108 protein-coding genes, 2 tRNA genes and 1 pseudogene (2 of these 111 running past the window's edge) are annotated in these 112146 nt (G+C 66.7%); 50 read left to right on the top strand and 61 right to left on the bottom strand.

Annotated elements, in window-relative coordinates; translation table 11 throughout:
- The 3 genes in view from HMPREF9710_RS20980 to tsaB are tightly spaced (each overlapping or abutting the next) and all read right to left on the bottom strand, a layout consistent with a single transcriptional unit that may run on beyond the window.
- On the bottom strand, positions 1-709 hold the 5' portion of the coding sequence (locus tag HMPREF9710_RS20980; protein WP_005669708.1) for a uracil-DNA glycosylase. Its footprint begins 185 nt before the window's first position; only the first 709 of its 894 coding nucleotides appear in the window; it begins with the start codon at positions 707-709; its stop codon lies off the left edge, out of view.
- Entirely contained in the window at positions 706-1173 is a 468-nt protein-coding gene (rimI, locus tag HMPREF9710_RS20975) for a ribosomal protein S18-alanine N-acetyltransferase (RefSeq protein WP_005669706.1), read from the bottom strand. The genes HMPREF9710_RS20980 and rimI overlap by 4 nt, the downstream gene beginning before the upstream one ends.
- Positions 1170-1880 carry a tRNA (adenosine(37)-N6)-threonylcarbamoyltransferase complex dimerization subunit type 1 TsaB gene (tsaB, locus tag HMPREF9710_RS20970; protein WP_005669704.1) on the bottom strand — a complete coding sequence of 237 codons (711 nt, stop codon included), beginning with the start codon at positions 1878-1880 and terminating at the stop codon, positions 1170-1172. The genes rimI and tsaB overlap by 4 nt, the downstream gene beginning before the upstream one ends.
- Before the next feature lie 112 nt (positions 1881-1992).
- Between tsaB and HMPREF9710_RS20965 the strand changes: the two genes are divergently transcribed.
- Positions 1993-2418 (top strand): thioredoxin family protein, encoded by a 426-nt coding sequence (locus HMPREF9710_RS20965; RefSeq protein WP_040777825.1) that lies wholly within the window; start codon positions 1993-1995, stop codon positions 2416-2418.
- Between the two features lie 16 nt (positions 2419-2434).
- Here the strand turns inward: HMPREF9710_RS20965 and HMPREF9710_RS27360 are convergent, their stop codons facing one another.
- Positions 2435-2599, bottom strand: a complete 165-nt coding sequence (locus HMPREF9710_RS27360; protein ID WP_218918218.1) for a hypothetical protein — start codon at positions 2597-2599, stop codon at positions 2435-2437.
- Between the two features lie 14 nt (positions 2600-2613).
- Here HMPREF9710_RS27360 and HMPREF9710_RS26695 point away from each other — a divergent pair.
- Positions 2614-2906, top strand: a pseudogene (locus tag HMPREF9710_RS26695) (LysR substrate-binding domain-containing protein); the annotation flags it as partial.
- 34 nt (positions 2907-2940) lie between these two features.
- Here the strand turns inward: HMPREF9710_RS26695 and HMPREF9710_RS20950 are convergent.
- Positions 2941-5205 (bottom strand): xanthine dehydrogenase family protein molybdopterin-binding subunit, encoded by a 2265-nt coding sequence (locus HMPREF9710_RS20950; protein WP_040777675.1) that lies wholly within the window; start codon positions 5203-5205, stop codon positions 2941-2943.
- Positions 5206-5209: 4 nt separating this feature from the next.
- Complete coding sequence (locus HMPREF9710_RS20945; protein ID WP_005669696.1) at positions 5210-8071, bottom strand: bifunctional diguanylate cyclase/phosphodiesterase; 2862 nt, start codon at positions 8069-8071, stop codon at positions 5210-5212.
- Positions 8072-8234: 163 nt separating this feature from the next.
- Here HMPREF9710_RS20945 and HMPREF9710_RS20940 point away from each other — a divergent pair, with 163 nt between their 5' ends.
- Positions 8235-8744, top strand: coding sequence for a DUF1993 domain-containing protein (locus HMPREF9710_RS20940; protein WP_005669694.1), 510 nt, complete (start codon positions 8235-8237; stop codon positions 8742-8744).
- Positions 8745-8753: 9 nt separating this feature from the next.
- On the opposite strand, the gene HMPREF9710_RS20935 is transcribed toward HMPREF9710_RS20940, so the two are convergent.
- Together HMPREF9710_RS20935 and HMPREF9710_RS20930 are read right to left on the bottom strand one after the other, a co-directional pair.
- Positions 8754-8972, bottom strand: coding sequence for a DUF1289 domain-containing protein (locus HMPREF9710_RS20935; protein ID WP_005669692.1), 219 nt, complete (start codon positions 8970-8972; stop codon positions 8754-8756).
- Entirely contained in the window at positions 8956-9522 is a 567-nt protein-coding gene (locus tag HMPREF9710_RS20930) for a DUF1415 domain-containing protein (protein WP_005669690.1), read from the bottom strand. The genes HMPREF9710_RS20935 and HMPREF9710_RS20930 overlap by 17 nt, the downstream gene beginning before the upstream one ends.
- Before the next feature lie 323 nt (positions 9523-9845).
- On the opposite strand from HMPREF9710_RS20930, the gene HMPREF9710_RS20925 reads away from it, so the two are divergent.
- From HMPREF9710_RS20925 to selD, 3 genes are all read left to right on the top strand, one after another.
- A complete protein-coding gene (locus HMPREF9710_RS20925) occupies positions 9846-11171 on the top strand; it encodes a transglycosylase SLT domain-containing protein (RefSeq protein WP_005669688.1) in 1326 nt (441 codons plus the stop codon).
- A 358-nt stretch (positions 11172-11529) separates the two neighbouring features.
- Positions 11530-13122 (top strand): DEAD/DEAH box helicase, encoded by a 1593-nt coding sequence (locus HMPREF9710_RS20920; protein WP_040777672.1) that lies wholly within the window; start codon positions 11530-11532, stop codon positions 13120-13122.
- 147 nt (positions 13123-13269) lie between these two features.
- The gene (selD, locus tag HMPREF9710_RS20915) at positions 13270-14325 is read left to right on the top strand and encodes a selenide, water dikinase SelD (protein ID WP_005669684.1); all 1056 of its coding nucleotides are present in this window, start codon (positions 13270-13272) and stop codon (positions 14323-14325) included.
- Here selD and HMPREF9710_RS26690 read toward each other — a convergent pair.
- Complete coding sequence (locus HMPREF9710_RS26690; protein ID WP_005669683.1) at positions 14309-14959, bottom strand: glycoside hydrolase domain-containing protein; 651 nt, start codon at positions 14957-14959, stop codon at positions 14309-14311. The two genes, selD and HMPREF9710_RS26690, sit on opposite strands and share 17 nt — an antisense overlap.
- Positions 14960-15060: 101 nt before the next feature.
- The gene (nhaR, locus tag HMPREF9710_RS20905; protein WP_005669681.1) at positions 15061-15999 is read right to left on the bottom strand and encodes a transcriptional activator NhaR; all 939 of its coding nucleotides are present in this window, start codon (positions 15997-15999) and stop codon (positions 15061-15063) included.
- Between the two features lie 150 nt (positions 16000-16149).
- Here nhaR and HMPREF9710_RS20900 point away from each other — a divergent pair, with 150 nt between their 5' ends.
- On the top strand, positions 16150-17115 hold the full coding sequence (locus HMPREF9710_RS20900; RefSeq protein WP_005669679.1) for a TerC family protein: 966 nt from the start codon (positions 16150-16152) through the stop codon (positions 17113-17115).
- Between the two features lie 48 nt (positions 17116-17163).
- On the opposite strand, the gene HMPREF9710_RS20895 is transcribed toward HMPREF9710_RS20900, so the two are convergent.
- From HMPREF9710_RS20895 to egtD, 3 genes are read right to left on the bottom strand one after another with little or no spacing between them, the layout of a single operon-like run.
- Complete coding sequence (locus HMPREF9710_RS20895) at positions 17164-18111, bottom strand: YihY/virulence factor BrkB family protein (RefSeq protein WP_005669677.1); 948 nt, start codon at positions 18109-18111, stop codon at positions 17164-17166.
- Positions 18108-19334: an ergothioneine biosynthesis protein EgtB gene (gene egtB / locus HMPREF9710_RS20890; protein WP_005669675.1), complete on the bottom strand. Its 1227-nt coding sequence runs from the start codon at positions 19332-19334 to the stop codon at positions 18108-18110. The genes HMPREF9710_RS20895 and egtB overlap by 4 nt, the downstream gene beginning before the upstream one ends.
- Entirely contained in the window at positions 19331-20299 is a 969-nt protein-coding gene (egtD, locus tag HMPREF9710_RS20885) for an L-histidine N(alpha)-methyltransferase (RefSeq protein WP_157225686.1), read from the bottom strand. Before egtD ends, egtB begins: the two co-directional genes overlap by 4 nt.
- A 163-nt stretch (positions 20300-20462) precedes the next feature.
- On the opposite strand from egtD, the gene HMPREF9710_RS20880 reads away from it, so the two are divergent.
- The 7 genes from HMPREF9710_RS20880 to HMPREF9710_RS20850 all read left to right on the top strand — a co-directional run bounded on the left by HMPREF9710_RS20880 (position 20463) and on the right by HMPREF9710_RS20850 (position 25614).
- Complete coding sequence (locus tag HMPREF9710_RS20880) at positions 20463-21077, top strand: class I SAM-dependent methyltransferase (protein WP_005669671.1); 615 nt, start codon at positions 20463-20465, stop codon at positions 21075-21077.
- A gap of 52 nt (positions 21078-21129) precedes the next feature.
- Positions 21130-22008, top strand: a complete 879-nt coding sequence (locus HMPREF9710_RS20875; protein WP_040777666.1) for a putative selenate ABC transporter substrate-binding protein — start codon at positions 21130-21132, stop codon at positions 22006-22008.
- 19 nt (positions 22009-22027) lie between these two features.
- The gene (locus HMPREF9710_RS20870) at positions 22028-22843 is read left to right on the top strand and encodes a phosphonate ABC transporter ATP-binding protein (protein WP_005669667.1); all 816 of its coding nucleotides are present in this window, start codon (positions 22028-22030) and stop codon (positions 22841-22843) included.
- Complete coding sequence (locus HMPREF9710_RS20865) at positions 22843-23673, top strand: PhnE/PtxC family ABC transporter permease (protein WP_005669666.1); 831 nt, start codon at positions 22843-22845, stop codon at positions 23671-23673. The genes HMPREF9710_RS20870 and HMPREF9710_RS20865 overlap by 1 nt, the downstream gene beginning before the upstream one ends.
- On the top strand, positions 23670-24464 hold the full coding sequence (gene phnE / locus HMPREF9710_RS20860) for a phosphonate ABC transporter, permease protein PhnE (RefSeq protein ID WP_005669664.1): 795 nt from the start codon (positions 23670-23672) through the stop codon (positions 24462-24464). The genes HMPREF9710_RS20865 and phnE overlap by 4 nt, the downstream gene beginning before the upstream one ends.
- A gap of 26 nt (positions 24465-24490) precedes the next feature.
- Entirely contained in the window at positions 24491-25147 is a 657-nt protein-coding gene (locus HMPREF9710_RS20855) for an ABC transporter ATP-binding protein (protein WP_005669663.1), read from the top strand.
- A gap of 176 nt (positions 25148-25323) precedes the next feature.
- On the top strand, positions 25324-25614 hold the full coding sequence (locus HMPREF9710_RS20850) for a hypothetical protein (RefSeq protein WP_005669661.1): 291 nt from the start codon (positions 25324-25326) through the stop codon (positions 25612-25614).
- Between the two features lie 3 nt (positions 25615-25617).
- Here HMPREF9710_RS20850 and HMPREF9710_RS20845 read toward each other — a convergent pair whose 3' ends face one another.
- Complete coding sequence (locus HMPREF9710_RS20845) at positions 25618-26133, bottom strand: hypothetical protein (RefSeq protein WP_005669660.1); 516 nt, start codon at positions 26131-26133, stop codon at positions 25618-25620.
- Between the two features lie 277 nt (positions 26134-26410).
- Between HMPREF9710_RS20845 and HMPREF9710_RS20840 the strand changes: the two genes are divergently transcribed.
- A complete protein-coding gene (locus HMPREF9710_RS20840) occupies positions 26411-27505 on the top strand; it encodes an AI-2E family transporter (RefSeq protein ID WP_005669658.1) in 1095 nt (364 codons plus the stop codon).
- On the opposite strand, the gene HMPREF9710_RS20835 is transcribed toward HMPREF9710_RS20840, so the two are convergent.
- The 6 genes from HMPREF9710_RS20835 to HMPREF9710_RS20810 form a co-directional block, all read right to left on the bottom strand.
- Entirely contained in the window at positions 27479-28438 is a 960-nt protein-coding gene (locus tag HMPREF9710_RS20835; RefSeq protein ID WP_005669656.1) for a Ppx/GppA phosphatase family protein, read from the bottom strand. The genes HMPREF9710_RS20840 and HMPREF9710_RS20835 overlap by 27 nt on opposite strands.
- 97 nt (positions 28439-28535) lie before the next feature.
- Positions 28536-29720, bottom strand: coding sequence for a GGDEF domain-containing protein (locus HMPREF9710_RS20830; RefSeq protein ID WP_229409897.1), 1185 nt, complete (start codon positions 29718-29720; stop codon positions 28536-28538).
- The gene (locus HMPREF9710_RS20825; protein ID WP_005669652.1) at positions 29710-29985 is read right to left on the bottom strand and encodes a hypothetical protein; all 276 of its coding nucleotides are present in this window, start codon (positions 29983-29985) and stop codon (positions 29710-29712) included. Before HMPREF9710_RS20825 ends, HMPREF9710_RS20830 begins: the two co-directional genes overlap by 11 nt.
- Before the next feature lie 103 nt (positions 29986-30088).
- Entirely contained in the window at positions 30089-30721 is a 633-nt protein-coding gene (locus HMPREF9710_RS20820; RefSeq protein WP_005669651.1) for an exopolysaccharide biosynthesis protein, read from the bottom strand.
- A gap of 89 nt (positions 30722-30810) precedes the next feature.
- Positions 30811-31791 carry a tripartite tricarboxylate transporter substrate binding protein gene (locus HMPREF9710_RS20815; protein WP_005669648.1) on the bottom strand — a complete coding sequence of 327 codons (981 nt, stop codon included), beginning with the start codon at positions 31789-31791 and terminating at the stop codon, positions 30811-30813.
- A 34-nt stretch (positions 31792-31825) separates the two neighbouring features.
- On the bottom strand, positions 31826-32887 hold the full coding sequence (locus HMPREF9710_RS20810; protein WP_005669647.1) for a porin: 1062 nt from the start codon (positions 32885-32887) through the stop codon (positions 31826-31828).
- A 133-nt stretch (positions 32888-33020) separates the two neighbouring features.
- Between HMPREF9710_RS20810 and HMPREF9710_RS20805 the strand changes: the two genes are divergently transcribed.
- The 9 genes from HMPREF9710_RS20805 (at position 33021) to HMPREF9710_RS20765 (ending at position 44455) form a co-directional block, all read left to right on the top strand.
- Positions 33021-33707, top strand: a complete 687-nt coding sequence (locus HMPREF9710_RS20805) for a response regulator (RefSeq protein ID WP_040777660.1) — start codon at positions 33021-33023, stop codon at positions 33705-33707.
- Positions 33708-33711: 4 nt separating this feature from the next.
- Complete coding sequence (locus HMPREF9710_RS20800; protein ID WP_005669643.1) at positions 33712-35163, top strand: sensor histidine kinase; 1452 nt, start codon at positions 33712-33714, stop codon at positions 35161-35163.
- Between the two features lie 139 nt (positions 35164-35302).
- Positions 35303-36820, top strand: coding sequence for a CitMHS family transporter (locus HMPREF9710_RS20795; protein ID WP_005669640.1), 1518 nt, complete (start codon positions 35303-35305; stop codon positions 36818-36820).
- Positions 36821-37004: 184 nt separating this feature from the next.
- Positions 37005-38546 carry a glycosyltransferase family 39 protein gene (locus HMPREF9710_RS20790; protein ID WP_005669638.1) on the top strand — a complete coding sequence of 514 codons (1542 nt, stop codon included), beginning with the start codon at positions 37005-37007 and terminating at the stop codon, positions 38544-38546.
- Positions 38503-39432, top strand: coding sequence for a glycosyltransferase family 2 protein (locus HMPREF9710_RS20785; protein WP_005669637.1), 930 nt, complete (start codon positions 38503-38505; stop codon positions 39430-39432). The genes HMPREF9710_RS20790 and HMPREF9710_RS20785 overlap by 44 nt, the downstream gene beginning before the upstream one ends.
- A 28-nt stretch (positions 39433-39460) precedes the next feature.
- Positions 39461-40294 (top strand): lysylphosphatidylglycerol synthase transmembrane domain-containing protein, encoded by an 834-nt coding sequence (locus HMPREF9710_RS20780; RefSeq protein ID WP_005669635.1) that lies wholly within the window; start codon positions 39461-39463, stop codon positions 40292-40294.
- 48 nt (positions 40295-40342) lie between these two features.
- A complete protein-coding gene (locus tag HMPREF9710_RS20775; RefSeq protein WP_005669634.1) occupies positions 40343-41119 on the top strand; it encodes a fused MFS/spermidine synthase in 777 nt (258 codons plus the stop codon).
- A 146-nt stretch (positions 41120-41265) separates the two neighbouring features.
- On the top strand, positions 41266-44097 hold the full coding sequence (locus HMPREF9710_RS20770) for a bifunctional diguanylate cyclase/phosphodiesterase (protein WP_005669632.1): 2832 nt from the start codon (positions 41266-41268) through the stop codon (positions 44095-44097).
- 136 nt (positions 44098-44233) lie between these two features.
- Positions 44234-44455: a hypothetical protein gene (locus HMPREF9710_RS20765; RefSeq protein ID WP_005669630.1), complete on the top strand. Its 222-nt coding sequence runs from the start codon at positions 44234-44236 to the stop codon at positions 44453-44455.
- 22 nt (positions 44456-44477) lie between these two features.
- Here HMPREF9710_RS20765 and HMPREF9710_RS20760 read toward each other — a convergent pair whose 3' ends face one another.
- Positions 44478-44849 carry a hypothetical protein gene (locus HMPREF9710_RS20760; RefSeq protein WP_005669628.1) on the bottom strand — a complete coding sequence of 124 codons (372 nt, stop codon included), beginning with the start codon at positions 44847-44849 and terminating at the stop codon, positions 44478-44480.
- A gap of 59 nt (positions 44850-44908) precedes the next feature.
- Positions 44909-45049 (bottom strand): hypothetical protein, encoded by a 141-nt coding sequence (locus HMPREF9710_RS28290; RefSeq protein ID WP_169331342.1) that lies wholly within the window; start codon positions 45047-45049, stop codon positions 44909-44911.
- A gap of 185 nt (positions 45050-45234) precedes the next feature.
- On the opposite strand from HMPREF9710_RS28290, the gene HMPREF9710_RS20755 reads away from it, so the two are divergent.
- Positions 45235-45474, top strand: a complete 240-nt coding sequence (locus HMPREF9710_RS20755; protein ID WP_005669625.1) for a hypothetical protein — start codon at positions 45235-45237, stop codon at positions 45472-45474.
- A gap of 12 nt (positions 45475-45486) precedes the next feature.
- Here HMPREF9710_RS20755 and HMPREF9710_RS20750 read toward each other — a convergent pair whose 3' ends face one another.
- Together HMPREF9710_RS20750 and HMPREF9710_RS20745 are read right to left on the bottom strand one after the other, a co-directional pair.
- Positions 45487-45681, bottom strand: coding sequence for a hypothetical protein (locus HMPREF9710_RS20750; protein ID WP_005669623.1), 195 nt, complete (start codon positions 45679-45681; stop codon positions 45487-45489).
- A gap of 157 nt (positions 45682-45838) precedes the next feature.
- Positions 45839-46027, bottom strand: a complete 189-nt coding sequence (locus HMPREF9710_RS20745) for a hypothetical protein (RefSeq protein ID WP_005669622.1) — start codon at positions 46025-46027, stop codon at positions 45839-45841.
- A gap of 88 nt (positions 46028-46115) precedes the next feature.
- On the opposite strand from HMPREF9710_RS20745, the gene HMPREF9710_RS20740 reads away from it, so the two are divergent.
- Positions 46116-47081, top strand: a complete 966-nt coding sequence (locus HMPREF9710_RS20740; protein WP_005669620.1) for an alpha/beta hydrolase family protein — start codon at positions 46116-46118, stop codon at positions 47079-47081.
- 20 nt (positions 47082-47101) lie between these two features.
- Positions 47102-48109: a Kelch repeat-containing protein gene (locus HMPREF9710_RS20735; protein WP_005669619.1), complete on the top strand. Its 1008-nt coding sequence runs from the start codon at positions 47102-47104 to the stop codon at positions 48107-48109.
- A gap of 23 nt (positions 48110-48132) precedes the next feature.
- On the opposite strand, the gene HMPREF9710_RS20730 is transcribed toward HMPREF9710_RS20735, so the two are convergent.
- A complete protein-coding gene (locus tag HMPREF9710_RS20730; RefSeq protein ID WP_005669617.1) occupies positions 48133-49239 on the bottom strand; it encodes an S-(hydroxymethyl)glutathione dehydrogenase/class III alcohol dehydrogenase in 1107 nt (368 codons plus the stop codon).
- Positions 49240-49373: 134 nt separating this feature from the next.
- Between HMPREF9710_RS20730 and HMPREF9710_RS20725 the strand changes: the two genes are divergently transcribed.
- Positions 49374-50405 carry a GlxA family transcriptional regulator gene (locus tag HMPREF9710_RS20725; protein ID WP_051205152.1) on the top strand — a complete coding sequence of 344 codons (1032 nt, stop codon included), beginning with the start codon at positions 49374-49376 and terminating at the stop codon, positions 50403-50405.
- A 15-nt stretch (positions 50406-50420) separates the two neighbouring features.
- Here the strand turns inward: HMPREF9710_RS20725 and HMPREF9710_RS20720 are convergent, their stop codons facing one another.
- Entirely contained in the window at positions 50421-50720 is a 300-nt protein-coding gene (locus tag HMPREF9710_RS20720) for a 2Fe-2S iron-sulfur cluster-binding protein (RefSeq protein ID WP_005669614.1), read from the bottom strand.
- Between the two features lie 123 nt (positions 50721-50843).
- Here HMPREF9710_RS20720 and HMPREF9710_RS20715 point away from each other — a divergent pair, with 123 nt between their 5' ends.
- Together HMPREF9710_RS20715 and HMPREF9710_RS20710 are read left to right on the top strand one after the other, a co-directional pair.
- Entirely contained in the window at positions 50844-51881 is a 1038-nt protein-coding gene (locus HMPREF9710_RS20715; protein WP_005669613.1) for a L,D-transpeptidase family protein, read from the top strand.
- 50 nt (positions 51882-51931) lie between these two features.
- A complete protein-coding gene (locus tag HMPREF9710_RS20710) occupies positions 51932-52627 on the top strand; it encodes a M23 family metallopeptidase (protein WP_005669612.1) in 696 nt (231 codons plus the stop codon).
- On the opposite strand, the gene HMPREF9710_RS20705 is transcribed toward HMPREF9710_RS20710, so the two are convergent.
- The 5 genes from HMPREF9710_RS20705 to HMPREF9710_RS20685 form a co-directional block, all read right to left on the bottom strand.
- On the bottom strand, positions 52596-54434 hold the full coding sequence (locus HMPREF9710_RS20705; RefSeq protein ID WP_005669610.1) for a M4 family metallopeptidase: 1839 nt from the start codon (positions 54432-54434) through the stop codon (positions 52596-52598). The two genes, HMPREF9710_RS20710 and HMPREF9710_RS20705, sit on opposite strands and share 32 nt — an antisense overlap.
- Positions 54435-54578: 144 nt before the next feature.
- Positions 54579-55184 (bottom strand): hypothetical protein, encoded by a 606-nt coding sequence (locus HMPREF9710_RS20700; protein ID WP_005669609.1) that lies wholly within the window; start codon positions 55182-55184, stop codon positions 54579-54581.
- 27 nt (positions 55185-55211) lie between these two features.
- Positions 55212-56396 (bottom strand): zinc-dependent alcohol dehydrogenase, encoded by a 1185-nt coding sequence (locus HMPREF9710_RS20695; protein WP_005669607.1) that lies wholly within the window; start codon positions 56394-56396, stop codon positions 55212-55214.
- Between the two features lie 177 nt (positions 56397-56573).
- Entirely contained in the window at positions 56574-57455 is an 882-nt protein-coding gene (gene ypfJ, locus HMPREF9710_RS20690; RefSeq protein WP_005669605.1) for a KPN_02809 family neutral zinc metallopeptidase, read from the bottom strand.
- Between the two features lie 28 nt (positions 57456-57483).
- Entirely contained in the window at positions 57484-57666 is a 183-nt protein-coding gene (locus HMPREF9710_RS20685; RefSeq protein WP_005669603.1) for a hypothetical protein, read from the bottom strand.
- Positions 57667-57812: 146 nt separating this feature from the next.
- On the opposite strand from HMPREF9710_RS20685, the gene HMPREF9710_RS20680 reads away from it, so the two are divergent.
- Positions 57813-58748, top strand: coding sequence for a methyltransferase (locus HMPREF9710_RS20680; protein ID WP_005669601.1), 936 nt, complete (start codon positions 57813-57815; stop codon positions 58746-58748).
- A 49-nt stretch (positions 58749-58797) separates the two neighbouring features.
- On the opposite strand, the gene HMPREF9710_RS20675 is transcribed toward HMPREF9710_RS20680, so the two are convergent.
- From HMPREF9710_RS20675 to HMPREF9710_RS20650, 6 genes are all read right to left on the bottom strand, one after another.
- Positions 58798-60930, bottom strand: a complete 2133-nt coding sequence (locus HMPREF9710_RS20675; protein ID WP_005669600.1) for a TonB-dependent receptor plug domain-containing protein — start codon at positions 60928-60930, stop codon at positions 58798-58800.
- A gap of 320 nt (positions 60931-61250) precedes the next feature.
- Positions 61251-61340, bottom strand: a tRNA-Ser gene (locus HMPREF9710_RS20670).
- A gap of 285 nt (positions 61341-61625) precedes the next feature.
- Complete coding sequence (locus HMPREF9710_RS20665; RefSeq protein WP_005669597.1) at positions 61626-61913, bottom strand: RNA-binding protein; 288 nt, start codon at positions 61911-61913, stop codon at positions 61626-61628.
- Positions 61914-61927: 14 nt separating this feature from the next.
- Positions 61928-62695: an enoyl-ACP reductase FabI gene (fabI, locus tag HMPREF9710_RS20660; RefSeq protein WP_005669596.1), complete on the bottom strand. Its 768-nt coding sequence runs from the start codon at positions 62693-62695 to the stop codon at positions 61928-61930.
- A complete protein-coding gene (locus HMPREF9710_RS20655) occupies positions 62692-63888 on the bottom strand; it encodes an acetate/propionate family kinase (protein WP_005669594.1) in 1197 nt (398 codons plus the stop codon). Before HMPREF9710_RS20655 ends, fabI begins: the two co-directional genes overlap by 4 nt.
- A gap of 1 nt (position 63889) precedes the next feature.
- Entirely contained in the window at positions 63890-64840 is a 951-nt protein-coding gene (locus HMPREF9710_RS20650) for a phosphate acetyltransferase (RefSeq protein WP_005669593.1), read from the bottom strand.
- Positions 64841-64956: 116 nt separating this feature from the next.
- Between HMPREF9710_RS20650 and HMPREF9710_RS20645 the strand changes: the two genes are divergently transcribed.
- Positions 64957-65520 carry an isochorismatase family protein gene (locus HMPREF9710_RS20645; RefSeq protein ID WP_005669592.1) on the top strand — a complete coding sequence of 188 codons (564 nt, stop codon included), beginning with the start codon at positions 64957-64959 and terminating at the stop codon, positions 65518-65520.
- Positions 65521-65538: 18 nt separating this feature from the next.
- Here the strand turns inward: HMPREF9710_RS20645 and HMPREF9710_RS20640 are convergent, their stop codons facing one another.
- The 3 genes from HMPREF9710_RS20640 to HMPREF9710_RS20630 form a co-directional block, all read right to left on the bottom strand.
- Complete coding sequence (locus tag HMPREF9710_RS20640; protein WP_005669590.1) at positions 65539-67482, bottom strand: hypothetical protein; 1944 nt, start codon at positions 67480-67482, stop codon at positions 65539-65541.
- A 197-nt stretch (positions 67483-67679) separates the two neighbouring features.
- The gene (locus HMPREF9710_RS20635) at positions 67680-69185 is read right to left on the bottom strand and encodes a DASS family sodium-coupled anion symporter (protein ID WP_005669589.1); all 1506 of its coding nucleotides are present in this window, start codon (positions 69183-69185) and stop codon (positions 67680-67682) included.
- A gap of 112 nt (positions 69186-69297) precedes the next feature.
- Complete coding sequence (locus tag HMPREF9710_RS20630; RefSeq protein WP_005669588.1) at positions 69298-69639, bottom strand: ArsR/SmtB family transcription factor; 342 nt, start codon at positions 69637-69639, stop codon at positions 69298-69300.
- A gap of 101 nt (positions 69640-69740) precedes the next feature.
- On the opposite strand from HMPREF9710_RS20630, the gene HMPREF9710_RS20625 reads away from it, so the two are divergent.
- From HMPREF9710_RS20625 to HMPREF9710_RS20610, 4 genes are read left to right on the top strand one after another with little or no spacing between them, the layout of a single operon-like run.
- Positions 69741-70214: an arsenate reductase ArsC gene (locus HMPREF9710_RS20625; RefSeq protein ID WP_005669586.1), complete on the top strand. Its 474-nt coding sequence runs from the start codon at positions 69741-69743 to the stop codon at positions 70212-70214.
- A complete protein-coding gene (locus HMPREF9710_RS20620; protein ID WP_005669585.1) occupies positions 70208-71488 on the top strand; it encodes an arsenic transporter in 1281 nt (426 codons plus the stop codon). The genes HMPREF9710_RS20625 and HMPREF9710_RS20620 overlap by 7 nt, the downstream gene beginning before the upstream one ends.
- A 15-nt stretch (positions 71489-71503) precedes the next feature.
- Positions 71504-72220, top strand: coding sequence for an arsenical resistance protein ArsH (arsH, locus tag HMPREF9710_RS20615; protein WP_005669584.1), 717 nt, complete (start codon positions 71504-71506; stop codon positions 72218-72220).
- Between the two features lie 30 nt (positions 72221-72250).
- Entirely contained in the window at positions 72251-72757 is a 507-nt protein-coding gene (locus HMPREF9710_RS20610) for an arsinothricin resistance N-acetyltransferase ArsN1 family B (RefSeq protein WP_005669583.1), read from the top strand.
- A gap of 194 nt (positions 72758-72951) precedes the next feature.
- On the opposite strand, the gene HMPREF9710_RS20605 is transcribed toward HMPREF9710_RS20610, so the two are convergent.
- From HMPREF9710_RS20605 to HMPREF9710_RS28860, 6 genes are all read right to left on the bottom strand, one after another.
- Positions 72952-73041: transfer RNA gene (locus tag HMPREF9710_RS20605), tRNA-Ser, on the bottom strand.
- A gap of 110 nt (positions 73042-73151) precedes the next feature.
- Positions 73152-74447, bottom strand: a complete 1296-nt coding sequence (gene serS, locus HMPREF9710_RS20600; protein ID WP_005669582.1) for a serine--tRNA ligase — start codon at positions 74445-74447, stop codon at positions 73152-73154.
- 127 nt (positions 74448-74574) lie between these two features.
- Entirely contained in the window at positions 74575-74754 is a 180-nt protein-coding gene (locus tag HMPREF9710_RS20595) for a hypothetical protein (RefSeq protein ID WP_005669580.1), read from the bottom strand.
- A 224-nt stretch (positions 74755-74978) separates the two neighbouring features.
- Positions 74979-76301 (bottom strand): replication-associated recombination protein A, encoded by a 1323-nt coding sequence (locus HMPREF9710_RS20590; RefSeq protein WP_005669579.1) that lies wholly within the window; start codon positions 76299-76301, stop codon positions 74979-74981.
- Positions 76302-76388: 87 nt separating this feature from the next.
- The gene (lolA, locus tag HMPREF9710_RS20585; protein ID WP_005669578.1) at positions 76389-77027 is read right to left on the bottom strand and encodes an outer membrane lipoprotein chaperone LolA; all 639 of its coding nucleotides are present in this window, start codon (positions 77025-77027) and stop codon (positions 76389-76391) included.
- Positions 77028-77044: 17 nt separating this feature from the next.
- Positions 77045-79501: a DNA translocase FtsK gene (locus HMPREF9710_RS28860; protein WP_005669576.1), complete on the bottom strand. Its 2457-nt coding sequence runs from the start codon at positions 79499-79501 to the stop codon at positions 77045-77047.
- Between the two features lie 216 nt (positions 79502-79717).
- Between HMPREF9710_RS28860 and trxB the strand changes: the two genes are divergently transcribed.
- The 3 genes from trxB to HMPREF9710_RS20565 all read left to right on the top strand — a co-directional run bounded on the left by trxB (position 79718) and on the right by HMPREF9710_RS20565 (position 83749).
- Positions 79718-80686: a thioredoxin-disulfide reductase gene (gene trxB, locus HMPREF9710_RS20575; protein WP_005669574.1), complete on the top strand. Its 969-nt coding sequence runs from the start codon at positions 79718-79720 to the stop codon at positions 80684-80686.
- Positions 80687-80727: 41 nt separating this feature from the next.
- Positions 80728-81405 (top strand): Smr/MutS family protein, encoded by a 678-nt coding sequence (locus HMPREF9710_RS20570; protein ID WP_005669573.1) that lies wholly within the window; start codon positions 80728-80730, stop codon positions 81403-81405.
- Between the two features lie 163 nt (positions 81406-81568).
- Positions 81569-83749, top strand: a complete 2181-nt coding sequence (locus HMPREF9710_RS20565; protein ID WP_005669572.1) for an ATP-binding protein — start codon at positions 81569-81571, stop codon at positions 83747-83749.
- On the opposite strand, the gene HMPREF9710_RS20560 is transcribed toward HMPREF9710_RS20565, so the two are convergent.
- The gene (locus HMPREF9710_RS20560; protein WP_005669570.1) at positions 83750-84790 is read right to left on the bottom strand and encodes a DUF1176 domain-containing protein; all 1041 of its coding nucleotides are present in this window, start codon (positions 84788-84790) and stop codon (positions 83750-83752) included. It lies immediately after the preceding gene.
- A 104-nt stretch (positions 84791-84894) separates the two neighbouring features.
- On the opposite strand from HMPREF9710_RS20560, the gene HMPREF9710_RS20555 reads away from it, so the two are divergent.
- Complete coding sequence (locus tag HMPREF9710_RS20555) at positions 84895-85500, top strand: trimeric intracellular cation channel family protein (protein ID WP_005669569.1); 606 nt, start codon at positions 84895-84897, stop codon at positions 85498-85500.
- A 195-nt stretch (positions 85501-85695) separates the two neighbouring features.
- A complete protein-coding gene (locus HMPREF9710_RS20550; RefSeq protein ID WP_143054610.1) occupies positions 85696-86157 on the top strand; it encodes a hypothetical protein in 462 nt (153 codons plus the stop codon).
- Between the two features lie 48 nt (positions 86158-86205).
- On the opposite strand, the gene HMPREF9710_RS20545 is transcribed toward HMPREF9710_RS20550, so the two are convergent.
- Positions 86206-86544, bottom strand: a complete 339-nt coding sequence (locus HMPREF9710_RS20545) for a P-II family nitrogen regulator (protein ID WP_005669566.1) — start codon at positions 86542-86544, stop codon at positions 86206-86208.
- Positions 86545-86570: 26 nt separating this feature from the next.
- On the bottom strand, positions 86571-88619 hold the full coding sequence (locus tag HMPREF9710_RS20540) for an NAD(+) synthase (RefSeq protein WP_005669565.1): 2049 nt from the start codon (positions 88617-88619) through the stop codon (positions 86571-86573).
- Positions 88620-88683: 64 nt separating this feature from the next.
- On the opposite strand from HMPREF9710_RS20540, the gene HMPREF9710_RS20535 reads away from it, so the two are divergent.
- Both HMPREF9710_RS20535 and HMPREF9710_RS20530 read left to right on the top strand, forming a co-directional pair.
- A complete protein-coding gene (locus tag HMPREF9710_RS20535) occupies positions 88684-89835 on the top strand; it encodes a GNAT family N-acetyltransferase (RefSeq protein WP_005669563.1) in 1152 nt (383 codons plus the stop codon).
- A 109-nt stretch (positions 89836-89944) separates the two neighbouring features.
- Positions 89945-92263 carry an arylsulfatase gene (locus HMPREF9710_RS20530; RefSeq protein ID WP_005669562.1) on the top strand — a complete coding sequence of 773 codons (2319 nt, stop codon included), beginning with the start codon at positions 89945-89947 and terminating at the stop codon, positions 92261-92263.
- 28 nt (positions 92264-92291) lie between these two features.
- On the opposite strand, the gene HMPREF9710_RS20525 is transcribed toward HMPREF9710_RS20530, so the two are convergent.
- From HMPREF9710_RS20525 to HMPREF9710_RS20475, 12 genes are all read right to left on the bottom strand, one after another.
- Positions 92292-93545: an acetamidase/formamidase family protein gene (locus HMPREF9710_RS20525; protein WP_005669561.1), complete on the bottom strand. Its 1254-nt coding sequence runs from the start codon at positions 93543-93545 to the stop codon at positions 92292-92294.
- 265 nt (positions 93546-93810) lie between these two features.
- On the bottom strand, positions 93811-93939 hold the full coding sequence (locus HMPREF9710_RS28780; protein WP_267871922.1) for a hypothetical protein: 129 nt from the start codon (positions 93937-93939) through the stop codon (positions 93811-93813).
- Positions 93940-94069: 130 nt separating this feature from the next.
- Positions 94070-94999: an ACP S-malonyltransferase gene (locus HMPREF9710_RS20520; RefSeq protein ID WP_005669559.1), complete on the bottom strand. Its 930-nt coding sequence runs from the start codon at positions 94997-94999 to the stop codon at positions 94070-94072.
- A 1-nt stretch (position 95000) separates the two neighbouring features.
- On the bottom strand, positions 95001-95894 hold the full coding sequence (mdcB, locus tag HMPREF9710_RS20515; protein ID WP_005669558.1) for a triphosphoribosyl-dephospho-CoA synthase MdcB: 894 nt from the start codon (positions 95892-95894) through the stop codon (positions 95001-95003).
- Positions 95882-96562: a malonate decarboxylase holo-[acyl-carrier-protein] synthase gene (gene mdcG, locus HMPREF9710_RS20510; RefSeq protein ID WP_005669556.1), complete on the bottom strand. Its 681-nt coding sequence runs from the start codon at positions 96560-96562 to the stop codon at positions 95882-95884. The genes mdcB and mdcG overlap by 13 nt, the downstream gene beginning before the upstream one ends.
- Complete coding sequence (gene mdcE / locus HMPREF9710_RS20505; protein WP_005669555.1) at positions 96546-97262, bottom strand: biotin-independent malonate decarboxylase subunit gamma; 717 nt, start codon at positions 97260-97262, stop codon at positions 96546-96548. The genes mdcG and mdcE overlap by 17 nt, the downstream gene beginning before the upstream one ends.
- 2 nt (positions 97263-97264) lie before the next feature.
- Entirely contained in the window at positions 97265-98164 is a 900-nt protein-coding gene (locus HMPREF9710_RS20500) for a biotin-independent malonate decarboxylase subunit beta (protein WP_005669553.1), read from the bottom strand.
- Positions 98161-98475, bottom strand: coding sequence for a malonate decarboxylase acyl carrier protein (gene mdcC / locus HMPREF9710_RS20495; protein ID WP_005669552.1), 315 nt, complete (start codon positions 98473-98475; stop codon positions 98161-98163). Before mdcC ends, HMPREF9710_RS20500 begins: the two co-directional genes overlap by 4 nt.
- 10 nt (positions 98476-98485) lie before the next feature.
- Positions 98486-100153, bottom strand: coding sequence for a malonate decarboxylase subunit alpha (gene mdcA / locus HMPREF9710_RS20490; protein WP_005669550.1), 1668 nt, complete (start codon positions 100151-100153; stop codon positions 98486-98488).
- A gap of 33 nt (positions 100154-100186) precedes the next feature.
- Complete coding sequence (locus tag HMPREF9710_RS20485; RefSeq protein WP_005669549.1) at positions 100187-101611, bottom strand: SLC13 family permease; 1425 nt, start codon at positions 101609-101611, stop codon at positions 100187-100189.
- Between the two features lie 242 nt (positions 101612-101853).
- Positions 101854-102768: a LysR family transcriptional regulator gene (locus HMPREF9710_RS20480; RefSeq protein ID WP_005669548.1), complete on the bottom strand. Its 915-nt coding sequence runs from the start codon at positions 102766-102768 to the stop codon at positions 101854-101856.
- A gap of 54 nt (positions 102769-102822) precedes the next feature.
- Positions 102823-103749 (bottom strand): LysR family transcriptional regulator, encoded by a 927-nt coding sequence (locus HMPREF9710_RS20475; protein WP_005669546.1) that lies wholly within the window; start codon positions 103747-103749, stop codon positions 102823-102825.
- A 304-nt stretch (positions 103750-104053) separates the two neighbouring features.
- Between HMPREF9710_RS20475 and HMPREF9710_RS20470 the strand changes: the two genes are divergently transcribed.
- The 7 genes from HMPREF9710_RS20470 to HMPREF9710_RS20440 form a co-directional block, all read left to right on the top strand.
- Positions 104054-106318, top strand: coding sequence for a TonB-dependent receptor (locus HMPREF9710_RS20470; protein WP_229409894.1), 2265 nt, complete (start codon positions 104054-104056; stop codon positions 106316-106318).
- A 177-nt stretch (positions 106319-106495) separates the two neighbouring features.
- Complete coding sequence (locus HMPREF9710_RS20465) at positions 106496-107368, top strand: alpha/beta fold hydrolase (protein ID WP_005669544.1); 873 nt, start codon at positions 106496-106498, stop codon at positions 107366-107368.
- A 20-nt stretch (positions 107369-107388) separates the two neighbouring features.
- Entirely contained in the window at positions 107389-108588 is a 1200-nt protein-coding gene (locus tag HMPREF9710_RS20460; RefSeq protein ID WP_005669543.1) for a substrate-binding domain-containing protein, read from the top strand.
- A gap of 1 nt (position 108589) precedes the next feature.
- Positions 108590-109387, top strand: a complete 798-nt coding sequence (locus HMPREF9710_RS20455) for an ABC transporter ATP-binding protein (protein ID WP_005669542.1) — start codon at positions 108590-108592, stop codon at positions 109385-109387.
- On the top strand, positions 109374-110120 hold the full coding sequence (locus tag HMPREF9710_RS20450) for an ABC transporter ATP-binding protein (protein ID WP_040777656.1): 747 nt from the start codon (positions 109374-109376) through the stop codon (positions 110118-110120). The genes HMPREF9710_RS20455 and HMPREF9710_RS20450 overlap by 14 nt, the downstream gene beginning before the upstream one ends.
- An 8-nt stretch (positions 110121-110128) precedes the next feature.
- Entirely contained in the window at positions 110129-111163 is a 1035-nt protein-coding gene (locus tag HMPREF9710_RS20445) for a branched-chain amino acid ABC transporter permease (protein ID WP_005669539.1), read from the top strand.
- A 4-nt stretch (positions 111164-111167) separates the two neighbouring features.
- Positions 111168-112146, top strand: partial view of a branched-chain amino acid ABC transporter permease gene (locus HMPREF9710_RS20440; protein ID WP_005669538.1) — the 5' portion only. The gene runs 119 nt beyond the window's last position; the window shows 979 of its 1098 coding nt (coding positions 1-979); it begins with the start codon at positions 111168-111170; its stop codon lies off the right edge, out of view.

The following is a 112146-nucleotide window of genomic DNA, read 5'->3' as shown; positions in this document are numbered from 1 at the left end:
TCGCGACCTGGCCCAGGGTCAGCACGGTCGTGGCCCCGGTGAGCGCCAGTTCGCGTTCGACGAAGGGACGGCAGGCGGCAATCTCGCCGGGAGTCGGCGCGCGGTCGCCGCCCTTCGCGTTCAGCGGCCGGCACTTGACCAGCGGCGTGACGTAGGCATCGCGCTCGCGCGACAGCCCGACCGCGTGCAGCATATTGTCGAGCAGCTTGCCGGGCTCGCCCGTGAGCGGCTGGCCGGCCTCTTCGTCGAGCGCGCTCGGGGTGCCGGCGGCGATCAGCCAGCGCGCCTGGCGCGGACCGGCGCCGTGCACCGGCTTGCGGCCTGCGCCGCAGGCGCAATCCTTGCAGGCGGCGATCGCCTGGCGCAGCCCGGCCCAGTCCATATTGGCGACGTCGGGCGCCGCCGGCTCGGGCGCGGCGCTGTCGTCCCAGGCCGATTCATCTTGCACCGGCGGCGGATTGCGGTAAGGCGGCGCGGATAGCGGCGTATGCTCGCGCGCGGCCGGCGCTGGTGCCGGCGCTGGTGCAGGCGCAGAAATTGACGCAGATACGGGCGCCGGCGCGGGCTCCGCGGCTTCCGGCGCCGCCTCGACGACGGCCGCCTCGGCCACCGGATCCGCCCCGCCCGCCGGCGCATTGCGCGGCTGCCACAGCGGGCCGATGCCCATCTCGGCCAGGAACAGCGCGTCGCGCTGGCTCACGTTCTTCATAATTCCAGCCTCATCACGATCGCGTCCTCGCGGCCCGCCGCGCCGGCCGGATAATAGCCCTTGCGGCGGCCGATCTCGACATAGCCATGCCGCCGATACACTTCCAGCGCCCGTTCGTTCGACGGCCGCACCTCGAGCAGGATCGATGCCATGCCGTGACCGAGCGCGCGCGCCGCGATCTGGTAGAGCAGGCGCCGGCCCAGGCCCTGGCGCTGGCGCTTGCCGGCCACCGCGACGTCGAGCAGGTGCGCCTCGTCGAGCGCGTACATCAACAGATAATACCCGGCCAGCTCGCCGTCAGCGTCGCGCACGGTCCAGCAATCGTAACCGCTGGCCACGGCGTCGACGAAGTTACCGCGGCTCCAGGGATAGGGAAAGACACTGCATTCCAGCGCCCACACCTCGTCCACGTCGGCCGCCGTCATCGGGGCCAGGCTCAAGCCGGTATCCTGCAACTGCGTCATGCGCCGGCCTTGGCCTGGTTGATCGCCTGGCGCTCGGCGCTGGTGTAGGCGACCTTGTTGCGCAGGTAAAGCGGCTGGGCCTGGGCCGCGGGCACGCCCTGCCCGGCCGCCAGCGCGCCGCGCGCCAGCAGCGCCAGCTCGCGCGCGTGCGGCATGATGTCGGCCAGCGCGTCTTGCGCGAACGGCTGGCCGGCGAAGGCGTCGGCATACTCGGCGAAGCCGTTGCCGCAGGCCCTCAGGCCTTCCGCCGCGAGCGGCGTCACATCCTGCGGCGCCGACAGCGCCGGCGCCACGACCTCGAGCCACTTGCCGCCGTCGAAGCGGTACTGGGCCCAGTACACCTCGCCCATGCGCGCGTCGAGCACGGCCAGCACCTCATCGGCGCCGGTGGCGGCGCGGCAGGCCTCGGCCATCGCTTCCAGGGTCACCAGCGGCAGCACCGGCAATCTGGCGCCATAGGCCAGGCCCTGGGCCACGCCGCAGGCGGTGCGCACGCCGGTGAAGGAACCGGGGCCGGCGCCGAAGGCGATGGCGTCGCAGTCGGCCAGGGCGATGCCGGCCTCTTTCAAGAGTTCCTGCACCATGGGCAGGACCGATTGCGAGTGGCTGCGCACGCCGGGCGTCGAACGTTCAATGACTTTTTCCCCGACCAGAAGCGCGCAGGACGCCAGCTCGGCCGAGGTTTCGATAGCAAGGATGTTAGGCATTCCGCTATTTTACCTTCTCGGCCCGAGGGCTTCCATGGCGCGACGGCAGATCGCCGCCGCAATGCGCCACCGCGCTGCAACATCGTCCGCAACTCGCTGTACAATGCCGCACATGCAGAGCCTGACCCTCGACTCCACCACCCGCGACGCCGTCGCCGCCGCCGTCCATGGCGACGGCTGGACCGTCGCCTGCCTGTGCGCCGCCTGGTGCGGCACCTGCGCGACCTACCGCGCCACCTTCGACGAGCTGGCGCTGCGCCATCCCGACAAGCAGTTCGTCTGGATCGACATCGAAGACCAGGCCGACCTGGTGGGCGACCTCGACGTCGACAATTTTCCGACCCTGCTGCTGCAGCGCGGCGACACCGTCGCCTTCTTCGGCACCATGGTGCCGGACGGCGGCGTGGCCGACCGGCTGATCCAGGCCCAGGCCGAGCAGGGCGACGACGAACTGGCGCGCCTGGCGCAGTCGAGCGCAGAGCGCCGCGACTGGCAAGAGGAATGCAATCTGCGCGTGCTGCTCGGCGCGCCGGACTGATCCAGCTCCAAGCCTTTCAACCGTCAAGCTGTCCCTGCGCCAGCAGATCACGCGTGCGCCCCAGCGTCGACAGCAAGGCGCTGCGGTAGCCGTTCTCGCCATCCATCCAGGCCTGCTCGGCCTGTTCTTCCGCACCGCCCGGCGCCTTGTCGCGCGGGCCCGAGGCCTGGGAGAAGGTCACCTTGTGTTCCGGGTCGCACGCTGAAACTGACCCAGGAAGGGCTGGCGCTGCACGAGCGCACCCGCGTCTTGCTGGCCGAGATCGACGAGACGGCCGAGGCGATCGCCTCGGGCGCCGACCGCCCGCGCGGCCGCCTGCGCATCAGCGCGCCGCTGCTGTTCTCGCAGCTGCGATGGGCAGGCTGGCCGCCGGCTTCGTCCTGTGCCATCCCACCGTCAAGCTCGAGATCACGGCCGAAGACCGCAGCGTCGACATGGTCGAGGAAGGCTATGACCTGGCGATCCGGGTCGATCCGGATCCGGACGAACTGGCGGCCTGCATCGCCGGCGACTGCCAGGCGCTCAATTCAGTGTCAATGGCAGGCTGCGCAGGCGCTGCCCGGTCAGCTTGAACACCGCCGCCGCCACCGCCGGCGCCACCGGCGGCACGGCCGGCTCGCCCACGCCTTCGGGGTGCGCGCGGCTTGCCATGACGATGATCTCCACCTGCGGCGCCTGGCCGATGCGCAGCAGCGGATAGTCGCCGAAGTTCGACTGCCGCACCTTGCCTTGTTCGATCGTGATCTCGCCGGCCAGCGCCGCCGACAGGCCGAACACCACGCTGGATTCGACCTGCTGGGCCACGATAGTGGGATTGACCACCAGGCCGCAATCGATCGCGCACACCACGCGGTGCACGCGGATCTCTCTACCGTCGACCGAGACCTCGGCCACCTGGGCCACCATGCTGCCGAACGAGCGGTGCAGCGCCACGCCATGGGCCCGCCGTGGCGGCGGCTGGCCGGCGGCGGCCACTGCCGCGTCCAGCACCGCCAGCGCGCGCGGATGGCGCGCCAGCAGCTTGCGCCGCAAGGCCACCGGATCCTGGCCGCCGGCGTGCGCCACCTCGTCCAGGAACGACTCCTTGAAGAAGGCATTGTGCGAGTGCCCGACCGAACGCCAGTAGCCGATCGGCACGGCGCTGTCGACCGTCACGTGCGCCACGCGCTGGTTCGGGATCGCATATTGATGGTCGTATTCGCCCTCGGCGGTGGTCTTGTCCGGCCCCACGCCCGGCAGGCCCAGGCTGCGTTCGAAGTACTGGTGGCCGATGGCGCCGCTCGCCGACTTGTTGTCCCAGGCCAGGATGTTCCCGCCTTCGTCCAGCTGCGCCGTGAAGCGCGCCAGCGCCGCCGGCCGGTAGACGTCATGCATCGTGTCCTGCTCGCGGCTCCAGATCAGCTGCACCGGCTGGCCATCGAGCGCCTTGGCGATGGCCACCGCCTGCGCCACCATGTCGACCTCGAGCCGGCGTCCGAAGCCGCCGCCCAGCAACATGACCTCGATCGCCACGTCCTCGCGCGCCACCCCGGCCACGCGCGCGGCGCAGTCGACCGCGATGCTCGGCACCTGGGTCGAGGCCCACAGCCGCACCTTGCCGCGCGCGACCTGGGCGGTGCAGTTGACCGGTTCCAGCGCCGCATGCGCCAGGAACGGCGCGCGGTATTCGGCGCGCAGCGTGCGCACGGCGCCCTCGACCTCTTGCGCCCCGGTCTCGTGGTACACATAGCCACGCTCCTCATCGAGCGCGCGCGCCAGGCCGGCCAGGATCGCTGCGCTCGACAGCGCCGCACCCTCGCCCGGCTGCCAGGTGACGGGCAAGGCCTGGGCCGCCTGGCGCGCCTGCCACCAGGTGGACGCCACCACCGCCACGCCGGCCCCGGCGCCGGTGCGCCCCGCGAGCGCGGACGAGACGTCGACCACGGCCAGCACGCCCGGCATCCGGCGCACGGCGTCGGCGTCGAAGGCGGCGACCGTGGCGCCGATCGTCGGCGCCATCGCCAGGGCCGCATACACCATCCTGGCCGGCCGCGCATCGATGCCGAAGCGCGCGCTGCCGTCGGCCTTGGCGCGGCTGTCCAGGCGCGGCTGCGGCCGGCCGATCAGGCGAAACGCCGACGGCGGCTTGAGGCGCACGTCCCGCGCGGTGAGGCCCGCGCCGGCCTGCGCCGCCAGGGCGGCCAGCGCGCCATAGCCGGCGCTGCGGCCATCAAGGTGGATCACGAAGCCGTCTTCGGTGCGGCAATCCTCCACACGCGCGCCCCACTCCTGCGCAGCCGCCTTCACCAGCATCGCGCGCGCCAACGCGCCCGCTTCGCGCATCGGCAGCCAGGCGTCGCGCACGCTGCTCGAGCCGCCGGTGAACATGATGCCCAGCTCGCGGCCGACCTTGGCCATCAGCCACTGGGCGCCCTGGGCCGTGCGGCCGGCGTCGTCCGGGTGGAACGGCAGGTTCTCGCGCAGCACCGTGACGTTGGCGTAGATCTTGTCGATCGGCGGCTGGATGACGCGCACCGCGTCCAGGCCGACGTCGAGTTCCTCGGCCACCAGCATCGGCAGCGCCGTGTGCACGCCCTGCCCCATCTCGCTGCGCGGCACCACCACCGACACCGTGCCGTCGGGCGCGAGCGCGACCCAGCCATTGAGCGCGACCTCGTCGCCGGCGAGCGCCAGCGGCCGCGCAGGATGCAGGCGCTGGCGCGGCGGCTGCGCGCCCCAGCCGATCAGCAGCGCGCCGCCGGCGGCCAGGCCGGCCAGCAGGAAGCTGCGGCGAGTGGGCTTACGCATCCTCTCATGCATCCTGCGTCACTCCCCAGCGCGCCAGGATCTCGTCGTGCCCGAGCGGCTTGCCATACAAATAGCCCTGGGCGAGCCTGCAGCCGTGGCGCAGCAGGAAAGCCGCCTGGTCCTCGCGCTCGACGCCTTCCGCGATCACCGACAGGTTCATGCTCTTGCCGAGCTGGATGATGGCGATCGCGATCGCCTCGTCGTCCGGATCCTGCGGGATGTCCTTGATGAAGCTGCGGTCGATCTTGAGGGTCTGCACCGGCAACTGCTTCAGGTAGGCCAGCGACGAGTAGCCGGTGCCGAAGTCGTCGATCGCGAGGCAGACGCCGATCGCATGCAGGTCGTTCACGTACTGCAGCGCGTCGCCCGTGTTCATGATCGCCGATTCCGTCACCTCGAGCTGCAGGCGCTGCGGCGCCAGGCCGGTGTCGCCCAGCACCGCGGCCACGGCGGCGGCCATGCCGCCGCGCTCGAACTGGCGCACCGACAGGTTGACGGCGATCTTCGGCACCGCCAGGCCCTGCGCTTCCCACGCCACCATCTGGCGGCACGCTTCCTGCAGCACCCACTGGCCCAGCTGGCCGATGAAGCCGGTGTCCTCGGCCAGCGGGATGAAGCGGCTTGGCGCCACCTGCCCCAGTTCGGGACTGTTCCAGCGCAGCAGGGCCTCGACGCCGACCAGGCGGCCGCTGTCGATCTCGACCTGCGGCTGGTAGGCCAGATGGATCTCGCGCTTCTCGATCGCGCGCCGCAGCAGCGCCTCCATGCGCAGGCGCAGCGCGCCGTCGCCGCTCATCGTCGGGGCGTAGAAGCGGTAGCCGTTGCGGCCGCGCGCCTTGGCCTGGTACATCGCGACGTCGGCATTGCGGATCAGGATGTGCATATCGTGCCCGTCCCGCGGATACAGGCTGATGCCGACGCTGCCGGTGACGAACAGCTCGTGGCCCGAGACCTCGAAAGGCTGCTCGAACATCGCCATCAGCTTGTCGGCCACCCGCGTGGCGCCACGCACGCCGTCGACGTCTTCCAGCAGCACGATGAATTCGTCGCCGCCCAGGCGCGCCAGGGTGTCGCCTTCGCGCAGGCAGCGCGACAGCGCCTGCGCCGCCTGCTTGAGCAACTCGTCGCCCACGTGGTGGCCGAGCGTGTCGTTGACGTTCTTGAAGCGGTCGAGGTCGATGAACAGCACCGCCAGCTGCTCGCCGTCGCGTTCGGCGCGCGCCATCGCGTGACGCAAGCGGTCGTGGTACAGCAGGCGGTTGGGCAGCGCGGTCAGCGCATCGTGGTGGGCCAGGTGGTCGAGCTGGATCTGCGATTCGCGCGCGCGCGTGATGTCGCTGAACACGCACACATAGTGGGTGGTGGCGCCGTCGTCGTCGCGCACCGCCGACACCGTGAGCGCTTCCAGGTAGGCGTCGCCGCCCTTGCGCGTGTCCCAGATCTCGCCGCGCCAGAAGCCTGACGCGCCGAGCTCGCGCCACAGTTCCTGGTACAGGGCGGGATCGTTGCGGCTGCCCGCCGCGTCGTGGGACGACAGGCTCGACGCACGCCCCAATGCCTCGTGCTCGGCGTAACCGGTGATGCGGGTGAAGGCGGGATTGGTGGCCACGATCCGGCCATGCACGTCGAGCACCATCACGCCGTCGGCGATGTGTTCCAGGACGTTGGCCGACAGGCGCAGCTTTTCCTCGGCCAGCTTGCGTTCGGTGATGTCGGCGAACACCCAGATGCTGCCCTCGTCGGCGCGGTTCGGCTCCAGCGCGCAGCCGCTCATCAGGCACCAGAACAGGCTGCCGTCGCGGTGGCGCAGCTGGCGCTCCTCGCCCAGGTCCATGCCTTTCTCGAGCAGCGGATACTGTTCGACGCCGATGCGTGCGTAGTCGTCGTGGTTCGGATACAGGATCGCGGTCGACTGCCCCACCATGACGCCTTCGCCGTAGCCGAACAGCTCCTCGCAGCGGCGGTTGCTGGAGACGATGCGGCGCTGGCGCACGAACAGCACGCCGAACATGACGTTGTCCAGGATCGCGCCCTGCTCGGCCAGCAAGGCCTCGATGCGCATCTCGTCGTGGCGGCGCTCGCTGATGTCCGAGATGATGCCGTCCATCCGCACGCCGTCCGGCCCATGCAGCGCCGGATCCCAGGCGGCCTGCGGCTGGCCGCGCTCCTGCACCCAGCGCTCGATGCCGTAGGCGTCGATGATCCGGTACTCCATCTCGTAGGCGTTTCCCGACAGGGCCGCGTCGCGGACGGCGCGGTGGTAGACGCGCCGGTCTTCCGGATGGACGATGTCCGCCCAGTCTTCGGTCGTGGCGCACATGAAGCGCGCTGACGGGTAGCCGGTGATCTTCTCGATCTCGTCGCTGACGAATTCGATCGCCCCGCCCGCGCGCACGCGGTAGACGGCGCCCGGGACCTGGGTCACGATGGTGCGGAACTGTTCCTCGCGGCGCGCGACGTCGGCGAACAGGTCGCGGATCGCCAGGCGCATGCGCTCCATCTGCTCGCCCAGCTGCCCCAGCTCGTCGTGGGCCGACAGCGCCAGCGGCGTCTCGAAGTCGCCGCGCGCCAGGCGGTCCGAAAAGCCCATCAGCTTGCGCAGCGGCGACAGCAGGCGCCGCCGCAGCAGCAACGCGATCAGGAGCAGCGACACCGCCAGCTGCAGCGCCAGCACCAGCGCGTAATTGCCCTGCAGCGTGTCGTTCGGGCTGGCGCCCGCGCGCTGCTGCAGGCCGACCAGCAGGTAGCTGCCGACCACGGCGGGGGCCAGCAGGCCGGCGAACACCACCAGCAGCAGCGCACCGTACAACGAACGGCCATACAGCGAACGCAGGCGGGACGGGGTGCGGGCAGCGGGACTCGACATGGATGCGGGACTGGGCCTGCTAAGCCCGATGCATAAAGGATGGCCAGATTATGCACAGTTGCTTGCCGGGAGTCACTAATTATGCGGTCGGGTGCGTCAACGGCGCGCGACAAGACTTGCTATGATCGCGATGCTATTGGACTAACCAGAATAGGAGAACCAGATGAGCCATTCCCTGTACGCCGCCTCGGTGCCGGTATTCCGCCAGCTGCTGGGCAGCCTCGCCGCAGTGCTTGAAAAAGCCGAGGCCCACGCCCAGGAGCGCCGCATCGAGCCGGACGCCCTGCTGCAGGCGCGCCTCTACCCCGACATGTTCCCGCTGGCCAGGCAGGTCCAGATCGCCACCGACTTCGCCAAGGGCGCGAGCGCGCGCCTGGCCGGGGTCGAGCCGCCGCGCTACGAGGATGGCGAGCACACCTTCGCCGAGCTGCAGCAGCGCATCAGCAAGACGCTGGGCTTCATCGACAGCCTGAAAGCGGCGGATGTGGAAGCCGGCGCCACCCGTCCTATCACCCATGGCAGCGGCGAGCGGGCGCGCCAGTTCGACGACGGCGCGCGCTACCTGACGCACTTCGCGCTGCCGCAGTTCTTCTTCCACGTGACGACGGCGTACGCGATCCTGCGCCACAACGGCGTCCCGATCGGCAAGAAGGATTTCATCGGGGCCTATTGAGCCCCGCGCTTAACTGTTCCGGCGCGGATAACCCTGCGCCAGGATGCGCTGCCACACGACTTCCTTCGTGGCGGCATCCATCGACACCCAGTTGGCGACTTCGGCGACCGTGCGGCCGCAGCCGCGGCACACCTCGTCGAAGGTGGTCGAGCACACCGCCACGCACGGGGTGTCGGGACGTTCGGGCAAGGGCGCCGCGGGGGCGCCGTCTTCAGGCCGGGCCGACATCGAGCTTGTCCCAGCCTTCATGGCCGAGCTTTTCCATGGTGGCGATGTTCTTCTCGAAGATCGCTTCCGCTTCCGGGAAGGCGTCGACCGCGCGCGCGATGCTGTCCTCGCGCAGCAGGTGCAGGATCGGATACGGGGCGCGGTTGGTGTAGTTGGCGATATCGTTGGCGTCGGTGTCCGCGAACTGGTAGTCCGGGTGGAAGGACGCCACCTGCAGCTCGCCGTCGAGCTGCATGTCCTCGACCGCGACATCGGCCACGTCCAGGAACTCGTTGTAGTCCTCGAAATCGTTCAGCACGAAAGGATGGATCAGCAAGGTCGTATCGACCTGCTCCGGGCTGGTGTCGGACAGGCGCTGCAGCTCGTCCATCAGGGTTTCGAGCAATTGCTCGGGCGTGGTGGCGTTCGAGACGACGTAGCGCACCTGCTCCTTGACATAGACCGACTTGGCGAAGGGACAGAGATTGAGGCCGATGACGGCGCGCTCCAGCCACTTGCGGGTGGCGGCGACGATGGCGTCATCGTCGGCGTTCAGATTGGGGGTGCTCATGGTGAAACTTTCGAAAGCGAGGCGAACAGCAAAGCCTGGATTGTACGCACTCTTTGCGCCCACTCATAGTTCGACCCCGCCACGGCGCTAAGGTTTGCCAGACGCGACCGTTATTCGAGGTGGGTCGGGCAAAAAGCGTCCTGCTCGTCAATATCCGTGATATGTACGGCATCTTCCGTTTTCATGATGCCAACGGATGACATTTTTCCTTCGGCCTGAATTGTAACGACAGCGACTTAATTCTTGACTGACTCGACAATTGATACGTACACTGCCCTCTTGTCCTGTCCGTTCGTTCCTGGACGCAACACTGGAAACGCCTCATGAAGCCCATGCACGACACGAAACGCTCCATCTTCACCCTGGCCGCGCTGGCCCTCCTGGCAGCAGCGCCGCTGAGTCAGGCGATGGACGCGGCTCCGGCTTCAGGCGCCTACGCCGCGCCCAGCATCGAACGCCCGGCGCTGTCGCCGATGAAGCTGGACGCCGACGACTACCGTGAGACCGATGTCTGGGGCCGCATCCGCAGCGGCTATGCGATTCCCGACCTGAACAATGCCCTGGTGACGCGCCACACCCAGGCCTATGCGGCCCACCCGGGCAACCTGTCCCGCATTTCCGGGCGCGCCTCGCCCTATCTGTATCACGTGGTGTCGGAACTCGAAAAGCGCGGCATGCCGACCGAGCTGGCGCTGCTGCCGGTGATCGAGTCGGCCTTCAATCCGCAAGCCATGTCGAGCGCCAACGCCGCCGGCCTGTGGCAGTTCGTGCCGGGCACCGGCAAGGACTTCGACCTGCGCCAGAACATGTTCAAGGACGAGCGGCGCGGCGTGATCGCCTCGACCGACGCCGCCCTGTCCTACTTGCAACGCCTGTACACGATGTTCGGCGACTGGCCGCTGGCCCTGGCGGCATATAACTGGGGCGAAGGCAATGTTCAGCGCGCCATCAAGAAAAACCAGGAACTGGGCAAGCCGACCGACTTCGACAGCCTGGCCGAGCTGATGCCGGCCGAAACCCGCAACTACGTGCCGAAGCTGCAGGCGGTCAAGAACGTGGTGGCCAATCCTTCCCAGTATGGCGTCACCCTGCCGGCAATCGACAACCAGCCTTATTTCACCACGGTCGACAAGACCAGCGACATCGACCTGGCCATCGCGGCCCAGCTGGCCGAAATGTCGCTCGACGAATTCAAGGCGCTCAATCCGCAGTTCAAGAAGCCGGTCATCATCGGCGGCGAGCGCACCAAGATCCTGCTGCCGAAAGAAAACGCCGAGAAATTCCACATCAACCTGGCGCAATGGGGCCATGCCCTGTCCACCTGGACCACGCACAAGATCACCAGCGCCCGCGTGACGATTTCCCAACTGGCCTCGAAATTCGGCACCACGCCCGAAGTCATCCGCCAGGCCAACAACATCCCGCCGCAGATGCGCCTGAAGGCCGGCTCGACGATCCTGGTGCCGAAGACCTCGGCCTCGAACCAGGGCGACATCGCCGAGAACATCATCGAGAACGCCGTGCTGGCCTTCGAGAGCGACCGCAGCAAGGCCAAGCGCAATGCCTCGCGCTTCAAGGCCAAGGCGGGCGCCAGCAAGAGCGGCAAGCGCATCGCCCGCAATACCTCGTCCGCGCGCAAGCAGCGCTGATATATTGCCGTGCAGCATTAACTGCACGGTTTGACGCGCTGTCGTGCAAAGAACCGGAAAAACCTGTATAGTTCCGTTTGTGCGCTGCGACATCGCGCCCGCATCATGAACCTCATGAGCCGGTGATAGCAGCGTCAGCAGTACAACAAGCAGCTACGCAAACCCCAGGCAGCTCGATCAGAGCGCCTTTCCAAAGCCTCCCGCCTTGCGTGTCGTTTCCAGACACCGTCCCGGCGCAAAGCTTTTGTGCCGAAATTTCTTTCATTACTGAGTCATTTCGTTTGTCGGTTCGCGTTGCATTTTTACGTTCGCGCCACATGTGCGAACGTGCATGATTTATTCCGAAAGTAAAGAACACATGAGTTTTGAAGCACTAGGCCTGCACGCGTCCATCGTCCAGGCAGTGGCCGACACCGGCTATACCAATCCGACCCCGGTCCAGGCGCAAGCCATCCCCGCGGCCATCGCGCGCCGCGACCTGCTGGTCTCGTCGCAAACCGGTTCGGGCAAGACCGCGGCCTTCATGCTGCCGGCCCTGCACCACCTGGCGAACGCCGAGCCTGCTCCTGCCGGCAAGACTCCTGCGCAAGAAGCGCAGGCTGCCCGCGCACGCGGCGAACGCGTCCGTTTCAAGCCGGCCCAGCCGAAGATGCTGGTCCTGACCCCGACCCGCGAGCTGGCCCTGCAAGTGACCAGCAACACCGACAAGTACACGGCCCATATGCGCCGCGTGCGTTGCGTCTCGATCCTGGGCGGCATGCCCTACCCGAAGCAGATGCAACTGCTGGCCAAGAATCCCGAGATCCTGGTGGCGACGCCGGGCCGCCTGATCGACCACATGGAATCGGGCAAGATCGACTTCTCGCAGCTCGAGATCCTGGTGCTGGACGAAGCCGACCGCATGCTCGACATGGGCTTCATCGACGACATCGAGAAGATCGTCGCCGCCACGCCGTCGACCCGCCAGACCATGCTGTTCTCGGCAACCCTGGACGGCGTCGTGGGCAATATGGCGCGCCGCATCACCAGCGACCCGCTGACGATCCAGATCGCCAGCGCCACCAACCGCCACGAGAACATCGTGCAGCGCGTGCACTTTGTCGACGACCTGTCGCACAAGAACCGCCTGCTCGACCACCTGCTGCGCGACGAGACGCTGGACCAGGCCGTGGTGTTCACCGCCACCAAGCGCGACGCCGACATGATCGCCGACCGCCTGAACATCGCCGGCTTCGCCGCCGCCGCGCTGCATGGCGACATGCACCAGGGCGCCCGCAACCGCACGCTGGACAGCCTGCGCCGCGGCAGCGTCAAGGTGCTGGTCGCAACCGACGTCGCCGCGCGCGGCATCGACGTGCCGAACATCACCCACGTGGTGAACTACGACCTGCCGAAGTTCCCCGAGGACTACGTGCACCGCATCGGCCGCACCGGCCGTGCCGGCCGCAACGGCACCGCGATCTCGCTGGTCAACCACGCCGAGAACATGAACATCCGCCGCATCGAGCGCTTCACCCGCCAGCCGATCCCGGTCAACGTGATCGAAGGCTTCGAACCGAAGCGCGCGGCGGCGCCGCGTTCGGCCGCGCGTCCGGGCTGGAAGCCGGGCGACGGCCGCAACGGCAAGCCGGCCCAGCGCGGTTTCGGCAAGCCGTCGGGTCCGCGTGAGGGTGGCTACGAGCGCGGCTACGCCGATCGCGCGCCACGCGAAGGCTATGCGGCGCGTCCGCACGGCGACCGCCCAGCCGGCGAGAGCCGTTACGCCGATCGTGGCCCGCGCGAGGGTTACGCCCCGCGCCCACAAGGCGACCGTCCGGCCGCCGACCGTGCGCCACGCGACGGCAACCGCTTCGGCGGCCCGCGCGAAGGCCAGGGCCAGCGCCGCGAAGGCGGCTACAAGGGCGCCCACCCGCGCTCGATGGACGGCGCACGCCGTTCGTTCGGCGAATAAGCATGTCCCCGCGCAGGCGGGGATCCTGACTTGGCGTCAGTGAAAAACGGCTGCTTCGGCAGCCGTTTTTTTTATGGCGGATGCCCGGCCAAGCGCCGGCGTCCGACTTGCGCGATAATTCCACGATCAACGACAACCGGACATCCCATGAGCACCACCGACCAACCCATCAAACTCACCTCGTTCTCGCACGGCGGCGGCTGCGGCTGCAAGATCGCGCCCGGCGTGCTGGCCGAGATCCTCAAGTCCTCGGGCGGCTTCCCGCTGCCGAAGGAGCTGATGGTCGGGATCGAGACCTCGGACGACGCCGCGGTCTACCAGCTCAACGACGAGCAGGCGCTGGTCGCCACCACCGATTTCTTCATGCCGATCGTCGACGACCCGTTCGACTTCGGCCGCATCGCCGCCACCAATGCGATCTCTGACGTGTACGCGATGGGCGGCACCCCGATCATGGCGCTGGCCCTGGTCGGCATGCCGATAAACAAACTGCCGCTCGAGACCATCGGCCAGATCCTGGAAGGCGGCGCCTCGATCTGCCGCGAAGCCGGCATCCCGATCGCCGGCGGCCACACGATCGATTCCGTCGAGCCGATCTATGGCCTGGTAGTGATGGGCCTGGTGCATCCGGCCAAGGTCAAGAAGAACAGCGCCGCCCGCGCCGGCGACGTGCTGGTGCTGGGCAAGCCCCTGGGCGTGGGCGTGCTGTCGGCCGCGCTCAAGAAGGGCGTGCTGGGCGAGGAAGGCTATGCGGCCATGATCGCCAACACCACCAAGTTGAACAAGCCGGGCCGCCTGCTGGCCGACATGCCGGGCGTGCACGCCATGACCGACGTCACCGGCTTTGGCCTCCTGGGCCACCTGCTCGAGATCGCGCGCGGCGCCCAGCTGCACGCGCAATTGGATATGCCGGCGATCCCGCTGCTGCCAGGCGTGCTGCAACTGGCGCACGACGGCTTCTTCACCGGCGCTTCAGGCCGCAACTGGGATGCCTATGGCAAGGACGTCCAGCTGGATGCATCCCTCACCCCGGCCCAGCGCGCGCTGCTGACCGATCCGCAAACCTCGGGCGGGCTGCTGGTGGCCTGCGATCCGGCCGCGGTCGACGACGTGCTGGCCCTGTTCGCGCGCGAAGGGTTCGCGGACGCGGCGGTGGTCGGGCGCATCGACGCCGGCGCCGCCGGCGTCAGCGTTCGCGCCTGAACGCGGCGCTGAGCGCCGCGCCAGGCCCGGCCAGCTGGAACAGGCCGGGGTCCCTCCCCGGCTGCCCCAGCACGGGCGACAGGCGCAGCTCGGCGCCGTCGAGCACCAGGCGCGCGGACGGCCATTGCAGCAGGTTGTGGCGCGGCGCCACCCCACCGGCCGGCATCGAGACCAGCCAGCTCAATGCGCCGAGCCCGCGGTCGACCAGTCCGGCGCACCAGGCATGGCTGCCGTGCACCCCGACGCGGTAGCCCGCGGCGCCGCCCAGCGCGCTGCGCACCCCGGCCAGATAGTGCTTCAGCACGCCATCGATGTCGGCCGGCGTCGTGTCCTCGCCCAGGGCGAAATAGATCGCGCTGCCGGGCGGCTGTCCGGCCGCGCGGGCCAGGTGCAGGGCCTCGGCGCCGTCGCGCAAGCCCTGCTGGCGCGTGAGCCGGTCGCGCGCCCCGCATCCCTCCCATAGCGCGCCGATGCGCAGACCGGCGCCGCACAGGCGCTGCGCCTCCCCGGCGTCGAGGTTGGTCGATGGATCGCGGCTGTAGCGCCGCATGACGAAGTCGATGCCGCGCCGGCGCAGCGAGGCGGCGTGGGCCGCGATGGTAAACGGCGAATCGCAGCCGCGCAGCAGTCCCATGGTGCATCTCCCGAACAGTTTTTGCGTCCGATTGGTTTTGGGCAAGAACTTACTGTGCCATTCGCGGCGTCACCTCGGATTGACTGAGCGCAACGGCATGGTCAGCTTCCGCCGACGCCTGCGCCGTCGCTGCGGCCGTCGCCACGCGCAAACAGCTTGTCGCGCGCCAGCCTGCTGATCGCCACCGTGGCCGGATGGCTCATGCGGCGCTCGGTCGTGATCGCATACACCTGCTCGACCACCGACTCGACCTGGCCCAGCGCGACCAGTCCGTACTGGCTGGCGACCTGGGCCGCGATCACGCTCGGCGCGAAGAACACGCCGGCGCCCGAGCGGCCGAAGGCCTGGATCATCGCGCTGTCGTCGAACTCCCCCACCACGCGCGGATGCACGTCGCAGCGCTCGAGCCAGCGCAACAGCCGCTGGTGGATCGCGAAATCCTCGCCCGGCAACAGCAGCGGCGCATTGTGCAGGCAGGCCGGGAACGGCTGGTCGAAGCTGGCCGCCAGCGCCTCGGTGCAAAAGGCCGTCATCGGGCTCTCGCCCAGCAAGTGGTTATAGGCGCGCACGCTGAAGTGGCCCGGGATCGGGCGGTCGGCGATGACCAGGTCGAGCCGGTGCACCGCCAGGTCGGCGATCAGGCTGTCGAGGCGCCCTTCGCGGCAGATCAGCTTGACGGGCTCTTTCAGCTTGAGCGCCGGCTCCACCAGGTCGAAGGCGATCAGCTTGGAGACCGAGTCGGCGCAGCCGACGCGGTAGGTGGTGGTGGCGAAGGCGTGGTCGCGCACCAGCTCGAGCAGCTCGTCGCCGGTATTGAAAATCTCTTCGGCATAGCTCACGATGCGGCGCCCGGTGTCGGTCAGTTCGAGCTTGCGCCCGACCCGGCGAAACAGTTCCACGCCCAGGCTGTCGGCGAATTCGGACAGCTGGCCCGAGATCGAGTGCGGGGTCAGGTGCAGTTGCTCGGCCGCCCTGGCGATGCTGCCGGTCTTCGCCACCATCCAGAAGTAGCGCAGGTGCTTGTAATTGAGTGTCGACATGGCGCGCTCTCGTAAACATCGAAAAAACCGATGTTACATCAAATAAGATTCGATTTGTGCGATGTATCGGTGCGCTCTATAGTGGGGTTTTATTATCAACCGGAGGACTGTCATGCCCCCTCGTCTCACTGCAAGTACAAGGAGTTACCGATGAACGGATTGGAAACCATCGCAAGCCCCATGATGTGGGCCGGCTTCGTCGGCTTCGTGCTCGTCATGCTGGCGCTCGACCTGTTCGTCTTCGGCGGCAACAAGGCGCACAAGGTCAGCGTCAAGGAAGCCGGCATCTGGTCGCTGGTGTGGGTCAGCCTGGCGCTGATCTTCAATGCCGCCCTGTACTTCTACCTGAAGGACACCGCCGGCCCTGAAATCGCGAGCCAGAAATCACTCGAATTCTTCTCGGGCTACCTGATCGAGAAAGCGCTGTCGGTCGACAACGTGTTCGTGTTCCTGCTGATCTTCACCGCCTTCCAGGTGCCGCAGCAATACCAGCGCCGCGTCCTGATCTATGGCGTGCTCGGTGCGATCATCATGCGCGCCATCATGATCAGCGCCGGCGCCTGGGTCGTGAGCGAATTCAGCTGGGTCCTGTACCTGTTCGGCGCCTTCCTGCTGTTCACCGGTATCCGCATGCTGGTGGCGGTCGACGAAGAACCGGACGTGGCCAACAACCCGATCCTGAAGCTGGCGCGCAAGCACCTGCGGGTGGCCGAGGGCGACCATGGCGAGAAGTTCTTCGTGCGCAAGGACGGCCTGCGTTACGTGACGCCGCTGTTCCTGGTGCTGATCCTGATCGAGGTGACCGACCTGATCTTCGCGGTGGACTCGATCCCGGCAATCTTCGCGATCACGACCGACCCGTTCATCGTGTTTACGTCGAACATGTTCGCGATCCTGGGCCTGCGTGCGCTGTACTTCCTGCTGGTCGACGTGGCTGACCGCTTCCACCTGCTCAAGTATGGCCTGGCGATGGTCCTGACCTTCATCGGCGTCAAGATGCTGATCATGCCGTGGTATCACGTGCCGGTGCAGGCTTCGCTGACCGTCGTCGCCGTGCTGATCGCTGGCAGCTGCATCGCCAGCCTGATGATCAAGCCGAAGGGCGAAGCGAAGTAAGAAGCAAAGTAAGAAGCAAAGAACGCCGCTGGCGCGAGGTCGACGATGTCAGCCACGCGCCAGCGGCGGAATATCGCAGGCCGGCTGCGCCGGCGGCTCCCCGCCGCCGGCCTGCCCCACCCGCTCGTATTCGGCGATCACCTGGGCTCCCAGCAGCAGCAAGGTGGCGGCGATCTCCAGCGAGAACATCACCACGATCGCGGTCGTCATCGAGCCATACACCAGGTTCACCTGCGACAGCGTCGAGAAATACCAGACCAGCACGTGGCGCGCGATTTCCCACAGCAACGCCGCCGTCGCGCCGCCGATGAAGGCATGCCAGATCGACAGCCTACCCACCGGCATCACCAGGTAGATCGAGGTCAGCACCAGGATCTCGCCCGCCAGTCCCAGCAGGTACAGCAATATTCCCGACACCCCGCCCAGCGACCACTTGTAGTTAAACAGCCAGACGCTCTCGGACCCCATCACCTGCAGCGCGCCGGCGACCAGCGTTACCACCATGATGCCGATGCCCAACGCCAGGATATAGCAATAAGGCAGCACGGCCGAGACCAGAAAATGGCGCCGCCGCACCGCGACCCGGTGCACGAAGATCACGCTCATCGCATTTTCCAGCACGGTAAACGCGAGCGAGCTGAAAAACAGCATGGTCAGCGCCAGCACCCAGGTCAGCAGCTGGCGGTCCTGCAGGAAGTTGGCGACCTCGGTCACGATCGGGCGCGACTGGCCCGGCACCAGCAGCTCGAGATAGCGGCGCAAGGTGTCGAGCAGCTCCACCGGATCGATGAAATGCGACAGCGCCACCACCACCAGCATCAGGAACGGCACGATCGACAGCAGCGCGTAATAGGCGACGGCGCCGGCCAGCAGCAGGCCCTGGTTGGCGCGAAAGCCGCGCAGCACCTGCAGGGTGAACCTGAGGGGATGCGACAGGATGTAGATATTGGCGCGCTGGTCCTTCAGGCGCGCGCGCCAGTCACGCCGGCGGCTCATCTCGCCAGCCGGATGCCGGTGAACTGCCAGCGTGCGCCGGACGGGAAGAAGTTGCGGTAGCTGGCGCGCGCATGGCCCTCGGGCGTGGCGCACGACGAGCCGCGCAGCACGTACTGGTTGACCATGAACTTGCCGTTGTATTCGCCGATGGCGCCCGGCGCCGGAGAATAGCCGGGATATGGCGCGTAGCTGCTGCCCGTCCACTGCCAGCAGGCGCCGAACATCTGCTGCAGGCCGGCGCCGCTGGCCGCCGCCGGATGATGCACAGGCACTCCGCCCAGGCTCGACTGGCGCGCGGCAAATTCCCATTCCGCCTCGGTAGGCAGGCGTGCGCCACGCCAGCGCGCATAGGCGTCGGCCTCGTACAGCGAGACGTGGGTGACGGGACGCTCGGGGTCGAGCGGCTGCACGCCGTGCAGGGTGAACTCGCGCCAGCCATCCTCGTGCTCGATCCAGTACAAGGGCCGCGTGATCTCGCCCGAGCAGACGCGGTCCCAGCCTTCCGCCAGCCACAGGCTCGGGTCGCGGTAGCCGCCGGCCTCGATGAAGGCGCGGTATTCGCCGTTGGTGACGAGGCGCGAGGCCAGCGCGAACGGCGCCACATAGGTGCGATGGCGCGGCAGCTCGTTGTCGAAGCAAAAGCCCGTGCCCTTGTGGCCGATCTCGGCCAGGCCGCCTTCGAACGCCAGCCAGTCGAGCCGCGGCGCCGGCTCGGATGCCGCCATCGGCTCGGCCGCATAGGCCGGATACAGGGGATTTTGCGCCAGCAGGTGCTTGACGTCGGTGAGCATCAGCTCCTGGTGCTGCTGCTCGTGCTGCAGGCCCAGTTCGACCAGCGCCGCCAGCGCGTCGTCGATGCCGCGCGCCAGCAAGGCGTCCATGCGGCGGTCGACGTCGTGGCGGTAGGCTTTCACTTCGCCCAGCGACGGCCGCGTGAGCAGGCCGCGCTGCGGGCGCGGATGCTTGTCGCCGACGCCGTTGTAATAGGAGTTGAAGATGACCCGGAACGCCGGGTGGAACGGCGCGAAGCCCGGCTCGCGCGGCTCGAGGATGAAAGTCTCGAAGAACCAGGTGGTGTGCGCCAGGTGCCACTTGATCGGGCTCGCGTCGGGCATCGACTGCGCGCAGCAATCCTCGTCGGACAACGCCTCGGCAAGGTGCAGCGAACGGCCGCGCACCCGGGCGAAGGTGCGCGGCAGGCCCTCGTCGCGCAGCATGTTCATGGGGAGATGGCCTGTGCGTGGATCACCGCGAACCAGCGCTGGGGATCGGTCCAGACGCGGGTCGCCTCGAAGCCAGAACGCTCCAGCAGCCCGATGGCGTCGGCCTGCTGGTATTTATAGCTGTTCTCGGTGTGGATGCAGTCGCCCGCCTCGAAGCGGCGCGCGCCGCCGCGCCAGTGCACCTCTTGCGGCGTGCGCGCCTCGAGGTGCATCTCGATGCGTCCGCGCGCGGGGTTGTAGAAGCCGTGGTGGCGCCACTGGCGGATGTCGAAATCGGCGTCGACCAGCCGGTTCACGTGGCGCAGGATGTTCAGGTTGAAGGCGGCGGTCACGCCCAGCGCGTCGTCATAGGCGGCGTCGAGCGTGGCTTTATCCTTGGCCAGGTCGATGCCGATCAGGATGCCGCCATCCGGCCCGCACTGCGCGCGCAGGCGCTTCAGGAAGGCCTGCGCATCCTCGGGCGTGAAATTGCCGATCGAGGAGCCGGGATAGAAGAACAGGCGGCGCTCGGCGCGCACCTGGTCGGGCAATTCGAAACGGTTCGAGAAATCCATGCCCAGCGCTTCCATCGCGATCTGCGGGAAGCGCTGGCGCAGGCGCGCCAGGGCGTCATGGGTGAATTCGCTGGAGATGTCGACCGCCACGTATTGCGCCGGCTGCAGGAGCGGAAACAGCTTGGCCGCCTTGGCGCAGTTGCCGGCGCCGAGGTCGATCAGGGTGGTCCCAAGGCCGGCCACGCGCGCGATCTCGGCGCCATGGCGTTCGAAGATCGCGGCCTCGGTGCGGGTCGGGTAATATTCGGGCAGTTCGCAGATGGCCTCGAACAGCTTGGAGCCGAGCGCGTCGTACAGGAATTTGGGCGAGATGCAGGCATCATCGGCGCCCAGGCCGGCGTGCAGCTCTTGCGCGTCGTGGGCGTTGGCAACGGCGGCCTGGCGCTCGTCGGATGTGCAGGTTGTCAGCATAAGGTTTATCATTCGTGCCGCCACGCCGCACCATGCGAGATGGCATATGAGGATGTCTTCTATCGTTGCTGTTTTTACCATCATAGCGGATTCCCCCGATTCGCTGTGCGCGCGACAATTCAAGCGTGCAGGGTTTTGCCCTGCGACATTTCTAAGTTGAAATATGGATCAGCGACTTCATTGGGAGACCGTGTACCGCACCAAGGCGCCGGATGCGGTGAGCTGGTACGCCCCGCACCTGGACACCTCGCTCGCCCTGATCGGGCGCAGCGCCGGCGCGCCCTCGGCCGCCATCATCGACGTCGGCGGCGGCGAAGCCACGCTGGTCGACGACCTGCTGGCGCGCGGCTACACCGACGTGTCCGTGCTGGACATCTCGGCCGAGGCGATCCGCGTCGCCCGCGCGCGCCTGGGCGCCCAGGCCGGGCGGGCCCAGTGGCTGGTGGGAGACATCACGAAGGCCGAGCTGCCGGAACGGCGCTACGACGTCTGGCACGACCGCGCCGTGTTCCACTTCCTGCTCGAACCCGCGCACAGGGCGGCCTACGTGCGCCAGGTGGCGCGCGCCATGCGCCCGGGCGGCAGCGTGATCGTCGCCACCTTCGGCCCCGAAGGACCCACCAAATGCAGCGGCCTGGACATCGTGCGCTATGACGCCGAAGGCTTGCACGACGAGTTCGGCCCGGCCTTCCGCCTGGTCGAAAGCCGCACCGAACTGCACCGGACGCCGTTCGGCACGACACAGCAATTCGTCTATTGTTTTTGCCGGGTGGAATGATCGGCCTTTATAATTCGTATTCCGTCCCGATTAACCATCAATGAAGAACACCATGACCGTGTCCCTTCGCCGTCACGTCCTGAAAACCCTGTGCGCAGCTGTTGCCGGCACAATGCTGATCGCAGGCGCCGCGAGCGCCCAGAGCAATGGCGTGCTGCGCGTCTCGGCCATCCCCGACGAATCGCCGACCGAACTGCAGCGCAAGTTCAAGCCGCTGGGCGAATACCTGGCCAAGGCCACCGGCCTGAAGGTCGAGTTCACCCCGGTGACCGACTACGCCGCCTCGGTCGAAGGCCTGATCAACCGCAAGATCGACATGGTCTGGTTCGGCGGCTTCACCTTCGTGCAAGCCAACGTGCGCAGCAAGGGCCAGGTGACCCCGCTGGTGCAGCGCGAGGAAGACGAGAAATTCCGCTCGGTCTTCATCACCACCGTGCCTGGCATCACCAAGCTGGAAGACCTGAAGGGCAAGACCCTGGCCTTCGGTTCGGAATCGTCGACCTCGGGCCACCTGATGCCGCGCTCCTTCCTGTTGCAAGCCAAGATCAACCCGGACACCGACCTGAAGCGCATCGCCTTCTCGGGCGCGCATGACGCGACCGTGGCGGCCGTGGCCGGCGGCAAGGTCGATGCCGGCGCGCTGAACATCTCGGTCTGGGAAAAGCTGGTCGAGAGCAAGAAGGTCGATCCGAAGCAGGTGCGCGTGTTCTACACCACCCCGGGCTATTTCGACTACAACTGGACCGTGCGCACCGACATGGATCCGGCGCTCAAGAAGAAGATCACCGACGCCTTCCTGGCGCTGGACGGCTCGACCGCCGAAGGCAAGCAGATCCTCGACCTGCAGCGCGCGACGAAATTCGTGCCGACCAGAACCGCCAACTATGGCGCGATCGAAGCCGCCGCACGCAATGCGGGCCTGCTGAAGTAATCCGGGAAAGCGATTCACCATGGCGACCTACCGCCTGCGCGGCCTGACCGTGCGCCACCTGGCCGGCAGCCGCGCGCCGGCCCTGCACGCGCTCGACCTCACGATCCGCGCCGGCGAGCAGGTCGCCCTGATCGGCCCTTCCGGGGCCGGCAAGACCACCCTGCTGTCCACCCTCGCCTGCGCCCACCGGCCGGCCGAGGGCGCCCTGGAGATCTTCGGCCAGGACCCGTGGCGGCTGAACGGGGCCGAGCGCCACCACCTGCGCTCGCGCCTGTTCCTGGCGCCGCAGGCGCCGCCCCTGCCGCCGCGCCAGCGCGTGGTGACGGCGGTGCTGGCCGCGCGCCTGCCGCACTGGTCGCTGTGGCAGGCCCTGGCCTCGCTGGTGCGCCCGCAGGATCCCGACGCCGCGCATGCCGCGCTGGCGCGTTTTTCGCTGGGCGACAAGCTGTATGCGCGGGTCGACCGCCTGTCCGGCGGCGAACGCCAGCGCTGCGGCCTGGCGCGCCTGCTGCTCTCGAACGCCGAAGCGCTGCTGGTCGACGAGCCGATCTCGGCGCTCGACCCGGCGCTCGCGCGCCACACCCTGGCCACGCTGCGCCAGGAAGCGCAGGGGCGCAACGCGACCCTGGTGTGCAGCCTGCACCAGGTCGAACTGGCGCGCGAACAGTTCCCGCGCCTGGTCGGACTGCGCGACGGCCGCATCGTGTTCGATGCGCCGCGCGAAGACGTCAGCGACGCCATGATCGCCGAGCTGTACGCCAACGAGCAGGTCGAGCCGGCGCCCGCCACCCTGCACGAGACACCCGGCCAGATCGCCGTCGGCGCCTGCTTCTGATGAGCGCCGCTGCAGTCCTTCACCGCGATCCCGCGTGGCGCACGCGCGTCACCTGGGCCGCGATGTTCGTCGTCCTGCTGTACCCGCTGCTGGCCGGCGCCGAATTCAAGCCCTGGCTGCTGTTCGATGCGCAAAGCCTGCGCGCGGCCGGGATGTTCCTGTCCGATTTCCTCGTCCCCGCGGTCGAACCCGACTTCCTGGCGATGGTGCTGCGCGAGACCTGGCAGACGGTGGCGATCGCCACCGCCGGGCTCACGCTGGCCTTGCTGGTGGCGATTCCCGCCACCTTCGTCATCACCGAACGCCTGTCGATCTCGCGTCTGGGCACCGGCCGCGTGCATCCGTTCGCGGCGCTGGTGCGCCAGGGCCTGCGCTGGATCCTGATGGTCTTGCGCTCGGTGCCCGAACTCGTGTGGGCGCTGCTGTTCGTGCGCATCGTCGGCCTGGGGCCGACCGCCGGCGTGCTGGCGATCGCCCTGTCGTACAGCGGCATGCTGGCCAAGGTGTATGCCGAGATCCTCGAGTCGAGCGACGCCCATGCCACCGACGTCCTGCTCGCAAATGGCAGTGCGCGCCTGCCGGCGCTCTTGTATGGCGCCCTGCCCGATTCGAGCGCCGAACTGGTGTCGTATACCGTGTACCGCTGGGAGTGCGCGATCCGCGGCTCGGCGGTGATGGGCTTCGTCGGCGCCGGCGGCCTGGGCCAGCGCCTGGACGAATCGACCAAGATGATGGCCGGCGGCGAAGTCGCGACCATGCTGATCGTGTTCGTGCTGCTGGTGGCGGCGGCCGACCTGGTGTCGAAGATGCTGCGCCGGAGGCTGGGATGAAGCCATCGACCTTGCCTCCAGCGCCGCCACGCGACCTCAGGACCTGGCTGATCCTGCTTGGCCTGCTGGCCCTGGTCGTGGCCAGCTTCGCCTCGCTGCCGCTGCAATGGAGCGCCTTCTTCACCGCCGAGGCGATCGATTCAAGCCGCGAATTCCTGGCCGGCTTCGCGCCGCCCGAGACCGGCATGCCGTTCCTGCTGAAGACCCTGGGCGCGTTGTGGGAGACGCTGGCCATGTCGGCCATCGGCACCCTGCTCGCCGCCGCCGTCGGCCTGCCGCTGGCGCTGGCCGGCGCCGGACGCCTGGGCCGCGCGGCGCGGCTCGTGACGCGCCTGGTGCTCAATGTGCTGCGCTCGATTCCCGAACTGGTGTGGGCCGCGGTGCTGCTGGTGCTGGCCGGCCTGGGGCCGATGGCCGGCACCCTGGCGCTGGCCGCGCACACGGCCGGGGTGCTGGGACGGCTGTTCGCCGACGCCCTGGAAAACGTCGAGCCGCATGCCGAGCAGAGCCTGCGCACCAACGGCGCGCGGCCGCTGGCGGCCTTCCTGTACGCTACGCTGCCCCAGGCGCTGCCGCAGATGCTGTCGTATACGCTGTACCGCTGGGAGAACAATATTCGCGCGGCGGCGGTGCTGGGCGTGGTCGGGGCAGGCGGCCTGGGCCAGATGCTGAAGTACCACCTGTCGCTGTTCCAGATGCCCAGCGCGGCCACCGTGGTGATCGCGATGCTGGTGCTGGTGGCCCTGGTCGATGCGGCCAGCTACCTGCTGCGGCGTGCCCTCACCCGCTAGACCCTCGCTAGATCCATATCGCCTGCATGCTCGAACTCGACCAGCTCACCAAATCCTACGGCGGCCGCACGGTGCTCGCCCAGCTGTCGCATGTGTTCCAGGCCGGCGAGTTCGTGGCGATCATGGGCGAATCGGGCGTCGGCAAGTCCACCCTGCTCAACCTCATCGCCGGCCTCGACGCGCCGGACGCCGGCCAGGTGATCGTGGACGGCGCGCCGATGTCCAGCCTCGACGACGACGCCGCCACCCGCCTGCGGCGCACCCGCATGGGCTTCATCTTCCAGGCCTTCCATGTGCTGCCGCACCTGACCCTGCGCCAGAACGTGGCGCTGCCGCTGCTGCTCAACAAGGAGTCCGGCGCGCGCGCGGAGGAACGCGTCACCGCGATGCTGGAAGCCGTCGGGCTAGGAGGACGGGGCGACGATTTCCCGCGCCAGCTGTCGGGCGGCGAACTGCAGCGGGTGGCGATCGCGCGCGCCCTGGTGCACCGCCCGGCCCTGCTGCTGGCGGACGAGCCAACCGGCAATCTTGACCCGGAAACGGCCGACGTGATCCTCCAGCTCTTGCGCCATGAGACCCGCGCCCACGGCGCCGGCGCCATCATGGTCACCCACTCCCACGCCGCGGCCGCCATGGCCGACAAGGTGCTGCTGCTCACCCATTCCGGCCTGAAATTAGCATAAGTTCCTGGAAGAAACGCACAATTACGCCATTTTTAGTTAAATTTCGCGAATCGTGCGCAACATAATCGTAGTAATATCACAACGACCCGCCGCGATAAAGCGAATACAACAGGCGGGGCTACTTTTCCAGAACGGTCGATCTGTCTTGAATCATGTTTTCATATTGGAGAATCGACATGAGCGTACGACAGAAAAAACAGGAAATGCTCGAGGCCATGCACCGAGCGCGGGCGCTCGAGCCCTCGAGTTTCGTGCCCAACAAATTGCTCGACACGCTAATCGAGCGCCTGCAGCTGAAGAACGACGCGGAGCTGTGCCGCGTGCTCGAAGTGCAACCGCCGATCATCAGCAAGATCCGCCACCGCAAACTCAACGTCGGCGCAACCATCCTGCTGCGCATGCACGAGAAGTCGAATATCCCGATCCGCGAACTCAAGGAATTGACGAGCGCGTCGGCGATCCACTAGCGCTCAGTCCTGGGCCGGCGGACGCCCGGTCTTGAGCTGTGGCAGCGCGCCCAGCACGCTCTGCAGGGTGGCCACGTCGAGCTGGCCCAGCAGGGCCACACCAATGCGCAGCAGTTCGCTCTTCTTGACGTCGATGCCTGCGCGCAAGCAGGCCTGCTTGACTTCGAGCAGCACCGCGTATTCGCGCTCGGGCATGGTGAAGCTGTCGCGCACCAGCACCGGACGCGCATCCTGGACCGGCGCGCGCAGCGCCAACTTGGGCGCCGGCACGGGCGCCTTGGCGGCCGGCCTCCTGGCCGGCGGGTTCGCGAGCGCCCTGGCGGCCGACTTGACCGCCGTCCTGAGCCCGCCCTTTGCCGTTGCGGCCTTGGCGGCAGGCTTGGCGGCAGGCTTGACCACGGGCTTGGCCGCGGTCTTGGCGCTGGTCTTGGCCGCCGTTGTTGGACTGCCGCTCTTCGCCCTGGGGCGCTGCGCGCGCGCTGCCGCTGGTTCGGGCGCGGCGGCCGGCTTGCGTGGCATGGGTGCTGCTCCATCGTTGAAAGGGCAAATAGTATAAACGATTTAGCCGCTTCCCGCAGGATGCCGTACATACCGCGCGCTTGCTGCCGCCGGCGCCGATCGGTGTCACAATACGGTCTCCACAGGAGCGGCCTTCTGTTTTTCAGAAGTATTCATTCTGTAAACTCCGCTTTTATGGGAATGCATCCTGTATTATTCTTTCGAGCGGACAACTCTGCTGTAAACTCCGCGCGACGTAGAAATTTTTTGAGGAAAACGTGATTCAACCCGGGCCAGTATGCGCAACAAAGCTCATTTGATCCTGCCGGTGCTGTTCGCCATCGCCCTGGCCTTCTTGTTGCAACATTTTCTCGGCTCGATCGCCTGGGCCGGCCTGCTGGCGGTGATCACCTGGCCGTTGCACCAGCGCCTGCTTCGACGCGGCTGGGCGCCGCTGGCCAGCGCCAGCTTCATGCTGCTGCTCCTGGTGGTCAGCTTCGTCGGGCCGTCGGTGCTGCTGTTCCACACCCTCACCTACGAGCTGGCCAGCCTGCAGCGCATGCTCATCAGCTTCAACCAGACCGGGGTGCCGGTGCCGAGCTGGCTGGCCAACCTGCCGCTGGTGGCCGAACCCGCCGTCAAGTGGTGGCTCGAGCACCTCGCCGTGCCGGGCGGGCTGAACGCCCTGGTGCGCACCACGGTGGGCGACTTCATGCCGCACCTGACCGATACCGCGCGCGTCTGGGGTTCCACGATCCTGGCCAACGCCCTGTATCTGTTCCTCACCCTGCTCACGCTGTTCGTGCTGTACGTGCACGGCTCCAGCGTCATGCACTACATCGACCGCGCCGGCGCGCGCCTGTTGCCCGACCAGTACACCAAGCTGCGGCGCGTGCTGCCGCTGTCGGTGCGCGGCACCGCGCTGGGACTGGGTTCGATCGCGATCCTGGAAGGCATCGTGCTGGGCGTGGCCTACTGGGTGGCGGGCGCCCCGGCCCCGGTGCTGCTGGGCGTGATTACCGGCTACCTGGCCCTGATCCCGGGCGGCGCGCCGCTGTCGTTCACGATGGTCTCGCTGCTGCTGTTCGGCCAGGGCCACTCGGCCGAGGCGCTGGGCCTGTTCACCTGGGGCGCGGTCGAGCTGTTCCTGGTCGATAAATTCATCCGCCCGAAACTGATCGGGCAGCGCGTCAACCTGCCCTTCCTGGCGGTGCTGTTCGGCCTCCTGGGCGGCGTCTCGACCTTGGGCGTGATCGGCCTGTTCGTCGGCCCGCTGATGATGGCGATCCTGTTCGGCTGGCTGCGCGACGAGCCGCCGGGCACGGCGCACCTGGTGGCGCCACCCGCGCCCCCGGCTGCAGCCGGGTCAGGCGACGCCGAGCGGGTGGGTTAGCGAATTCATCGCCGCGGCGCGCAGGTGCAGGTCCCACAGCGCGCCCACGCGCAGGCCGGCCTGCACCGCGACCAGCTCGGCGATGTCGAGTTCTTCCATCAATCCGATCAGGATCGCCAGCCCGCCCGGCAAGTGCGAGACGCGTTCGGCCGGCGCATGGGCCAGGCGCACCCGCGCCACGTGGCCAAGTTCGATGAAATCGGCGCGCAGGCGCTCGAGGCCGGACCGGGACAGTACGCCTTGCGGCTCGCCCCTCGATTGGGCGATCTCGGCCAGCGCGCGCACGGCGCCGCAGGCGCCATAGGCCCGCTCCCAGCGCTGGGCGCCCAGCCTGGCCTCGGCGAAGCGGCTGCGGCTCGAACGCACCGCGGCGTCGAAGGCGGCGCTGTCGAGCCGGCCGTCGGCAAAGAAGGTCAGGCTCTGGCGCACGGCGCCGATGGCGAAGGTTTCGATGCGCCGGATGGCGGCGCCCTGGCCCAGCACCAGCTCGGTCGCGCCACTGCCGACATCGACCACCAGGCGCGCAGCGTCCTGCTCCCCGAGCGTGGTCGCCACGCCCAGGTACACCAGGCGGCCCACCTCGTCGCCGGCGATCAGCTCGACCGGCCGGCCCAGCGCCTTGCCGGCCGCAGGCAGGAACAAAGCCGCATTGCGCGCCATGCGCAGGGCCGAGGTCGCCACCACGCGCACCGCCTGCGGATGCCAGGCGTCGAGCACGCCGCGAAAACCCTCCAGGCATGCCAGTGCGCGGCGCATGGCGGACGTGCAGAGCATGCCGTCCTCGTCGAGCGTCGCGGCCAGCCGGACCGGCTCGGCCATGGTGGCGACCAGGCGCAGCGCGCCGTCCTCCACATGCCCGACATGCAGGCGGAAGCTGTCCGAGCCCAGCTCGACGGCGGCGTAGATGGGTGATTCAATCGTTGAGGCTTGCATGGCGCGTCCTTTGAACAGGCCGCAGCATAAGCCTCGCGCGTGACATGCGCGTGACGGCGCGCCGCATCGCGGCGCGCGCGCACTCACGTGAGGCCACTCACACCTCGGCCAGCGTCTCGCTGGCCAGCTCCACCCGGTTGCGTCCCGCCTGCCTGGCCCGCTGCAGGGCCTCGTCGGCGCGCTGGAACAGGGTCGTGGTGCTGTCCTCGGGGCGGATGATGGTGACGCCGAAGCTGGCGGTCAGCTTGATCATCGCGCGCTCGCCCTTGAACGGGGTCGACTCGATCGCGGCGCGGATGCGCTCGGCCACCAGCGCCGCCTCCGTGAGGTTGGTGCGCGGCAGCAGGAGCGCGAACTCGACGCCGACCACCCTGCCCAGCTGGTCGCTGTCGCGCAGCTGGCGCCGGCACAGCTCGACCATCTGGCGCAGCACGACGTCGCCGGCCGGGTGGCCATAGCTGTCGTTGACGCGCTTGAAACCGTCCGGATCGAACACCACCAGCGCGGTCGGCAGGCCCGGACGGCGCGCCAGCGCCATCCACGGCCCCAACAGCTGGAAGAAGCCGCGCCGGTTCGGCGCATCGGTCAGCGGATCGATCACCTCGGCGCGCTCGAGCGCGTCCTGCAGGCGCTCACGCGTCAGCAGCAGCACGCCGAAGGCATTGCCGAGCATGAGCAGGTACAGGGCGCCGCTGGACAGCTGACCCAGCAGCTCGCTCGTCAGCCAGCCCCAGCCGCCCGGCAGCAGCAGCACCGACAGGCCGCGCGCGGCCACCACCAGGGCCAGCGCCATGCTGGCCAGCGCCAGGAAGCGCTGCAGCAGGCTGACGTCGCGCCAGCGCCAGCTCAATGCCAGCGCGCCCGAGAAATAGAAGCCGCCCAGCAGCAGCGAGGCCGCCACGGCGCGCAAGGCTTCCTCGTCGATCAGGTAGCACAGGAAGAAAGCCAGGATCGCGAGGCCGCCGGCGATCATGGTCGGGGTGCGCCAGGCACGCCGCCGCGCCGCCTCCCACGAGGCCCCGCCCTCGACCGCCACGCCGGCGAACAGCAAGGCGTAGCCGCCCGGCACCGCGATCGCAGCCGGCACCACGCCGGCGTCGCCCAGGGCCAGCAGCAGCCAGGCGCCGCCCTGGATCTGTTTCGACAGGCTCCACAGCACCAGCGCCGGCGAGCGGTTCGGTCCGTGATTGAAGAAGGTCAGCAGCGCGCACAGGGTCAGGTTGCCCAATGCCAGTACCAGGACCATGGTCGACGCGTCCAGCATCATTGTGTCAGTACTCATGTTCGACGTTCAGGGTGCCGTCGCCGACCTTGCTGGCCCAGGCGCGGGTGAAATAGTCCCGCTCCGCTTCCAGGGGCGGTTCGTGCCAGAACACGATCAGGGTGCCCTTGTGATCGTGCAGCTGCGTGACTTTATCGACGAAGCCGCCATTGCCCGATCCCTCGGCCAGCGCCGTCGCGTAGCCATACACGCGCTGCAGCCGTTCGAGCCGGTCCGGCTCGGCCACGGCATTGGTCGCGGTCATGGTGGGATGGTCCAGGAACATGGGCTCTCCATCGAAGCGGCCAGCTTATCAGAAGAAGATGCTTTGCAACAAGCCAACTCTTCCGCCTCGACGTTGCTCCTGGACATCAACGCGTTTGCCGCGTTCAGCCGGCGAAGCGGCTGAACACCTCGCGGATGGCCAGGCCGCCGCCGCCGATCAGGACGGCGAAATACAGGATCGTCAGGACATTGCTGACGTGGCCCAGCAGGATGCACAGGCCGTCGCGCTGCAGCAGCCCGATGGCGAGGAACAGGATGGCCACCGCCGGGAAGGTATTGCTGAAAGGAATCAGACCAAAGGGCATCATCAGCAGCACGGCCCCCAGGATCAGGGCCGCATTATTGAAGAAGGCGACCGGGCCGGCTGCCACCAGCCACTGGATGCGGTTTGGACGGCTGACGCGCTCGAGCTTCTTGAGCCAGGACAACGCCTTGCGCAGCAGCGGGCGCAGCTTGCGGGTGCCGATCACGCGGTGCGACAGTGTCGACGGGATCCACAGGTCGCGCCCGAACAGGCGGCTGACGCTGATGAGCAGGATGGCGGCGCCGAACACGGTGCTCACGCCGGGAATCGAGATCGGGATCAGGAACACCAGGGTCAGCAGGGTTACCAGGATCAGCAAGCCGTCGTTGCCGACGCGGTGGATCAATTCGCTGAGCGTGATGCCGGTGCGCGGCATGTCGCGCACCAGGGAGCGCAGGCGCTGGGAAACCGGTTCACTGTACATTGTGTTCATGTCGTCCTGAAATCTTGGGTTGTGCGGAACGACGCCTGGGCCGGGCCAGCGCGTCGGTGCGACAGTATAGCCGGGCCCGACCCGGGCGGCTAACGCTCGCGCAAGAGCTTGAACTGCCGCGCCTGCCGATGGTGGCCGGCGACCGACTGCTTGATGTACCGCGTCAGCGCGTCGCCGGTGAGCGAGAACGGATACAGGCCGGCGCGCGCCCGTTTTTCGGCGAACTCCGGGCTGGCCTCCATATTGTCGAACGCCTTCACCCAGCGCCGGTAGTCGGCCTCGCGCACGTCCGGCCCCATCCACACGCCGCGGATCACGGGCCAGACCACGTCATAGCCCTGCTCGCGCGCGGTTTTCACGCCGGACAGCGCGCCCGGCAGGCGCCGCTCGGACAGCACCGCCAGCACCCTCACACGGCCGTCGCCGGTATAGAGCAAGGCCTCGGAGGTGTCGCCCGACACCGCCTGCACGTGGTTTTCCTGCATCGCGATGAACTGCTCGCCGCCGCCCTCGAGCGCGACGAAGCGCATCTTGCGCGGATCGATGCCGGCCATCTGCGCCAGCAGCGCCATCTTGATCCAGTCCTGGCTCCCGACCGTGCCGGACATGCCGATCAAGACTTTTTTAGGATCGCGCTTCAGCGCGTGCAACAGGTCGTCGAGCGACTGCCAGGGCGAATCGGCGCGCACCGCGATCATGCCGTAGTCGGCGCCGAAGGCCGCCACCCAGCGCACGTCGTCGACGTCGGCGTCGCCGAATTTGCCCAGCGCGAGGTTGAGCACCGAACCGCCGGAAAAGGTGACCAGGGTGTTCGCTTCGGCGCGGCGCTGCGACACCATCGTGTGCCAGGCCACGGCGCCGACGCCGCCCGGCAGGTAGCTCAGCTGCAGCTCGGGCGCGCCGCTCTGGCCGTGCAAAGCCTTCTGGGCCAGCTTGCAGGTCAGGTCCATCCCGCCCCCGGGCTTGGACGGGATCAGGCATTCGGCCTCGCGCGGCTGGGCGCCGCCGGGCGCGGCGAGCGCCAGGCCCAGGATGGCGAGGAAGGTGTGCACGAATCTCATGGGACGCATGATAGCGCCATGCCGGCGGCAGTGGCGGACCGGCTCAGAAACGGTGCTGCATGCCGGCCGTGATGCCGGTCTGGGTCGAGCCAAAACCGGGGTCGTCGCGCGACAGGCCGACCAGTTGGCCGTGGTCGGCTTTCGCATGCGCCGCCGACAGGTAGAGCGTGGTGCGCTTGGACAGCGCCAGCATGCCGCGCACGACGAACATCGTCGGGTCGGCGTCCTCGATGGCCGGCACGTCCTTCGTGTTGACGTGGTAGACGGCGCCGGTCAGGGTCACGTTATCGATCGTGCGCGAGATCCCGCCCCAATAGGTGTCGGCGCGCAGGTCGGCGCCCGCCCGTCCCGCGTCGAGCTCGAAACCGCGCATGCCGGCCGTGTAGCGCCATTTGCCTGTCTGGTAATCCGCCGCCAGGTGGTAGGCGGTGGTCTCGTCGCGCGCGGGCACGCCGGCAACGGCGTTGCCATTGATCTGCTCATAGGCGGCCATCAAGCCGAGGCCGCCTTCGCCGAACCACGAGCCGCCCAGCGCCAGCTTGCGGCCTTCGGCCAGGCTGCCCGAGCGCTCGCCCAGGCCGACCGTGGCGCCATAGGTGAAGCCGCCACTCTTGCCGGTGTACTTGACCAGGTTGTCGAACTGGGTCGTCATGCCGTATTTCGACGGCCCGGTGGCGCTGGCGCCGGTGGCCCAGGAATAATTGGGGGCGAAGCCCAGCGGATCGAACTTGATCACCAGTTCATAGGTGGTGGTGAACGAACGGCCGATGACGAGGCGGCCGAGCGAGCCGTCCAGGCCGACCCAGGCCTGGCGCTTGAACACGGCGCCATCGCTTTCGCCGGTATCCATCAGGAGGCCGCCTTCGAGCTGCCAGATCGCTTTCAGGCCGCCGCCGAGGTCTTCGCTGCCGCGAAAGCCCCAGCGCGAGGTGTTCTTGCCGCCCGAGATCACGCGCACCATGTTTCCGCCATCCTCGGCGGCATGGTTGACGTATTCGACGCCGGCGTCGATCAGGCCATAGACCTGGACGTTGCTCTGGGCGTGGACGGAATGGTTCAGGGAAAGCGCTGCCAGGACGGCGAGCGCGAGGGCCGACTGCTTCATGGTGTCTCCGAATCTTATATGTTTGTATTGCTTTATTCGACCGACTATATGCGCGGCTACCTTTCAGTTCGCTTTCAGTCGGCTATCGATGCCGCCCTTTCCGCCGCCCGGCCTTTGCGCTTACACTGGCGCGATGAGAATCCTGCTAGTTGAAGACCACGTCGAGCTGTCGCACTGGGTGTCGAAGGCGCTGCGCGACGCCCATCTCACCGTCGAATGCGCGAGCACCGGCGCCGATGCCGACGCCCTGCTGCACACCCAGGACTATGCGCTGGTGATCCTGGACCTGACCCTGCCGCGCATGGATGGCCTGGACGTGCTGCGCCGCCTGCGCGCCCGCGGCGGGGCGCGTGGCGGCACGCCGGTGCTGATCCTGACCGCGCGCGGCGGCCTGGAAGACAAGGTGCAGGGGCTGAACCTGGGCGCCGACGATTACCTGGCCAAACCGTTCGAGCTGGCCGAACTCGAGGCGCGCGTGAAGGCGCTGCTGCGCCGGCGCAGCGGCAACGAGGCGCTGGTGCACCGCTGCGGCCAGCTCGCCTTCGACACCGTTTCGCGCATGTTTTCCTACTGCGGCGAGCCGCTGGCGCTGACGCCGCGCGAGCACGCGGTGCTCGAAGCGCTGATCGCCAGGCCGGGCCGCGCGCTATCGAAGGAAAAACTGTTCCAGGAAGTGTTCGCCCTGAGCGACGACGCCAATCTCGACGCCATCGAGCTGTACATCCACCGCATCCGCAAGAAGCTCGAGCGGCCCGGGGGCGACGCCGCCATCGTGACCCTGCGCGGCATCGGCTACCTGATGCAAGAAAAACCCGCCTGAGGCCATGGCCCAGCGCATCTCCCTGCTGCAACGGGCCGCGGCCCGGCCGCTCGGCAGCCTGCGCCAGCAGCTGCTGCGCTGGCTGATCCTGCCGCTGGTGGCGCTGGTCGCGCTCAATGCGGTGTCGCTGTACCGCGACGCGCTGGAAGCGGCCGACGTGGCCTACGACCGCTCGCTGCTGTCGTCCACGCGCGCGCTGGCCGAGCGCGTGACGGTCAAGGATGGCAAGGTGGTGGCCAACGTTCCCTATGTGGCGCTGGACAGCTTCGAGACCGACACCCTGGGCCGCATCTACTACAAGGTCACCGGCCTGGATGGCGAGACGGTCAGCGGCTACGACGACCTGCCGCCGGTGCCGGCGGGCGTGCCGCGCAGCGACCTGTATCCGGCCCTGGTGCGCTTCTACCACGCCAGCTACAACGGCGAACCGGTGCGCATCGCGGCCCTGCTGCAGCCGGTCTACGACGACTCGATGCGCGGCATCGCCCTGATCCAGGTCGGCGAGACCCTCGACGCGCGCAACGCCCTGTCGCGCGACATCCTCCTCAATACCCTGCTGCGCCAGGCCGTGCTGGTGCTGGCGGTGGCGGCGCTGGTGTGGTTCGCGGTGCGGCTGGTGCTGCGCCCCCTGATGCGGCTCAAGAACGAGGTCGAGACGCGCCCGCTGTCCGACCTGTCTACCATCGACCAGGCCCTGGTGCACAAGGAGGTGCGGCCGCTGGTGGCGGCCATGAACGGCACCATGGCGCGCATGCAGGACCTGATCGCCAGCCAGCGCCGCTTCATCGCCGACGCCTCGCACCAGCTGCGCACCCCGCTCGCGGTGCTCAAGACCCAGGCCGCGCTGGCCCTGCGCGAAAACGATCCGGCCGCGATGCGCGCCATCGTCGCTTCGATCGCCGGCACCACCGACTCGGCGATCCACCTGGCCAACCGCCTCCTGGTGCTGGCGCGCATCGAGCATGGCGGCGGCGGAGAACAGGCGCAGCCGGTGACGCTGGCGCTCGTGGCGCGCCAGGTGGGACTGGAGCTGGCCCTGCCGGCGGTGCAGAAGGACATCGACCTGGCGCTCGACGTCGAGGCCAACGCCGACACCACGGTCGTCGGACGGGAATTGCTGCTGCACGAACTGGTGGCGAACCTGGTCGACAACGCGATCCGCTACACGCCCGCCGGCGGCAGCGTGCTGCTGTGGGTGGGACGGCGCGACGAACGTGTCGTGCTGGCGGTGAGCGACAGCGGTCCCGGCATACTTGACGCCGAATACGACAAAGTCCTGATGCCGTTCTACCGCGCCCAGTCCACGCTGGAAGCTAATCCCGGCGGCACCGGGCTGGGCCTGGCGATCGTGCGCGACGTCGCCAGCCTGCACGGCGCCGCCCTGAAGCTCGGGCGCGCGGATGCCGGCGGCTTGAAAGTCGAGGTGATCTTCGACGCGCCGCGCGCTGAAAGCTGATTGAAAGCTTGCGCGGCCTATAGTTGGCGAAAACGGGGCACTACCCCATTCACGACAACGATCGGAGACATCATGAAGCAACCGGCTTTCGCGCGCGCCGTCCTGGCCACGCCATTCCCTACCCTCCGCGGAGCATGACATGCTGACCATCCTCGCCTATTCGATGGTCGTCGTCTTCATGTTCCTGATCATGACCAAGCGCCTGCCGGCGCTGGTCGCGCTGATCGTCGTGCCGATCGCCTTCGGCCTGATCGGCGGCTTCGGCGCCGGCCTCGGCCCGATGATGCTGGAAGGGATCCGCTCCCTGGCCCCCACCGGCGTCATGCTGATGTTCGCCATCCTATACTTCGGCGTGATGATCGACGCCGGCCTGTTCGACCCGATCGTGCGCATCATCCTCAAGCTCGTGCAGGGCGACCCGATGAAGATCGTGGTCGGCACCGCGGCGCTGGCGATGTTCATCTCGCTCGACGGCGACGGCGCCACCACCTACATGATCACGGTGTCGGCCATGCTGCCGCTGTACATGCGCCTGGGGATGAGCCGCCTGACGATGGCCTGCGTGATCATGCTGGCCGGCGGCGTGATGAACATCCTGCCCTGGGGCGGCCCGACGGCGCGCGCCGCCACCGCGCTGGGCGTGGACGTGAGCGACATCTTCGTGCCGATGATCCTACCGATGGCGGTCACCGCCGTGTGGGTGATGTTCGTGGCCTGGGTGCTGGGCATGCGCGAACGCAAGCGCCTGGGCACCGTGAGCCTGCCGGGCCAGGCAAATATCAAGAAGCCGGCGCCGGTGGCCAAGCTGCAACCGGCCTTCCCGGAACTCGCGGTGGCCGGCGCCATGAACGGCACCACCGGCGAGTGGAGCGCCGCGCCAGGCGCCGCATCGCTCGGGGGCAATGTGCACGCCTTTGCCGCCGGCCGCATCGAAGCCGATGGCGGCGGGCTGCAAAGCCCGGCCGGATCGGGCGGCACGGGCGGTGGCGACGAGCCGCCGGTCGGCGTGTCCTCGCCCGACACCGCGCGCCCCAGACTGATCTGGGTGAACTTCCTGCTGACCGTGGCGCTGCTGGTGTTGCTGGTGCTGGGCGCCCTGCCGCTGCCGGTGCTGTTCATGATTTTCTTCGCGATCGCCATCACCGTGAACTATCCGAGCCTGGAAGCGCAAAAGGCGCGTATCGAGGCGCATGCGGCGAACGTGCTGCCGGTGGTGTCGCTGATCTTCGCGGCCGGCATCTTCGTCGGCATCCTGCAGGGCACCAAGATGGTCGACGCCATCGCCCTGAGCGTGATCGCGGCGGTGCCGGAGTGGATGGGGCCTTACCTGGCGATCGTCACCGGCATCCTGAGCATTCCGTTCACCTTCTTCATCTCGAACGACGCCTTCTATTTCGGCGTGGTGCCGGTGCTGGCCAAGGCCGCCGAGGTGTATGGCATCACGGCGGCGGAAATCGGCCGTGCCTCGGTCATCGGCCAACCGGTGCACCTGCTCAGCCCCCTGGTCGCCTCCACCTACCTGCTGGTCGGGATGTGCAAGGTCGAATTCGGCGACCATCAACGCTATACCCTGATCTGGTCGATCTCGGCCTCGCTGGTGATGCTGGTCGCCGCCGTCATCTTCGGCGTGGTGCCACTGATGGGATCAGGAGCCTGAGGTCATTTTCCGAGAAGGATGCGATGGCTAATGTGCACGGGCAGGCGACGGCTTGTGCATCCTCGATCTTCTCAAACGCCTTCAATCCGGTCGATGTTTGATCGTTCGCGTCCCTCGCCTCGGCGTTCGCTGCTGCAATCGCTTGGAACACGCAATTCTGAGCATATCAGCGTCGAGGACGACCATGACAGAAGGAATCCGGATTGATGCCCGTGACGCGGCGCCAACGATTCGCGGCGAACAAGGCCATCTTCTCGCTGCACTGTTAGCCTACTTTGCTGCGCACCTATTGATCCAGATGACGGTCACTGACTCGCTGGAGCGGGACGAGGCCGAGATCGTGTACCTTACGCAGCGACTGCAGCTCGGTTACGGAACCCAGCCGCCGCTGTACGCATGGTTGCAGTGGCTGGCATTCTCGATGTTCGGTCTGAACCTCTTTGCGCTGGCACTGCTCAAGGTGCTGATCCTCCTTGCCCTGTACCTCGGCATGTACCGGGCGGCGCGGCCGCTGATCGGCGTCCATGGCGCGCTGGCCGCCGCCGCCTCGCTCGTGCTTTTCCCGCAGATAGGCTGGGAATCGCTGCGCGACCTGACCCACTCCGTGCTCCTGACCAGCATCGCCTGCGCCACGCTGTGGTGTTATTTCGCCGTGCTGCGTAAACCTGATGCAGGACGCTACGCCTTGTTCGGCCTGCTGGTCGGACTCGGCCTGCAGACGAAATACAACTTCGGCATTTTCTTGGCCGGACTTGTCTGTGCCAGCCTCCTCGTGCGCGAGCATCGGGACGTCCTCTGGAACCGCAAAGTCGTGATCGCGGCGGGGGCGGCGTTCCTGGTGTTCCTGCCACATGGCGCGTGGTTGATGCAGAACCTGGACGCCGCGGCCGCCGGTACGGTGCGCAAGCTGGCGGAAGGCACTGGAAAAGCCGGCTACCTGAACAACGTTGGCGCCGGGCTGGCAAGCCTGTTGTCGGCAGTCCTGGCATTCGCGGTGCTGCCGGTGCTCGTCTACCTGCTTGCCTTGCGCCGCCTGCGCAAGCAGATCGCATTCGATGTCCGCGCGCCGGAAAGTCGCTTTTTCCTCTGCCTGTACGCCAGCTTTTTCGCGCTGCTGGTCGCGATTGTCTTCACAGGCGAGGTCGGGAAGATCAAGGATCGATGGATGATGCCGCTGCTGTTCTCGCTGCCGCTGGCATTGTTTGCCGTCGCGCCCAGGTTGTCGCGACAGGCCGCGTTCGAACGCCTTCGCCCGGTCGTCGTCGCGGTCGGCTTGCTCGTTCTGATACTGCTGCCGATGCGCACCTGGTTCGGACCGGCGCTTGGCAAGGTCGCCCCACCGCATCACCCCTATCCGGAGCTGGCCTCGGAACTCGTGCGCCGTTTTCCGGCGACGACCACGGTGGTGACCGAAGGAACGCTCATCGCCGGGAATCTTCATTTTGAACAGCCCCGCCTGCGGACGCTGCTGCTGGAGCACGCCATCCGTAGCGAAGAGCGACTTGCCGGGCAGGTTCTGCTGGTCATGGACGAGGACGCAACAATTGGCTGGCTTGACCGCTTCCGCTCGGCCTACCCGCAAGCCAAAGTCACGGAGCAAGGCCGGATCCGTCTCGGCTACCGTTTCGGGGGCAAGGGAAGCATGACCTTCGACTATGTCCATCTCAACGTGGAGGACAAAAATGCTGCTGTCAGTCGTGGTTCCGGTAATGAACGAACAGGGTAACATCGCGCCGCTGGTAGAGTGCATTGCCGCCGCCCTGTCCGGCATCGAGCATGAGGTGATTTTCGTCGACGATGGCTCGCACGACGACACAATCGGTGAAATCGAGCGGTACGCGCGGCCCAACACCCGGATTTTGGTGTTCAACCGCAATTACGGGCAGACGACAGCGATGGCTGCCGGCATCGATGCAGCGCGCGGCGAATTGATCGTCATGCTCGACGGCGATCTGCAGAATGATCCCTGCGACATACCGCTCATGATGGAAAAATTGGCGCTGGAGAACTGGGACGTGGTTGCCGGTATCCGCGCCAGGCGCAAGGATGGTCTTTTGCTGCGCAAGGTCCCGAGCAAGATTGCGAATTGGCTCATCCGCCACTCGACAGGTGTGTTCATCCGCGACTATGGCTGCACGCTGAAGCTGTTGAAGGCGGACGTCGCCAAGGGCCTGAGCCTGTACGGTGAGCTGCATCGCTACATGCCGGTACTGGCGAGCATGTACGGCGCCCGCATGACCGAGATGGAGGTGCGCCACCACGCGCGACACGCGGGTGTGTCGAAATATGGACTTGGTCGTACCCTCAAAGTCGCCAGCGATCTGCTGCTGATGCTGTTCCTCAAGAAGTATGGCCAGCGCCCGATGCATTTTTTCGGCGGCGCCGGCCTGTTCCTGTTGTTGGCGGGCTGCCTGGTCAACCTCTGGCTGCTGCTGCAGAAGCTGATGGGGGAATCCATCGGCGGCCGGCCACTGCTGATATTGGGCGTGCTGCTCACGGTGGCCGGCATCCAGCTGATCACGACCGGCTTCGTTGCCGACCTGGTGATGCGGACTTATTACGAATCGCAGAAGAAAAAGCCCTATACGATCAAGAAAGAAATTTGTGTTTAGCGGCCGCAAAAAGCTCGCACTGCAGTTCATGATCACTGCGATCCTGGGAGGATTAGTATTGCGGCAGCTTGACATGACCCAGTACCGGCATCTGTCGCTGACAGGGCCTGTCCTGGCCGGACTGCTGCTTGGCGTCCTGTTGTTCAACCTGTCGAAGATTGCCGGCGCTTTGCGGCTCAACATCTACCAGCGCCACGTTGGACTGCGCATCGGCGAAATCGATAACCTGAAGCTGTATTACGCCGGCATGTACCTTAATCTTGCGCTGCCTGGCGGCATCGGCGGCGACGGATACAAGATATTGGTATTGCGCCGTCAGGGCGCGGCATCCGGAAAAGTGCTGGTCGGGATCACGTTGTTCGACCGTTTCAGCGGCCTGCTGGCCCTTCTGCTCCTTGGCTGTGCTTTCGTGCCATTCCTTGGTCTCGGCTGGCTGAGTCACGCGGTGCACGCCTGGGTGGCTGGCTGCCTGACGATCTTCGTGGCCCTGGTCCTGGCCCACCGTTGCTGGTTGAAGATGCGGTGGCCCGGGATTTTCTGCGCCTGTTGCGGCGCTCTCGTCGTCCAGATCCTCCAACTTGCCTGCATGGCGGCCATCATTGCCGGATTAGGCGTGCCGCTCGGCCAGTATCCGCAGTATCTGGCTGTGTTCCTTGCATCTTCGATCGCCGCAGTCCTGCCCGTCACCATTGGCGGCCTCGGTATGCGCGAGCTGACGTTTGTTTATGGGCTGCGCCTGCTCGGCCTGGGATCCGAGGTCGGGGTGCTGGCCGCAATCGCGTTCTTTCTGATTACCGCAGGATCGTCGCTGATTGGGGCTGCGTTGCTTCCAGGGAGTTGGGAAACCTACGCGCGCAGCTGACACCTCACACTGCGCCGGCGAGTCGCACCGCTCGCATATACTGCTTCCATGCCCGCTCCCCTCGACCGCCCCGCCGCTGACGACACCCGCCCGCCCCTGGTGCGCACCGAGGGCGACCGCCGCACCCTCGAGTTCACCCCCGGCGACGTCCAGAGCGAGATGCTGGTCTCGCGGCCCGACGCGCTGGTGCTGGAATACACGCGCGCCATGATGTGCTTCGCGCTGTTCGTGCCCGACCCGCGCCATATCGTGATGGTCGGCCTGGGCGGCGGCTCGCTGGCCAAGTTTTGCCACCGCCATTTTCCGCGCGCCCGCATCACTGTGCTCGAGATCCGGGATGACGTGATCGCCCTGCGCGACCAGTTCTGCCTGCCGCCCGACGACGCCCGCCTGCGCATCCTGCACTGCGACGCGGCCGATTACCTGGCGCGCATGCCGGGCTGCTGCGACGTGCTGCTGGTCGACGGCTTCGACACCCAGGGCCTGCCGTCCGACCTGGCAAGCAGCGCCTTCTATGGCGCCTGCCGGCGCGCCCTGCATCCGGGCGGCGTGCTGGTGGCGAACATCTTTACCTACGATCCTCAGTATGCGAGCGCGCTGCAGCGGCTGCGCGCCGCCTTCGACGGCCGCCTGGCCTGGTTCGCGCGCATCGCCGGCAATAACCGGATCCTGTTCGCGGCCCGCCCCGGCCATCCGGGCGCGCGGCCGGGCCGCGGCGAGCGCCTGCTGGCCTGGATGGCGCGCAAGGAAGGCCGCGGCCTGGGCTGGAGCAACCGCCTGCTGGCGCGCCTGCTGGTGGCCTGGCTGGCGCGGCGCCGGGCGTGAACGTGTGGACGAATTGTCTCGCACGATAGGATTCGTTTGCGAGCCCATCGCGTTTATGACACACTTGCGCGGATTAATGCCTACCAGCAAGCAGTTTTCCTTCAATCCACCTACATCGTCAGACCATAGTCCAGGAACACGACCCGATGCCGCGCCGACCGATCCGTTCACTGACACTCGCGGCGGCCCTCACCCTGGGGGGCGGCCTGGCGGCTTCCCTCGGCCTGTTCGTGGGCGTCAGCCACCTCGAATACGACAATATGGCGCTCGCCTTCGCCCAGCGCGCCGACGAGCGGGTGGCGGCGGTGCGCCAGGGGATGAATGGGGCGATCGAAGTGCTGGCGGTGACCAACCAGCTGTTCTCGAACGGCGAGCCGGTCAGCCGCGAACGCTTCGCCGACTTCACCGCGCGCCTGCTGGAGCGGCACCAGTTCATCCAGGCCTTCCATTACCACCGGGTGGTGCGGGCCGACGAGCGCGCGGCGGTCGAGGCCGAACTGCAGCGCGTGCGGCCGGGCGCCGTCCTGACCGAAAAAACACCGGGCGGCCTGGCGCCGGCGCTCCCGCGCGGCCGCTACCACGTGATCGAGTACGTCGAGCCGATGCAGGGCAACGAAGGCGCCTTCGGCCTGGACCTGAGCCGCGATGCGTCCCTCATGACCGCGCTCGACGGGGCGAAGAACAGCGGCCAGCCCACCGCGACCAGCCTGTTCACGCTGGTGCGGACCGGGACCGTCGCCTTCGACCTGGTCATGCCGGTGTTCGGCAAGCGCGGCGAGCTGCTCGGCAATACCGCGGCCGTCGTCCGGGGCAAGCAGCTGGTGCACGAGTCGCTGCTCGGGGCCGGCCTGCTGGAGCGGGACGACATCTTCGTATCGGTGTATGCCGGCGAACAGGCCGATCCGGCGGCGCTGCTGCTGTCGACCGGTCCCACCACGCCCCGGGCGCGCCCGGCGCTCGCCAGCTGGCTGCGGCCGGACCACGGCGCCAGCGCCACCGTGCTGCGCGCCGGCGGGCGTCCATGGCGGGTCGAGGTGGCCGCCGCGCCGCGCCCCTTCCTGGCCGACCACATGGCTTCTGTGGCGCTGCTGGTGGGCGGCATCCTGGTGACGCTGCTCGGCACCGCCTTCGTCCAGTCGGCGGGGATGCGCGCGCGCAAGGTCCAGCAACTGGTGCGCCAGCGCACCTCGGACCTGCGCCGCAGCAACCGCCGCCTGATCGAGGACATGGCCGCGCGCGAGCGCGCCGAGAAGGCGCTGCTGCAAAGCGAACAGCGCTTCCGCCAGCTGGTCGCGATGTCGTCCGACTGGTACTGGGAACAGGACAAGGATTTCCGCTTCACGATGATCACCGGCGGCTTCACCGAGAAATCGGGCGTCGCGGTCGAGGGCCTGCTCGGCAAGACGCGCTGGGAATACGTGCCGGGCCTGCTCGACAGCGAGGGCGGGCGCGAGCACCTGGTCAGGATGCAGGCCCACGAGGCATTCACGAATCTCGAATACCAGATCGTCGACGATCGCGGCGACACGCGCTGGTTCTTGGTCAACGGCCAGCCGATCTTCGACGACCAGGGCGCGCTGCAGGGCTACCGCGGCACCGGCAGCGACATCACCGAACGCAAGCTCACCGAGCAGCGCGTGCACCACGTGGCCCAGCACGACGTGCTGACCGGCCTGCCCAACCGCTCGCTGCTGCAGGACCGCCTGGGCCAGGCGCTCGCCTACGCCAACCGCAGCGGCCGTCCGGTATGGGTGATGCTGATCGACCTCGACCGCTTCAAGTTCGTCAACGACAGCATGGGCCACAAGGCCGGCGACGTGCTGCTGGTGACGGTGGCGGCGCGCCTGCGCTCGTCGCTGCGCGATGCCGACACCGTGGCGCGCCTGTCGGGCGACGAATTCGTGGCCATCCTGGGCGAACATGCCGACGAGCCGCTCAATCCGGCCATCGTGCAGCGGGTGATGGATGCGGTGGCGCAGCCGGTCATGCTCGGCAACAAGGAATTCTTCGTCACCTGCTCGATCGGCGTGGCGGTGTATCCAAGCGAAGGCACGTCGAGCGAGAACCTGATCGAACATGCCGACATCGCCATGTACCGCGCCAAGAAGCTGGGCCGCAACAACTTCCAGTTCTATACCCCGGCCATGAACGAGGAATCGCTGGAGCGGGTGCGCATCGAAAGCGCGCTGAGGAATGCACTGGAACGCGATGAGTTCGTGCTGCACTACCAGCCGCAGGTCGACCTCAAGAGCGGCCAGATCGTGGGCATGGAAGCGCTGATCCGCTGGAACCATCCGGAGCTGGGCATGGTGCCGCCGGGCCGCTTCGTCGGCGTGGCCGAGGAGACCGGCCTGATCGTCCAGATCGGGGCCTGGGTGATGCGCACCGCCTGCGCCCAGAACAAGGCCTGGCAGGATGCCGGCTTGCCGCGCCTGCGGGTGGCGGTGAACCTGTCGGCGCGCCAGTTCGGCGCCCCCGACCTGCTGGAAAGCCTGGAGTCGGCCCTGCGCGACACCGGGCTGGACCCGGCCTGCCTCGAGATCGAGCTGACCGAAAGCCTGTTCATGAGCGACGTCACGCCGGCGGTGGAGCTGCTGCACCGGATGAAGGCGCTCGGGGTGAACCTGTCGATCGACGACTTCGGCACCGGCTACTCGAGCTTCTCCTACCTGTCGCGCTTCCCGATCGACGTGCTCAAGATCGACCGTTCCTTCGTGGCCGACATCACGCATGACGCCAACGACGCCGCGATCGTGACCTCGATCATCGCCCTGGCCCACAACCTGAAGCTGGCGGTGATCGCCGAGGGCGTGGAAACGGCGGAACAGCTCGACTACCTGCGCAGCCACGGCTGCGACGAGATGCAGGGCTATTACTTCAGCAAGCCGCTGCCAGCCGATGACTTCGAGCAGTTGCTGCATCAGCGCCGCGCGCTGCCGGCGCCGCAGCTCGAGCAGGAAGCATCATTGCCCGTTTAAATCGACGCTGAGGCGGCGCCGCAACGCCCCTATTCGGCAAGCATGAGAATTGCCTTCTCGAAAACATTTCCATAGCCATTTGATGATCGGTAGACGTACAATCACCGTGCTTATATTGCATTGACGGAGTACGACCATGATGATCAACGAAACGCCTGACGCGGCAAGCGCGTCCGGCGTGCAGGCGGGCCGCAGACAGCGCGTGGACGACCGAACGCGCGACCTGGTGAACCAGGCGGTGGCGTCGATCCCGACGCTCGGCCTGGCGCGCGCAGCGGAATTCCTGGCCACGATGAACGTGCCGGCCGAGGTGGCGGTGCGGGCGCTGGTCTATCCGAAGCTGCGCCGCGCCAGCTAGCCGCCGGCGCCACCGCTGGGTATCAGCGGCGTTCTTCCTGCTGGTCGATGTCGGCCAGCGATTCGCGGCCGCGCTCGCTGAGCGCATGGCCGCCCGCCTCGAGCGGCAGGATGTGCGATTTGCGGCCCAGGAAGCGCAGCACGTCTTCGTCGACCGCCGCCATCGGGTCGGCGGCGAGCGCGCGCAGGCCCAGCACGCAGCGGCGCAGGAACAGCACTTCTTCGCCTTTGTCGGTGAGCGCCAGCCGCTTGTCGCGGCCGAAGGACATCAGCTTGATGCCGCACAGGCGCTTGGTGTTGCGCCCGACGCAGGCCGTCGCCAGGTTCTGCTTGCCACCACGGCGCACCAGTTCCAGCGCATCGTATTCGTCCGTCGTCAGCTTTTCGTTTTTCATTACCGCATTCAATTAAGCAAAGGGCGCATGGTACGCGCCTCGGCCCATGGCGGCAACCTTCAGCGCAGCGAACGCAGCGCGTACCAGCCGATCCCGGCGCCGGCAATCACCCCGAGCACCAGCGCCAGCCGGGCGTGGGTGGAATCCAGCAGCGGGCGGCGGCCCAGGTAAATCTTGTTGTACAAGGTCGAACCCATCATCTCCTCCTGCTTTTTATTGTTACAAGCTCATTATAGAAACCGCATTGTTGCCGCTATGTGACAGCGAGCACACCCGCGTCACGGACGACGAAAAAGCAACACCGCATGCGCCGTCCTGCCGCGCGCCGGGACTGCGGGCGGCCTGTTAGGATCGTACGACATTGACAACTTTAGCGGAGCACAGCATGAACGACCCGACGCCCAGTATCGATCCCAAGAACAAGGGCCGCGCGATGTACGACGAAGCGGACATCGGTAGCGGCGAACGTTCTCCGGGGCAGCACGAAACCGATGAAATGATTCGCGGAATTCCTCCATTGCCATCGAACCGGCAGGCCGACGAAGGCGCGCAGCACGGCGACAAGGAAGACAAAGAAGGCGGCGGTGCGCCGGAAGGCAACCGCCAGGGAACGCCCGGAGTCTGAGCTCCAGGCCGACTAGTGTGCCCGGATCGGCGGTTCGGGCAGGCGCGGTTCCTCGACCGGGGCATTGACCGGGTCGGGAACGTCGTCCGGCACCGGCGGCGGCGCGGGCGGCGCCGGCGGTTCGCCGGGAAATTCCGGGTCGGGCGTGGAATGGAAGTGCTGGCTGACGCGCTCGCGCCAGGATTCAAACGATTGCAGTTCGCTCATATGGGCCTCTCAGGTTGGACGCGCGCCGGACTTGCCTGGATGCTGGCGCGCGAGGACATGGAAGGCAACGTTGTTGCCTGCTGTTGCCTGTTACCGCGGCGGGCAGGCACCCGCCGCGCCGGTGGCGCACCACCGGCAAAACCACTCATCACTTCTCTCAGCGCCTGGCCTTCTGCTTGGCGCCGCCGCCGGCGCCTTCGCTGGTGCCGGCCTTGATGCGCGACTTGGCATTGTGGCTGCTCTTGTCCGACTTGCCGGCGCGCTGTTTGGCCTGGTCTTCCTCGGACAGGTTGCCCGGTGCGCCCGACTGCTTGTTCTGGGCGCCGCTCGACTTGGAGTTGCTCATGTTTCCCCTCCCGATCAGTGGATGAAGTCGACACCAGCCTAGCACGTATCCCGGCGCCGGGATTTTCGATTGGGCGGCCCATGCCGCCATGTTCCACGCGCTGCAACTCGGCTATAGTGGCGGCTGTCCTGTCATTGTCATCCTGCCCATGCGACTGTCCAGCCTGCTTCCTGCCCTCCTGTTCGGCGCGCTTCTGAACGCCCACGCCGCCCCGACGCATCCCAGTCCCATGAAACTCGATGAATACCTGGCCCTGACCGGCCCCGCCCCCACCGCCAGGCTCGCCTATGGCCCCGCCCCCTCGCAATATGCCGAACTGTTCGTGCCGCAGGGCGCGGGGCCGTTCCCGGTGGCGGTGCTGGTGCATGGCGGCTGCTGGACCAGCAAGTTCGGCGGCATCCGCCAGTTCCGCAATATGGCCGGCGCCCTGGCCGCGCGCGGCATCGCCGTCTGGAACGTCGAATACCGGCGCGTGGACGAGGAAGGCGGCGGCTATCCCGGCATGTACCTCGACATGCATGCGGCGCTCGACCTGCTCGCGGCCAATGCGGCGGCGCACAAGCTCGACCTGGAACGCATCGTCGCCGTGGGCCATTCGGCCGGCGGCCAGCTGGTGCAGTGGATCGCGGGCCGGGCGCGCATCCCGGCCGGCAGCCCCCTCTACCACCCCGATGGCCTGAAGGTCGACCGCATCGTCAGCCTGGGCGGCCTGGCCGACCTGCGCCATGAAGCGGCGCTGATCAAGTCCAGCTGCGATCGCGACATCGCGCAACTGGCCGGCACGCCGAGTCCCGAACGGCCGGACGTGCTGGTCGACACCAACGCCGCCGACCTGATGCCCAACGGCAGCCGCACCTGGCTCGTGACCGGGGCGCTCGACACGATCTCGCCGCCACGGGTGGCCCACGACTACGCGGCGCGCGCAAAGGCCGCCGGCGACGCGGCCGAGGTCGTGATCCTGCCGGACGCCAGCCACTACGACGAAGTGGCCGCGACCTCGCCCGCCTGGCCGCACGTGCTGCGGGTGATCGAACAGGCGCTGGGCATTCAATGAAACACGAAGGAGTCTCCATCTTGAAACCGATCGTGCCGGCGCTGCTGGCGATGAGCTTGCTCGCCACTTCTGCTGCTGCGCTGGCGCAGTCCTGGTCGCGCGTGGCCGACGCCTCGCTGGCGCGCCAGGAAATCTATCCGACCGTGCTGGACGACAAGGTCTACGTGGCCGGCGGCATCCTGAGCGCGGCGCCGGGCTTCACCGACCTCTTCGAAGCCTATGACGCGGGAGCGGATCGCTGGACCAGGCTGGCGCCGCTGCCCGAAGGCCGCCACCACATCGCCCTGGCCGCGGCCGGCGGCAAGATCTACGGCATCGGCGGCTTCTCCGGCGCGATTCCCGACTGGCGCGCCCACGCCTCGGTCTTCATCTACGACCCGAAGTCCGACCGCTGGTCGAACGGCCCCGCCCTACCGCAGCCCCGGGCCGAAGGCGTGGTGGCAACGAGCGGCGGCAAGATCTACTTCATCGGCGGACGCATGCCGACCAGCCCCGATGCGAAGCACATCAGCGAACACGCCGACACCAACCGCGCCGAGGTCCTGGACCCACGCTCGGGCCGCTGGTCGCGCATCGCGGACGCCCCCAGCGCGCGCAACAGCGCGGCCGGCGCCGCGATCGGCGACAAGATCTACGTCGTGGGCGGACGGCAGATGGTCGAGCAGGCCGACGGCAGGTCGCGTCCGGTCAACGTGGCGACGCTGGAAGTGTATGACCCGGCCCGCGATCGCTGGGAGACCCGCGCGCCCATGCCGCTGGCCCAGGGCGGCCTGGCGGCGGCCGCCCATGACGGAAAGCTGTATGTGTTCGGCGGCGAGCAGTTCGTCCCGCAAGCCAAGGTGTTCGCCGAATCCTGGGTATACGACCCGGCACTGGACCGCTGGTCGGCGCTGCCGGCCATGCCGACGCCGCGCCATGGACACGGCGCGGCAGTGGTCGGCAACCGCGTCTACCTGATGGGCGGCGGCGAGAAGGTCGGGGTCGCGGCCAGCGCCGCGCACGAAGCGCTCGCGCTGCCGGCCCGGTAAGCCGGGCGCTATTCGGCCATTCGTCAGTAGAGCACCACCGAGCGGATCGATTCGCCGCTCTTCATCAGGTCGAAGCCTTCGTTGATGCGTTCGAGCGGCAGGCGGTGCGTGATCAGGTCGTCGATATTGAGCTTGCCCTCCATGTACCAGTCGACGATCTTCGGCACGTCGGTGCGTCCGCGCGCGCCGCCGAAGGCCGAGCCCTTCCACTCGCGCCCGGTCACCAGCTGGAACGGCCGGGTCGCGATTTCCTGGCCGGCGGCGGCCACGCCGATGATGAAGGACTGGCCCCAGCCTTTATGGGTGCATTCGAGCGCCTGGCGCATCAGCGTGGTGTTGCCGACGCACTCGAAGCTGTAGTCGGCGCCGCCGTCGGTCAGTTGCACGATGTGGTCGACCACGTTCGCGACCTCGTTCGGATTGATGAAATCGGTCATGCCGAACTTGCGGGCCATGGCTTCGCGCGCCGGGTTGATGTCGACGCCGATGATCTTGTCGGCGCCAACCATCTTCGCGGCCTGGATCACGTTCAGGCCGATGCCGCCGAGCCCGAACACGACCACGTTGGCCCCGGCCTCCACCTTGGCCGAGAACAGCACCGCGCCGACGCCGGTGGTGACGCCGCAGCCGATGTAGCAGACCTTGTCGAACGGCGCGTCGCTGCGGATCTTCGCCAGCGCAATCTCGGGCACCACGATGTAGTTCGAGAAGGTCGACGTGCCCATGTAGTGGAACAGCGGCTTGCCGTCCAGCGAAAAGCGCGAGGTGGCATCGGGCATCAGGCCGCGCCCCTGGGTCGAGCGGATCGCCTGGCACAGATTGGTCTTGCGCGACAGGCAGAATTTGCACTGGCGGCACTCCGGCGTGTACAGCGGGATGACGTGGTCGTCCTTCCTGAGGGTGGTCACGCCCGGGCCGACGTCGACCACGACGCCGGCGCCCTCGTGGCCCAGGATCGCCGGGAACAGGCCTTCCGGATCGGCGCCCGACAGCGTGTAGTAATCGGTGTGGCAGATGCCGGTGGCCTTCAGCTCGACCAGCACCTCGCCTGCGCGCGGGCCTTGCAGGTCCACTTCCTCGATCGTCAGCGGCTGGCCCGCCTGCCAGGCGACGGCTGCTTTGGTTTTCATGGTGATCCTCGTTTGATTTGATTGGCCGACAGTATGCGCGCCCGGACCCGCGCCCTGGACCGCAGGACGCGAGAATGGCAGGATTTTGCCGCATGAAGACTGGATTTTGCCGCTGGCTGCGGCGACAATGGCGCATGACCAGCACGCCCCCACCCGCCACCGACGCCATCGCGGAGCGCACCCGGACCGTCGACATCGTGGTCTACCCCGGCTTCAAGGCCGTCGAGGCGATCGGGCCGATGTCGGTGTTCGAGTACGCCAACCTGCATCTCGCACGCCGTCAGCGGCCGCCCGGCTACGACGTGCGCATTGCCTCATACCGTCTCGGCCCGGTGCCGTCGGACACCCTGATGTCGCTCGAGGCGACCAAGGTATTGAACACGCTGTCCCTGCCCCACAGCGCGATCGTGGTCGGCGCCCGCCACATCGAGGCGGCCCTGGCGGACGGCGCCGCGATCGTCGACTGGGTGGCGGCGGCCTGCCCCCGCATCGAACGTCTGGCCTCGCTCTGTTCGGGCGCCTTCTTTCTCGCCGCCGCCGGAGTACTCGACGGCAAGCGCGCCACCACCCACTGGAGCGTGGCCGAGCGCCTGCAGGCGTTTCACCCCGCCATCGCGGTCGAGGCCGACGCGATCTTCATCCGCGACGGCAAGCTGTGGACCTCGGCCGGCGTCACCGCCGGCATGGACCTGGCGCTGGCCCTGGTCGAGGAAGATTTCGGGCGCGACCTGGCGCTCGAGGTGGCCACCGAAATGGTGGTCTACCTGAAGCGTCCCGGCGGCCAGTCGCAATTCAGCTCCTACCTCAAGAGCGAACGCACCGCGCGCCCGAACATCCGCGAATTGCAGAACTGGATCCTGGACAATCTGCACGAACGCTTCACGACGGCGCAGCTGGCCGCCAGGGCGATGATGAGCGAGCGCCACTTCGCCCGCGTGTTCCAGCAAGAGGTGGGCCTGAGCGCCCAGGAATTCATCGAGGCCAGCCGCTTCGAACGGGCCACCCACCTGCTGGCCGACATTGCGCTGCCCTTGAAGACGGTGGCGGCGCGCGCCTGCTTCAGCGACGAGGCGCATATGCGGCGGGTGTTCATGAAGAAGCTGGGCATTACCCCGAAGCTGTACCGCGAACGCTTTGCAACGACCGGACTCGACAGCGCCGCATGAGCGCCGCCTGGCGCGTCAGTCGAACCGAACCCGCCGCGCCAGCGGCAGATCGACCACCAAATCGCTGCGCGCCAGCGCCACACAAGGCAAAATATAGCCTTCCCGCTTCTCGTCGAACGACAGGCCGGGCCACTCGATGGTGTAGGCCACCGTGCCTTGCCGCAGGCGGCAGATGCAGGTGCGGCAGGTGCCGTTGCGGCAAGAACTGGGGGCGTCGAAGCCGGCCGCCTCGAGCGCCTGCAGCAGGGTCGTGTCTTCCTGCGCGGAAAAGCCGGCGCCGAGGGGTTCGAGGATGACGGTATGACGGGTCGGCATGGTGCATGGATTGTAGCGCCTGGTGGAACAAACTGGACAAGATTGAAGAGTTCGTTCACGCACAGACCCGCTTGATTCATGTCATTACGCTAAGGTTTCCAGAAGCATATTGCAGGAGACCGTATGAAGAAAGCCACCGCACTGACCCTGATCGCCGCCCTTGGAGGCGTCTTCCCTCATGCCTTCGCGCAGCAGCCGGTTGGCCAGCCAGCTCCTGTCCAGCAGCCGCTGCAGCAGCAAGCCGCACCGGGCACGCCCATGCAGGCCGCGCCTGCGCCGGCCGGCGCGGTCCAGGATCCCGCCATCGCCGAACAGGCCGAGTTCGAACGCCTGCTGCGGGCCCAGGTGCTGCTCGAGCGCCAGTACCTGTCGCCGGGCGAAATCGACGGCGCCTATGGCTCGAACATGCGCCAGGCCCTGAACACCTTCCAGGCCCAGCGCAATCTCCCGGTCACGGGCAAGCTCGACGAAGCCACCTGGAACGCGCTGAACGCCGACGCCAGCCCGACCCTGGCCGAATACACGATCGCCGCGGAAGACGTGGCCGGCCCCTTCCAGCCGATCCCGGACACCATGATGGGCAAGGCCAAACTGCCCGCGCTCGGCTACGCCACGGCGCTCGAAGGCCTGGGCGAAAAATTCCATGCCAGCCCGGCCCTGCTGCAGCGCCTGAACCCGGGCAAGTCGCTGTCGCAGGCCGGCGAACGGATCGTGGTGCCGCATGTGAGCGGCAAGCAGCCGCTGCCGCCGGCAGCGAAGGTCGTGGTGCGCGATTCGACCAAGACCCTGCAGTTGTATGACGCCGGCGGCCAGTTGCTGGCCCAGTATCCGGTGTCGACCGGCAGCAAGCGCGATCCACTGCCGATCGGCAACTGGAAGATCAATGGCGTGCATGCCAACCCGGTCTACAACTACAACCCGAAACTGTTCTGGGACGCCAAGCCTGGCGACAGCAAGACCCAGATCAAGCCTGGCCCGAACAACCCGGTCGGCGTGATGTGGATCGACCTGTCCAAGCCGCACTACGGCATCCACGGCACCCCGGTGCCGGGCCACGTGGGCAAGACCGAGTCGCATGGCTGCATCCGCCTGACCAACTGGAGCGCCGCGGAAGTGGGCGCCGTGGTCGGCGAAGACACCGACGTCGAACTCGTCAAATAATCTTCATATCAACAAACCAGCGGCGCGGGAGGCGCCGGACGGAGGACGCGATGAAATGGTTGATGACCCTGATCGTTGGCGCGCTGTTGGGCGCCGGGGTGTTGTTCGTGCTGCTGAGCGACGATTCAGGCTCGCCGGCGCCGGAGGTCGTCGCCACCGCGCCCCCGAGCTCGAACCCGGGCGGCGTGCCTGCGGCGCAGATCGAGGGCCAGCTGCCGCCCGCGCCGGTGGTCGAACCGAACCTGCTCGAGGCCGACCTGCCGCTGCGTCCGGAACACGCCGACGGCGCCGCGCCCATGGCCCCGGCCACCGTTCCCGGCAAGCTGCTGGTGCCGGTCCAGGGCATCGCGTCGAACCAGCTGACCGACACGTATGACCAGCCGCGTGGCGAGCAGCGCCAGCACGAAGCGCTCGACATCATGGCGCCGACCGGCACGCCGGTGCGCGCGGCGGCCGACGGCAAGGTGGTCAAGCTGTTCCAGAGCAAACCGGGCGGCCTGACGGTCTACCAGTTCGATCCGAGCGAGCAGTATGCCTATTACTACGCCCACCTCGACCGCTACGCCGACAATATCAAGGAAGGCATGGACGTCAAGCGCGGCGACATCGTCGGCTACGTCGGCGCGACCGGCAATGCCGATCCAGCCGCGCCGCACCTGCACTTCGCCGTCGTCGCGCTGACGCCCGAAAAGCAGTGGTGGAAAGGCACGCCGCTCAATCCGTTTCCACTAATGTCCGACCAGTAGCCGGGGCTCTCGACGGCTCGGGCACCGGCTCGTCGACGTCCGCCCCCACATTGATCGCGGCGTAGGCGCGCTGCACCGCGATCGCCTCGCGTCCGCCTGCGCCATACAGCTCGCCGGCCGCCTCGATCATCTTGGCGCGCGCGTCGGCGTAGTTGGTGCTGGACGTGAACTTGGTCGTATTGGCGCGGAACCAGATACGGAAGGCCTTGTCGATGCCGATGCCCGTCATCGCCAGCGGCTGCTTGACCAGGAAGCGGCTCCAGGCATCGTTGGCGTTGTCCGCGCTCGAGCCCTTCGCCAGGAAATAGAACATGCGGTTGTTCGGGCCGCTGCTGTAATGGACGTCCAGCCGGCGCAGGCCCGTGCTCCAGGCGTCGTGACTATTGCCGTCCTTGCTCGGCTTGATCATCCAGCGCAGCGGCGTGCCGGTGCGGCTGATCTCGCTGCCCAGCATCCAGTCGTTGCCGGTGTCGGGGATCACGTCGCCGGCGCCGCCGCCGCGCGCATAGGCTTCGACCACCTCGCCCGCGATGTCCGAACTCGATTCGTTCAGGCCACCCGGCTCGCCCGAGTACACCAGGTTCGAGGTGGCGGCCGTGATGCCGTGGCCCATCTCATGGCCGACCACGTCGATCGACCCCAGGTTCGTGAAGAACGTGCCGTCGCCGATGAACATGCAGCGGCAGGTATCGCTGTAATAGGCGTTGTCGTAGCCGCGGTTGACGTGCACCGCGATGTGGGTGGCCGTGTCCTGGCCGTCCAGCGCCAGCCAGCCCAGCACGTTCTTGTGCATGTCATAGGTGTTCTTCAGGCCCCACATGGCGTTGACGGCGGCGGTCTGGCCGTTCGGTCCCGTGGTGCTGCCGCCCTCGACGAACTGCTTGCCGTCGCCCCAGGTGTTGACGGTGTTGGTATACACCCGGCCGCTCGAGGTGCCGTGGTTGGCGTTGGTGATCGCCATCGCGCCGAACGACCCGCCCTTGCCGCGTTCGGGGTCGAGCATCTGGTAGACGTTGTTGGCGAAGGTGGTGCTGAGCGGGACCTGGCCGTTGTACTGGCTGTTGCCGATGCCCTCGACGGTCTGCAGCATGTTCCAGCGGTCGATGATCTCGCCGTCGCGGGCGTTCACGACCACGTCGTAGTACAAGGGTTGTTCACCGCTGCGCATACGCAGCCGCACCAGCCAGGCCAGCTCGTAGCGGTCCACCGCCTCCACCAGGTCGACCGCGTTCAGCTCGGACTCGAGCTTGCCCTCGGCGCCGGGCGCGCGTTCGTCGCGCATCATCGGATAGATCAGCAGTTCGGCGGTCGGCGCCACCACGTTGACGACGCCGTCCGGCATGTCGCGCAGCGCGACGGCGATCGCGGCCTTGCGGTTGATGGTGGGCTTGATATTGAAGCCGCCGGTGGCGCCCTGCATGCGGTTGGCGGCGCCGCGGCCCAGGTGCAGGCGCCGCGGCGAGGCGCTCTCGGACACGATCTGGCGGCGCGCGTCGAGCACCACCACGGATTCCGAGCCGAAAATCCTGAGACCCTTGTACAGGTGGGCGGCGCGCACCACATGGGTGCCCTGCACGCCCGGGTGCTGGGCCATCACCTTGTAGCCGTGGTCGGCGTCGAGGCCGACCGCAGGCCGGCGCGCCACCAGCTGGTTGACGACCTGGGCCTGGGCCTTGCTGTCCAGCTTGAGCGGCGGCCCCATCATCGGCGCGGCCAGCGCAGCGGGCACAAGCGCGGGCACGAACGCGGGCGCGAACAGGACGGCAGCCGCCAGCAGGGCTGCCTTGAGAAGCGGTTGCGGGATCATCTCGTCTCCATCCGGTAAGCCGGGCCGGGGGGCGCCGGTCATCGACCATGATGGACGAGCTCGTAAAGGTTGGTTTGCTCAAAAACAATGACCGCGTTGTCAATGTTGACAACGCGGTCATGGCGTGCGGCCAGACAGGCCGGGTCAGCGATAGCGACCGTCGCGCCGTTTCATCAGGTAGCAGGCGGCGCCGATCACGGCCGCGCCGATCGCCACTTTCTTCACCAGCCCGGCCGGATTGTGCTTGAGCTCGGACTTGATGCCCATCTCGGCCAGGATGTTCGGCACCTTGCCCTTGGCCAGGTCGTCGCCGATGCCCTCGACCACATTGACGCGGTCGGCCAGCAGCAGCAATAGCCAGTGGCGCAGGTCGTTCTCGGTGCTCTTGAAGGCCAGGCGCCGGATCGCGCCCGACAGGCCGGATGGCGGCTGCGCCGAGCCGAACAGCGGCGTACGGCCGGGACGCTCGGTCGAGACCAGCACCTCCACATGCTGCTCCTGCGGCACCGGGTCTCCGTCGGGAATATTGATGAAGCGCGGCGGGGTGCGCTCCATCGGCACGGCGGGCCGGTTCTTGCGGTCGAGGTCGGCGCCCCAGCCCTGGATGTGCTGCAGTTGCTCGCGGGTGGGACGGCGCGGCGCGATGGCGCCGTGCACGTGGCCCACATGGCCTTCGCCGTCATGTTCGCCCGGGGCGTGGTGGCCGTCGTGCTGGTCGTTGGCGGCAACGATATCGTGTCGTGTTTCCATGGTTTCTCCTATGATCGGTGGCCGCGCTCAATGGCCGGCGCTGGCCTTGACGGCGCGCACTTCGTTGGCGCGCGGCGGGATCAGGACAGTCTTGATGCACTCGTCCAGCTTGCTCGAGAAGATGTGATAGGCATCCGATACTTCTTCCAGCGGAATCCGGTGGGTGATGATCTGTTTCGGATCGATGCGGCCGGCGCGGATGTGCTCGATCAGGCGCGGCAGGTGGCGCCGCACGCTGGCCTGGTTCATGCGCAGGGTCAAGCCCTTGTTCAGCGCATTGCCGATCGGGACCGCGTTGAAGGTCGGGCCATACACGCCGACGATCGAGACGTTGCCGCCCTTGCGCACCGAGTTGATGCACCAGTGCAGCACGGTGGCGGCGCCGGCCTGCATCATCGTGTAGACGCCGGTGATGGTCTGCATGGTGTTGCCGGCCGCTTCGCAGCCGACCGCGTCGATGCAAACGTCGGCGCCCATCCAGTCGGTCATCTTCTTGATGTGCAGCGCCATGTCCTTCACTTCCCTGAAGTTCACGACCTCGCACTGGGCGTAGCGCTTGACGAATTCGAGACGGTACTCCACGTGGTCGACCACGATCACCCGTCCCGCCCCCATCAGCCAGGCCGACTTGGCGGCGAAGATGCCGACCGGTCCGGCGCCGAACACGACCACGGTGTCGCCCTCCTTGATGTCGCCCATCTCGGCCGCCTGGTAGCCGGTGGGCAGCGCGTCGGTCATGAGGACGGCGTCGTCGTCATGGATATCGTCGGGAATCACCATCGGGCCGACGTCGGCCATCGGCACCCGCACGTATTCGGCCTGGCCGCCGTCGTAGCCGCCCGCCGTGTGCGAGTAGCCATAGATGCCGCCCACCGCCGTGGCTTGCGCATTCGTGTTGTGGCAATTGCCGAACAACTCGTGCTGGCAAAAGAAGCAGGAGCCACAAAACAGGTTGAACGGCACCAGGACCTTGTCGCCGACCTTCAGGTGCTGCACGCTCGACCCGACCTCTTCGACCACGCCGATGAACTCATGGCCGAAGGTGTGGCCGACGCGGGTGTCGGGCACCAGGCCGTGGTACAGGTGCAGGTCCGAGCCGCAGATGCAGGCCCGGGTGACGCGCACGATGGCGTCGCCGGGATGCTCGATGACGGGATCGGGCTTGTGATCGGCGCGGACCCGGTATGGCCCGCGGTAGTTCATTGCCAGCATGAGTACTCCTTCACAATTCGGTTGGTCGCGGCTCGTATGGATACGAGTTGATGTGACACAAACTTATGTCAAAACGTCACGAATTGCGATAGGCGCACGGAAACGAACGCAAATTTTACGTAATTTTATCGAATAAAATCAGTGAATTATTTAAAATTGGCAACAAATCGATGCCAATTATAGACTTTTGGCATCAAATGTATTGCAGGACGCCACCTGCCCGCTTTCCAGGCCACGCTGGAACCAGCGCACCCGCTGGGCCGAGCTGCCGTGGGTAAACGAATCGGGCACCACGACGCCACGCGCCTGCTTCTGCAAGGCGTCGTCGCCGATGGCGCTGGCCGCGTTCAGGGCCGTCTCGACGTCGCCCTGCTCCAGGATTTTCTCGCGCTGGTTGGTGCGGTTGGCCCACACGCCGGCGAAGCAGTCGGCCTGCAATTCCAGGCGCACCGACAGGGCATTGCCCTGGGTTTCGCTGGCCCGCTGCTGGGCCGCATGCACTTTATTGGAAATGCCCAGCAGGTTCTGCACGTGGTGGCCGACTTCGTGCGCGATCACATAAGCCTGGGCGAATTCGCCCTCGACGTTGAAGCGTTGCTGCATGGTGCGGAAGAAGCCCAGGTCGATATACACCCTGCCATCGGCCGGGCAATAGAATGGGCCGGTCGCGCTTTCGCCGGTGCCGCAGGCGGTGCTGGTGCGGCCTTCGAACAGCACCAGTCGGGCCGGCGTGTACTGCGCGCCCTGTTCGCTGAACAGCTGGGCCCAGGCATCCTCGGTATAGGCCAGCGTGGTGCGCACGAAGCGTGTCTCGCGATCGTCGGCACGCTCGGCGCGCGGCTGCTCCACCTGCGCCTGCTGCTGCGGCGGCGCACCGCCCGACAGCAGTCCAAGGATGGTGGCCGGCGAGACACCCAGGAAATAGGAGGCGACCACGGCGACGACGATGGTGCCGATGCCGATCGAGCGGCCTCCGAAGCCGAAACCGCCACCCCCGCCGCCGCCATCGCCACGCCGGTCTTCTACATTGTCGCTTTCACGGTCGCCTTCCCAACGCATCTGTTCTCCTTGTGTTCAGGTTTCGTTTTCAGTTACCGCCGCGCCTGAGATTGCAGGTGTCGGCGCGTTCGCGCGCGTCCTTGCCGCGCAGGTCGTCCAGCGCGCCCAGGCCGGCGCGCAATTCGTCGTGCAGCGCGCGCTCGCGGCGCTCGCGTGCGATCTCGCGCGCCATGCGGCTGCGCGGCACTTCGTCCAGTTCCATGCGCGTCATGATTTCTCTCTCGCTCTCGATTTTCCGGTCGATTTTTTTGGCTGCCCCGGTTGATCACATAATGCACCAAATCCGGCCCGCGCACGAACACATGCTACGTGCGTGCGCGCACGGAGCGGCCGCCCCGCCTGTGCCACGCTGGCGCAATGAACCCATCCAACGCCAACGCCCTCCTCGCCCTCGGCACGGCCCTGCGCCAGGCCGGTTACCGCTTCATGACGGTCACGCCCTCGACCCATCGCCGCATCAACAACCGGCCCGGCAACGAACGCGCGCACGACCTGCGCGGCGTGTTCGGCTGGAGCCGGCCGTTCGACCGGGAGCTGCTGCCGGCCAGCGTGCTCGCGCTGATGGTGGAGGCCGGCGTGCTGGAAGAAACGGAAGATGGACTGCGTTCGCAGGTCCGGCTGTCGACCCTGGACGACATGCTGCTGTTCCACTCGGCCTGGCCCACGCGCGACGACGACGCCGTGTTCTTCGGCCCCGACACCTACCGCTTCGTGAACGCCATGCGGCGCGGCTTCGCCTTCGTCGGCGCCGGGCCGGAGCGCGCAGTGGACATCGGCTGCGGCGGCGGCGCCGGCGCGCTCACCATCGCCCGCACATTCCCGCACGCCGAAGTGATCGGCGCCGACATCAACCCGAAGGCGCTCGAGCTGGCGATGGTCAACGCCCGCCTGAACGGAGCTTCCAACCTGGCGCTGGCCCAGTGCGACCTGTTCGACGGCCTGCAGGGCGACTTCGACCTGGTGGTGTCGAACCCGCCCTTCGTGGTCGATCCGGATGCGCGCCGCTACCGCCATGGCGGCGGCGAACTCGGCGCCGAACTGTCGCGCCGCATCGCCGAACAGGGCCTGGGACGCCTGCGCCGCGGCGGCAGCCTGATGCTCTACACCGGCGTGGCCCTGTGCGGCCAGCGCGACCACTTCCTGGAAAGCCTGCGCCCGACCCTGGAAGCGCAATGCGACACCTGGACCTACGAGGAACTCGATCCAGACATCTTCGGCGGCCAGCTGGGCGAACCGGGCTACGAGGACGTGGAACGGATCGCGGCGGTGTGGCTGCACGCGGTCAAGCGCTGAGCGGCGCGGGATGCTGGACCGATGATTCAGGTATCGGGAGGAATCTGGTTCAGAATTTCTGCTCATACTGCACACGCCAGCCGAGATAGCCTTCGACGAAGATCCGGCTTTCGAGCGCGCGTCCAGGGTCGGCATAGGCGTCGGCGCGCTCGCTATCGTTCCTGAGAACATTGAAGAGCGAGAATCGCACCTGGCGTCCGGCGTCGAGCTGGTACAAGGCATACGCTTGCAGATCGCGTCGTTGCGAGACGAAGCTGGATTCTTCGTGCGACAGCCGGGTCCAGCCGCCCGCCACCATCGATAAGGTTGCGCCGACGGTGATGGCGTCGCGTTTGTAGTCGGCGCCGAGATTGGCGGACCATCTCGGTTGGCGGTCGAGGCGGTTGTCCGGCCCTGGCACGGCATCGACCCGTGACCAGTTGCGTGCGATATTGGCGCGCAGGTCGATTGGCGGCGCCGCGGCGAACAGCGCGGTGAGCGGCACTTTGGCTTCGAGCTCCAGCGTGCGCACCGTGGCCTCGCCGGAATTCTCCGGATATGCGAGCCAGCGCTCGCCGTCATACCTGATCGCATTCCTGATCAAGCCTGTTACCTTGCGCAGGCCGGCGCTCACCGATGCCATCGCCTTGTTCGTCCAGTAATGCTCGAAGGCCGCATCGACGCCGGTGGCGAGTTCCGGTTCCAGCTGCGGATTGCCGGTCTGGTCCGGCGACACGGCGGAATTGTACGAGGTATAAAAATGGCGTGGGATCAGCTGCCGCAGTTCCGGGGCCTTATAGGTCCGCGTCAGCGCAAGCCGGATCTGATCGTTGTGACTGCCCGGGATCTTCCATACGGTCTGGACCAATGGACTGAACACGCTGGAACGGCGCTCGACGCCTTCGGCGTCGCCACCGGTCCGGGTTTCCAGCGCTTCCCAGCGCATGCCCAGGTAAATCGACCAACCGGGAGCGACATCCCACTCGTCCTGCACGTACAAGGCCAGCCGGGAAATCCTGGCGTGATAGGTATTGTCAAAATTGACCGGGGAAGACGCGGTCGACGCGAGGGCTTCGCGCTGGACTTCGTGTTCCTGGTACCGGCTGTACCCCGCGTCCCAGCCGAAGGCGATCGCGTGCTTGTCGGCCCAGTCCGCCGACACCTTTCCCGTCCATGTGCCGCCCTGGTCCGCGACGTCGGTATCGTAACGCCGGTCCAGCGCGCTCAGCGCGCTGTCGGCGAGCCCCAGGCGGAACATCCCGCGCTCCGTACGGGAGCGATACAGCCCCAGCTTGCTGTCGAGCTTGCCCCGCTCGCCCAGATCCCCGGCCCAGTTCAGGTCGGACCGGATACTGGCATTCTTTCCATCATAGTCCAGCAGCAATAAAGGATAGGGATAAAGCGGACCCGATTCGACGACCGTCGTCTGGTGGCTCGTGCCGGCGGAGCGCGAAGCGTTGACGAACGTTTGCCATGCCAACTTGTCGCCGCGCTCGGAATCCCACTGGATGCGTGCATTCGCGTTCAGGCCGGTAAAGCGGTTATCGTTGCGGCTAGCGGTGGCGCGCACCTGGTCGGCGCCCGCGCCGTGGTGACGCTCGCGGACCCGTTCATGCATGCCCTGGCCCACATCGCTGTGGTTGATGCCGGCCCCGACACTGTACGCATACTCTTCCAGCTTGTCGGACGCATTCAGGGTCAAGCCGGGATACCGGGCACTGGCCGCGCCGCCGAAACCGGCGATGAGCTCGCGGCTGGCTTTCGAGGCATCCCTCCTGAGGATCACGTTGATCGTCCCCGCGATGGCCTGCGTGCTGAATTCCGCCGTTGCCGCGCGCATGATCTCGATCCTGGCAATCGACCCCGGCGCCAGGCTGTCCAATGAAAATCCGGCGGGAGGCCGATCGCCGTTGATCAGCACCTGGGTATAGCCGCTGCCCAGGCCACGCATCCGTATCTCGTTGTTCACGACCGTTACGCCAGGCTGGCGCCTCAACACATCGAGCACGGTGCGATCCCCATATTTGAGCAGGTCGTCGCGGTCCACGACGATGCGCGTCGTCGTTTCATTGCGACGCTCCGAATCGGCACTGCCACGAACCGCAACCGTTGCCACCTGACTGGTCGGCGAATCGCCTTGTCCCGCATGTGCTTCAAACGCCGACAGAATACCCAGGGAAAAAACGGCGCTCCGACATCTCATTACAGATACCTCGCTTATCTTTCCGACGTAGACTAAATGATCTAGATTAGATTGTCTATAACTTCCCGTGGTTCGACACCATCGATGCGCGACGCATGCGCGGGCCAGAAAAGGAAAAGCCACCTTGCGGTGGCTGTTTTCATGCTACTTGGCGGAGAGGGTGGGATTCGCCTACATCCTGCAGGCCGCGGCATCGCGAGTACGCGATGCCCTTCGAATCTCCCCCCTTGGGGACACCCGTAGGGCGCGCAGGCGCCCTACTCCTCTGTGACGTTCCGGAATGAAAAAAGCCACCTTGCGGTGGCTTTTTTCATGCTACTTGGCGGAGAGGGTGGGATTCGAACCCACGGTACGGTCACCCGTACGCCTGATTTCGAGTCAGGTACATTCGACCACTCTGCCACCTCTCCTGAATCGGTGCTGCGTGGTCGCGTAAGCGAGGCCGCATTATAGCGGACGCCTGGCGAAAGTTGCAAGGCATGCGCGCCAGGTAAATTTTCATGCCGGCGCGCAGCACGGTCGCGATGCGGCCGATCGCGGTGACGATGCGGGCGGAAACGTCGGGCGTGCTGTCCCAGGGGGTTTCGGGTTGGATGTCCATGTGCTTCAGGATAGCAAAGCACGCGGGCTGTTCAAGGAGTCCTCACCAAATCCATCCTCCACGCGGCGTGGCGGCAGGGCGCGCAGCTGAAAAGCTAGCGGATGTCGACCCGCTGGTGCGGCTCGAACTCGTGGTAGATGTCGCTCTGGTGCAGCGGAATGTACATGTGCAGGCGTTTGCCGCGGTGGAAGACGCCGCGCAGCGTATTGCACGCCTCCCAGGCGCGCTCGTAGGAATCGGCGATGTGCAGCACGGCCCACGGACTGTCGGGCGAGCCTTCGCGGATCATCTCGACGCGACGGATGTGGAAGAACGGCGCGAAGCTCTCGACGATGGCGCTCTCGCAGGCGTCGCCGTGCAGGCCGGACAGGATGACTTTCATGGTTGCTCCAGGGTTCAGGCGATGATGTTCAGGCCACCGTCGACGTAGACGGTGCTGCCCGTCAGGCGGCGCGCGAAGTCCGAGGCGAGATAGGCGCACACCTGGCCGACGTCGTCGATGTCGACCAGCTCTCCCAGCGGCGAGCGCGCCACCGCATCGCTCAGCAGCAGGTCGAAATCCTTCAGCCCCGAGGCGGCGCGCGTCTTGAGCGGCCCGGGCGAGATGGCGTGCACGCGGATGTCGCGCGGACCGAGTTCGTAGGCCAGGTAGCGGCAGCACGATTCCAGCGCCGCCTTCACCGGCCCCATCACGTTATAGTTCGGCACCACCTTGTCGGCGCCGTGGTAGCTCATCGCGAACATGCTGCCGCCCTGCGTCATGAGCGGCGCGACCAGCTTCGCCATGCGCACGAAGGAGTGGCACGACACGTCCATCGCCTGCAGGAAGCCGTCCAGCGAGCAGTCGAGCAGGCCGCCCTGCAGGTCGGCCTTCGGCGCGAAGGCGATCGAATGCACCAGGATGTCGAGGCGGCCAGATTGCTGCAGTTCGGCGAACAGCGCCTCCAGCTGCCCCGGTTCGCGCACGTCGAGCGGCAGCAATCGCGCCCCGAGTTGCGCGGCCAGCGGTTCGACGTGCGGGCGCGCCTTGTCGTTCAGGTAGGTCAGCACCAGCTCGGCGCCGAGCGCATGAAAGGCCTTGGCGCAGCCCCAGGCGATCGAGTGCTCGTTGGCGACGCCGACCACCAGCGCGCGCTTGCCTTCCAGGATGGGATGATGGTTCATGCTTCCTCCAGCAGATCGCGGGTATGGCGCGCGATCATGAGTTCTTCGTTGGCCGGCACCAGCCATATCGACATCCGGCTGGCGGGCGCGCTGATGCGGGCGACGCCGGGCGGCGGCGCGGCGTTCAGCCCTGGATCGAGTTCGGCGCCGAGCCAGGCGGCATCGCGGCAGACGGCGGCGCGCAGGCGCGCGCTGTTCTCGCCGATCCCGCCCGAGAACACCAGCGCATCCAGGCCGCCCAGCGAGGCCGCCAGCGAACCGAGCTCGCGGCCGATCCGGTAGACCAGCAAGTCGATCGCCAGCTGCGCGCGCGGATCGCTGCTGGCCTCCAGCGTGCGCATGTCGGACGACAGGCCTGAGACGCCCAGCAGCCCCGACTCCTGGTACATCAGGCGCTGCACGCTCGACACTTCCATGCCCAGTTCCTCGATCAGGTAGATCACCACGCCCGGATCGAGCGCGCCGCAGCGCGTGCCCATCGGCAGGCCGTCGACGGCGGTGAAGCCCATGGTGCTGGCCACGCTGCGCCCGCCGCGCATGGCGCACATGCTGGCGCCGTTGCCCAGGTGGGCCGCGACCACCCGCGCGCCGGCCAGCGCCGGCTCATGCTGCGGCAAGGTGGCCGCGATGTATTCGTAGGACAGGCCATGGAAACCGTAGCGGCGGATGCCGAGGTCGGTGATCGCCGGCGGCAGCGCGAAGGCCTGGGCCAGCGCCGGCTGCGCCGTATGGAAGGCGGTGTCGAAGCAGCCGACCTGCGGCAGCCCGGGCGCCAGCGCCATCAAGGCGCGCACCGGCGCCAGGTTGTGCGGCAGGTGCAGCGGCGCGAGCGGCACCAGCCGCTCCAGGCGTTCGAGCACGGGCTCGATCAGGCGTTGCGGACCGCTGTAGTCGACGCCGCCGTGCACGATGCGGTGGCCCACCGCGCGCACCCGGTAGCCAGCGAGTTCACGCTCGGCGAAGTCGATCAGGAAGGCCATGCCGGCGTGGTGGTCGAGCGCGTCGGGCCAGCTCCGTTCGCCGACCGTGGCCCCGTCGGCGTCCTGCGCGATAAAGCGCGTCGCGCCGCGGTACAGGTTCTCGATCCGGCCCTTGAAGGCCAGCGCCAGGTCGGGCAGGCGGTGCACCGAGAACTTGATGCTGGACGAGCCGGCGTTGATGACGGCGACGCAGTCCGTGGCGTGCGGCTGCATCTCAGCGCCCCGCCAGCTGGGCGCTGGCCAACTGGTGGCGCGCCAGCAGCACCGCCACCGCGCACGAGGCCAGGCGCGCCGCGACCGTGTCGGCGCGGCTGGTCAGGATCAGCGGCACGCGCGCGCCGAGCACGATGCCGGCCGCCGCCGCGCCGGCCATGAAGCTCAGGCTCTTGGCCAGCATATTGCCGGCTTCCAGGTCCGGCGCCACCAGCACGTTGGCGCGGCCCGCGACCGGCGACACCAGGCCCTTGACGGCGGCGGCCTGCAGGTCGATCGCATTGTCCATCGCCAGCGGGCCGTCCAGGATGCCGCCCGTGATCTGGCCGCGGTCGGCCATCTTGCACAGGGCCGCGGCGTCGATCGTCGACGGCATCTTGTCGCTCACGGTTTCCACCGCCGCCAGGATCGCCACCCGCACGCCCTCGAAGCCGAGCACCCGGGCCAGGTCGATGGCGTTCTGCACGATGTCGCGCTTGGCCGCCAGGTCGGGAATGATGTTGATGGCGGCGTCGGTGATGATCAGGGGTTCGCTGCGGCCCGGCACGTCCATCACGAAGCAGTGGGAGAGGCGCCGCGCCGTGCGCAGGCCGGTGGCGCCGGACACCACGGCGCCCATCAACTCGTCGGTGTGCAGGCTTCCTTTCATCAGGGCCGCTGCCCTGCCCTCGCGCACCAGCTCCACCGCGCGCGCGGCCGACGCGTGGCTGTGCTCCGTGTCGACCAGGGTCAGCGCGCCGATATCGAGGCCGGCCGCGTCGGCCGCGCCGTGGATGCGCGCCACGGGTCCGACCAGCAGCGGCGCGATCAGGCCGATGCGGGCAGCGTCGAGCGCCGCCTCGATCGCGTAGCGGTCGCAGGCATGGGCCACCGCCACCGTGACCGGCCCCTGCTCGCGCGCGGCGGCGATCAGGTGATCATAATAGGGATGCGTGGTGTTCATCGGCTCCATGGCCTCCTCCTCATAGCACGACCGGTAGATGGTAGCATCACTTGACTGCAAAGCAATCATTTTATGCTGCAACGCAACATAACTTAATCTGGTTTAAGAGAATCGACGAGGACGAGATGAATGCAATCGATGCGCGGGCGAGCAGTGTGGTGCTGGTCGACTACCAGGCGCGGATGATGCCGGCGATCCACGGCGCGGACGATGTCGTCGCCATGGCGCTGCTGTTGGCGCGCGCCGCCGCGCTGCTGGAGGTGCCGGTGCTGGGGACCGAGCAGAACCCCGAACGTCTCGGCCCGAACGCCGAGGCGCTGGCGCGCTGGTGCGTGCAGACGGTGCCGAAGACGCATTTCGATGCCTGCGAGGATGGCCTGCTGGCGGCGCTCGACGCGCACGGCCCTGGGCGCCGGCAAGTGGTGCTCGCCGGTTGCGAAGCCCACGTCTGCCTGCTGCAGACGGCGCTCGGCCTGCTGCGCGCCGGCCGCGAAGTAGTTGTGGTGGAGAACGCGAGCGGCTCGCGCCGGCCGTCCGACCACGCCGCCGCCATGCGCCGCCTGCGGCAGGCCGGCGCGACGATCGTGACGCACGAGATGGTGCTGTTCGAGTGGCTGCGCGATTGCCGCCATCCGCGCTTTCGCGAGGTGCTGGCGCTGGTCAAGCAAGACGCCCCAAAGCCTGTTTAGGACAAGGGCTCCTGAACGTCACTGACGCGGCGAAAAATGGATCTCGACCTGCACCACATGCTTCGGTCGTAGTCCTGAATTGCCGTCAATAAACGTCATGATCGCATCGGATGCATTGCCGGTCCACTGCCCTATCAACAGATCGACCAGGTATTGATCAAGCGGGATGGCTGCCGACCGAATTTCGTTGTACCCCACCGTGCGCGATTTGGCTCCTTTCTTCGAACTTCCGGCTACGTAACCCAGTAGATGGCGTGCCGGCACGACAAGTACTTCACCGTGTCCGCAGATGAGAAAATACACCGCGCTAGCGCACTTTCCAATCAATGTCTTCAACTGGGCGATTTCGATTTTCCAGCTATCTGCGATCGCGGCGTTCTCATTGCCTGCCAATGTCTTTTTCACCTGTACGAGCCCGGCCCAGTCAAGCGCGTAGATTCCCTGCGCTCTAGCCCTTACCACGAAGGCGAGATCACAACCATACGTCGGCTCTTCCGCGGATTTGGATATCTCACGCTGCGACAATCTCAAGGTAGGAATGCCAAAAGCCTCAGAACGAGCATAGGTTGACAGCTTCCGGCTCTCGCCGAATTGTTCGACAAGCAAAGTCATCAGAGTAGCGGTGAGCGCCTCTTCCTGGCTCTTCCACTGATTGGGAACATCGACAGCAAACTTGTGACAGGCCCGCGCTACCCCGTCGCGCAAATATTTTTCCAGCCGATCAGAGCCTACCCAGGTCGAAGACCGTAGTGCCAAAGGCGAAGGAAACTTCGGCGTCCCGTCGAAGTAATGCGCCAGTGAATCGGCCAATGCCAATGAATGCTTGTCCGCCGGATCCACGATGCCTTCGGCCAGTGCACGGATTCCCATGGCAAGCGTTGACACGGCAGGATCTGCCTGCAACACCCGTAACCCATTCCTGACTTCTTCGTTGGTCTGGGCGAGTTCGCAGCTAATGAGGGTCACGTCCTGTTTGATCGCTTCTGCGTGCAGCAATATCCACCGTAATGCTTTTACCCACAACTCCGGGTCACGCTTTACCAGCGCTAAAAGCCCTGCACGCACACCGCTGCGCTCAGTATCGTTGTCGCTCCCGCGCAGTACACTCAGTTGTTTCAGGAAATACCACAGTGTCCCCATTGGTGCGAATTCGGGATGCCGGCTTCCACCATGCAAACGGTCCAATACATCCTGAACATCTCCAATCGTGGAAGCGCGGATACCTGCTGAATAGCCTGCCCCGAGCATGGTCATGCCTGGACAATGCGAACCGACCAGCTTGATGGCTGGCGGGAGCACACGCAGATAGCCCCAATCGATATTATCAGTCCACAGACCAGAGGTTTTCGTTCCTGTCCTGTTAAAGCTGTCCTCCCAGAAATATGCAATCGCATGCGCGAGCCGGGGATCACCATCGCGTGCAAAAGCGACGATCGGGTTGGTACGGCCATCGGCCAGCGTTATTCCTGCGATCAGGTTCAGAAACTTGAACTTGGTGTCGATACATTTGAGGTCCAGCACCGCGTTCACCAACTTGCACGCTTCATCGTGAACTGCGGTGGCGACCAGCAATGGAAGCACCTCGTCCAGCAACTCTATCACTGCGTCATTTCCGGTCTGGCTAATATCGATGGATTCGATACGGGCCAGGCACCATTCGATGTAGCGTGCAGAAGACAGCTGAATTAACGCCGAATGAAATTTTTTCCAGGCGCCCGGGTGCCGTGACGCTGTCAGTTGGGCCAACCGATGGATCAGGCAGTCTGGCCCGGAATAAAACTGAATACCAAAATCGTTTGCGGCTGCCCAAATCGAATCAGCTTCGGACTGATCCAGCTTGGCGGCGAAGTCGATAAGCATGTCGTCGGTGAGTTGCAGCAAGAGTTCATCTGCATCATCCTGCCCAACGATTTCGGAGAATTTCGCTAACTGAATAGCCGGTGAATCACCTGTCTCGCTCATGATGTTTACCCTGAAATCCGATTAGTGTATAGAACGCAAGAAAGACCGCACCTAGCAGGGTTATCAGGATTTTTCACATGACAATATGTGGCGCTTTCGCTGCCACACTCGCGCTCCGACATCGTTCCATAACTGGCTGATGCCGGCGCTCCCGAATTCCCAAGGTGCCAGTGCCATCTAGGCCAGATATGTTCTCTTCACCAGTAACCGAGGACCTTCCACCACGCGCCACCCACCACGGCGAACACCGCCAGCTCGAACACGCACATGATGAAGCCGATGCGCCACCACACCCCCATCGTCACGTAACCGCTGCCGAAGATGATCGGCGAGGTGCCGGTGGCGTAGTGGGTCAGGGTCATCATGATGGCCGAGGCGGCGGTCATCATGAGCAGGAACAGGATCAGGTATTCCCCCGGCACCAGCGCGGCCCCGACCGAAAGAAAAGCGAACATCATGGCGCTGATGTGGGCCGTGGTGCTGGCGAACAGGTAGTGCGAGAACACGAAGGCCAGCACCAGCACGGTCGCCGCCGCCTCCCACCCCATGCCGCTGGCGACGATCGCGTCGCGCATGCCGTCCGAGGCCCAGGCGATAACGCCCAGTTGATTGAGCTGCTCGGCCAGCATCACCAGCGCGCCGAACCAGATCAGGGTATCCCAGGCGCTTTTCTCGGACAGCACATCATCCCAGTCGAGGGTGCCGGTGATGATCAGGGCGAACAGGCCGAGAAAGGCGACCACGGTCGGGTCGAGCGTAAACGCCGGCCCGAACAGCATGGCCGGCACGTTCGCCCACAGCACCAGCAGCAGCCCAAAGGTGCCGAGCATGACTTTTTCGCTGGCCGACAACGGCCCCATGCGCGCCAGCTCGCTGCGCGCGAACTGCACCGCATCCGGCGTCTGCTTGAGCTCGGGCGGCGCCAGCAGGTAGACGGCGAGCGGCATCAGGAACAGGCAGACCAGGCCCGGCAGCACCATGCACAGGGCCCAGGTGGTCCAGCTCAAGTGAAAGCCCTGGCCGCTGGCGCGGGCGACGAAGTCGACCACCAGCGGATTGGGCGCGGTGGCCGTCAGGAACATCGCCGAGGTAATCGGATTGGCGTGGTAGTTGACCAGCGCCAGGTAGGTGCCGACCTTGCCGTGCGTGCCCTTGGCCGGATCGGAATCGAAGGCGCTGGCGATCGACTTCATGATCGGATGCACGATGCCGCCGCCGCGCGCGGTATTACTGGGCGTAAACGGCGCCAGCACCAGTTCGCACACGGCCAGCCCGTAGCCGATGCCGACCGTGCGCTTGCCCAGCAGTGCGATGAACTGCAGGCCGATGCGGGCGCCCAGCCCCGTCTTCTTGAGGCCGCGCGAGATCAGCACGGCGACCACGATCAGCCAGATGAGCGGGCTCGAAAAGCTGCCCAGGGCGTCGGCCATGGCGCCCTTGGACGAACCGGAAGTCACTTGCGACAGCGAGACGATGACGATGGCCATCAGGGCCATGACGCCGATCGGCATCACCTTCAGGATGATGGCGACGATGGTGGTGAGGAAGATGGCGACCAGGCCCCAGGAATCGGGGTTCAGCCCCTCGGGATGGGGCAGCGCCAGTAGCGTGAAGAGGACGGCGGTGGTGACGAGGGCGGGAACCAGGCGGAACGGCACGGCCTGGCTAAAGTAACGAAACATGGCCTGCAATTGCGACAGCATGACGATTCCTTCTGACGATGTAACCAGATAACAACTACTGGTTAACATGTTAGCAGAGGAATGTTGCAATGCATCAATTGTTGACCATGGCGGTCGGGAACCGCGAAGGTATTCAGCGATTGCCTGCCGCGGGCAGGCACGCCCCGCCCGGCGCATCGATCCCGCAGGGAACGCCGGCGCAGCAATTCTCGGTGAGGAAGCCGACCAGCTCGCTCATGGTGTCGAACTGCGCTGTGTAGATGACGAATCTCCCTTCCTGGCGCGCCGTCACCAGGCCGGCATGGCTTAGCTCCTTCAGGTGGAAGGACAGCGCCGACGAGGCAATGCCCAGTTCCTCGCCGATCTTCCCGGCCGGCAGTCCCGATGGGCCAGCCTGGATCAGCAGGCGGAAGATCGCCAGCCGCGACTCCTGGGCCAGGGCGGCGAGCGCCGCCAGTACCTGTTTCGTTTCCATCCTCGATGTTCCAGTTGAAGAATTTCAGTGCCTCGATTATAGTCGGCCCATCGTCTCAATATCTATTGAAATGTTGAGATTAACCCGATACCTTCTTACCCATGAACTTCCTGTTCCTCTGTACTGGCAACTCCTGCCGTTCGATCCTGAGCGAAGCCGTGTTCAACCATCTCGCGCCGCCGGGCTTCAAGGCCATCAGCGCAGGCAGCCATCCGAGCGGCCGGATCAATCCGGACGCGATCGCGCTGCTGCGCCGCCACGGCATTGCAGTGGACGGCCATGCCAGCAAGTCGTGGCACGACCTGCCGCTCACGCCGGACGTGGTGGTGACCGTATGCGGCAATGCCGCCGGCGAGACCTGCCCGGCCTACCTGGGCGACGTCGTGCGCACGCACTGGGGACTGGCCGACCCGAGCGAGGTGCAGGGAACGCCCGCGGACATCGCGGCCGCCTTCGAAGCGACCTACGCGATCGTGCTGGCCCGCGTCCAGGCGCTGTTCGCCTTGCCGCTGGCCGAGCTGGCCGGCGAGCGCGCAGCGCTCGAGGAAGCGCTGGACCGCGTCGGCGCATGCTGACCGCCTCGCTCATCTTCGTCGCCACGCTGGCGCTGGTGATCTGGCAGCCGCGCGGCCTGGGCATCGGCTGGAGCGCGGCCGCCGGCGGCCTCGCCGCCCTGCTCACCGGCGTCATCGGGCTGTCCGACGTCCCCGTGGTGTGGAACATCGTCTGGAACGCCACCGGCGCCTTCGTCGCCGTGATTGTCATCAGCCTGCTGCTCGACCGCGCCGGTTCGTTCGAGTGGGCCGCGCTGCACGTGGCGCGCTGGGGCAAGGGCGACGGCCGGCGCCTGTTCGTGCTGCTGGTGCTGCTCGGCGCCGCGGTGGCGGCGCTGTTCGCCAACGACGGCGCGGCGCTGATCCTGACGCCGATCGTGATCGCCATGCTGGCCGCGCTGCGCTTCCCGCCGCGCGCGACGCTGGCCTTCGTGATGGCGGCCGGCTTCGTCGCCGACACCGCCAGCCTGCCGCTGGTGGTGTCGAACCTGGTCAACATCGTCTCGGCCGACTACTTCGGCATCGGCTTCGCGCGCTTCGCCGCGGTCATGGTCCCGGTCAACCTGGTCTCGGTGGCGTCGACACTGGCGGTCCTGTACCTGTTCTTCCGCAAGGACATCCCGCGCGACTACGACCTCGCCCAGCTGCGCGCGCCGGGCGACGCGATCGTCGATCGCGCCACCTTCCATGCCGGCTGGTGGGTGCTGGCGCTGCTGCTGGCCGGCTTCTTCTGGCTGGACGACGCCGGCGTGCCGATCAGCGCCGTCGCGGCCGGCGGCGCCGCCATCCTGCTCGCCGTCGCCGCGCGCGGCCACCGCATCCCGACGCGCGAAGTGCTGCGCGGCGCGCCGTGGCAGGTCGTGGTGTTTTCGCTCGGGATGTACCTGGTGGTGTACGGCCTGCGCAACGCCGGCCTGACCGACGGCCTGGCCGTCCTGTTCGAACGCTGCGCCGCCTACGGCGTCTGGGGCGCGGCGCTGGGCACCGGCTTCATCGCCGCGGCCCTCTCGTCCATCATGAACAATATGCCGACGGTGCTGGTCGGCGCGCTGGCGATCGACGCCAGCGCCACGGGAGGCGCCGTGCGCGAGGCGATGATCTATGCGAACGCGATCGGCAGCGACCTCGGTCCCAAGATCACCCCGATCGGCAGCCTTGCCACCCTGCTCTGGCTGCACGTCCTGTCGAGCAAGGGCATCCGCATCTCGTGGGGCTATTACCTGCGCGTCGGCGTGGTGCTGACCTTGCCGATCCTCCTGCTCACGCTGTGCGCGCTCGCGCTGCGCCTGGGCTGAACACTGAAAGCGAACATGGACAAGATACCCGACCTTCCCAATATCGATCCGGCGCGCCTCGACCTGCCGGCCGCCAAGCGGCTCGCTCCCGCGGACGGCGTCGACCATCCGCCGCGCATCCTGATGCTGTACGGCTCGCTGCGCGAGCGCTCGTTCAGCCGCCTGCTGACGGAAGAAGCGGCGCGCATCCTGCGCCACTTCGGCGCCGAAGTGAAGATCTTCGATCCGGCCGGGTTGCCGATGGTGGGCGGCGCGCCCGATACCCACCCGAAGGTGGCCGAGCTGCGTGAACTATGCATCTGGTCCGAGGGCCAGGTGTGGTGCAGCCCCGAACGCCACGGTGCGGTGACGGCGGTATTCAAGAACCAGATCGACTGGATCCCGCTCGAACAGGGCTCGGTGCGTCCCAGCCAGGGCAAGACGCTGGCCGTGATGCAGGTCTGCGGCGGCTCGCAGTCGTTCAACGTGGTCAATACCCTGCGCCTGCTGGGCCGCTGGATGCGCATGTTCACGATCCCGAACCAGTCGTCGGTGCCGATGGCCTACAAGGAATTCGGCGACGACGACCGCATGCGCCCGTCCGCCTACTACGAGCGCGTGGTCGACGTCATGGAGGAGCTCTACAAGATCACGCTACTGATGCGCGGCAGCAGCGATTACCTGACGGACCGCTACAGCGAACGCAGCGAGCGCGCCAACCAGGCGATCGACCGCCAGATCGCGCGCTTGTGAGCCGGCGCGCCACGCTGCTACCATGAAGCCATGACCGACATCCGCACTGCTTCCAGCCTGGACGCCGCGCGCATCTGCGCCATCTACAACCACTACGTCGCCACCACCACGATCTCGTTCGAGGAGGCGCCGGTGCTTGATTCCGACATGGCCGAACGCGTCGCGGACGTCACCAAGGGCGGCCTGCCGTGGCTGGTGCTGGAGGTCGACGGCGTGGTGGCCGGCTATGCATACGCCACCAAATGGCGCGCCAGGCCGGCCTATCGCCATGCGGTGGAAAGCAGCGTCTATCTGGATCCCGCGCTGGCGGGCCGCGGGCACGGCCGGCGCCTCTACGAACGGCTGCTCGCCGAGCTGCGCACCCGCGGACTGCATACGGTCATCGCGGGCATCGCCCAGCCCAACGAGCGCAGCGTGGCGCTGCACGAGCGCCTGGGCTTTTGCAAGGTCGCCCACTTCGCCGAGGTAGGCCTGAAGTTCGGGCGCCGGCTGGACGTCGGTTACTGGCAGCTACTCCTCTGTGACGCCCCGGAATGAAAAAAGCCACCTTGCGGTGGCTTTTCACATGATACTTGGCGGAGAGGGTGGGATTCGCCTACATCCTGCAGGCCGCGGCATCGCGAGTACGCGATGCCCTTCAAATCCCACACGCAGGGCGCGCAGGCGCCCTGCTCCTCTGCGAGGCCGCGGAATGAAAAAAGCCACCTCGCGGTGGCTGTTTTCATGATACTTGGCGGAGAGGGTGGGATTCGAACCCACGGTACGGTCACCCGTACGCCTGATTTCGAGTCAGGTACATTCGACCACTCTGCCACCTCTCCGGCTTTGGTCGATCCTTGCAGTGGGCTGCAAGAGACCGCCATTATAGACGCATTCAAGAAAAATGGAAGGGGAAAATGTGCATGCAAGCACGATTCCCCTCCGCCAGCATTCAGGCAGCCGGCGCCAGGCGCTCCAGCCCGCCCATATACGGACGCAGCACTTCAGGAATGACGACGCTGCCGTCGGCCTGCTGGTAGTTCTCCAGCACCGCCACCAGGGTGCGCCCCACGGCCAGGCCCGAGCCGTTCAGGGTATGCACCAGTTCCGGCTTGCCGGCCGCGTTGCGGAACCGAGCCTGCATGCGGCGCGCCTGGAAGGCTTCGCAGTTCGACAGCGACGAGATCTCGCGGTAGGTGTTCTGCGCCGGCAGCCACACCTCGAGGTCGTAGGTCTTGGCGGCGCTAAAGCCCATGTCGCCGGTGCACAGTTGCATCACGCGGTATGGCAGGCCGAGCGAGGTCAGGATGAATTCGGCCTGGCCGACCATCTCTTCCAGCGCCGCGTAGGACTGCTCCGGATGCACCACCTGGACCAGCTCGACCTTGTCGAACTGGTGCTGGCGGATCATGCCGCGGGTGTCGCGGCCATAGCTGCCGGCTTCGGAACGGAAGCACGGAGTATGCGCGGTCATCCTGATCGGCAATTCGTCCAGCGCCACGATCTCGTCGCGCACCACGTTGGTCAGCGAGACTTCGGAGGTCGGGATCAGGTAGAAGTTCTCGCCCTCGCCTTCGGCGCCGCCCTTCTTCACCGAGAACAGGTCGGCCTCGAACTTCGGCAGCTGGCCGGTGCCGCGCAGCGAATCGGCGTTGACCATGTACGGGGTGTAGCACTCGGTATAGCCGTGCTGGCCGGTGTGGGTGTCGAGCATGAACTGCGCCAGCGCGCGGTGCAGGCGCGCCATGCCGCCCTTCATCATCGAGAAGCGCGAGCCTGTGACCTTGGTCGCGGTCTCGAAGTCCAGGCCCAGGCGCTCGCCGATGTCGACGTGGTCGCGCACCTCGAAATCGAAGGCGGTTGGCGTACCGACCTTGCGCACTTCCAGGTTGGCGCTTTCGTCCTTGCCTTCCGGCGTGCTCTCGTGCGGCAGGTTGGGCAGTGCAGCGATGAAGCTCGCCAGCTTGGCCTGGACCTCGCCCAGCGCCACTTCGTTGGCCTTGAGCTCGTCGCCCAGTCCGGCAACCTCGGCCATCACGGCCGTCGTGTCTTCGCCTTTGCCCTTCAGCATGCCGATCTGCTTCGACAGCGAATTGCGTTTGCCCTGCAGTTCTTCGGTGCGCGTCTGGATCGCCTTGCGTTCGGCCTCCAGCGCATTGAAACTGGCCACATCGAGCTGGTACTTGCGGGTCGCCAGGCGGGCGGCGACGTTGTCGATGTCTTTGCGGAGAAGTTGGATGTCAATCATGTCTGGTTGGACTGGGCTGTGTATCGAAAACACAATTGTACCAAGCCGACCGACATTATTTGCGAGATTCGGCAACCATGCTGCCGGGGCCTCGTCAAGCTGCCCCTAAAACCGGCTTGCCCCGGTTTTAGCGGGCCGCCAGGCGCGGCGCGCTGACGATCACGGTCTGGATGCTGGCCATGTCGATCGCCGGGGCGGTCGATGCGGCGATCTCGACCGGGCGCTCGTTGGCGGTAGCGAAACTGGCGACCAGGCCCAGGGCGGCGACGGCGAGGAACAGGGCTTCGAAGTTTTTACGGATGTTCATGATGGCTCCTTCAGGGGTTGGGTGATTCGCGAATTGCTTTGCGATGGTGGTACTTTAGCCACCAGCCCCGTGAATCGCCATCGACTTGCGACGAAGCGCATGAAACGCGGCGCAGAATGCATCAATGCGCGACCAGGCGCCCAATGCCGGCACATTGCGCGCCGTTGAAGGAAGAAAGGAAGGAGGAAGGACTGGCGCCGGGCTCACCGGCGCCACGCGCATGCCTACGAACCGTCGCCGTTGGCGCGCGCCTCGTCATCCAGGCTGCGCAGCCAGGCCAGCTTCTCGGCGATCTTGGATTCGATCCCGCGCGGCACCGGCTGGTACCAGCCCGGCTCGGGCATTCCATCCGGCAGATAGGTTTCGCCGGCCGCATACGCGTTCGGCTCGTCATGCGCATAGCGGTACTCGTGACCGTAGCCCAGCTCTTTCATGAGCTTGGTCGGCGCATTGCGCAAGTGGACCGGCACCTCGCGCGACTTGTCCTTGCGCACGAAGGCCATCGCCGCATTGAAGGCGTTGTAGCCGGCATTGCTCTTGGATGCGACCGCCAGGTAGACCACGGCCTGGCCCAGCGCCAGCTCGCCTTCGGGCGAACCGAGCCGCTCGTAGGTCGCGGCGGCGTCGTTGGCCAACTGGATCGCGCGCGGATCGGCGATGCCGATGTCTTCCCAGGCCATGCGCACGATGCGGCGCGACAGGTACTTGGCGTCGGCGCCGCCGTCGAGCATCCGGCACAGCCAGTACAGGGCGGCATCGGGGTGCGAGCCGCGCACCGATTTGTGCAGGGCCGAGATCTGGTCGTAGAAATTGTCACCGCCCTTGTCGAAGCGGCGCGCATTGAGCGTCAGCGCGTTCTCGACGAACTCGGCGGTGATGCGGTTGGTGCCGGCGGTATTGGCCGAGGTGCTGGTCTGCTCGAGCAGGTTCAGGAAGCGGCGCGCATCGCCGTCGGCATAGCCGACCAGGGTGTCGATCGCCAGTTCGTCGAATTCCAGGTGCTGCAGGGCCTGTTCGCGGGCGCGCGCCAGCAGCTGGCGCATCTCGGCGTCGGTCAATGCCTTGAGCACGTAGACCTGCGAGCGCGACAGCAGCGCCGAATTGACTTCGAACGACGGGTTCTCGGTGGTGGCACCGATCAGTGTCACCAGGCCGCTTTCCACGAACGGCAGCAAGGCGTCCTGCTGCGATTTATTGAAGCGGTGGATCTCGTCGATGAACAGGATCGTGTGCTTGCCGCGGGCCAGGTACTGCTCGGCCTGCTCGATCGCCGCGCGGATGTCCTTGACGCCCGACAGGACCGCCGACAGCGCGATGAATTCGCAGTCGAAGGCGTAGGCGGTCAGGCGCGCCAGCGTGGTCTTGCCCACGCCCGGCGGGCCCCACAGGATCATCGAATGCGGCTTGCCGGACTTGAAGACCAGGTTCAGCGGCTTGCCCGGGCCCAGCAGGTGGCTCTGGCCAACCACCTCGTCGATGGTGCGCGGACGCAGGGCTTCGGCCAGCGGCGCGGCCGGCTCGGTCTTGAACAGGTCATCCGTGGCCATGGATGCGGATAGGCGAATGGTTGTGCATGGGGCGTAGTGTATCCGATGCACGACGGGGCCGCGCGGCGCGCACGCCCCGTTGATGGCTTACTGGTTCACGACGTCGGCGCCCTGCGGCGCCGTGAACTTGAACTGCTGCGCACCCAGTTGCGGGTTGCGCTGGAAATTGGTGAAGGTCAGGCGCGAAGTCTGGCCGAAGGTATCCTTCAATTCCATCGCCATCGGCACGCCGCCCTTGAGGCCGATGCTGATCTGCTCGAACGAAGTGTCCTTGGCCTTCGGCACCGCGTTCAGCCACTCCATGCCGTCGCGCGCGCCGGCTTCGCTCAGCGTGAAGTTCTCTTCCAGCTTGTTGCTGCCGAACAGGATCGCGGCCGGCGAGCTGCCCAGCGCATTGCCGAGCTTGCGGGTGGTGACCTGGTTCAGGTCCTTGTCGTAGATGTACAGGGTTTCGCCGTCGGCCTGCAGCACCTGCTCGTAGGGCTTCTGGTAGGTCCAGATGAACTTGCCGGGGCGGGCGAACACGAAGCTGCCGCTCGAGGCCGGCGTGGCCTTGCCGCTCTTCGATTTGCCCAGCTGCTGCTGGGTGAATTCGCCCTTGGCCGACTGGGTCGAGGCGACGAAGGATTTGAACTGGTCGAGGGCGGCGGCGCTCGCCAGGCCCGGCAAAGCGAAGGCGCTCGCAGCCACCAGCGCGGCAAAAGTGAATTTGGTCATTGATTGCATTCAGCGTTCCTTTATTGTTATTCGGCGCTTGCAGTCGGCACCAGGATGTCGCGGTTGCCGTTCGACTGCATCGGCGACACCATGCCGTTCTGCTCCATTTGCTCGATCAGACGGGCGGCCCGGTTGTAGCCGATGCGCAGGTGACGCTGCACCAGCGAGATCGAGGCCTTGCGGTTCTTGAGCACGACCTGCACCGCCTGGTCGTACATGGCGTCGGATTCGCCGCCGCCCTCGCCCGCCACCGCGCCGTCGGCGCCCCCTTCTTCCAGGGTGCCGCCTTCGAGGATGCCTTCAATATAATTGGGTTCGCCCTGCTCCTGCAGATGTTTTACAACTCGATGCACTTCGTCGTCCGACACGAAGGCGCCGTGCACGCGGATCGGCAGGCCGGTGCCGGGCGGCATATAGAGCATGTCGCCCATGCCCAGCAAGGTCTCGGCGCCCATCTGGTCGAGAATCGTGCGCGAGTCGATCTTGGACGAGACCTGGAACGCGATGCGGGTCGGAATGTTGGCCTTGATCAGGCCGGTGATCACGTCGACCGACGGGCGCTGGGTCGCGAGAATCAGGTGGATGCCGGCAGCGCGCGCCTTCTGGGCAATACGCGCGATCAGCTCTTCCACCTTCTTGCCGACGACCATCATCAGGTCGGCCAGTTCGTCGATGATGATGACGATGGTCGGCAGTTTTTCCAGCGGCTCGGGCGCGTCCGGCGTGATCGAGAACGGGTTCGGGATGTGTTCCTCGCGCTTGGCGGCGTCGAGGATCTTGCCGTTGTAGCCGGCCAGGTTACGCACGCCCAGCTTGCTCATGAGCTTGTAGCGGCGTTCCATTTCGTTGACCGCCCAGTTCAGCGCGTGGCCGGCCTGGCGCATATCGGTCACCACCGGCGCCAGCAGGTGCGGAATACCTTCGTAGACCGACATCTCCAGCATCTTCGGGTCGATCAGGATCAGGCGCACATCGGCCGGATCGGCTTTATACAGCAGCGACAGGATGGTGGCGTTGATGCCAACCGATTTACCCGAACCGGTCGTGCCCGCCACCAGCAGGTGCGGCATCTTGGCCAGGTCGGCCACCACCGGCTTGCCGGCGATGTCCTTGCCCAGGGCCACGGTCAGGCTCGAGGCGCTATCGCCATACACCTTGGAACCGAGGATCTCGGTCAGGCGCACGATCTGCCGCTTCGGATTCGGCAATTCGAGGGCCATATAGTTCTTGCCGGGGATGGTCTCGACCACGCGGATCGAGGTCAGCGACAGCGAACGCGCCAGGTCGCGCGCCAGGTTGACGATCTGGCTGCCCTTGACGCCGGTGGCCGGCTCGATCTCGTAGCGAGTGACGACCGGACCCGGATAGGCGGCCACGACCTTGGCTTCGACGCCGAAGTCGGACAGCTTCTTCTCGATCAGGCGGCTGGTGAATTCCAGCGTCTCGACCGCCACCGTCTCTTGCGCCGCCGGCGCATCGTCCAGCAGGGCCAGCGGCGGCAGGCCGGTGTCGCCGTTGATGTCCTGGAACAGCGGCGACTGGCGCTCCTTCTCGGCGCGCTCGGATTTCGGCACGCTGACCATCTGCGGCTCGATCTTGATGGTGGGCGCCACCGCCTGGGCCGATGCCAGCGGCGCTGGAGCAGCAGCCGGCTTTGGCGCCGGCGGCGCGATCTCCAGCGACGGCTCGGTCTTCACGACCGGGATCGGCTTGTCCGCATGCTTTTCGGTGAACTTGGCGCGCTCGTTGACCACCACTTCGTCGCGCTTGACGGCGGCGGCTTCGCCATGGCGGCGGTCCTCGATGTCTTCCATGCGCAGGCGGAACCAGTCGATGGTGCCATCGAACACGGCGCCGATGCGCTCGGCCACGTTCAGCCACGACACCTGGAAGAACAGCGAAAAACCCAGGAAGAACAGCAGCAGCAGGAGCAGGGTCGCGCCGGTCGAGCCGAAGGCGACGTGGCTGGCGTGGCCGATCAGCTGGCCCAGCACTCCGCCCGGGGCGCGCGGCAGCTCGACGTCCCACGACCACATGCGCAGGTATTCCAGGCCGACGCTGCCGGCGAACATCAGGGCGAAGCCGATCCAGCGCACGTACATCTCGCCGTGGTGCGGTTCCTCCACCTTGGTGCCGAGCTTGTCGGTGAGCCGGCGCCAGCCGCGCCAGACCTGGCGCAGGAAGATCACGCCCCACCACCAGGCCGAGAAACCGAATATGAACAGCAACAGGTCGGACAGCCAGGCGCCCGCGCGCCCGCCCAGGTTGGCGATGCGCGGCACGACGTTGGCGTGCGACCAGCCGGGATCGAGCTTGCTGTAGCTGAGCAGGATCAGGACGAAATACAGGAAGGCGACGGCGCCGGCGATCCAGCGCGCCTCGGACAGCAGGCGCGCGAGGCGGCCCGGCAGCGGGCGGCGGGCGGTGGCGCTGGCCTGGGTGCGGGTGTATCCGGAGGTGCTGGCTTGGCTATTCTTGCTCATTACAGGTACTGCGGAAGTAAGTACTATCGACGATCCGCCCATTCTAAGCGATATACGGCCGCGTTGCCCCTACGATTCATGCACATCTGCATGATCGACTATAATCGGCGCTCTTCGGACACCCTCTGGCAGACCCTGGTGGCCCTTGATTCCTGTCAGGCCGCCCCCAATTGCCGTGTGTCCATATAACAACCACGTGAAGCAAAGAGCGCCGCCATGACTACTACCAAACACGCCAAAGTCCTCATCCTCGGTTCCGGGCCAGCCGGCTACAGCGCCGCGGTGTACGCCGCCCGCGCCAACCTGAAGCCGATGCTGGTGACCGGCGTCGAACAGGGCGGCCAGCTGATGACCACCACCGACGTCGAGAACTGGCCGGGCGATCCGCTGGGCGTGCAAGGTCCGGAACTGATGCAGCGCCTGCTGCAGCATGCCGAGCGCTTCAACACCGAGATCGTGTTCGACCATATCCACACGACGTATTTGAACGAAAAGCCGATTCGCCTGGTCGGCGACAGCCATACCTTCACCTGCGACGCCCTGATCATCGCCACCGGCGCCTCGGCCCAGTACCTGGGCCTGCCGTCGGAACAGGCCTTCATGGGCCGCGGCGTGTCGGCCTGCGCCACCTGCGACGGCTTCTTCTACCGCAACCAGGAAGTCGCGGTCATCGGCGGCGGCAATACCGCGGTCGAGGAAGCCCTGTACCTGGCCGGCATCGCCTCGAAAGTCACCCTGATCCACCGCCGCGACAAGTTCCGCGCCGAGCCGATCCTGGTCGACCGCCTGATGCACAAAGTCAGCGAAGGCAAGATCGTGCTGGAGCTGAACCAGACCCTGGACGAAGTCCTGGGCGACCAGAGCGGCGTGACCTCGCTGCGCCTGAAGTCGGCCGTCGACGGCGCCACCAAGGAACTGAACGTGCACGGCCTGTTCGTGGCGATCGGCCACAAGCCGAACACCGGCATCTTCGAAGGCCAGCTCGAGATGCACAGCGGCGGCTACCTGGTGACCAAGTCGGGCCTGGAAGGCATGGCGACGGCGACCAGCGTGCCGGGCGTGTTCGCCGCCGGCGACGTGCAGGATCACATCTATCGCCAGGCGATCACCAGCTCGGGCACCGGCTGCATGGCCGCGCTCGATGCCCAGCGCTACCTGGAAGCGCTGGAGGACGATCCCAAATAAGCGACTGCAAGTAATCAACGCAACAAGAAGGTAGCGAAGCGATGGCGGGCATGAAGGATTTCGGCGAGCTGAAAGGCTTGCGCGACCGGCTCAAGGAAGAAGAGCGCGTGCGCGCCATCGAGCAGGCCGAACGCGAGAAGCGCGAGCGCATCGCGCGCGAGCGGGCGGTCGAATTCCGCACCTCGATGGAAGGCGTGCACAAGCTGCCCGAATCCGACCGCTACGTGCACCGCCCGGTGTACGTGGCGCCCAGCGCCGCGCGGGCGCGCGCGCAACTCTCCCCCGAGGAAGAAACGGCGGACGTGCTGCGCGCCTCGATGTCGGATGAACTGTCGGACCTGTTCGACGTCGAGGGCATGCTCGACGAAGACCCGTCCATGAGCTATGCGCGCGACGGCGTCGGCCCCGACGTCGTGAAAAAGCTGCGCAAGCGCCACTGGCCGATCCAGGACGAGCTCGACCTGCACGGCCTGACCCGCGACGGCGCGCGCGACGCCCTCACCGATTTCCTGCACCGCGCCAACCGGCGCGGGGTGCGCTGCGTGCGCATCATCCACGGCATCGGCTACGGTTCGCCCAAGGGCGAGCCGGTGCTGCGCAGCATCGTGCACAGCTGGCTGGTGCAAAAAAACGAAGTCATCGCCTTCTGCGCCGCCGGCCGCACCGACGGCGGCCATGGCGCCCTGATTGCCCTGCTGCGCCCCGCCCTGCACGATTGATGTTGCGCCAGATGGACGCTGGCGACCGCGTCGTGTGACAATCAGCCGTTTCACAGTTGCAATTTGTCCGGAACTCGTCCGTTAATTGTAGAATGCCTCGACGCCGGACACGCCGGCCGATCGACAAAGGGGATGTGTATTGAAGGCAACGCAAGCAGTTCCAATGGAACATGGACGGCAGGTCGACCTGTCATCCTGTGCTGACGAGCCTATCCATATTCCCGGCTCGATCCAGCCGCACGGCGCGCTGCTGTTCTTCCAGGATGATGGTCAGCTCGAAGGCTGGAGCGGGAACGTTCCGGCCTTGCTCGGTGTCGTCCCCCAGCTGGGCTCGTCGTATGCCGCGCTGGCGCTGCCGCAGGCGGCGGTGGAAGCGATCGCCGACTGCATCGCCGCGCGCGACGACGAAGACGCCGCGCCGCTGGCCGCCGGCCTCACCATCGGCGACGCCGAATACGACTGCGTGGTGCATGCGCAGCATGGGCGCATCCTCGCCGAATTCGAGCTGCGCGAGACGTCGAGCGAGGAAGTGTCGCGCTTCGCCATCAAGGCGCACGGCCTGATCGACCGCCTGCGCCGCCAGAAGACCATCGACGCCCTGCTCGCATCCGCCGTCCAGCAGGTGCGCGAATTCACCGGTTTCGACCGCGTGATGGCCTACCGTTTCCGTGCCGACGACAGCGGCGACGTGGTGGCCGAGAGCCGGCGCGACGACCTGGTGCCGTATCTCGGCCAACGATACCCTGCCGGGGATATTCCTACCCAGGCGCGCCGCCTGTACACGCTCAACACCCTGCGCGTGATCGCCGACATGGACTACAACGCGGTGCCGCTGCACGGCGCGCCGGGCGCCGCGCCGCTCGACATGAGTTTCGCGGTGCTGCGTAGCGTGTCGCCGGTGCACGTCGAGTACCTCAAGAACATGCATGTGCGCGCGTCGATGAGCGTGTCGATCGTGATCAACGGCCGCCTGTGGGGCCTGATCGCCTGTCATCACATGTCGCCCAAGCTGGTGCCCTATGCGGTGCGCATGGCGGCCGACGTGCTGGCCCAGGTGATGGCCTCGACCATCCACAGCATCGAAGCGCGCGAGGACGCGACGCTGGCCGAGCAGTCGGCCCGGGTGCGCACGGCCCTGGTCGAATCGCTGCTGCTCGACGACGATCCGCTCGACGCCCTGGGCCGCCACGCCGGCGCGCTGATGGCGGCATCCGGATCGCAGGCGATGATCGCCACCCAGCACGGCAAGATCGCCGCCTACGGCGAGCTGCCGGAGGAGCTGGCGCGGGCCATCGTCGATTCGCTGCCCGAGAACGAGCACGACCTGGTGGTGCGCGAAATGGTGGCCGATTGGGCGCCGGCGCTGCGGGAGCGGCTCGGCAAATGGGCCGGCATGCTGGCCCTGCCCTTCGATCCGCTGGGCCAGGGTTGGTGCATCATGTTGCGCGTCGAACAGATCGACACCGTGGCCTGGGGCGGCCGCCCCGACAAGATCGTGGCGCTCGGCCCGCTGGGCGAGCGCCTGACGCCGCGCGGCTCGTTCGACGCCTGGCACGAGACCGTGCGCGGCTGCGCCCATCCATGGGAAACGAACGTGCTGGCCAATGCACGCCTGACCCTGGCCGAACTGGTGCGCGCGGTGAACGCGCACCGCTCGCAGACCGAGGCCACGCGCGCGCAGCTGCTGGCCATGCTCGGCCACGACCTGCGCGACCCGCTCCATTCGATCAATATGGCCGGCATGGTGCTCGAACGCACCGGCTCCGCCGGCAGCGGCAACCAGCCCACGCTGGCCAAGCGCATCCAGTCGTCGACCAACCGCATGCAGCGCATGATCAGCCAGGTGCTGGACATGAGCCGCATCGACCGCGGCATGGGCCTGGGCGTGACGCTCGAACCGGTCGACCTCAAGGCCTTGCTGGTCGACCTGATGGACGAGGCGCGCCTGGCCTATCCATCGATCCCGCTCGACCTGGTCTGCGACGACGCCGCGACGGTGAACGCCGACAGCAGCCGCCTGGCGCAGGTGCTGTCCAACCTGCTGAGCAATGCGCGCCACCATGGCGAGCCGGGCAAACCAGTGACCGTCTGCCTGAAAGCGCACGACGGCGAGGCCTCGGTCGCGGTGAGCAACGCGGGCGCGCCGATCCCGCCCGAGACGGTGGCGACGCTGTTCAATCCCTTCAAGCGCGCCTCGCTGAACAATCCGCGCAACCGCACCGGCATGGGCCTGGGGCTGTACATCGCGCAGCGGATCGTGCGCGAGCACAGCGGCGAGATCGCCTACCGCCACGAGGACAGACAGGTGGTGTTTACCCTGCGCCTGCCGCTGGCCGGCGCCTGATCAGCGCCGCACCTCCTTGACCAGCGTCGGCAAGGTCCAGCCGCCACCAGCGGCGATGCCGCGGCACATGCCGGTCGTGCTTGACGCCGTGTGCACGAAGCGCCGCCCGTCCCACACCCATTCGTCGTGGCCCCAGCAGTCGCCGATGCCGCGCCCCTTGTGCGCCGCGCCGATGACGCCCTTGTCGTAGTCGGTGCCCGATTGCGTCACCAGTTGCGGGGAGAATGGTGGCTTGCGATTGGCGACCCAGTAGCCGTGCCCTTCGTTGTAGGCGCCGCGCCAGCAGCGCGCCGAGACCAGCATTGTCGTCGATGTTAGCGGCGCGTAGGCGAACTTGCTCACGCCGGTGGCGATTGCCTCGAGGTCGCCACAGTCCTCATTGCCGCCGGTCTTGCGCAACGTCGCCAGCAGGATCCGTTCGTCTTCCTTGCCTGGCGGCGCCAGTTCGCCAGCCGGGACCGAAGCTACCGTGACGACCGGCGCCGGCAGCGGCGGCAATACATCGCGCTCCGGCCTGCCGCCCTTGCGCATGGCGGCGCCCGGCGTGCCCAGGCGGCCCTGGAATTCGTCCATCTTGAGCAGGACCGCCGACGCCCCTTTGCCCGACAAGCTCCAGGTGCGCCCGCCCGCGCGCCAGGCCACCTTGCCGCTGCCGGCCACCGCGCGCAACAGCGCCTCGGTCTGGGAGGCGCTCAGGCTGCCGATCGACTCGTCGCCTTTGAGCTCGACCGTGCCGAGCCCGCGGCCGTCGACCTGCATCGCCAGCGTCGCGGGCAGGTCGACGCCGTCATCGGCCTCGCCGAGCCGCAGCCGGCCGACGAAGGCCTCGCCCGGGCCGGCCCTGCGTTCGAGCAGGACGGACAGTGGAGGGTGGCGGCCGTCCTCCGCGTGGTAACCGGCGGCGCGGCAGGTGCGGGTATTGTCGCAGACGAGTTCCCAGTCGTGGTGCTGGAAGGACAGTTGCGGCAGGCCGGCCGCATGCAGCGGCATGGCGCAGTTGGCGGCGGCCAGGGCCGCCATCGGGATCAAGGCGAGGCGCATGCGCGAAGCGTCTTTCTGTCGTCGTTGGCAGGGGCGCAGATTTACCTTACGTAACTCTGCGGGCGCATGGTAGTCTAACAACACTTCCCGCTTCCTGCTGCTGCATGACCCTCATCAAGTTCATCGAAATCATGGCGATCCTGGTCGGCGCGTTTTCCGGCTTCATCGAGGCGCGACGCAAGCGCATGGACCTGGTCGGGGTGTTCACGGTCGCCTTCATCACGGCTTTCGGCGGCGGCACACTGCGCGACATCCTGCTCGACAAGCGTCCCCTGTTCTGGGTCACCCACCAGGAGTATGCGATCGCGATCTTCGTGCTGGCGCTGGTGGCCTCGCCGCTGATCCGCACGCTGCGCCAGATCGTGTCGGAACGCCTGATCGTGGTGGCCGACGCGGTGGGACTGGGACTCTTCTCGATCGCCGGGACCTCGGCGGCGCTGGCGGCCGAGATGCCGATCTTCATCGCCTCGATGATGGGCGTGATCACCGGGATCTTCGGCGGCGTGCTGCGCGACATCGTCTGCAACGAAGTGCCGATGGTGTTCCGCGACGGCAAACCGTATGCGATCTGCGCCTTCCTCGGCAACTGGCTGTTCCTGTTGATGGGTAAATACGGCGTGTCGCACGACTTCGCGCTGTGGTCGAGCTGCCTGTTCATCAGTGGGCTCAGGCTGCTGACGTGGAAGTTCGATATGCGGATGGGACGTTGACGACACTGCCGCCCGGGTAGTTACGTGAGTTAATTCAGCTCAATCACTACCAATACCACAGTGCTATATTCGCGCTCTGCCAATGAGGAGGAGCGCGCGCCCCGTTCCGCACGGAAGAAACTCGTGCGACGAGCAAACAAGGGCTCGACACCGATCATGAGTCGCTCTTTCACCCTACGGCACCTCCATCGGATCTTGCTCGTCTTCATCAATCTGCTGTCCACGATTCCGGCTGTGGCAAGCGACATTCGCGAACCAGGAAGAGACACCAGCATCATCGGAGAGTGGGAAATAAAATCCGTGCTGGATTATGCGACTATCTCCGTCGGCGAAGATCAGGCAAGGTCCTTGATCGGCAAGGACCTGATTATCAGTAGGGAAAAGATCGAACTCGGCAGTCGGGTTTGCTCCGAATCGAGCTTCCTTGCCGAGAGCGTGGAAACGAATATCGAGCTCCGGGAAAATGCGCGTACAAACAACGATAGACTGCGCTTGCCCAATCCCGTTACCGTCGTGGAGCTGAGTTGCGCCTACGCCTACATCAGGAACAAGAACAGGATCGTCCTGGCCTGGAACGGTGTCTTCTTCGACGCCATTCGTAAAAAGTGGCCGGGACCAACTACCCTCCCCCGCCAACCCTCGACCGGCACCAGATAGACAAGCGACACCCTGCACCGCTTGTCCGTCCGCGGCCGACCAGCCAGCTTACACCGCGTCCGCGCCCGTCTCGCCGGTACGAATACGAATCACCTGCTCCACGTTCTGCACGAAAATTTTGCCGTCGCCGATCTTGCCGGTGCGCGCGGCCTTGATGATGGCGTCGACCACCTGCTCTGCCATCGGATCGTCCACCACCACCTCGATCTTCACCTTCGGCAGGAAGTCGACCACGTATTCGGCGCCGCGATACAGCTCGGTATGGCCCTTCTGGCGGCCGAAACCCTTCACTTCGGTGACGGTCAGGCCGGTCACGTTCACCTCGGCCAGCGCTTCGCGCACTTCGTCGAGCTTGAACGGCTTGATCACGCAGGTAATCTGTTTCATGGTGTTGGTCCTTTCAAATACCAGGGTTAATCGGGGATGTTCGCCAGGTCGTCCAGCCACACGGTGGCCTCGGAATCGGACGGCGCGCGCCAGTCGCCGCGCGGCGACAGCGAGCCGCCGTTGCCGACCTTCGGTCCGTTCGGCACGCAGGAACGCTTGAACTGGCTGGTCTTGAAGAAGCGGAACAGGAAGATCCCCAGGTTCCGCTTGATGGCGCCCAGGTCATACTGGTTGCGCGTGCCCAGTTCCTCGGGCCAGCGCCCAAGCTCCCTGTCCTGCCAGGCCGAATACGCGAGGAAGGCCGTCTTGCTCGGCTTGTAGCCGTAGCGCAGTGTGTAGAACAGGTTGAAGTCCTGCAGCTCGTAGGGGCCGATCCGGTCCTGCGTGCTTTGCGCAGGCTTGTCGTCATTTTCTCCTCCGGGCACCAGCTCGGGGCTGATCTCGGTGTCGAGGATGTCGAGCAGCACCTGCGCGCGGTCGCCGACCACACTGCCGGTGTCGGCCACCCAGCGCACCAGGTAAGAGATCAGGGTCTTGGGCACGCTGGCGTTGACGTTGTAGTGCGACATATGGTCGCCCACGCCATAGGTGCACCAGCCCAGCGCCAGCTCGGACAGGTCGCCGGTGCCGATCACGATCCCATTGTGGAAGTTCGCCAGGCGGAACAGGTGGTTGGTGCGCTCGCCCGCCTGCACGTTCTCGAACGTGATGTCGTACTCCGCCTTGCCCTCCACATAAGGGTGGCCGAGGTCCTTCAGCATCTGGATGCAGCTCGGGCGGATGTCGATCTCTTGCGCGCTGCAGCCGACCGCCGCCATCAGGTCGCGCGCCTGCTTGAGCGTGCGGCCGCTGGTCGCGAAGCCCGGCATCGTATAGGCCAGGATGTTGGTGCGCGGCAGGCCGAGGCGGTCCATGGCGTTGGCGCACACCAGCAGCGCATGGGTCGAGTCCAGCCCGCCCGAGACGCCGATCACCACCTTCTGGATGCCGCTCGACGACAGGCGCTGGATCAGGGCCTGCACCTGGATGTTGTAGACCTCCGTGCAGCGCTCGTCGCGCCGCGCGCGGTCGGCCGGCACGTAGGGGAAGCGCTCGATCGTGCGCGCCAACGGCAGGGTGCGCGCCAACGGAAGGTCGAGCTCGAAGCCAATGACGCGGAAGTTCGCGACCTCGGCGGCATGGCGCCGCACCGACTGGGCGAAGGTGGTCGCCTTCATGCGCTCGGTCGACAGGCGGTCCAGGTCCACGTCGGCGTAGATGATGTGCGAATCGTCGGCGAAGCGCTCGGACTCGGCCAGCAGCTCGCCCTTTTCGTAGATCAGCGACTGGCCGTCCCAGGCCATGTCGGTGGTCGATTCGCCGCGCCCGGCCGAGGTGTACAGATACGCCGCCATGCAGCGCGCCGACTGCTGGCCGACCAGCTGGTGACGGTAGCCGCTCTTGCCCACCACGACGTTCGAGGCCGACAGGTTGACCAGCACCGTGGCGCCGGCCATCGCCGCGAACGAAGATGGCGGCACCGGCACCCAGACGTCCTCGCAGATCTCGACGTGGAAGCGCAGCAGCGGCAGGTTGGCGACCTCGAACAGCAGGTTGGCGCCGAAGGGAATGCGCTCGCCGAACAGGTCGATCTGGTCCACCGCCGCGCAATCCGCGGGCGTGAACTGCCGGGATTCGTAAAACTCGCCATAATTAGGCAAGAAACTCTTTGGCACCACGCCTTGCACCTTGCCATTGGCGACCACCACGCCGCAGTTGAACAGCATGTGGTTGACCCGCAGCGGCATGCCGATGACCATGGCCAGCGGCAGCGTCCTTGACTCCTCGACGATGGCCGCCAGGCCCTCGAGGCAGGCGTCGAGCAGCGCCCGCTGGTGGAACAGGTCGTCGCAGGTGTACGCCGACAGGCCGAGCTCGGGGAAGGCGACCAGCGCCGCCCCCTGGCCGGCAGCCTGGCGCGCAAGCAGGATGGTCTGCTCGACGTTATACGCCGGGTCGGCGATCCGCACGCGCGGGATGGCCACCGCGACGCGGGCGAAATGGTGCGAATAGAGATTGAAGAATGGGCTGTTCATAAAATGATCTTCGCAGTGAGACAGGTCGAGGCCGCATCGATGCCTGTCGTCACTCACCTCGTCAATGGAAGCAATTTTGAATTATCGCACGCATATCGTTTCCGATCTGTCCGAAGTAGGCCAGGCCTCCTGGGACGCACTGGTCCGGGCCCAGCCGGCGCCGACGCCGTTTCTCTCCTACGCCTTCCTGCATGCGCTGCACGCCTCCGGCAGCGCCTCGCCCGAGACCGGCTGGCAGCCGCAATTCCTGCTGCTGTTCGACGAGCAGGATGCGCTGGCCGCCGCCCTGCCCCTGTACGTCAAGGGCCACTCGTATGGCGAATACGTGTTCGACTGGGCCTGGGCCGACGCATACCAGCGCCATGGGCTCGACTATTACCCCAAGCTCCTGAGCGCGATCCCGTTCACGCCGGTGGCGGGCGCACGCCTGATGGCGCGCGATGCCGAAGCGCGCGCGGCCCTGGTCGACGTGTTGTGCGCCACCCAGCGGGCGACCGAGGTCTCGTCGACCCATGTGCTGTTCCCGCCCGAGGACGAGGCGCGGCAACTGGCCGACGCCGGCTTCCTGCTGCGCAGCGGCGTGCAGTTCCATTGGCTCAACGGGGGCTACCGCAGCTTCGACGAATTTCTCGCCACGCTCGAGCAGAAAAAGCGCAAGAACATCCGCGCCGAGCGGCGCAAGGTGGCCGAAGCCGGCGTGACGCTGCGCCGGGTGCGCGGCGTCGACGCCACGCGCGAGGATTGGATGCTGTTCAACCGCTGTTACCGCAACACCTACCGCGAACACCACTCAACGCCCTACCTCAACCTGGATTTCTTCCTGCGCATCGGGGAAACGATGCCCGACAATATCCTGCTCGTGATCGCGCAGAAGGAAGGCCGCGCGATCGCGGCCTCGCTGGTGATCCACGACGCGGACACGCTGTATGGACGCTACTGGGGCGCGCTCGAGCATGTGGCTTGCCTGCACTTCGAGACGGCCTACTATCAACCGCTGGAATTCTGCATCGAGCAGGGCATCGCCACCTTCGAGGGCGGCGCCCAGGGCGAGCACAAGATGGCGCGCGGCTTCCTGCCCACCCGCACCTGGTCGGCGCACTGGCTGGCGCATCCGTCGTTCGCGGATGCGGTCGAGCGCTTCCTGGAGCGCGAGGCGGACGGGATCGACGACTACATGGATGAGCTGAACGAGCGCAATCCGTTCCGGGCGCGCTGACGGGCGAGCGCGCTGGCCGCGTGCGGCGAAGGTCCAATGGCGGCGCGCGCCCTGCGCGCCTATTCTGCGGAAATGCCTCGCCAGCGGACGAAGCGCGAAAGGAGCCCACATGAACCCCGACTTCAACGGTGTGATCGAACTCGACGTGCGCGACTCCACGCCGGACTGGGAACCGTTCCTGGCCCGGCGCGCGCCGCAGGGCGCGCCTAACGTGCTGGTCATCCTGTACGACGACACCGGTCTGGCGGCATGGGAGCCCTTCGGCGGGCGCATCGAGATGCCGACGCTCAAGCGCCTTGCCGACGCCGGATTGACCTACTCGCAATGGCATACGACGGCGCTGTGTTCTCCGACGCGCTCGTGCTTCCTGACCGGCCGCAACCACCACCAGAACGGCTTCGCCACGATTTCCGAGGCCGCCAGCGGCTTCCCCGGCTATAACTCGCACGTGCCGCCGGAGTGCGCCACCATGGCCACGGTGCTGCGTGAGGCCGGCTGGAGCACCTTCTGGGTCGGCAAGAACCACAACGTGCCGGTCGACGAATGGACCATGGGCGCGTCGAAGAAGCGCTGGCCGCTGGCGATGGGCTATGACCGCTACTACGGCTTCATCGGCGGCGAAACCAACCAGTGGTATCCCGACCTGGCCGAGGACAACCACTACGTCGAGCCGCCCTACTCGCCGGAGGAAGGCTACCACCTGTCGAAGGACCTGGCCGACAAGGCGCTCGAATTCATCCGCGACTCGCGCCAGACCGAGCCGGACAAGCCCTGGTACCTGTGGTTCTGCCCGGGCGCCAACCACGCGCCGCACCACGCGCCCAGGGAATACATCGACAAGTACAAGGGCCGGTTCGACGACGGCTACGAAGCCTATCGCGAGTGGGCCCTCGCGCGCATGATCGACAAGGGCATCCTGCCGCAGGGCACCGCACTCACGCCGCTCAACCCGATGCGTGAAGACACGTTCAGCCAGCTCGACGCGGTGCGTCCGTGGGACACGCTGTGCGCCGACGAACAAGCGCTGTTCAGCCGCATGGCCGAAGTGTACGCCGCCATGTCCGAGTACACCGACGTGCAGATCGGCCGCATCGTCGACTACCTCGAGGAATCGGGACAGCTCGACAATACCCTGGTCATGTATTGCGCGGACAACGGGGCTTCCGGCGAGGGGTCGCCGAACGGCTCGATCAACGAAGGCAAGTTCGCCAACGGCTTCCCCGACGATATCGGCCAGAACCTGGCGATGCTGGACCAGCTGGGCACCCCGGCGACCTACAACCATTATCCGACCGGCTGGGCGGCGGCATTCTCGACCCCGTTCCGGATGTTCAAGCGCTACTCCTACCAGGGCGGCGTCGCCGATCCGCTCGTCATCTGCTGGCCCAAGGGCATCCGCGCGCGCGGCGAGGTGCGCCACCAGTACCATCACTGCACCGACATCGTGCCGACCATCCTCGAATGCTGCGGCGTGACGATGCCTGACACGGTCGACGGCGTGCCGCAGACGCCGCTGCCGGGCGTCTCGATGCGCTACTCATTCGATGACGTCGATGCTCCGACACACAAGGAAACCCAGTATTACGAGATGCTGGGCACCCGCGGCATCTGGCACCAGGGCTGGAAGGCGGTCACCGAACACGGCCCGTTCACCGACATCGGCAAGTTTGACCAGGATCGCTGGCAGCTTTTCCACACGGACGAAGACCGCTCCGAAGCGCACGACCTGGCCGACCAGCACCCGGAAAAAGTCGGGGAGATGGCCGCGCTCTGGATGAGCGAGGCGAAGAAATACCATGTGCTGCCGCTGTCCGACCTGGGCGTCATGGGCATCCTCAAGATGGAATTCAAGCCGCCCGTGCCGCCCAGCCGGCAGTATGCCTATTACCCGGGCACCAGCACCGTGCCGGAACACTCCGCCGCCAATACCCACGGCGTCTCGTTCAAGGTGCTGGCGGATGTCGAGTTCACCGCCGACAGCCAGGGCATCCTGTTCGCCCACGGTTCACGCTTCGGCGGGCATGCGCTGTACGTCAAGAACGGTAAGCTCATCTATGTCTACAACTTCCTCGGCATCCCTCCCGAGCAGCGCCTGGTCGGCGACGCGCCCCGCTCCGGCAAGCACGTGGTCGGCGTCGAGTTCATCAAGGAGAGGATGGGCGAATACAAGGAATCGTATGGCCCGGCGCGCCTGTACGTCGACGAACGGATCGTGGCCGAAGCGCCGATCCGCACGATGACGGGCCACTTCGCCATCACCGGCGAGGGCCTGTGCATCGGCTACGATTCGGGCGACGGCGTGTCGAACGATTACCGGCCCAAGTTCGCATTCTCGGGCGGCAAGATCAACAAGGTCGTGTTCGACGTCGGCGCCGACCTGTACGTCGACGTCGAGACGCACCTGGTCGCCGCCATGGCGCGCGACTGAGCCCGTTCGCCGGACCGGGAAGCCCGGCTTAGCGCTGCTTGTTGGTGACGTTGATGAAGTCCGACTTGCGGATCATCCCGTGCACGCCCTTGGTGCCGTCGACGACCTGGCTCACCTGGAAGTCCGAGGCGGCGCTCAGGTAGGCGAAGGCGGTGGCGCGGTCCATGCCCAGCACCTCGGTCAGGAAGCGGATCGATTCGCGCACCGCGTCCTTCATCGCTTCGTCGAGGTCGGGATTCAGGCCGATGGTCACCCAGTGCTCCGGCGTCTCGCCCATCGGACGGGTCAGGCTGCCGGAGCTCGACGGAATGTCGGCGTCGCCCTTCTTGAGCAGGGTGATGCGGAAGGTCGGACGCAGCGAATGCTCGAGCGCGGTCAGCGCGACTTCGCCGTCGCCCTGCACCATGTGCGGGTCGCCCGTATAGAAGTTGGCGCCCTTGACCAGCACCGGGAAGTAGACGGTGGTGCCGACGCCCAGGTCGTTGATGTCCATATTGCCGCCGTGCAGACCCGGCGGAACCGAATGCACCTTGTCGGTGGTCGCCGCGGCCACGCCCATCGTGCCCATGAACGGCGCGGTCGGGAACGTCACCTCGGTGCCGTCCTTGGTCTTCATCACGCCCTCCCATTTGCCGTCCTTGTCGCGGCGGATCGGGGTGAACACCGACACGTTGTGGTAGGCGGACGGGTTGGCCGCCGAGGCGTTCGCCAGCGGCTTCGGCGTCTCGGGGAACTCGCCCGGCAGCGCGCCCTTGCCGTGGCGGTTCGACACGACGCCATACGGCACGCGCGGCACCGCCGACAGCAGTTCCACCTTCAGCACGTCGCCCGGTTCGGCGCCCTGGATCTCGACCGGTCCGGTCACGATGTGCGGGCCGTCCTTGTAGAAATCATGGGCCATGTTCGAGCCGGTGATGGCGACCGCGTCCTTGAGCACCATATTCGCCGGAATGCCCTTGCTGCCGAAATACTTGACCGGATCGCGGCCCTGGTCTTCCACCAGGCCCTCGTGCGACAGCGTATCGAACACGATCGTGGCGCCCGATGGAATCGACAGCACCGGCTTGGTCGCCGCATTCGGCAGATAGCCCCACTGGATCGTTTCCACGGTCGACGGCACGTAATAGACCTCATGCTGCGTGCCGGGCAAGACGATGCGGCCGGGCTTGTCGGCCAGCGGTTGCAAGGGGAAGCCCGCATCGGCCGCTTGTGCAGATGCGGCAAGCGGGGCCATGCCTGCGATGGCGAGTGCGGTCAGAAGGAAGGTGGTGCGAAACTTCATGGTGGCTCCAATGTAGAACTGTTTAGCAAGAACCTGCTAAACAGCAACATTCATGCCAAACCATTTCAGAGCTTTCTTGCGGAAAACGCACTATGGCAGTGCACCACCTGTGTCATCAAACGGCGAAAGTATCCCAATACGATGCACATTCGTCTATACAAATACGTCCGGGTTGCGATAAACGATACCGATGAAAAAAAAGCTGGTCCGCGATACGGATCCAGCTTTTCATTTCATGCCACCGACGACCTGGCGGCAGTCGTGTCTAATTCCAGCCTCCCGCATTGCTGCGGAAATTCTCCTGGAACGGCTTGCCGGCCTCAGCCTGCTTGCGAATGATGCTCCTGGCGCGGCTGCCGGCGGCAGCGACGAGGGCATGGACGATCTTCTTCACGTGCGACTCCTTGATTGCACCGCCAACAACGGCGGCGCCTACGATAACGATTGCTATGCAAGGGTTATATAGGCGACCCGGACGAACTTCCAATTCCGAGTAGCAATATCAGACATCAGCTTCGTGAATGTTAATCGAGCTGCCTCTGTAGCCAGCTATGGATCCCATCGAGGGAACGGAATTCGGCCACCGAGCGGCAGGCGATGTGCGGGTGGCGCGCTTGCAACATGCGCGCCAGCGCGGCGCCCGGCCCCAGTTCGAGCGCGACTGTCACTCCCGCCTCCTGGCAGGCATCCATGCAATCCTTCCAGCGGATCGGCTCGGCGATCTGGCGCGGCAGCTCGCGCTTGGCCTTCTGCGCATCGGTGACCGGCTCGGCCGAGATGCCGGACAGGACCGGGAAGGCCGGCGCCGCCCAGCGCTGGCTTTCCAGCAGCGCCGCGAACGGCGCGACGGCGTCCTGCAACAGCGGCGTGTGCGAAGCCACGGCCACCGGCAGCACGGTGGCGCGCCCGCCGGCCGCCAGCGCCGCTGCCGCCAGCGCCTCGCCCTGGGCGGCGGGGCCGCCGGCCACCAGCGCATCGTCACCGGTCACGATCGCGGGATAAAAGCCGAAACGGGCCAGCAGATCCTCGACGCTCCCATCCGGCATGCCGGACAGCGCAACCATCGCCTGCGCCGCCCCGCCTTCCAGGCAGGCGTCCATCACGCGCGCGCGTTCGATCGCCAGCTTCACCGCCTCAATCGGATCGAGCGCGCCGGCGACGCCATAGGCCGACAATTCGCCGATGCTGTAGCCGGCCACCAGCGCCGGTTCCGGCAGCCGGGCGCGCAAGGCGGTCCACATCGCCAGGCTCGCCGCGACGATGGACGGCTGCGCGACGCGGTTGGTAAACCGTTCTTCGCTCTCCACCGAAGCGCGCAGCAGCGGCGCCAGCCGCGGGTCGCCGAACCATGCGTCCAGCAGGCGGCTGGCGCCAGGGTCCAGGCGCGCCAGCTCGAACATGCCGGCATGCTGGGCGCCCTGCCCCGGGCACAGGATGGCGAGCCGTCCCGCCATGCTAGTTCACCGTCACGGCCTGCAGCAGGCAGGCGGCGCCCAGCAGGTCGGCCGCGCCGCCCGGCGACAGGCGGCTGGCGACGAAGGCGCGGTGACAGGCCAGCGCCCGCGCTTCCCAGTCGGGGCTCGCCGTGCCGCCGCATGCGACAAAGGCGCGCGCGCGGCGCCGCACGCTCAGGGCGCCTTCGATTCCGCCGCGGTGATAGACATTGGTGTCGCTGATGTGGGCCATCAGGGCGAACAGCGCATCGATGCGCGCCTCGCGCATGCCGCGGCCCTCGGCCAGCGTGCGGCGCAGCGCCGGCAGGCCGACCGCGAACACCGAGGGAAAGCCGCGCGCGCCCTCCTCGCGCGCGCCGCTGGCGGCGTAGGCCAGCCGCGCCTGGGCGCCGTTCGAGGCGGCGCCGGCGTCGATGCTGTGGGCGCCGAGCGCATGGCCCCAGCATTGCAGCAGCATGGCCTGCACCGCGGCCGCGGTCAGCGGGACGCCGCGCGCGCGGCAGCGCCCGATCGCGGCGCACAGCATGCCGAGGCAGAAGATGGCGCCGCGGTGGGTGTTGATGCCGGCGGTGGCGCGCAACATGCGCGCTTCGGCATCGATGCCGAGCCGCTTGAGCGCGTGGAACGGCGCGTCATCCACGCCGGCCTGGGTGATGTCCAAAAAATAGCGGCGCAGCGCGAACATGCTGCGCATGAAGGTCGCGGCCGTCATGTCGGCGTGGCTGCCGTTGTCGACGAGAGAGACCAGGCCCGGTTTCGGATACAGGACCAGTTCGGCGTACAGGCTGCGCACGGCCAGGCGAGCGATGCGTTGGGCAAAGGCGCGCGCGCCGGCGGCAGCCGGCAGGCGCGGCGTCGGCGTCGGCGTCGGGTGCAGGGCGATCAATTCAGGCACGTCTCTTCCTCCAGCGTCGCGATCAGTTCTTCGGGCAGCACCAGCGCTATCCGGTGCAGTCCCTTGGTCAGCACGCGCGTGCCCGGGGCGCCGGCAAACGCCGCGCGCAGCTCCTTCCAGGCCACCGCGCGGCCGTCGGGAAACACCACTTCGCCGTCGAGCGGCAGGATGCCCGCATGCCAGGCCAGCAGGTCCAGCCCCTTCATCAGCTGGCGCCGGCTGGTGGGCTGCAGCAGCACGTCGATGTCGGAATGCGGCGTCAGGTAGTACTGGCCGGTCAGCGCCGCCAACGCCACCGAGCCGTACACCGCCAGGCCCACGCCGGCATCCGCGGCCTGGCTTTCGAGCAGGGCCAGGCTGTCGCGCCACTGCTCCGGCACCGCGTCCAGGGCCGCGACCAGCGGCAAGGCGCGCGTGCGCCGGCCAATATCGGACAGCTCGACCCGGCAGCCGAACTTCAGCTTGCCGCCCTCTTCAAGGCGCGGCGGCAGCGGAAAGCCGATCGCCACCTCGTTCGCCGCCATCTCGGCCTCGGCGCGCCGCACCACGGCCGGCCAGCCGCCGTCGCGCCAGCGGTCGAGCGCGGCCAGCGCCGCTTCGGGCGCGCCGGCGCGCACGCGCTGCCAGCCGCGGGGCGTCAGCCACACCAGGTCATGCCGCGCGAACATGGCCGCCACTCCTGACCGCCTCGGCCACCGGCTGCGCCATCAGGCGCCCGCCGCGCTCGCGTCCCAGCGCCATGCGCCGGTCTTCATCCGTGGCGTCGCGCAGCGCGCGCACCAGCTGCGCGGCAAGATCGTCTTCCCAAATGCCGTGCAGGCCGCCCATGCGCAGGTAGTTTTCGGGGCCCGGCGCGAACACCGGATTGTCCCGAGCCAGCTCGGTCAGGCGTTCTTCGGGCACCTTGGTGATGCGCGCCATCGCCGGGAGACCCATCACGCGGATGGTCGACTGCGGCAGCGCATAGCAGGCGCTCGCGATCAGGCCGCTGGTGATGAAACCGCCCGACAGCGCCTGGTCGTACACCAGGCCGATCACCGTATGCCCCTGGCGGCGCGCCAGGTCGACGCACTTGCCCAGGTGGGCCATGAAGCTGTTAATGCCCAACATCTCGTCGCGATGGCGCAGGCGCTGCCCCTGCGTATCGACCAGGATCAGGATCGGCCGTCCCGGATGCTCCCGCACGGTCTGGAGGATCGCCTGCGCCTGGGCCAGCGCGATCTCGATGCCGATCGGCGTGTGGCCGGTGGTGCCGATCACGGCGACCGGCTGGCCGTCGACCTGCGCCGTGCCCGATAAAAAGTTGTCGCGTTCGACGATCTCATGACCGCCCGGGAAAAGCTGGGTTGTAAGTAGTTGCCAATCCATCGTCAATCTCCGCTTGTGGCGCGGTATTGCGCCGCCATGTCGAGGAAGGCATCGGCTTCCAGCATCGGCACCCTGGCGGGTTCCGGCACGCCGAGCTGCCGCCATACTTCCATCGGTTCTTTCAGCCCGTCGGCGTCGCGCAGGCGCCGCGCCAGCATGGCCTGCTCGGCCAGCAGGCCTTCGAGGGTCAGGCGCACTTCGCCGCCACGCAGCTCGGCGATCGCCGCGATGGCGGCCGCGCGGAAGGCTTGCGACTCGCCCGCCACCAGCACCTGGCAATCGCCCAGCAGGTAGCGGTGCTTGCCGCCCGTGGTGCGCCAGACCAGCGCGCGGTCGCGCGAATCGAATTCCTCGACCCCGTTGGCGGTCTCGATCACCTCGGGGCCGGACATCGCCAGCCGCCCTTCCTCGGACATGATGACGGTGTTGGCGCAGCGCGCCGCGATGCCCATGCCGCCGAAGCAGCCGTTGGCGCCGCCCACCACCGCCACCACCGGGATGCCGGCCGCGCGCACATCCAGCATGGCGCGCATCACTTCCGACACCGCGATCAGGCCGGCATTGGCCTCGTGCAGGCGCACCCCGCCCGATTCCAGCAGCAGCAGCACCGCGTGCGCATGCTCGTCGATCGCGCGGCGCAGCATGCCCACCAGCTTGGCGCCGTGGACCTCGCCCACCGCGCCGCCCATGAAGCCGCCCTCTTGCGCGGCCCCGAACACCAGCTTGCCATCGAGCTTGCCGCGGCCGACGACGACGCCGTCGTCGAACGACACCGGCGCATCGAGCTGGGCCAGGTGCGGACTCGCCACCCGTTCGCCCGGCGGCAGGAATTCCTCGAAGCTGCCGGGGTCGAAGATCGCCGGAATGCGCTGGCGCGCCGTCAGTTCCTGGTAGCTGCTCATACTGCGCCTCCAGTCAGGGACTCCACCGCCTGGTCGAGCCGCAGGCTGACCACGGCCGGCGTGGCCCCCATGTCGTTGATGCTGATGCGCGCGTCGGCGAGACTCCAGCGATCGTGAAAATCGGCCATCACGGCCTGCCAGGTGGCGCCGAAGCCGACGGCCGCGGTGCGCACCTCGATCTCGCACGCGCCCTGCAAGGGCGACGGCTCGATCAGCACCTCGAGATTGCCCGAGCCGACCACGCCCACCAGCTGCGGCATGCCGGCCAGGGAACGCCTGCCCTGCTCGAAACGGTATTTCAACGTTTCCATGGTTGTTTCCTCACCAGTTCCTGAAGCGCTTCGGCGGGTCGTACAAGCCGCCGGATGCGCGCACCAGGCCCTTCATGTTCTTGGCGGCCAGCAGGTCGCGGGTCGCCATTCGTTTGTCGATGCCGAGGTCTTCGGGGCGCTGGACGATGCCGCGGTCGCGCAGGTTCTCGACCATGCGCTTGTCGCGCCCCATGCCGACCGGCGTATAGCCGGCCACGCCGCGGATCGCCTGCTCGCGTTCTTCCTCGGTGCGGCACAACAGCAGGTTGGCGATGCCCTCTTCGGTCAGGATGTGGGTGACGTCGTCGCCATAGATCATCACCGGCGGGATCGCCATGTTCGCCTGCTCGGCCAGCTGCCAGGCGTCGAGCTTTTCCACGAACGCCGGCGCCATGTGCTCGCGGAAGGTCTCGACCATCTGCACCACCAGCTTCTGCCCGCGCGGGATCACGTTGCGGCCCTGCCGCGCCTGTTCGCCGGCCTTGAGCCAGGCCTTGCTCGGGTGGCGCCGGCCGCGCGCATCGGCGCCCATGTTCGGCGCGCCGCCGAAGCCGGCGATGCGGCCCAGGGTCGCGGTCGACGAATTGCCCTGCAAGTCGATCTGCAGGGTCGAGCCGATGAACATGTCGCAGGCGTAGTGGCCGGCCGCCTGGGAGAACGCGCGGTTGCTGCGCATCGAGCCGTCCGGCCCGACGAAGAACACGTCCGGCCGCGCGCCGATGTATTTTTCCATGCCCAGCTCGGAGCCGAAGGAGTGCACCGATTCCACGAAGCCGGCTTCGATCGCGGGAATCAGCGCCGGGTGCGGGTTCAGGGCCCAGTGGCGCGCGATCTTCCCCTTCAAGCCAAGATCGGCGGCATAGGTCGGCAGCAGCAGCTCGATGGCGGCGGTGTCGAAGCCGATGCCGTGGTTCAGGCGCTCGATCTCGTACTCGGCATAGATGCCCTTGATCGCCATCATCGCCATCAACACCTGGATCTCGGAGATCAGGGCCGGATCGCGCGTGAACAGCGGCTCGATGTAGTACGGGGTCGGCGACTGCACCACGTAGCCGACCCAGTCGCCCGGGATGTCGACGCGCGGCAGCTTGTCGACGATCTGGTTGACCTGGGCGATCACGATGCCGCTCTTGAAGGCGGTCGCTTCGGCGATGGCCGGCGTGTCCTCGGTGTTCGGGCCGGTGTACAGGTTGCCCTCGCGGTCGGCCATCTCGGCCGCCACCAGCGCCACGCGCGGCGTGAGGTCGATGAAGTAGCGCGCGAACAGCTCCAGGTAGGTGTGGATCGCGCCGATATTCAGCTTGCCGCTTTGGGCCAGCTTGGCCAGGCGGCCGGCTTGCGGGCCGGAGAACGAAAAGTCCAGCTTCGAGGCGATCCCCTTATCGAACACGTCGAGGTGCTCCGGCAGCGACAGCACCGACAGCAGCATGTGCAGGTCATGCACGCGGCCGGTGTCGACTTTCGTCAATGCCTTGCCCAGGAAATCGGCCTGCTTCTGGTTGTTCCCCTCCAGGCAGACCCGATCGCCCGGCTCCAGCACGGCATTGAGCAGGTCGACGATGTGCGCGGCCTGGACGATCTTGCCGTCCAGCGCCCCGCCGAGCGCCGCCTGGACCCGTGCCAGGCGATCGCCGCGGTTGCGTTGCTGGGTAGTCCAGCGGCCTTCAGCTTGATTCATGAGATTTCCTGTTATTGCAAAATATGTGTGCCCTCAGAACACCACGAACAACACCCACAGCACGAGCGGCGCCACCAGGGTGACGATGCCGCCATAGATCATCAGCTGCCGTAGAAAGACGTCGCGGTCGATGTGCTGGGCGCTGGCCAGGACCAGCGCGCCGTTGGTCGAGAACGGGCTGACGTCGACGATGGTCGAGGCGACCGCCATAGCGGCGATGAAGCCGATCGGATCGACGCCGGTGCCCGAGGCCAGGAACGGCACCGCCAGCGGGATCAGGGAGCCCAGCACCGCGGTCGAGGAAGCGAAGGCCGAGACGATCGCGCCGACGAACAGCAGCAGCAGGGCCACGGTCAGTGGCGAAGCCAGGCTGGCGGCGCTGTCGCCGACCCAGGTGATGGTGCCCATCTTCTGCATCACGCCGACATAAGTGCTGACGCCGACGATCAGCATGATCTCCGGCCACGACACCTGGCCGATGGCGCGTTTCTGCACCTGCGGCGACAGGATCGAGATGAGCAGGCCGATGGTGATGGCCACGAAACCGATGTCGAGCTTGTACAGCAGGGTCAGCACGGCCAGCGCGATCAGGCCGACCACGGTGAACATCTGGTGGAAGGTCGGGCCTTCGTTCAGGTCGACGCCGGCATGGCCGGCCGCGCTGCCCGAGCCGGTGGCGCTCACGGCGCCGACGGCCGCGCTCGAACGTTCCTTGGTCAGGCGTTCCTCGCTGGCCGATTCATTCTCGGCGTCGCCATAGATCTGCGGGCCCTGGGCCGCCACCGCCACCGGCGGACCGAACGGCGAGACCGGCAGGCCCTTGCCCGAGCGTTCGGCCTTCGGCACCTGCTGGCGCATCAGCTTGGCGCCGCCGAAGGCGAAGAACAGCAGCACCGACACCGCCAGGTTGACGCCCAGGCTGGTGAAGGCGGTGGTCAGCGGCGAGATCGGCAGCCCCGCTTCCATCACGACCTTGTTGGTGATGCCCCCGTAGATGCTGATCGGCGAGAAGCCGCCGCCCTGGGCGCCGTGGATCACCAGCAGGCCCATCATGAGGGGATTGATCTTGTACTTGGCCGCGAAGCCGAGCGCGATCGGCGCGATGATCGCCACCGCCGCCGGGCTGACCGCGCCCACCGAGGTGAGCAAGGCGGTGATCGCGAACATGACCCAGGGGATGGCCGCGATGCGCCCGCCGACGGCGCGCACCGCGAGCCGCACCAGCCAGTCGATGGTGCCGTTGTTCTGGGCCTGGGCGAACAGGAAGGTGATGCCGACCAGGGTCAGGAACAGTTCGGCCGGGTAGCCGGACATGATGGCCTTGGTTTCCATGCCGGCGATCAGGGTGCCGACCAGGAAGGCGCCGACGAAGGCGATGACGCCCATATTGATGGGCATGGCGGTGGCGACGATGAACATCAGCGCCAGGACGCAGATTGCAATGACATGAGAGGACACGGCGAGGCTCCTTCGAGGTGCGGCGCCGGCTCCAACCGGTGTGGCCGCGGGTGGTACGTCTCCAGTACATGATCCCGTGCGGGCCATGCTCTTAGTTACGCTCTTGAGTCGGGCTCTTGGTGAGCTATTTGTGCTGCCAAGTTAACCGCGATTGGACTGGAGATCAATTACGCCCGGTCGGAAACGTTTACTGTCAGCGAAACTGTCGACCTAAAAGTTGGCCCGGATGCTGCGCTGCGGTATCAGGCGCTCCTGTGCTTGAGCATGCGGCACACGGCCGCCAGCGCCAGCAGATTGGGGTCGCGTTCCCGCACCCGCAAAAAGCTCAGGCCGATGGTCTGTTGCATGTGATAGTCGGCTTTCAGGGGGATCAGCTGCACCTTGTCGCCGAAGGCATTGCGCACCCGGCCCGGCAGCAGGGTGTAGCCGATGCCGGCCGCCACCAGGTTCATCAGCGAGAAGATGTCGCCCACGCGGGTGACGATGGTCGGCGCATAGCCGGCGATGCGGAAGGCTTCCTGGAAACCGGTGAGGGTCACGAAGCCATCCTTCAGGCACACGAATTTCTCGGACGCGCAGGCGCGCAGGTCGACTTCCTTCATCTTCGCGTAGGGCGAGCCGGCCGGCGCGGCGAAGAACACGTCGTCCTCGAACAGCGGGATCGATTCGATCTCGGGATCGGGATCGGGCATCCCCATCAGCGCCGCGTCGATCGCGTTCTGCTTCAGCTTGTGCAGCAGCTCGGCGTTCGAGCCCAGCACCAGCTCGGTCTCGATCTCCTGCTTGCGCAGCTTGATGCCGATGATGACCTCGGGGATCGCCCCCGTCGTCAACGAATACAGCGAGCCGATCCTGAGATGGTCGGCCGAATAGCCGGCCGCCGAGCGCGTGGCGGCGATCCCGTCCGCCATCAGCTTGACCACTTCGCGGCTGACATCGGCCAGCACCTGGGCCGCCTCGTTCGGGATCAGGTTGCGGCCCTGCAGGCTGAACAGCTGGCAGCTCATGCCCTCCTCGAGCGAGTGCAGCGCGCGGTGCACGCTCACCGCGCTGATGTCGAGCATGCGCGCGGCGGCGTTCAGGTTGCCGCCTTCCATATAGGCCAGCAGGATCTCGAGTTTGCGGAAGGTGATGTCGTCGCTGATCTGGCTGCGCATGGGGGCCCTTATGAAGATGAACCTTGAATGAACCTTGCGAGGATACCGCGCTCTTCAATCCGGCGCCAATGCAGGCTGCATGCCGCCCTGGACGAACAGGCTCGGCGAGCTGTCGGCGTACTCGCGCAGCACGTCCCACACCACCTTCACGCGGCGCAGGCGATACAGGTCGGTCGGCGCCGCCAGCCAGAACGAGCGCTCGGCCGAAAAACCCGGCAGCACCGGCACCAGCCGGCCATCGTCCGGCACCGCATAGGGCGGCGCCATCATGAGGCCCATGCCCAGCGACGCCGCCTCGATCTGCGCCGTCATGCCCGAGCAGCACATGCGCCGGCGCGGCGTGAAACCCAGCTCGTTCAGGTACGACAGCTCGCGGCTGGCGAGACGGTCCTGCACGTAGTCGACGAAGTCGTGGCGCGCCAGGTCGGCCTGGGTGCGGATGGCCGGATGGCGCGCCAGGTAGCTCGGGGCCGCATACAGGTAGAAGTGGAACGAGGCCAGGCGCGTGACCACGTAGCGGCCGGTGGTGGGCGGATCGAGCATCACGCCGAGATCGGCCTCGCGGTTGGCCAGGTTGGCGAAGCGCGGCAGCGCCAGCAGGTCGATCTGCAGGTCCGGGTGCTGGTCCAGCAGGCCGACCAATAGCGGCGCCACGACCTTCACGCCGAATACTTCGGGCACTCCGAGCCGCACCACGCCGTGGGCCGCCACCTCGGCCCCGCCGATCTGCTCGGCCGCCGCCAGCGCCGCCCCTTCCATCGCCTCGGCGTGCGGCAGCAGGGCCAGGCCGACCTCGGTCAGCTCATAACCCTCGCGCGAGCGGTCGAACAGGGTCGCGCCGAGCTGGGTCTCGAGCCGGTCGATGCGGCGCGCGACGGTCGTGTGCTCGACGTCGAGGCGGCGCGAGGCGCCCGACAGGGTGCCGGCGCGGGCCAGCTCGAGAAAGAATCGTAAGTCCGTCCACTCCGGAAGCGTATTCATGAGATCGCTTGTCAGATATCAAGATGACACATTGTGCGCTCGTGCACATTCCCTCTGCAAGCAATTTACCGACGATGTCTGCAGTGGCACAGAAATGGTGCGCTGCGGCATCTGTCCCTAGGAAAGCTCACAACGCGGGCCGGCAAGCGGGCTGTGCATTCATGCACAACGGGGTGGGCGATTGTTGACTATTCAACCAAACCCGACCTTGGCACACTGCCTGGCATGCGCTCGATCGCACGTATGCTCGATTGCATGCCATACCAAAAATGAGGAGACTAGAATGCGTCTGACCAGGAACAAGATGAAGCTGCTGAATCAGTCCGCCGCCGCCCTGCTGGTGCTGTCCGGCGGATCGATGGGCGTGGCACAGGCCCAGGATGCGGCCGGCACGCCGGCCGCTTCGCCAACCGAGGAAAACGTCTCGAAAGTGGTGGTCACCGCGCGCCGGCGCGAGGAGACCCTGCAGGACGTCCCGGTCTCGGTCACCGCATTCAGCGCCGACCAGCTGTCCAAGCAGGCCGTGCCCGACGTGACCGCCCTGGCCCTGGCGCTGCCGAACACCACCCTCAAGGCGTCGCGCGCCACCAACACCACGCTCACCGCCTTCATCCGCGGCGTCGGCCAGGCCGATCCGCTGGCCGGCTTCGAATCCGGCGTCGGCATCTATATCGACGACATCTACCTGGCCCGCCCGCAGGCCGCGGTGGCCGACATCTACGACGTCGAGCGCATCGAGGTGCTGCGCGGCCCGCAGGGCACGCTGTACGGCCGCAACACCATCGGCGGCGCCGTCAAGTACGTGACCCGCAAGCTCGGGCCGCAGCGCGACGTGCGCGTGCGCGCCACCGTCGGCGAGTACGGCCAGAAAGAAGCCGTGGTCACCGCCAGCACCCCGCTCACCGACACCGCCCGCCTGGGCGCCACCGTCGCCCGCTTCAAGCGCGACGGCTTCGGCGACAACCTGTTTACCGGCAAGGGCAACTACGACAAGGACGTCACCGCCGGCCGCGTCTCGGCCGAGTTCACGCCCAGCCAGGACCTGTTCATCCGCCTGGCCGGCGACTTCACGCAGGACGACTCCAATCCCAAGAACGGCCATCGCCTGATCGTGGGCCGCACCAGCGGGGCGCCGATCCTGCCGGACGTGTTCGACACGCGCGCCAACCTCACCAAGGCGCTGGGCCGCGACCAGGAAGTGCGCGCCTACGGCGGCTCGGCCACCATCGAATACCACGTCAACGACGAATGGAGCGTGAAGTCGATCACCGCCGCGCGCGAAGACAAGTCGTGGGCGCCGATCGACTTCGACGCCCTGCCCGTTGTGGACATGGAGGTGCCGGCGCTGTACACCAACCGCCAGTTCAGCCAGGAGCTGCAGGTGACCTACAACGGCCCGCGCCTGCAGGGCGTGGCCGGCGTCTACTACATGGACGCCAATGCCTTCAACGAGTTCGACACCATCCTGGCCGGCGCCGTGCCGACGTCCACCTATACCATGGGCGACATCGACACCAAGGCCTGGGCCGCCTACTTCGACGGCAGCTACAACCTCACCGACACCCTGAGCCTGTCGCTGGGCGGGCGCTACACGGTCGACAAGCGCGAAGCCGACGTGCTGCGCCAGATCTACTTCGGCCTGGCCGGCTCGCCCCAGATGGGCAACCCGGGCGCGCTCCTGTTCCGCACCGACACCGACCTGCGCAATGGCCTGCTGGAGCGCGAAGACAAGAAATTCACCCCGCGCGTGGCCGTCAACTGGAAGATGAACCCCGACCACAACGTCTACGCCTCGTATTCCGAAGGCTTCAAGGGCGGCGGCTTCGATCCGCGCCTGAACGTGGTCGGCACCCGCATTCCGCTCGACGTCGCCCGCGCCGGCTATGCGCCCGAAACCATCGAGACCTATGAGCTGGGTCTCAAGTCGGCCTTCAACGGCGGACGCATCACCACCAACGCCGCGCTGTTCTACAGCGACTACCAGGACGTGCAGATTCCCGGCTCGATCGCGGTCGACACCAACGGCGACGGCCGCGACGACAGCTTCGCCGGCGTGACGACCAATGCCGGCAAGGCCGAGATCAAGGGCGCCGAGCTGGAAGCGATCGCCAACATCACGCCCAACTTCATGATCGCGGGCATGGTCAGCTACATCGACGCCAAGTACAAGGAATACATCGTGGCGGGCGTGAACGTGGCCGACCAGCGCATCTTCCAGAACACGCCGAAGAACTCGGCCAACCTGCGCGCCAACTACGACATTCCGCTGCCGCTCATGGGCCACAACGGCCGCATCTCGCTGATCGGCAGCTATTCGTACAAGGGCGCCACCGCCCAGTTCGAGACGCCGTCGATCCTCGACCAGGAGTCGTACCGGATCTGGGATGCGTCGATCGTCTGGACCCGTCAGGACGGCAAGGTGCGCGCCGGCCTGCATGGCAAGAACCTGGGCGACGAGCACTACAAGACCGCCGGCTACCTGTTCCCGACCCTGGGCAACGAAGGCACGGTCACCGCCTTCTACGGCAACCCGCGCACGGTGTCGGCGACGCTGGAGCTGCGCTTTTAAGAGCAAACCCGCTGCAGCGAGCGAAGCCACCCGAAAGGCCCGCTGCAGCAAACGAAGCCACCCGAAAAACCAGCGGCGGCATCGAAGCCGCACGTCATCCCCGCGCAGGCGGGGACCCCAGTTCTTCACCAGCGTCGCAAACGTCAAAAAAATCGAACACTGAACAGGAACCGCCGCGTGCCAACCAGCTCCCCCATCACCTACACCAGCAGCGACGGCCTCGCCCTCTACGCACGCGATTACCACGGCGCAGGCGGCCCGGCCCGCCTGCCCGTGATCTGCATCCACGGCCTCACCCGCAACTCGCTCGACTTCGACGAACTGGCCCCGCAGGTGGCCGGACTCGGACGCCGCGTGCTGGCGGTCGACGTGCGCGGCCGCGGCCACTCGGCGCGCGACCCGAACCCGGCCAACTACACGCCGCTGGTGTACGCCGCCGACGTGGTGGCCCTGATGCATGCGCTGGGCATCGCGCGCGCCGTCTTCATCGGCACCTCGATGGGCGGCCTGATCACGATGACCCTGGCCGCGCAGCGCCTCGACCTGGTGGCCGGCGCGGTGCTGAACGACATTGGCCCGGTGCTGTCCCCGCGCGGCCTGGAGCGCATCGCCGGCTACGTCGGCAAGCCGGCCACGTTCGCCAACTGGGACGAGGCCACCTGCTACGTCCGCGACATCAATGCCTGCGCCTTCCCCGCCAATCCGGACACCGAATGGAACAAGTGGGCCCAGCGCGCCTTCGAACAGCGCGACGACGGCCTGTTGTGCGCCCGCTACGATCCCGGTATCGCCCACAGCCTGCAAAACGGTAGACTTCCTCCAACCTCGCTGGCCTTGCGCATGGCTTTCCGGCGCCTGACGCGGCATCGCCCCACCCTGATGATCCGGGGCGAATTGTCCGACCTGGTCGAGCTCGAGCAGGCGGCCTGGATGCGCAAGGCGGCCCCCAGCCTGGCCTATACCGAAGTGCCGAACGTCGGCCATGCGCCGATGCTCACCGAACCGGAAGCCTTCGAGGCGATCGGCGCTTTCCTGGCGCGGGTCCCTTAATTAAAACAAGGAGACACACGATGCAGCACCTGATCAAACCCCTCGCACTCTCCCTGGCCCTCGCCTTCGCGGCCGGCGCCGCCCCTGGCGCGCTGGCGCAAGGCAAGGAATTCAAGGTCGCCCTCATCGCCGGCAAGACCGGCATCATGGAATCCTATGCGCGCGAGACCGAGGCCGGCTTCATGCTCGGCCTCGAATACCTGACCGGCGGCACCATGACGATCAATGGCCGCAAGATCAAGGTGATCGTCAAGGACGACCAGAGCAAACCGGATCTCGGACGCACCCTGCTGGCCGAGGCCTATGGCGACGACCGGGTCGACATCGCCGTCGGCACCACTTCGTCCGGCTCGGCGCTGGCCATGCTGCCGGTGGCCAAGGAATACAAGAAAGTCCTGATCATCGAACCGGCGGTGGCCGACGCCATCACCGGCGACAAGTGGAACAAGTACATCTTCCGCACCGCGCGCAGCTCGATGCAGGATGCATTGGCCGCCGCCAGCACGCTCAAGGGCGGCAGCGTCGGCTTCCTGACCCAGGACTACGCCTTCGGGCGCGATGCGATCAAGGCCGGCAAGGAAGCGCTGGCCGCCACCGGCAGCAAGGCCAGGGTGATCCACGAAGAATACGCGCCGCTGGCGACGACCGACTTCACCGCCGCCTCTACGCGCCTGTTCGACGCCTTGAAGGACAAGCCGCAGCCACGCATCCTGCAGATCGTCTGGGCCGGCCCCAATCCGATGAACAAGATCGCCGACCTCAAGCCGGAACGCCATGGCATCGTGCTTTCCCCCGGCGGCAACATCCTGCCGGTGATGAAGACCTGGAAGAACTTCGCCGGCACCGAAGGCACGATCTATTATTACTACGGCTTCCCGAAGAACAAGATGAACGACTGGTTCGTCGCCGAACACCTGAAGCGCTTCAAGGCCCCGCCCGACATGTTCACGGCCGGGGGCATGGCGGCGGCGGGCGCGGTGGTGGCGGCGCTGACCAAGGTCCCGGACGGCAATGGCGACAAGATGGTGGCGGCGATGGAAGGCATGAGCTTCGAGACCCCGAAAGGCACGATGACCTTCCGCAAGGAAGACCACCAGGCGATCCAGCCGATGTACCACTTCCGCATCAAGAAGGACCAGAAGAACGAATGGGACTTGCTGGAACTGGTGCGCGAAATCCCGGCCAGCGAACTGCCGCTGCCGGTGAAGAACAAGCGCTGACATGACGGCGCCCCCTGTTCCTGACCCGCGCCGGCCGGCGCTGTCGACGCGCGACCTGACCGTCCGCTTCGGCGGCCACGTCGCGGTGAACGCGGTGACGGCGGACTTCTACCCCGGCACCCTGACCGTGATCGTCGGCCCCAACGGCGCCGGCAAGACCACGTATTTCAACCTGGTCTCGGGCCAGCTGGCGGCGACCGGGGGCACGGTCGCGCTGCACGGGCGCGACGTGACGCGCGACGGCGCGGCGCGCCGTACCCGCTTGGGCATCGGCCGCGCCTTCCAGCTGACCAACCTGTTCCCGCACCTGACCGTGGTCGAGAACGTGCGCCTGGCGGTGCAGAGCCGCGCCGGCATGGGCCTGAACTTCTTCTCGATCTGGTCGAGCCACAAGGAGCTGATCGCGCGCGCCGAACACTACCTGGAGCGGGTCGCCCTCATGCCCCGGCGCGACATGTTCGTCGGCGCCCTGTCGCACGGCGACCAGCGCAAGCTCGAAGTGGCGATCCTGCTGGCGCTCGAACCCTCGGTGATGATGTTCGACGAACCCACGGCCGGCATGAGCGTGGACGAGGTGCCCGTGGTGCTCGACCTGATCCGCCAGGTGAAGCAGGAACGCGACAAGACCGTGCTGCTGGTCGAGCACAAGATGGACGTGGTGCGCCAGCTGGCCGACCGCATCGTCGTGCTGCACAACGGCACGCTCGTGGCGGACGGCGATCCGCGCGAAGTGATGGAATCGAAGATCGTACAGGAAGCCTATCTTGGAACACCCGAACCCGAACATGCTCACGCCTGATCCGGCGCACGACGCTTGCCTGCTGCGGCTGTCCGGCGTGCACACCCACATCGGCCAGTACCACATCCTGCAGGGCGTCGACCTGGCGGTGCCGCGCGGCGAACTGGCCGTGCTGCTGGGCCGCAATGGCGCCGGCAAGACCACCACCCTGCGCACCATCATGGGCTGTTGGCGTGCCAGCGCCGGCAGCATCCACTTCGACGGCCGCGACATCACCCAACTGGCCACGCCCGACATCGCCCGCGCCGGCATCGCCTACGTGCCCGAGAACATGGCCGTATTTTCCGAACTGACGGTGCGCGAAAACATGGTGCTGGCCGCCCGCAACGGCCCGCTGGACGCGGCCCGCGTCGACTGGATCTGCGGCTTCTTCCCGGCCTTGCGCAAGTTCTGGAACCAGCCGGCCGGCAACCTGTCGGGCGGCCAGAAGCAGATGGTGGCGATCGCGCGCGCGATCGCCGAACCACGCAAGCTGCTGCTGGTCGACGAACCGACCAAGGGCCTGGCGCCGAGCATCGTGCAAAGCCTGATCGCCGCCTTTCGCGAACTCAAGGAGCGCGAGACCACGATCCTGCTGGTCGAGCAGAACTTCAACTTCGTGCGCTCGCTGGGCGACAGCGTCAGCGTGATGGACGACGGCCGCGTGGCCCATGCCGGCAAGATGGCGGCGCTGGCCGGCGACACCGCGCTGCAGCAGCGCCTGCTCGGGCTGTCGCTCGACTCCCACCAATAGGATACGACATGAGTGCAATCCTTCCTGTTTCCAAGACCGACGCACCCGCCGATGCGCCTCTCCCGGCAGCGAAGCGCGACATCGCGCCGCTGCTGCTGGTGCCGGCCCTGATGCTGGCCATGCTGCCGCTGGTCGGCAGCTTCCCCACTTGGCTCACCCTCACCGTTGCCGGCCTGGCGATGGGCATGATGATCTTCATCATGGCCAGCGGCCTGACCCTCGTGTTCGGCCTGATGAGCGTGCTGAACTTCGGCCACGGCGCCTTCGTCGCCGTCGGGGCGTTTTCCGCCACACTGGTCCTGCTGCCGATGCGCGGCTGGCTCGAGATGGACTCGCTATTGATCAACCTGGGCGTGCTGGCCCTGGCCGTCACGCTGGCGATGGTCGTCACCGGCCTCTTGGGCTGGGCCTTCGAGCGCATCATCGTCAAGCCGGTCTATGGCCAGCACCTCAAGCAGATCCTGATCACGATGGGCGGCATGATCGTGGCCGAACAGCTGATCCACGTGATCTGGGGCGCCGAGACGATCGCCCTGCCGCTGCCGACCGCGTTGCGCGGCGCGATCCTGTTGGGCGACGCGGCGGTGGAAAAGTATCGCCTGGTCGCGGTGGTGGTCGGACTGGTGGTGTTCATTGCGATGTTCCTGGTGCTCAATCGTACCAAGGTCGGCCTGCTGGTGCGCGCCGGGGTCGAGAACGGCGAGATGGTCGAGGCGCTCGGCTACCGCATCCGGCGCCTGTTCGTGGCCGTGTTCGCGGCTGGCTCGGCGCTGGCCGGCCTGGGCGGCGTGATGTGGGGCCTGTACAAGGAAACCCTTACCGCCGCGATGGGCAGCGAGATCATGGTGATGATCTTCATCGTCATCATCATCGGCGGCCTGGGTTCGGTGGGCGGCTGCTTCATCGGCGCCCTCTTGATGGCGCTGGTGGCCAACTATGCCGGCTTCCTGGCGCCGAAGATCGCGCTGGTGTCGAGCATCATCCTGATGATCTCGGTCCTGCTGTGGCGCCCGGCCGGCCTGTATTCGACTTCGCGGAGCTGAGCCAATGCTGCATCGACTTCTTTCCGGCGACCTGCCGCGCAGCCGCATCCTGACCGCGGTGCTGCTCGCGATCGTGCTGGGACTGCTGCTCGCGCCTTTCCTGTTTTCCGGCGCGCGCCCCCTCAATACGGCGGCCACGATCTGCGTCTACATCGTGCTGGTGGCGTCCTACGACCTGCTGCTGGGGTATACCGGCATCGTCTCGTTTGCCCACACCATGTTCTATGGCATCGGCGCCTACGGCATCGGCCTGGCCCTGGCACGCGTCAACGAACCCACCTGGGGCGTCATGGTGACGGGCCTGGTGCTGGCGCTGCTGCTGGCGCTGGCCCTGGCCCTGGTGGTCGGCCTGTTCGCGCTGCGCGTGCGCGCCATCTTCTACGCCATGATCACGCTGGCCGTTGCATCTTCGTTTGCGGTGCTGGCCTCGCAGCTGTCCGACCTGACCGGGGGCGAAGATGGCGTGACCTTCAGCGTGCCGGAGCTGCTGTCGCCCAGCTACCTGCTGTTCGAGAACGAGGTCTTCGGCCGCTACGTCGACGGCAAGGTGATCACCTATTACCTGGTGTTCGCCGGCAGCGTGCTGCTGTTCCTGTTCCTGCTGCGGCTGGTGAACTCGCCGTTCGGCCGCGTGCTGCAGGCGATCCGCGAGAACGAGTTCCGCGCCGAGGCGCTCGGCTACCGCACCATGGTCTACCGCATCTGGGCCAACTGCCTGGCCGCGCTGGTGGCGGCGCTGGCCGGCGCCCTGATGGCGCTGTGGCTGCGCTACGTGGGGCCCAAGACTTCGCTCGGCTTCGAAGTGATGACCGACATCCTGCTGATCGTCGTCATCGGCGGCATGGGCACCATGTATGGCGCGGTGATCGGCGCCACCCTGTTCATCCTGGCCCAGAACTACCTGAAGGAACTGATGGCGCACGGCTCGACGGCGCTCGAAGGCGTGCCGCTGCTGGCCGCCGCCCTGCATCCTGACCGCTGGC

The sequence above is a fragment of the Massilia timonae CCUG 45783 genome (assembly GCF_000315425.1).
GTDB lineage: Bacteria > Pseudomonadota > Gammaproteobacteria > Burkholderiales > Burkholderiaceae_D > Telluria > Telluria timonae.
This window is presented reverse-complemented; position numbering and strand designations above follow the sequence as displayed.

Coding starts and splice junctions, on each gene's coding strand:
- rimI (WP_005669706.1), bottom strand. CDS start 1,173: ATGACGCAGTTGCAGGATACCGGCTTGAGCCTGGCCCCGATGACGGCG.
- tsaB (WP_005669704.1), bottom strand. CDS start 1,880: ATGCCTAACATCCTTGCTATCGAAACCTCGGCCGAGCTGGCGTCCTGC.
- HMPREF9710_RS20965 (WP_040777825.1), top strand. CDS start 1,993: ATGCAGAGCCTGACCCTCGACTCCACCACCCGCGACGCCGTCGCCGCC.
- HMPREF9710_RS20950 (WP_040777675.1), bottom strand. CDS start 5,205: ATGCGTAAGCCCACTCGCCGCAGCTTCCTGCTGGCCGGCCTGGCCGCC.
- HMPREF9710_RS20945 (WP_005669696.1), bottom strand. CDS start 8,071: ATGTCGAGTCCCGCTGCCCGCACCCCGTCCCGCCTGCGTTCGCTGTAT.
- HMPREF9710_RS20940 (WP_005669694.1), top strand. CDS start 8,235: ATGAGCCATTCCCTGTACGCCGCCTCGGTGCCGGTATTCCGCCAGCTG.
- HMPREF9710_RS20935 (WP_005669692.1), bottom strand. CDS start 8,972: ATGTCGGCCCGGCCTGAAGACGGCGCCCCCGCGGCGCCCTTGCCCGAA.
- HMPREF9710_RS20930 (WP_005669690.1), bottom strand. CDS start 9,522: ATGAGCACCCCCAATCTGAACGCCGACGATGACGCCATCGTCGCCGCC.
- HMPREF9710_RS20925 (WP_005669688.1), top strand. CDS start 9,846: ATGAAGCCCATGCACGACACGAAACGCTCCATCTTCACCCTGGCCGCG.
- HMPREF9710_RS20920 (WP_040777672.1), top strand. CDS start 11,530: ATGAGTTTTGAAGCACTAGGCCTGCACGCGTCCATCGTCCAGGCAGTG.
- selD (WP_005669684.1), top strand. CDS start 13,270: ATGAGCACCACCGACCAACCCATCAAACTCACCTCGTTCTCGCACGGC.
- HMPREF9710_RS26690 (WP_005669683.1), bottom strand. CDS start 14,959: ATGGGACTGCTGCGCGGCTGCGATTCGCCGTTTACCATCGCGGCCCAC.
- nhaR (WP_005669681.1), bottom strand. CDS start 15,999: ATGTCGACACTCAATTACAAGCACCTGCGCTACTTCTGGATGGTGGCG.
- HMPREF9710_RS20900 (WP_005669679.1), top strand. CDS start 16,150: ATGAACGGATTGGAAACCATCGCAAGCCCCATGATGTGGGCCGGCTTC.
- HMPREF9710_RS20895 (WP_005669677.1), bottom strand. CDS start 18,111: ATGAGCCGCCGGCGTGACTGGCGCGCGCGCCTGAAGGACCAGCGCGCC.
- egtB (WP_005669675.1), bottom strand. CDS start 19,334: ATGAACATGCTGCGCGACGAGGGCCTGCCGCGCACCTTCGCCCGGGTG.
- egtD (WP_157225686.1), bottom strand. CDS start 20,299: ATGCTGACAACCTGCACATCCGACGAGCGCCAGGCCGCCGTTGCCAAC.
- HMPREF9710_RS20880 (WP_005669671.1), top strand. CDS start 20,463: ATGGATCAGCGACTTCATTGGGAGACCGTGTACCGCACCAAGGCGCCG.
- HMPREF9710_RS20875 (WP_040777666.1), top strand. CDS start 21,130: ATGACCGTGTCCCTTCGCCGTCACGTCCTGAAAACCCTGTGCGCAGCT.
- HMPREF9710_RS20870 (WP_005669667.1), top strand. CDS start 22,028: ATGGCGACCTACCGCCTGCGCGGCCTGACCGTGCGCCACCTGGCCGGC.
- HMPREF9710_RS20865 (WP_005669666.1), top strand. CDS start 22,843: ATGAGCGCCGCTGCAGTCCTTCACCGCGATCCCGCGTGGCGCACGCGC.
- phnE (WP_005669664.1), top strand. CDS start 23,670: ATGAAGCCATCGACCTTGCCTCCAGCGCCGCCACGCGACCTCAGGACC.
- HMPREF9710_RS20855 (WP_005669663.1), top strand. CDS start 24,491: ATGCTCGAACTCGACCAGCTCACCAAATCCTACGGCGGCCGCACGGTG.
- HMPREF9710_RS20850 (WP_005669661.1), top strand. CDS start 25,324: ATGAGCGTACGACAGAAAAAACAGGAAATGCTCGAGGCCATGCACCGA.
- HMPREF9710_RS20845 (WP_005669660.1), bottom strand. CDS start 26,133: ATGCCACGCAAGCCGGCCGCCGCGCCCGAACCAGCGGCAGCGCGCGCG.
- HMPREF9710_RS20840 (WP_005669658.1), top strand. CDS start 26,411: ATGCGCAACAAAGCTCATTTGATCCTGCCGGTGCTGTTCGCCATCGCC.
- HMPREF9710_RS20835 (WP_005669656.1), bottom strand. CDS start 28,438: ATGCAAGCCTCAACGATTGAATCACCCATCTACGCCGCCGTCGAGCTG.
- HMPREF9710_RS20830 (WP_229409897.1), bottom strand. CDS start 29,720: ATGAGTACTGACACAATGATGCTGGACGCGTCGACCATGGTCCTGGTA.
- HMPREF9710_RS20825 (WP_005669652.1), bottom strand. CDS start 29,985: ATGTTCCTGGACCATCCCACCATGACCGCGACCAATGCCGTGGCCGAG.
- HMPREF9710_RS20820 (WP_005669651.1), bottom strand. CDS start 30,721: ATGAACACAATGTACAGTGAACCGGTTTCCCAGCGCCTGCGCTCCCTG.
- HMPREF9710_RS20815 (WP_005669648.1), bottom strand. CDS start 31,791: ATGCGTCCCATGAGATTCGTGCACACCTTCCTCGCCATCCTGGGCCTG.
- HMPREF9710_RS20810 (WP_005669647.1), bottom strand. CDS start 32,887: ATGAAGCAGTCGGCCCTCGCGCTCGCCGTCCTGGCAGCGCTTTCCCTG.
- HMPREF9710_RS20805 (WP_040777660.1), top strand. CDS start 33,021: ATGAGAATCCTGCTAGTTGAAGACCACGTCGAGCTGTCGCACTGGGTG.
- HMPREF9710_RS20800 (WP_005669643.1), top strand. CDS start 33,712: ATGGCCCAGCGCATCTCCCTGCTGCAACGGGCCGCGGCCCGGCCGCTC.
- HMPREF9710_RS20795 (WP_005669640.1), top strand. CDS start 35,303: ATGCTGACCATCCTCGCCTATTCGATGGTCGTCGTCTTCATGTTCCTG.
- HMPREF9710_RS20790 (WP_005669638.1), top strand. CDS start 37,005: ATGACAGAAGGAATCCGGATTGATGCCCGTGACGCGGCGCCAACGATT.
- HMPREF9710_RS20785 (WP_005669637.1), top strand. CDS start 38,503: ATGCTGCTGTCAGTCGTGGTTCCGGTAATGAACGAACAGGGTAACATC.
- HMPREF9710_RS20780 (WP_005669635.1), top strand. CDS start 39,461: ATGATCACTGCGATCCTGGGAGGATTAGTATTGCGGCAGCTTGACATG.
- HMPREF9710_RS20775 (WP_005669634.1), top strand. CDS start 40,343: ATGCCCGCTCCCCTCGACCGCCCCGCCGCTGACGACACCCGCCCGCCC.
- HMPREF9710_RS20770 (WP_005669632.1), top strand. CDS start 41,266: ATGCCGCGCCGACCGATCCGTTCACTGACACTCGCGGCGGCCCTCACC.
- HMPREF9710_RS20765 (WP_005669630.1), top strand. CDS start 44,234: ATGATGATCAACGAAACGCCTGACGCGGCAAGCGCGTCCGGCGTGCAG.
- HMPREF9710_RS20760 (WP_005669628.1), bottom strand. CDS start 44,849: ATGAAAAACGAAAAGCTGACGACGGACGAATACGATGCGCTGGAACTG.
- HMPREF9710_RS28290 (WP_169331342.1), bottom strand. CDS start 45,049: ATGATGGGTTCGACCTTGTACAACAAGATTTACCTGGGCCGCCGCCCG.
- HMPREF9710_RS20755 (WP_005669625.1), top strand. CDS start 45,235: ATGAACGACCCGACGCCCAGTATCGATCCCAAGAACAAGGGCCGCGCG.
- HMPREF9710_RS20750 (WP_005669623.1), bottom strand. CDS start 45,681: ATGAGCGAACTGCAATCGTTTGAATCCTGGCGCGAGCGCGTCAGCCAG.
- HMPREF9710_RS20745 (WP_005669622.1), bottom strand. CDS start 46,027: ATGAGCAACTCCAAGTCGAGCGGCGCCCAGAACAAGCAGTCGGGCGCA.
- HMPREF9710_RS20740 (WP_005669620.1), top strand. CDS start 46,116: ATGTTCCACGCGCTGCAACTCGGCTATAGTGGCGGCTGTCCTGTCATT.
- HMPREF9710_RS20730 (WP_005669617.1), bottom strand. CDS start 49,239: ATGAAAACCAAAGCAGCCGTCGCCTGGCAGGCGGGCCAGCCGCTGACG.
- HMPREF9710_RS20725 (WP_051205152.1), top strand. CDS start 49,374: ATGACCAGCACGCCCCCACCCGCCACCGACGCCATCGCGGAGCGCACC.
- HMPREF9710_RS20720 (WP_005669614.1), bottom strand. CDS start 50,720: ATGCCGACCCGTCATACCGTCATCCTCGAACCCCTCGGCGCCGGCTTT.
- HMPREF9710_RS20715 (WP_005669613.1), top strand. CDS start 50,844: ATGAAGAAAGCCACCGCACTGACCCTGATCGCCGCCCTTGGAGGCGTC.
- HMPREF9710_RS20710 (WP_005669612.1), top strand. CDS start 51,932: ATGAAATGGTTGATGACCCTGATCGTTGGCGCGCTGTTGGGCGCCGGG.
- HMPREF9710_RS20705 (WP_005669610.1), bottom strand. CDS start 54,434: ATGATCCCGCAACCGCTTCTCAAGGCAGCCCTGCTGGCGGCTGCCGTC.
- HMPREF9710_RS20700 (WP_005669609.1), bottom strand. CDS start 55,184: ATGGAAACACGACACGATATCGTTGCCGCCAACGACCAGCACGACGGC.
- HMPREF9710_RS20695 (WP_005669607.1), bottom strand. CDS start 56,396: ATGCTGGCAATGAACTACCGCGGGCCATACCGGGTCCGCGCCGATCAC.
- ypfJ (WP_005669605.1), bottom strand. CDS start 57,455: ATGCGTTGGGAAGGCGACCGTGAAAGCGACAATGTAGAAGACCGGCGT.
- HMPREF9710_RS20685 (WP_005669603.1), bottom strand. CDS start 57,666: ATGACGCGCATGGAACTGGACGAAGTGCCGCGCAGCCGCATGGCGCGC.
- HMPREF9710_RS20680 (WP_005669601.1), top strand. CDS start 57,813: ATGAACCCATCCAACGCCAACGCCCTCCTCGCCCTCGGCACGGCCCTG.
- HMPREF9710_RS20675 (WP_005669600.1), bottom strand. CDS start 60,930: ATGAGATGTCGGAGCGCCGTTTTTTCCCTGGGTATTCTGTCGGCGTTT.
- HMPREF9710_RS20665 (WP_005669597.1), bottom strand. CDS start 61,913: ATGAAAGTCATCCTGTCCGGCCTGCACGGCGACGCCTGCGAGAGCGCC.
- fabI (WP_005669596.1), bottom strand. CDS start 62,695: ATGAACCATCATCCCATCCTGGAAGGCAAGCGCGCGCTGGTGGTCGGC.
- HMPREF9710_RS20655 (WP_005669594.1), bottom strand. CDS start 63,888: ATGCAGCCGCACGCCACGGACTGCGTCGCCGTCATCAACGCCGGCTCG.
- HMPREF9710_RS20650 (WP_005669593.1), bottom strand. CDS start 64,840: ATGGAGCCGATGAACACCACGCATCCCTATTATGATCACCTGATCGCC.
- HMPREF9710_RS20645 (WP_005669592.1), top strand. CDS start 64,957: ATGAATGCAATCGATGCGCGGGCGAGCAGTGTGGTGCTGGTCGACTAC.
- HMPREF9710_RS20640 (WP_005669590.1), bottom strand. CDS start 67,482: ATGAGCGAGACAGGTGATTCACCGGCTATTCAGTTAGCGAAATTCTCC.
- HMPREF9710_RS20635 (WP_005669589.1), bottom strand. CDS start 69,185: ATGCTGTCGCAATTGCAGGCCATGTTTCGTTACTTTAGCCAGGCCGTG.
- HMPREF9710_RS20630 (WP_005669588.1), bottom strand. CDS start 69,639: ATGGAAACGAAACAGGTACTGGCGGCGCTCGCCGCCCTGGCCCAGGAG.
- HMPREF9710_RS20625 (WP_005669586.1), top strand. CDS start 69,741: ATGAACTTCCTGTTCCTCTGTACTGGCAACTCCTGCCGTTCGATCCTG.
- HMPREF9710_RS20620 (WP_005669585.1), top strand. CDS start 70,208: ATGCTGACCGCCTCGCTCATCTTCGTCGCCACGCTGGCGCTGGTGATC.
- arsH (WP_005669584.1), top strand. CDS start 71,504: ATGGACAAGATACCCGACCTTCCCAATATCGATCCGGCGCGCCTCGAC.
- HMPREF9710_RS20610 (WP_005669583.1), top strand. CDS start 72,251: ATGACCGACATCCGCACTGCTTCCAGCCTGGACGCCGCGCGCATCTGC.
- serS (WP_005669582.1), bottom strand. CDS start 74,447: ATGATTGACATCCAACTTCTCCGCAAAGACATCGACAACGTCGCCGCC.
- HMPREF9710_RS20595 (WP_005669580.1), bottom strand. CDS start 74,754: ATGAACATCCGTAAAAACTTCGAAGCCCTGTTCCTCGCCGTCGCCGCC.
- HMPREF9710_RS20590 (WP_005669579.1), bottom strand. CDS start 76,301: ATGGCCACGGATGACCTGTTCAAGACCGAGCCGGCCGCGCCGCTGGCC.
- lolA (WP_005669578.1), bottom strand. CDS start 77,027: ATGCAATCAATGACCAAATTCACTTTTGCCGCGCTGGTGGCTGCGAGC.
- HMPREF9710_RS28860 (WP_005669576.1), bottom strand. CDS start 79,501: ATGAGCAAGAATAGCCAAGCCAGCACCTCCGGATACACCCGCACCCAG.
- trxB (WP_005669574.1), top strand. CDS start 79,718: ATGACTACTACCAAACACGCCAAAGTCCTCATCCTCGGTTCCGGGCCA.
- HMPREF9710_RS20570 (WP_005669573.1), top strand. CDS start 80,728: ATGGCGGGCATGAAGGATTTCGGCGAGCTGAAAGGCTTGCGCGACCGG.
- HMPREF9710_RS20565 (WP_005669572.1), top strand. CDS start 81,569: ATGGAACATGGACGGCAGGTCGACCTGTCATCCTGTGCTGACGAGCCT.
- HMPREF9710_RS20560 (WP_005669570.1), bottom strand. CDS start 84,790: ATGCGCCTCGCCTTGATCCCGATGGCGGCCCTGGCCGCCGCCAACTGC.
- HMPREF9710_RS20555 (WP_005669569.1), top strand. CDS start 84,895: ATGACCCTCATCAAGTTCATCGAAATCATGGCGATCCTGGTCGGCGCG.
- HMPREF9710_RS20545 (WP_005669566.1), bottom strand. CDS start 86,544: ATGAAACAGATTACCTGCGTGATCAAGCCGTTCAAGCTCGACGAAGTG.
- HMPREF9710_RS20540 (WP_005669565.1), bottom strand. CDS start 88,619: ATGAACAGCCCATTCTTCAATCTCTATTCGCACCATTTCGCCCGCGTC.
- HMPREF9710_RS20535 (WP_005669563.1), top strand. CDS start 88,684: ATGGAAGCAATTTTGAATTATCGCACGCATATCGTTTCCGATCTGTCC.
- HMPREF9710_RS20530 (WP_005669562.1), top strand. CDS start 89,945: ATGAACCCCGACTTCAACGGTGTGATCGAACTCGACGTGCGCGACTCC.
- HMPREF9710_RS20525 (WP_005669561.1), bottom strand. CDS start 93,545: ATGAAGTTTCGCACCACCTTCCTTCTGACCGCACTCGCCATCGCAGGC.
- HMPREF9710_RS20520 (WP_005669559.1), bottom strand. CDS start 94,999: ATGGCGGGACGGCTCGCCATCCTGTGCCCGGGGCAGGGCGCCCAGCAT.
- mdcG (WP_005669556.1), bottom strand. CDS start 96,562: ATGTTCGCGCGGCATGACCTGGTGTGGCTGACGCCCCGCGGCTGGCAG.
- mdcE (WP_005669555.1), bottom strand. CDS start 97,262: ATGGATTGGCAACTACTTACAACCCAGCTTTTCCCGGGCGGTCATGAG.
- HMPREF9710_RS20500 (WP_005669553.1), bottom strand. CDS start 98,164: ATGAGCAGCTACCAGGAACTGACGGCGCGCCAGCGCATTCCGGCGATC.
- mdcC (WP_005669552.1), bottom strand. CDS start 98,475: ATGGAAACGTTGAAATACCGTTTCGAGCAGGGCAGGCGTTCCCTGGCC.
- mdcA (WP_005669550.1), bottom strand. CDS start 100,153: ATGAATCAAGCTGAAGGCCGCTGGACTACCCAGCAACGCAACCGCGGC.
- HMPREF9710_RS20480 (WP_005669548.1), bottom strand. CDS start 102,768: ATGCGCAGCCAGATCAGCGACGACATCACCTTCCGCAAACTCGAGATC.
- HMPREF9710_RS20475 (WP_005669546.1), bottom strand. CDS start 103,749: ATGAATACGCTTCCGGAGTGGACGGACTTACGATTCTTTCTCGAGCTG.
- HMPREF9710_RS20470 (WP_229409894.1), top strand. CDS start 104,054: ATGAAGCTGCTGAATCAGTCCGCCGCCGCCCTGCTGGTGCTGTCCGGC.
- HMPREF9710_RS20460 (WP_005669543.1), top strand. CDS start 107,389: ATGCAGCACCTGATCAAACCCCTCGCACTCTCCCTGGCCCTCGCCTTC.
- HMPREF9710_RS20455 (WP_005669542.1), top strand. CDS start 108,590: ATGACGGCGCCCCCTGTTCCTGACCCGCGCCGGCCGGCGCTGTCGACG.
- HMPREF9710_RS20450 (WP_040777656.1), top strand. CDS start 109,374: ATGCTCACGCCTGATCCGGCGCACGACGCTTGCCTGCTGCGGCTGTCC.
- HMPREF9710_RS20445 (WP_005669539.1), top strand. CDS start 110,129: ATGAGTGCAATCCTTCCTGTTTCCAAGACCGACGCACCCGCCGATGCG.